Raw genomic sequence first — 109,462 nt, forward strand, 5'->3', positions numbered from 1 at the left:
CGAGCTGCTGGCCGCCGGGATCAAGCCGGCCGTCACCCTCTACCACTGGGACCTGCCGCAGGAGCTGGAGGACGCGGGCGGCTGGCCGGCGCGGGACACGGCGTACCGGTTCGCCGAGTACGCCCAGATCGTCGGCGAGGCGCTCGGCGACCGCGTGGAGCAGTGGATCACGCTCAACGAGCCGTGGTGCGCGGCCTTCCTGGGGTACGCCTCCGGGGTGCACGCGCCCGGCCGTACCGAGCCGGCGGCCGCACTGCGCGCCGCGCACCATCTGAACCTGGCGCACGGCCTGGGCACGGTGGCCCTGCGTTCGGTGATGCCGGCCGGCAACTCGGTGGCGATCAGTCTCAACACCTCGGTCGTCCGGCCGCTGTCGCAGCGGCCGGCGGACCTGGCGGCGGCGCGCAGGATCGACGACCTGTCCGGCGGGATCTTCCACGGCCCGGTCCTGCACGGCGCCTACCCGGAGACCCTGCTCGAGGCGACGGCACCGGTCACCGACTGGTCGCACGTCCAGGACGGCGACCTGGGCCTGATCCGCCAGCCGCTGGACGCGATCTGCCTCAACTACTACACGCCGACCGTGGTGTCGGCGGCCGACGCGGACTCGCGCGTCCCGCGCGCCGACGGGCACGGCACGAGCGACCACTCGCCCTGGCCGGCCGCGGACGACGTGGCGTTCCACCAGCCGCCGGGCGAGCGCACGGCGATGGGCTGGACCGTCGACCCGACCGGCCTGCACGAGCTGATCATGCGCTACCACCGGGAGGCGCCCGGCCTGCCGCTGTACATCAGCGAGAACGGTGCCGCCTACGACGACAAGCCCGCCGCGGACGGCACGGTCCACGACCCCGAGCGGGTCGCCTACCTGGACGGCCACCTCAAGGCGGTCCGCCGGGCCATCGACGACGGCGCGGACGTGCGCGGCTACTACCTGTGGTCCCTGATGGACAACTTCGAGTGGGCCTACGGCTACGAGAAGCGGTTCGGCGCGGTCTACGTCGACTACGCCTCCCAGGAGCGCATCCCCAAGGCGAGCGCCCTGTGGTACGCGCGGGCGGCCCGCACGGGGACGCTCCCGCCGCTGAACCCGGCCGAGTAGAACTGCCCGACGGGGCGAGCGAGCGGGCACGGGGCGCGGCGTCCGACGGGGGGTGCCGCGCCCCGTGCCGCCGGGTGCGGCGCGGGGCCGGTGGTGTGTGCCGGGGTCAGTTGTAGGCGGCGAAGGCCTTCGAGAAGGCCGACTTCTCCTGGACGACGGAGCTGCACGTGGCGTCGGCCTGGGGCTTGGCGCCGTCCGCGCACTGCTTGTCGCGGGTGGCGGACCACATCGACAGCCAGGCCAGGTCCTTGGACTCGGCGAACTTCACCAGCTGGGCGGCGTCGTCGACCGTGAAGACCTCGGTGACGACGTCGTTGACGCCGATCATCGGTGTGACGGCGACCGTCTGCCAGGCCGCGCTGTCGGAGAGGCCGAGGACGCTCTTGATCTGGGCCTGGGTGGCGGTGGCGGCCTGTTCGGCGTAGGTGCCCATGTCGCCGCTGTACGCCGGGCCGTAGTCCATCGCCATGATGTTGACGGCGTTGATCTTGACGCCCTTCTGCCGGGCGTCGGCGAGCAGACCGACGCCGGCCTGGGTGAGGCCCTCGGGCATGACCGGCAGGGTGAAGGAGACGTCGAGGCCCGGGTGCCGCTTCTGCAGGGCGGCGACGGCCTGGGCGCGGCGGGTGTTGGCGGCCGTGTCGGGCAGGGCGCCGCCCTCGACGTCGAAGTCGACCTTGGTGAGCCCGTAGGTGTCCACGACCTTGCCGTAGGCCGCCGCCAGGGCGTCGGCCGAGGTGCACGTCGTCGCCAGCTCGGAGCCGGCCGCGCCGCCGAAGGAGACGCGGACGTCGCCTCCCTGGGCGCGCAGGGCGCCTATCTGCTTCGCCACGGCGTCGCTCGCGAGGTCGGTGACGCCGCCCCACTTGGGGGTGCAGCCGCCGCCGTCGGTGACGAAGGCCAGGTGGTAGTTCTTCACGCCGGTCGCCTGGGCGTTCGCGACCAGGTCGAAGGCCGGGTAGAGGGAGGTGTCGACGTAGGGCGCGAAGCCGGCGCCGGCCTCGGTGCCGTTGCCGGGGGTCTCGGAGGGGACGGGGGTGGTGGCCGTGGCGGTCGGCGTCGGCGCGGTGGTGGCGGAGGCGGAGGCCGTGGGGGTGGGTGCCGGGGTCGAGGGCTGGGTCGGGCGGCCGCTGGGCTCGGGGGTGGCGCCGTCGTCCGCCGAGCACTGCGCGCCGTCGACGCGGCAACCGGTCGGGTCCTGGGTGCCGTTGACGACGAAGCCGACGGTGACGGACTCGCCGGGCTTCAGGCCGTCCATGTCCCACTTCGGCCCGGTCACGGTGACGTGCCGGCCGCTGACGCTCGGCTCCGCGTTCCACAGCGAGCCGAGCCCGGCGCCCGCGGGCAGGTCGAACTCCAGCGTCCAGTCCTTCTTGGCCTCCTGGCTGTTGTTGGTGACGACGTACTGCGCGGTGTACCCCGTCGACCACTCGCTCGTCCTCGTGTAGGCGGCGCCGACTCCGGCGGCCTGGGCGGTGCTGGTGAACAGCAGCGCGCCGCCACCGGCCACGGCGGTGGCGACGAGCGCGCCGATCGCCTTGTTCCTGCCACTGACCCTGCGCCGGTGCGTGCTGCTCATCTGGTGCCTGCCTTCGCTGTTCAGGGGGCCCTGCGGGAGAGGTGCGCGGGGCGGGGTGCGGCAGCACGCTAGCGATGCGAAACCGGGCAAAGTGCCTGTTCCGGACGGTGGTTGGCGATCTTAGGGTGCGCTTAAGGGAGGGATCGGGACCGGTTAAAGGGCGAGCCCCGGCGGGGCTGCCGGCGGCGCCGCACCGTGCCCCGGTGGCCGCGCCGCACCGGTGCCGTGCGCCCGTCCAGCTGGATCCAGATCCGCACCTCGGTCCCGCCGAGCACGGACGAGCCGATGCGCACGTCCCCGCCCGTCGACTCGGCGAGCCGGCGCACGATGTCCAGGCCGAGCCCGGTCGACCCGTCGGTGCCCGAGCCCCGGCCGCGGGCCATCGCCGCCTCGGGGTCGGCTATGCCGGGGCCCGCGTCCGAGACGAGCACGATCACCGCGTCCTCGCCGTTGTGCAGGTCGACCGCGAAGGCGGTGCCCTCGGCGGTGTGCCGGAAGACGTTGCCGAGCAGGGCGTCGAGGGAGGCGGCCAGGTCGGCGCGGGCCACGGGTATGCGCACCGGCCGGTCGGCGCCGGCCACCCGCCACTTGCGTCCCTCGTCCTCGGCGAGCGCGGACCAGAAGCCCATCCGCTCGCGGACCACCTCGGCCGCGTCGCACCCGGCGCCGGGACCGGCCGCGGCGGTCTGCGGTTTGGCGTCCCGGGCGGTGCGGATGATGGTGTCGACCTCGCGCTCCAGCTGCTCGACCGCGGCCCGGGTCTGCTCGGCGGCCGGACCGTCGCCGAGGGAGGCCGCGTTGAGCCGCAGCACGGTCAGCGGGGTGCGCAGGCGGTGGGACAGGTCGGCGGCCAGTTCCCGTTCGTTGGCGAGGAGCTGGACGACCTGGTCGGCCATGGAGTTGAACGCGACCGCCGCGAGCCGCAGTTCGGTCGGGCCCTCCTCGGGCACGCGGGCGCCCAGCTTGCCCTCCCCCAGTTCGTGCGCCCCTTCCACCAGCTTCCGCGCCGGCCGCACCATGCGCACCCCCAGCCGGTCGGCGACCGCGACCGAGCCGACGATCAGCGCGGCGCCGACCGCGGCGAGCACCGCCCAGGCCGTGCCGACGCCGTTGGTGACCTCGGACTCGGGGACGTACACCTCGACGACGGCGATCTCGCCGGAGCTGAGGGCGACCGGCTGGAGCAGCGCCGAGCCACCGGGCACTTCCGCGCTGGAGGCGCGCCCCATCTCGCGTACGGCGGCGATGTCCTCGTCGGTGGCGCGCTGCCGGCCGATGTCGGTGCCGCTGCCCCTGCCGGAGTCCTTGCCGCCGGGCGCCGGTATGTGCACGGACATCCCGGCGTCCGAGCCCGCGGAGGCGACGACGCGCTCCAGCTCGTCCCGGTCGGTGGTGATGGACAGCGCGGGGGCGACGGCGGCGGCCTCCCGCTCGGCGTTCGAGAGGGCGCGGTCACGGGCCATCTCCCGGATGACCAGTCCGAGCGGGACGGCGAAGGCGACCACGACCATGGCGGTGACCGCCAGCGACACCTTGACCAGGGCCCACCTCATCGCGGCGGCTCCGCTCCCGGAGGCTCCGCGACCGGCGGCTCCAGCTTCACGCCGACGCCGCGCAGGGTGTGCAGGTAGCGGGGCCGGGCGGCGGTCTCGCCCAGCTTCCGGCGCAGCCAGGACAGATGGACGTCGATGGTCTGGTCGTCGCCGTAGGACTGCTGCCAGACCTCGGCGAGCAGCTCCTTGCGGGGGACGACCACTCCGGGGCGGCCGGCGAGGAAGGCGAGCAGGTCGAACTCACGCCGGGTCAGGTCGAGCCGGGAGCCGTCCAGTTCGGCCTGGCGGCGCAGCGGGTCGACGGTCAGACCGCCGACGCGCAGGACGGTGGACGGCGGTGCCTCTCCGGTGCCGATGCGGGCGCGGCGCAGCACGGCCGCCATGCGGGCCGACAGGTGCTCGACCGAGAAGGGCTTGGTGAGGTAGTCGTCCGCGCCCGCGTTCAGCAGCCGGACGACCTCCGCCTCGTCGTCCCGGGCGGTGGCGACGATGACGGGGACGTCGGTGATGCCGCGCAGCATCTTCAGCGCCTCGGAGCCGTCGAGGTCGGGCAGTCCGAGGTCGAGGATCACCACGTCGAACCGGAAATGGGCGACCTCGCGCAGCGCCTCCAGCGCCGTGCCGACGCTGCGCACGAGGTGCGAGGCGTCGGTCAGATGCCGGATGAGCGCCGAGCGTACGAACTGGTCGTCCTCGACGACGAGCACACTTGCCATGGGCGGCACCGTACGCCATGCGGAGGAGCCCGGTGCGGGCCTGTGGACAACTCCGGCCGGGCTCCGGGGACGGCTGTGGACAACCCCTTCGGGCGACACGCGTGAGACGCGTGAGGCAGTATGGCCGCGATGCGCAGAGGACTCCTACACGTACTTGCCTGGCTGCTCGCCACCGGCGCGGCGGTCACGCTGTCGTGGTGGGGCGTGCACACGGTGATGGCGGGCACGGCCTACGACGCGCCCCGCGCCCTGCCCATCACGGCGGCCGACGCGGCCGCGCGGGACCCCCAGGACTCCGAACCGTCGGCGTCGTCCACCAAGCGTCCTTCGCCGTCGGGCAGTCCGTCGAGCGGGCCGTCGGGCAGCCCGACGGCGACGCCCAGCCGGACGCCCCGCGAGTCGAGTCCGCCGGCGCCCTCGCGCAGCGCGCCGGCCACCGCTCCCGCCGACCCGGGCCCCTCCCCCACCTCCTCCGGCCGGGTCCGGAGTTACGAGACCGACGGGGGGCGTGCGGTGTTCGATCTCGGGACGTCGTCCGCGTCGCTGGTGTCGGCGACCCCGGGTGCGGGCTGGTCGATGCAGGTGTGGAAGACCGGGACGTGGATCCGGGTGGAGTTCACCTCGGGCGCGGACCGGGTGTCGGTGTTCTGCACCTGGCACGACGGCCCGCCGCGGGTGGAGATCGGCAGCTACTGAGCCGGTCGCCCGGTCACTGGAGGCCGCCGGGTCACTGGAAGACCGAGGCCGGTGGCGCCGGTGAGGCCACCGCGGCCGCGTCCGTCACGGGCTGGGCCCCTCCGGCGAAGTCGGTCAGGGCCTTGCCGTGCTCCACGCGCGCGGAGTGCGGGTCGGAGGCGGCACGGCGGGTGAGCTCGGCGATCGGCAGCGGGTGGTCACTGGCGGCGAGGACCGCGTTGCCGAAGCGTTTGCCGCGCAGCACGGCGGGGTCGGCGATCAGGGCGAGTTCGGGGAAGCGGGCGGCGGCCGTGGCGATCTGGCCGCGCAGGTGGGTGAGCGGCGGGCCGTCGGCGAGGTTGGCGGCGTAGACCCCGCCCGGTGCGAGCGCGCGCCGCACCTCGTCGAGGAACTCGGTGGACGTCAGGTGCGCCGGGGTGCGGGCCCCGCTGAACACGTCCGCGATGACCAGGTGCGCCCAGCCGTCGGGCACCTTGGCCAGCCCGGCGCGGGCGTCGGTGGAGCGGACCCGGACGCGGGCGCCGGGGTCCAGGGGCAGTTCGCGCCGGACCAGTTGGACCAGGGCGGCGTCCCGCTCGACGACCTGCTGGGTGGAGCGGGGGCGGGTGGCGGCGACGTAGCGGGCGAGGGTCAGGGCGCCACCGCCGAGGTGCACGGCGTGGACGGGCTTCCCGGGCGGGGCGGCCAGGTCGATGACGTGCCCGAGGCGGCGCTGGTACTCGAAGGACAGGTACGCCGGGTCGTCCAGGTCGACGTGCGACTGCGGGGCGCCGTCGATCAGCAGCGTCCAGGCCCGCGCGCGCTCCCGGTCGGGTACCAGCTCGGCGAGCCCGCCGTCGACGTCCTCGACGACGGTTTCCACGGTTGCGCGCCCGCGGCGGGCGTTCCTGGACTTTCCCATCGGACCATTATCGAACGCCCCCGCCGGCCACGCGCCCGGCGGTGCGGACCGCGCACGTGCGCGACGTGCTCAGCGGCAGCTGTCCGCGGCCTCGATCAGCCGGGCCGCCTCCCCCAGCGCGGCCCGCAGGACGGCGGGGTCGGTCGCGAGGTCCTCGTCGCCGGGCGGCAGCAGCCAGTCCGAGCCCTCCACCGGGGGCTCGGGCACCAGGTCGAGCTTCATCCCCCGGCCGTCGGTCTCCGTGCAGGTGCTGCCCGGCACGTCCCAGGCGGCGGCCGTGCCCGGGGGCACCAGGAAGCCGAGGGTGTCGCAGCCGAGGTCGTGGAGCACGCGGCCGACCGCCTCACCGGCTCCCCGTCTGAGAATGTCGACGGCCTCCAGACCCTGCCGCGTCGGCACGGTGACGACATCACAGCCACCGTCGTCACCCACGTCACAGGCGCCTGCGCAGTCGCTGCTGGTCTCCATTCCGGCCTCCACCACGGAACTCCTCCTTGGACGAGCGGGTCGGGAGTCGGGGGCCTCCCGGTCCACAGGGTCCAACGCCGCGGAACGTCAACAGCTACGGCACAAGTCCGCCGCAAAGGATGGCACTTCATGGCAGATCCCGGACGACTTATCCGGTTTGTTGCGAAACACCGCGTGGCGGTTCCGTCACAGCCGGTACGTTCTTGCTCGCCGGAAACGGGGTGGCAAACGGGAAAAACCCCGCAACTCACACCTTTTCCGGCGTGGTTCGACGGTTCGCACGAGAGGACCCGGCCATGGCGTCGTCAACGGTGACCTCCGCCCAGCCCGACCGGCCATCGCGGCCGAACCTCGTCTTCCGGCGCCTGCGCGGACAGCGCTCGCCGGCCGAGTTCGCGGCGGCGGTGCGCCGTGCCGCGCGCGAGATCGGCGAGCGGGTCAGCTGTGACGCGCGCTACATCGGCCGCGTGGAGGCGGGCGAGATCCGCTGCCCCAACTACGCGTACGAGCGGGTGTTCCTGCACATGTTCCCCGGTCGCACGCTCACCGATCTGGGGTTCGCTCCCCGCTCGTCCGTACGCGGGCGCCGGGCGCGCACGGAGGAGGACGCGCCGCCGGCGCACCTCGACCGGCCGCCGTGTGCCAGGAGTGAGACAGGTGGCGCGGGTGAGCCGTATGACACGCACAACCCGTACGACACGCACGACGACGACAACGAGGAGAGCGACGTGCTGCGTCGCGCATTCATGACGAGCGGCACCACCGTGGCCGCCGTCTCGCTGGGCCCCCTGGGGTTCGTCACCGATGCCCTGGCGGCGCCGCGCGGTGTGCGCCGGGCCGGGAGGAGTGACGCGGGTGCCCTGGAAGAGGCCGTCCGCCGGATCCGGCTGCTCGACGACCGGCACGGCGCCGACGGCCTCTACCGGCGCGCGGCGGCCCCACTGCGCGCCGCGTACGCGCTGCTGGACGCCGGTGCGACCCGGCAGGCGACGGCGGACCGGCTCTGTTCGGGCGCCGGGGAACTGGCCATCTCGGTGGGCTGGCTGGCGCACGACTCGGGGCGCTTCGACGACGCGCGCTCCCACTACGCCGAGGCCCTCGCCACCGCCCGGATGACCGGCGACGAGGGTCTGGAGGCGCACGCCTTCTGCAACACGGCGTTCCTGGCCCGGGACACCGGCCGGCCGCGCGAGGCGGTACGTGCGGCGCAGGCCGCGCAGCGTGCCGCCCGTCCGCTGGGGTCGCCGCGGCTGATGTCCCTGCTGGCGCTGCGCGAGGCGGGCGGCTGGGCGGGGCTGGCGGACCGCGTCGGCTGCGAGCAGGCGCTGACCCGTGCGCAGGCCCTCTTCCAGCGGGGCCCCTCGGAGGCCGACCCCGAGTGGATGAGCTTCTACGGAGAGGCCGAGCTGGAGGGGCTGGAGGCGCAGTGCTGGTCCACGCTCGGCGACTGGCCCCGGGCGGCCGGCCACGCGCGCCGGGCGGCGGAACTGCAGGACCCGCACTTCACGCGGAACCTCGCGCTGTACTCGGCGGAACTGGCCGACGACCTGGCACGCGGCGGACGGCCCGACGAGGCGGCCGGGGCGGGGATGCGGGTGCTGGACCTGCTGGGCGAGGTCCAGTCGTCGCGGATCCGGACGATGCTGGCGGGGACGGCGCGGGTGCTGCTGCCGCATCGGCGGGCGTCGGGGGTGTCGGCGTTCCTGGACCGGCATGCGTCGTTGCCACGGACGGCCTGACCGGCCGGGGGGGCGTGGGTGCGCTGCTCGGCGGCCCGGTGTTGTGGGGTGCCCCGGCGCTGGGGCCGGCCGGGTGACCGGCACTGGCCACCGGCACTGGCCGGGTGCCTCCCCCACTCTCGGCTTCTCCTCCACGCTCGGCTGCGCTCGCGCGGTGGGGGACCCCATGAGCGGGGGACCCCCACCGCCCACCCGTGCCGCCCCTGGGGGTACCTCCCAGGCCGTTCAGGCACTGGGGGCCGGCGAAGCCCGCAGCTGGCGCGGCGAGGCCCGTAGCTGGGGCGGCGAGGCCGCGGCTGTGCGCGGTGAGGGTCGGAGCTGTGCCGCGGGTGCACGCGGGGGTTACGACTGGTCGGTCAGGTGGCCGAGGTCGTTCCAGGATTCGATGGCCGGGTCGCCGTAGGCCCAGCCCAGGATCGACAGTGAGGTCGGGTTCAGGCGGATGCGGGACGCGAAGTCCAGGGGCAGGCCCAGCCAGCGGGCGCCTATCGACCGCAGGATGTGTCCGTGGGCGAAGACCAGGACGTCGCGGTCGGCCTCCCGCGCCCACGCGACCACCTCGTCCGCGCGCGCGGTGACGTCGGCCAGGCTCTCGCCCTCCGGGACCCCGTCCCGCCAGATCAGCCAGCCGGGCCGGACCGCCTGGATCTCGTCCGGCGTCATGCCCTCGTACGCCCCGTAGTCCCACTCCATGAGCGTGTCCCAGGTGCGGGCGCGCTCGCCGAAGCCGGCGATCTCGCAGGTCTCGTGGGCCCGGGACAGGGGGCTGGTGCGCACCTCGACGCCGGGCAGGCCGTCCAGGGGCGCCCGGTGCAGCCGCTCGCCGAGCAGCTTGGCGCCGCGCCGGCCCTCCTCCAGGAGCGGCACATCGGTCCTGCCGGTGTGCTTGCCGGACAGCGACCACTCGGTCTGTCCGTGCCGGGCCAGCAGGATGCGCGGTGCCATGGAGGGGCCTTTCCGGGACGAATGTCGGAGGGGACCCCTCCATCATCGCGCACCCCGCACCCGGGCAACCCGGGGGGACATCCCGGCGTCTATCAGGGCCGGGGGCGCTCCACGGGGAGGGCCCACGGACGCCGTAGAGTGGCACGCCCGGCGCCGTCGGGCACGCGCGAGAAGAAGGGGGAGGGCGATCGGATTGCCGCACACCGAGACACCGGGCACCGAGGCGGCCCCGCAGACTCGGCTTCGCTGGTGGACCGAGCTCCCGCTGATCGTCCTCGTGTACGCCTGCTACTCCGCGGGCCGCCTCCTGGTGCGCGGTGACGTCTCGGACGCCGTGGACCACGGGCTGGCACTCCTGCACGTCGAGAAGGTGCTCTTCCTCAACGCCGAGCACCCGCTGAACCGTCTCTTCACCCGCGAACCGTGGCTCGGCGTCCCGGCCGACTTCTGGTACGCGTCGCTGCACTACGTCGTCACCCCGGCGATCCTGGTCTGGCTGTTCCGCTCCCGCGCCGTGCGTTACCGGGCCGCCCGCACCTGGCTGATGACGTCCACGTTCATCGGACTGATCGGCTTCACGCTGCTGCCGACCTGCCCGCCCCGGCTGCTGGACGCGAGCCACGGGTTCGTCGACACGATGGCCCAGTACAGCTCGTACGGCTGGTGGGGCGGCGAGGCGAGCGCGCCGCGCGGTCTGGGCGGGATGACCAACCAGTACGCGGCCATGCCCAGCCTGCACGTGGGCTGGGCGCTGTGGTGCGGCGTGATCCTGTGGCGCCACGGCGGCACGCGCACGGCGAAGGTGGCCGGTGTCGTCTACCCGCTGGTGACGACGATCGTGGTGATGGGCACCGCGAACCACTACTTCCTCGACGCGGTGGCGGGCGCCGCCGTGATGGGCGCGGGATTCCTGCTGGCGCCGTTCGTGATGCGGGTCGCGGACCGGACGCGGACCCGGATCACCGACCGGTTCACTTCCGCCCCGCAGGGCTCCGGCGTCGCAGATTCCCCCATTGTCAGTGGCGGATGCCAGACTTCCGCGGGTGAGCGATTTCCACGGCAGCGCGAGCAGCGGCTCGCAGCGGGAGCCGAGCCGGACGCCTCCTCCACGGACGCGGGGGACGAGACTCCGGCACCGGCTCGCTGAGCTGCGCGGTCCCGACGTACCGGCGAAGGCGCTGGACGCCCGGGCCCTGGCCGCCCTCGCGGCCAACCCGGGGTGCAGGCGGCGCGCGATCCTCGACGGCGCCGGGGTCGACAAGGGCTCGCTGGCGAGCGCGCTCGGTTCGCCGTCGGTCTTCGGACAGTCGCAGTTCGCGTTCACCCGGGGCAACGCCTTCGAGGCGCGGGTCAAGGCGGACGGCGGGGCCGAGCTGCTGCGGCTCGTGCACGAGAAGCTGGACCGGGGCGCCGAGCCGCCCGCCGGGGCGCAGACGCCCGACCTGTCGGCGACCGGCCCCGAGGGCCGCGCCGCGCGCACCTCGCTGGCGCTGCGGGAGGCGACCCGGGCGTCCGGCACCTGGACGCTCCTGGACCACCCGATGCTGGCCCTGGACGTCGCCGGCTCCCCCGCCTTCCTGGAGCCGGACGCGGTGGTGGTCCACCCGGACGGCACCTGGACGGTCGTCGAGATCAAGTCCTTCCCGATGCTGGACGGCTCCGCGGACCCGGCGAAGGTGGGCGCCGCCGCCCGGCAGGCCGCGGTGTACGTGCTGGCGCTGGAGGAGGCCGCCGCCCGCCTGGACCCCGCACCGCGCGTGCGGCACCGGATCCTCCTGGTCTGCCCCAAGGACTTCTCCAACCTGCCCACCGCGTCCGCCGTCGACGTGCGCAAGCAGCGCGCGGTGACCGGCCGCCAGCTGGCCCGCCTCACCCGTATCGAGGAGATCGCCGACACGCTCCCCGAGGGCGTCTGCTTCTCCCCCGGGCTGCCCGCCGACGAGCTGACGGCCGCGGTCGAGGCGGTCCCGGCGACGTACGCGCCCGAGTGCCTGTCCGCGTGCGAGCTGGCTTTCCACTGCCGTGCCCGGTCCCGTGAGGCCGGCGCGGTGACCTCGCTGGGCCGCCCGGTGCGGGCCGAGCTCGGCGGGCTGTCGACGGTGGACGACGTGCTGGCGGCGGCGCGCGGGGAGGCCGGCGACCCGGCCGACCCGGCGGTGGCCGCGCTGCGCCGGGCGGCCCGCTTGCGGGCCGAGGCGCTGGCGTCGGTGGGCGGCGGGGCGGGCGAGGTGGCCGCGTGTCGCTGATCACCACGCTCGCCCGGCTCGAGGCGGTGCGCAGCGGCCGTGCGCAGCCCGCCGCCACCGTCCGGCACCGCCACCTGTCCGACCGCCCCCTCGTCTTCGTGCCGCTGATCACCGCGGGTGAGGCGGGCGCCCCGCTGGGAGCGCTGGTCGGCACCGAACGGGAGGCGCCGCACCTGCTGGTCGTTCCGCAGCCCCGCGACCGCGACCTGCGCTTCGCGTTCCTGGCCGAGCTGGCCGGCATCGTGCTGCCGCACGTCGAGGCGTACGCCGACGGCGTCGAGGCCGCCGAGCGCACCGAGACCGACCCGGAGACCGGCAAGCGGGTCAAGGTCGAGGTCGACCTGTGCGCGGACGCGGCGCAGCTGATCGTTCCCAGCCGCGCCGGCATCGACTTCGTACGGCTGCTCGGCCGGTCCATGCGCTTTCGGCGTACGGCGGAGCAGGACCCGGAGACGCCGCATCCGGCGCCGCCGAGGGTGCCGCTGCTCGGCAGGTGGCTGACCCACTACGGCGAGCGGGCGCGGGTGCCCGGCTCCTCCCTCCTCCTCGCCATGACCGACCTGCTGGGACGGCACTGGGCGACGGGGCAGTCGAGCCTGGAGGACCAGCACCTGGGGGCGCTGCTGGCGTGGATCGCCCCGCCCGACGAGTGGCCGACCGGCGCCGAGGCCGCGCGCCACGCGGAACTCGCCCGCGACGCCGACGGCCAGCTGCGGTGCCCGCCCGCGGGCCCGGCGACCGACCCGGCCTTCGACAACAAGCTGCTCGCGCCCGCCATCGAGCGCTACGACCGCGCCCGTACCGCGCTCGCCGCCGCCGAGGACGGGCTGGAGGCCGACGACCGGCTGGGCGCGCTGACCGCCGCCGAGCGGGAGATCCGCGATCTGGTGGAGAGCCGTACGCGGCCCACCTGGGACGCGGTGTGGCGGGGCCTGGACCTGCTGCGGGAGCTGCCCGCCGGGGCGCACGTCGAGGACCGGTGGACGCGGGACCGCTGGTCGTTCACCTCGCACCGCGACCGCGTCCTCGCCGGCGAGCCCCCGCAGCCGCGCCGGGACGACGCGGTGACGGCGGCGAACAAGCTCGCCACGCGCGAGCGCGAGCAGGCCCGGCTGGAGGCGCAGGAGGCGCTGGACGATCCACTGGTGATGGCGGGGCGGCGGCTGGCCGGGGAGGCGTTCGCGGGCGAGGTCGTGGACGTGGTCATGGCGTACAGCGAGAGCAAGCGGCCCAGTCCGCGCCCGCTGGTCACGGTCCGCACGGACGACCGGCCGCACCTGGGCGAGCGGGTGAAGGTGTACCGGTCGCTGGGCGGCAAGCCGCAGGCGGCGGAGTACGTCGGGCCGGCCGGGCAGGACGAGGAGGGCGTGCTGGTGCTGCGCATCGTCGACAAGATGGGCCGCGGCAAGGAGCCCGAGGCCGGGTCGGTACCGGAGAAGGGCGACCTGGTCTGCTTCACCCTCTTCGAGCACGAGCAGCGGGGCGGGGCGAAGCTGCCCGACCCGGAGCAGACCCCGTGGACGCACGGCGGGCCGCCCGGTGAGTCGGCCGCCGTACCCGAGCCCGCCGACGCCCAGACCGCGGAGGACGTCCTGTGACCGCCGAGGCCACCACCGCCCCCGTCGGGGCCGCCTTCGACCCGGGCGCCGAGGCCGCCCGCGCCACCGCGGCGATCCTTGACGACACCCTGCACGGCACGGAGCGCGGTGTCGTCGTGGACTCCCCGCCCGGCGCCGGCAAGTCGACGCTCGTGGTGCGGGCGGCGCTGGAGCTGGCGAAGGCCGGACGTCCGCTGATGGTGGTCGCGCAGACCAACGCCCAGGTGGACGACCTGGTGCTGCGGCTCGCCGAGAAGAACCCGGACCTTCCGGTGGGACGCCTGCACAGCAGCGACGCCGATCCGTACGACAAGGCGCTCGACGACCTGGCGAACGTCCGCAAGTCGGCGAAGGCCGCGGATCTCGCCGGGCAGGCGGTGGTCCTGTCCACCGCCGCGAAGTGGGCGCACGTGACGGTGGACGAGCCGTGGCGGCACGCGATCGTCGACGAGGCGTACCAGATGCGTTCCGACTCGCTGCTGGCCGTGGCCGGGCTGTTCGAGCGGGCGCTGTTCGTGGGCGACCCGGGTCAGCTCGACCCGTTCGCGACGGTGGGCAGCGAGCAGTGGGCGGGGCTGTCGTACGACCCGTCGGCCTCCGCGGTGACGACACTGCTCGCCCACAACCCGGGCCTGCCGCAGCACCGGCTGCCGGTGTCGTGGCGGCTCCCGGCGTCGGCGGCGCCGCTGGTGTCGGCGGCGTTCTACCCGTACACGCCGTTCCGCAGCGGCACGGGCCACGGTGACCGGCGGCTGGCCTTCGCGGTGCCGTCGGACGGCTCGGGGCCCGACCGGGTCATCGACGAGGCCGCCGCCTCGGGCTGGGGCCTGCTGGAGCTGCCGGCCCGGCACACGCCGCGCACGGACCCGGAGGCGGTGCGTGCGGTGGCGGCGGTGGTGAGCCGGCTGCTCGACCGCGGGGGCGCGGCGGTCTCCGAGCGCTCGCCGGACCCCGCCCCGCTGACCGCCGGCCGCATCGCCGTGGGCACCGCGCACCGGGACCAGGCGGCGGCGGTCCGGGCGGCACTGGCCGAACTCGGGGTGCGGGACGTGACGGTGGACACGGCGAACCGGCTCCAGGGCCGGGAGTACGACGTGACGGTCGTCCTGCACCCACTCTCCGGCCGCCCCGACGCGACCGCCTTCCACCTGGAGACGGGCCGCCTGTGCGTCCTGGCCTCCCGGCACCGGCACGCGTGCATCGTGGTGTGCCGCGCGGGGGTGGACGCCCTGCTGGACGACTACCCGTCGACGGAGCCGGTCCAGCTGGGAACGCTGGTGAAGTTCCCGGACGGCTGGGAGGCGAACCACGCCGTCCTCGCCCACCTCGCGGAACACCGCGTCCCCTGGCAACCCTGACCCGCCGGGCGCTCAGCCCGACCCGCCGGACGGAGTCCGGCACGCCGCCGGAGGCGGCCGACGGATACAGCCCGGACGGCTGGGAGGCGAACCACGCGGTCCTCGCCCACCTCGCGGAACACCGCGTCCCCTGGCAACCCTGACCCGCCGGGCCGGCGGCCAGCGCGACGCCCACGCCGGAGGGAGTGCCGGCCGCACAGGTGTCCCGCGAGCGTCTGCGTCCTTCGCGGGGTCGAGGCCCACTTGCATGGGCGCGGGACAATGGACGGTGGCCCACTCCAACGAGGGTGCCCCCGCTCTCGGGGGAGGGTCGTTCGTGACGTACGAGAAGGAGAAGACATGGCGGAGCCCACGCCGGGTCGGAACCAACCGCGGCTGCGCCCCGCGCCCCTGCTCTTCGAGCCCGCGGAGGCGGCCGCCGATCCCGAGCACTTCTTCGACCTCGAGTCGATCGACGACCCCCGGGCGCTGCTGGACCGCGCGACGGAGCTGACGCAGGCGTTCCGGGCCGCGGCGGACCGGGCGGTGGAGTTCCAGGCGATGGCGGCGGCGCAGTTGGCGGACCCGCGGAAGTTCGACCGGCTGACGGCCGCGGACATCGCCGACCGGGCCGAGTGGACCGAGGACTACGCCCACAAGATGGTGGAGTTCGGGCGGGATCTGCTGCGCGGCGTCGAGGGCCGCGGCCCGGGGCACGTCGACCCGGTGTGACCGCGGCGCCGGAACCCGCGCGTCCGTTCGACCAGCCCGGACGCATATGCCAGGCGGGCAAGATACCGGCTCCCCCTCCCCGGCGTCCCGGTTTCCCGCAACTGAGCGGAGTGGCTCCCTCACACCCGGTAGACGTAAGGAGCATGAGCAGCACACCGAATGTCTCGGACGTCACCTCGGACGGCGCCGCCTGGCTGGCCTCGGCGGGTGCCTACCCGCGCAGCACCCTCGCCCTGTGGGGGGAGCGGCCGGACGCCCCGGTCGTCCTGCCCTGCGGCTCGGCCTTCGACGTGGTGAGCGTCCCCACGGTCTTCGGGCGCCGGATGCTGGACCGGATGTGGGACGAGGGCCCGGGGTCGGGGCCCGTGGCCGAGTTCCGGGGCCGGATGCTGCTGTTCGCCGCGCCGGGCACCGCCCAGCGGCTGCCCTCGCTGCTGGAGTGGGAGGAGTGGAGCGCGCGGGGCCGGCAGGGCGGCCGTACCGTCGCCGTGCCGCCGCTGCTGTGCCACGGCGCCGGGGACGCGGTGACCGTCCCGGCCCTCACCGGCGCGTCCCCGCGTTCCGGTTCCCGCTGGCTGGTGGCCCCCGACACCCGTCTGCCGTGGCTGCCGGGCCCGGAGATCCTGCTCTGGGCGGCCGTCCGGGCGGCCCGGACCGCGGTACGGATTTCGATTTTTCCCTCCGCCGACCAGGATGCTAAGGTCTACGACGTCAGCAGGCGCCGCTAGCTCAGTTGGTTAGAGCAGCTGACTCTTAATCAGCGGGTCCGGGGTTCGAGTCCCTGGCGGCGCACCGACACCGGAAGGCCCCTCGTGAGAGCGAGGGGCCTTCCGCGTATCCGTCTCCACCCACCGTCGGCCCTACCCGGGCGTGATCTTCACCGTCCACGCCCCCGACGCGGTCCGCCCCTCCACCTCGATCCGTACGCCGTCCCCCGGCACCGTGAAGCTCTCGCCGAGGCCCACCGGGGCGTCCGCGAGCGGTGGGTAGACCGAGTTCTCCCAGCAGGCCTCCGTGTGCGGGTGGGCGTCGATCACCTCGACCGGCCCGCCCCCGGACGCCGCCCCGCCGCGCACCCGGTACACCAGCACCCCCGCGCGGCAGGCGGCGGCGTCGTTGCCCACCGGCCCCCGCGCCTCGAAGGCGAGCGCGCTGTCGGCACCGGTACGGACCACGGCCAGCTTGGTGCCCCGCCCGAGGCCGAAGGCCGGCGCTCCGGCGGCCCCCGTCACCACCACGCCCGGTCCCGCGCCGAGCGGCTCCAGGGTCAGCCGGGTCGGTCCGCTGCCGCGGACGCACGCCACCTGCCGGGGCCGCAGCCAGCCCAGCTTCCACCTGTGCCAGCCGAACAGGTCGGGGGCCAGCCCGAACTGACTGCCCATCAGGTCCCAGTCGCCGACGTACGTGTCCCAGTCGCCCTTGCCGTCGGCGGGCCGGTGGTACAGGTCGGGCAGGTCGAAGACGTGCCCGGTCTCGTGGGCCAGCACCAGCCGGTCCGGCGGATGGTTCTCGAACACCGTGACGACCCGCCGGACGTCGGTGCCGTCGGCCCGCATCGGGGAGTCCAGGTTGACGACCTTCGTGGCGTCGGAGTCGACGCCGGGGGCGTCCGGGTCGGCGACGAAGTAGACGATGTCGTAGCGGGAGAAGTCCACGTGCGGATCGGCGGCGGCGAGCGCGTCGCGCAGGTAGGCCGCCCGGCGCCCGGGACTCCAGTCGCGCCGTATGTGGTACGCCGTCGACGGTTTCGGCATGGGGATCCAGTCCCGCAGGGGGTGCGGGCGCAGCGTGAACGCGCCGTAGGAGGCGCGCCGGAAGAAGCGGGACGTGGCCGGGAAGTGGTCGGCGGCCAGTTCGGCCGGTGCGGTCAGCGGCCGGGAGTCCGGGAAGGACAGGAACACCATCACGGCGTCCAGCGTGCGGGCCGGGCGCGGATAGGCGGCATTCCAGGTGTCCAGGCCCTCCGAGTGGTGGGCCACGGTGCGCCGGAGCGCGCAGGGCTCCGGGGAGAAGGGCTCGGCGGCCGAGGGGGCGGTGATCAGGGAGGTCGCGGCGAGCGCCGACATCGTGGTGCACACCGCGGCCGTGCTGCGCAGCCTGGGCCGGGCCGTCTCCACCACCCGGCGACCCGCGCCGAGGCCCTTGAGGGCCTCGCGGGGAAGTCGCCACAGGGGGCGCTGGCGCGGCACATCGACCTCCGGATGCGGTTCGCGGGACACCGCACCCAGCTTGTGCATATTTGTCGTACTGCGCCCTGTTCGTCTGCACCGGATGGGTGAGCCGTTCGAGATCGCGCCGGAGTGCGCCGGAGCCGACACCCCGGACCATGCACGGAACGTCACGACTGGTCGGAGGCTTGACGAAGCCGTCCAGACGTGAGCAGAAACGATCACCCGGGGGGCTCACTCGGTCCCGAAAGCGGATCGACGGCTGGAAGGGCCCGGGGCCAGCCTCTATGATCGGCACACTTTCCTGCACGGACACAGACGGACCGAGATCGAGGCACTGCGGGAGCAAGCGGTGAACGGAACCTCCGAAGGGCCGGCGCCCGCGGCAGACCTCGACCGGTCGGCCGTCACGGACAGTGACATCGACCTGGCTGCACGTACGGGGCCCCCGACCTATCGCGAGGTGTTCACGGCCGCCCCGCTCGCGATGGCCGTCGTGGACCCCGAGGGCCTGGTCGTCAGCGCCAACGACACGCTGGGCACACTGCTCGGCACCGACCCCGACGCCCTGGCCGGCTGCGCGGCGGCCGACCTGGTCGACCTCGCGTCCGACGCGGGCACCTGGCACGCGTACCGCGAGGTGCTGGGCGGCCGGCAGCCCCGGCTGCGCTGCACCCGGCGCCTGAAGCGGGCCGACGGCCACTCCCTGTGGGTCCAGGTCACCGTGGCACCGCTGGCCGGGGACACGCCCGGTCTGCTGCTCTCGGTCTCCGACATCAGCGCCCGGCGCGAACTCCAGGCCCGGCTGCGCCACCTCCAGATGCACGACCCGGTGACCCGGCTGCCCAACCGCGCCCTGTTCTTCGAGCGGCTGACGGCCGCGCTGGAGGCGGAGTCGTACGAGCCGGGCGGCACCGGCCGGGTCGGCCTGTGCTACCTGGACCTGGACGGTTTCAAGGCCGTCAACGACACCCTCGGACACCGCGTCGGCGACCGGCTGCTGGCCGCCGTCGCCGAGCGGCTCACGCGCTGCGCCGAGGAGGCCGCCGGCACGCGGGCCGGCGTGCCGCTGGTGGCCCGCCTGGGCGGCGACGAGTTCGCCCTGCTGGTGGAGGACTCCACGGGCACCGACCAGCTCGCCGACCTCGCCGAGTCCTTGCTGGCCGCCCTCCAGGAGCCGTTCGAGCTCTCCGGCCGCCGTCTGTCGGTCACCGCGTCGGTCGGTGTGGTCGAGCGGCACACCGCCGGGACGACGCCCACCGCCCTGATGCAGGCGGCCGACACGACCCTGTACTGGGCCAAGGCCGACGGCCGGGCCCGCTGGACACTGTTCGACCCCGAGCGCAACGCCAGCCGCATGACCCGCCAGGCCCTCGCCGCCACGCTCCGCCCGGCCATCGACCGCGGCGAGTTCGCCCTCGAGTACCAGCCGCTGGTGGGCATGGACGACGGCCGGGTGCGGGGCGTCGAGGCGCTCATCCGCTGGAATCATCCTCAGTTCGGCGTACTTGCGCCGAATCGGTTCATCGCACTGGCGGAGGAGGACGGCTCGATCGTCCCGCTGGGCCGCTGGATCCTGCGCACCGCCTGCCGGCAGGCCCGTCGCTGGCAGCTCGACCACCCCGACGAGCCGCCCATCTTCGTCAGCGTCAACGTGGCGGTCCGCCAGGTCTGGGACTCCGACCTGGTGGCGGACGTGGCGGCGGCGCTGGAGGAGACGGGCCTCGCCCCGCACCTGCTCCAGCTGGAGCTGACGGAGTCCGCGGTGATGGGCTCGGCGGGCCGGCCGCTCCAGGTGCTGAAGGCGCTGAGCGACATGGGCGTCCACATCGCCATCGACGACTTCGGCACCGGCTACTCGAACCTGGCCTACCTCAGCCGGCTGCCGGTGTCGGTGCTGAAACTGGACGGCGCCTTCGTCCGGGGCTTCCAGTACGCCGGGGTCACCGACACCGGCGACGCGTCCGACGCCGCCACGGCGAACCCGGCCGACGAGGTCATCGTCGAGGCGATGGTCCAGCTCGCCCACCGGCTCGGCCTGACCGTCACCGCCGAGTGCGTGGAGACCTCGGACCAGGCGAGCCGGCTGCGGCGCATCGGCTGCGACACCGGCCAGGGCTGGCTGTACTCCCGGCCGGTGGCGCCGGACCGCATCTCCGCGCTGCTGGGCTCCTCGGGGACGCCCGGGGTTCAGGCAGGCGCCGGCAGGCCGTAGGCGTCGGCGATCAGTTCGTAGGAGCGCAGGCGTACGTCGCCGCCGTGGGCGTTGGCGGTGAGCATCAGCTCGTCGGCGCCGGTGCGCTTCTGGAGGTCGTCCAGGCCGGAGCGGACCTCGTCGGCGGTGCCGTGGATGACGTTGGCGTTCCAGGACGCCACGAACTCCCGCTCCATCGGGCTGAAGTCGTACGCCTCCGCCTCCTCCGGCGTCGGCACCAGCCCGGGGCGCCCGGTGCGCAGCCGGACCATGTTCAGCGCGGCGGCCAGCACCTGCCGGCGGGCCTCCTTCTCGTCGTCGGTGGCGAGCGCGGCGACGCCGATGAGGGCGTACGGCGCGTCCAGCACGGCCGACGGGCGGAAGGACTCGCGGTACAGGTCCAGGGCCGGGACGGTGTTCTGCGCGGAGAAGTGGTGCGCGAAGGCGAAGGGCAGCCCCAGGGTGCCGGCCAGCCGGGCGCTGAAGCCGGAGGAGCCCAGCAGCCACACCGGCGGCCGGTGCGGGGACTGGACGCCACCGGGGGACGTGGCCTGGACGGGACCCGGCACGGCGTGGATCCGGCGGTACGGGTGGCCGTCGGGGAAGTCGTCGTCCAGGAACCGGATCAGCTCGGCGAGCTGCTGCGGGAAGTCGTCGGCGCCTTCGTTCAGCCGGTCGGTGCGGCGCAGTGCGGCGGCCGTCGCCCCGTCGGTGCCGGGCGCCCGGCCGAGGCCGAGGTCGACGCGTCCCGGCGCCATGGCCTCCAGCGTGCCGAACTGCTCCGCGATCACCAGGGGCGCGTGGTTCGGCAGCATGACGCCACCCGAGCCGAGCCGGATCCGGCCGGTGTGTGCGGCGAGGTGCGCGAGGATCACGGCGGGCGAGGAGGAGGCCACGCCCGGCATCGAGTGGTGCTCGGCCACCCAGTACCGGTGGTAGCCGCGGTTCTCCGCGAGGCGGGCGATGTCCACGCTGGTCCGCAGCGCGTCGGTGGCGGTGCGGCCCGCGCCGACGGTCACCAGGTCCAGTACGGAGAGGGGGACGGGTGCGGTGCCGTGGGCGGTGCCCCGGATCTCCTCTGCGGCGTCTGCGGCCATGGTGGGGTGCCTCCTGTTGTCGTGCCGGGTCACTGCGCGGGCTAACAGGAGAGTGCCTCCGGTTATTCCCCGGAAGGGCGCCGGTACTGACCTTCGAAGGCCGATCGGCAGTGCGCGAGCAGCTCGCGCACCGCGGGTCCTGCCGTGCTCGCCCAGATCAGGGCGAGCACCCCCGGCGTCTCCACGTCCTCGATGGTGCGGGCGGTGAGGCGGTCGCGGTGGGCGGCGGCCATCGAGGCGCTGAGGACGGCGACGCCGAGCCCGCGGGCGGCCAGGCCGGCGATGGCGTCCGCGGCGCCGGCCTGCAGCGCGATCGCCGGCTGGAAGCCCTGCCCGGCGCACGCCTGGTCGAACACGGCGCGCAGGCCGGTGCCCGGCGGCATGCAGATGACCGGGTGGTCGGCCAGGTCGCGCAGCACGACCCGCCGCCGCTCCGCCAAGGGGTGCCCGGGCGGGACCGCCACGACGAGTCGTTCACTGATGATCGTCCGCGCTTCCAGGTCCCCGGGAGGGGCCGCCGCCGCTCCGACGAGGGCCAGATCGAGTGCGCCGGTGCGCACCCCGTCCGCGAGCCGGTCGGAACCGTCCTCCAGCAGGGAGAGCTCCACGCCCGGATGCGCCTCGTGGAAGGCCGCGAGGGCGTCGAACAGCGGGTCGAGGGTGCAGCCGACCACCATGCCGACGGCGAGCCGGCCCCGGATCAGGTCGGTCACCTCGCCCACCGCCTGGCCGACCGACCCGGCCGCGGCCAGTGCGGCGCGGGCGTGTTCGAGCGCGGCCTTCCCGGCGACGGTGAGGGTGACGGCGCGGGCCGACCGGTCGAACAGGTCGGCGCCGAGTTCCCGCTCCAGCCGGCGGATCTGGGCGCTGACGCCGGACTGGCTGATGTGCACCCGCTCGGCGGCGCGGGTGAAGTTCCGCTCCTCGGCGACCGCGACGAAGTACTCGAGCTGCCTCAGTTCCATAACCACAGATTCTAGTTTTGAGAAATACCATCTGTTGGACTTCTCGTGGCGGGGCGACGACGCTGGAAGGCACGAGAGACCGACGCAGGAGGAACCGTGCCGGAGTACGAGAAGGCCATGCGGCCCGAGGACATCACCCGTCTGTTCGTCGAGCGGTCCAACGCCGGTGACGCGGCCGGGGTCGCCGCACTGTACGAGGAGGACGCGGTGGTGGCCTACCCGCCCGGCGAGCGGACGGTGGGGCGGGAGGCGATCCGTGCGCTGTGGGAGAAGGTGCTGGCCAACGCTCCCCGCTTCGAGCCGGAACAGCCGCTGCCCACGCTGATCAGCGGCGACCTCGCCCTCACCTCGACCCCGCCGAAGGACGGGTCCGGGGCGCGGGCGCAGGTCGTACGGCGCCAGCCCGACGGAAGCTGGCTGCGCGTGCTCGACCAGCCCGAGTTCACCCCGCCCGCCCGCTGACGCCCGCGGCCTGCGCCGCCGTCACCCGAGGCGCGACCAGGCGAAGACGGCGTAACTCTCGCCCTCCCGGGGCGCCCTGCTCCACGAGCGGGTGGTGAAGCGGTGCAGGGCGCCGCCGGTGAGGGCGAAACGGGGCAGGGACAGGGCGAACTCGCGCTCCAGGGCGGCCAGCAGGCGCCGCTCGCCCGCCTCCCCGGTCACGCCCCCGAACAGCCGGGAGGGATCCAGGGGTTCGGGGATCTCTCCGCCCCGCTCGATCTCCTCGCCCCGCACCGTGAAGGCGAACAGCTCCCGGCCCCGTTCGGCCACCGACAGGTGCACCACCTGCTCCGTGTGCGGCCGGGCGGGCTGCGCCCAGAGCGTCACACAGCGGCCCCGCGCCGAGGCCGCCGCGGCGGGGGAGACGAAGAACCGGTCGGCCGCCACGGCCGCGGGGGCCACCTCGAAGCCGAACGCCCACCCGGACGCCGTCCGCCCCACGGAGAGCCGCGCCGGATCCTTCCAGAGGTCCGTGCTCCCCGGTCCCGGGGAGCGGTGCGCGGTGACGCGCTCCCAGGGCCCGACCGGCTGCGGACTCAGTCCCTCGCCGTCCGGCTCGCCGATCAGGGCGGGCAGGCCGGCCGGTTCGACGCCCTCCACCCACAGGCACCGGTAGCCGGCGCGTACGGGGTCCGGGGCGTCGTCGACCAGCCAGCGCAGTCCCGGCGGGTCCGCGTCGGGCGCGGGCTCCGGCGGCGGGCCGTCGCGGCCCGCGCGGGGCGTGGACAGCAGTTCCCGCCAGCGTTCGGGCGTGACCGCGCGTCCCAGGACGGAGTCGGCCGTCAGGCCCACCGGCGCCACCAGGTCCGGGCCCGGCGGCGACCAGGACGGCACGGCCGCCCGGATCGTCCGCCACGCCCCGTCCACGTCGCCCCAGCGTGCCGCCTCCCGGGCCTCGGCCACCGCCCGGCCGAACGCCCCGCCGGGCTCGTACCGGTAGGCACCCTCCTGGACCCGGGCGACGAGGTCGTCCGCCGCCGCCCGCATCCCGTCGTCGGTCTCGCAGCCGAGGGCGAGGGTCCCCAGGGACGCCCGGTACCGGTTGTCCTCCACGTGCGCCGCCGCCAGGACCGGCAGCAGTTCGCCGGTGTAGCGGGGGTCGGTCACCAGGCCGGCGAAGGCGAAGCGCAGGTTCACCGCCGGGCGGGTCGACAGCTGCCGCAGCAGCGCCGCGGCTCCCGGGCGGCCGAACGACCGTGCCTCGGCGAGCAGTTCACGGGCCGTCTCCCAGTTCCCGCGCAGCGCCTCCTCCCTGGCCCGCTCGACGTTGGCGTCCTGGGCGCGGGTGGTGTCGTTCTCGAACCCGGGCACGGAACCGGCCCGGTCCGCGTGGAACGAGCGGTACCGGGCCTCCATGTAGGCCCGGAAGGACGGGTAGCGGTCCGGGAACTCGCCGCTCCAGCCCTGGTACACGTACAGCGCCCATTCGCCGTCCGGGCCGACGTCCCCGGGGTCGAGCAGGGCGTGCGACATGTCCGACTCCGTCTCCAGCCGCAGCGCCCGCCGCCACATGCCGGCCATCAGCCGCTCCTCGTCGGTCGAGCGCTCGTCCAGGAACTCCTCGTAGGTCTCCGTGAGCCCGTACGGGTCCCCGAACCAGTCGATCTCCCGGGCGCCGCCCAGCCGGTACACCGACGCCGTGGCGTCCACCCACCAGCCGTCGGTGACGGCCAGGAACTCCCGGTACGAGGGCGGCAGTCGGGTGCCGAGCCGCCGCTCGGCCGCCGCGACGGCGTCCTTGGAGGCGGGCGGCTCCCCCAGCCGCTCCCGCTGGGTCCCGTGCTCGTCCGGAACCCATTCCGCCTGCCAACGCCCCAGGAATTCACACCAGTCGAAGCCGCCGTCCGTCGTCATGCCGGGCATCCTGTCACCCGGCACCGACAACGGAGCGTCAGTCCAGCCAGCGGCCGTCCCGCATCAGCTCGCGACCGGTCAGCTCGTTCTCCTGGCGCCAGGCCTGGACACGGCGCGGGACGATCCGGAACCACCGGTACGGCGTGGCCGACGCACGCGGGTCGAAACCGGTGCGCTCGGCGAACAGGCCGGCCCGCCGCGGCGGCGCGTCCAGGACCTCGACCTCGCCGTCGATCATGGTGACGTCCCGGGTGTGCCCCAGGGCCAGCCGGGCGACCCGGCCGGCGGCCAGGTTCCTGCCGGTGGGACTGTCCGCCGGGGTGGCCGCCAGCAGCGCCTCGCCGTCCCAGTCGAAGGACAGCGGTACGAGGTACGGGGCGCCGTCCGCCGACGCGCTGGCCACCCAGACGTCGACGTCGTGGGCGAGCCGGTGCTCGGTGTCCTCGCGGCGCTGGGCGCGGGAGCGGGGTTCGGCGCTCATGGTCACTCCTGTCGGTCGCGGGTCACGACCACCCGGTCCGGGCCGGGCGGGTCGCCGTGACCGGAGCCTCTCCCGGCCGGGGTGCGGGCCGCCTCCGTGCCCGCCACGGAAAGCGCCACGGATAATGGGCCGGTGACCGGTCAAGGGATATCGGCGCGGGAAGCGGAAGTTCTCGCGCTGCTCGGGGAGCACCTGAGCAACGCGGAGATGGCGGCCCGGCTGGTCCTCTCCGTACGCACCGTCGAGTCGCACGTCTCCTCGCTGCTGCGCAAGTTGCACCTGCCGGACCGGCGGGCGCTCGCCCGGCACGCGGCCGAGGCGGCCCGCGCCGAGCGGTCCCGCTCCGCACCGGCCCTGCCGGCGCCGTTGACGGCGTTCATCGGCCGGGTGCGGGAGCGGGGGGAACTCGCCGAGGCGGTGAAGGCGCACCGGCTGGTGACCGTGACCGGTCCGGGCGGGGTGGGCAAGACGCGTCTCGCGCTGGCCGTGGCGGCGGACATGGCCGGTGACTTCGCCGACGGGGTGTGGTTCGTCGACCTCGTTCCGGTCACCGAGCCGGACCGGGTGGGCGCGGCGGTCGCGGCGGCCGTGGGTGTGGGCGAGCAGCCGGGGCGCGGCGTCGACGACGCGGTGCTGGCCGCGCTGGCGGATCACCGGGCGCTGCTGGTGCTGGACAACTGCGAGCAGGTGCGCGACGGGGTGGCGCCGTTCCTGGAGCGGCTGCTCGCGGCCTGCCCGGGGCTGCGGGTGCTGGTGACGAGCCGGGCCCGGCTGATGGTGCCGTTCGAACGGGTCCTCCCGGTCCCGCCGCTGTCGCGGGACGGAGGGGACGCGTCGGAGGCGGTGGCGCTGTTCACGGACCGGGCCGCCGCCGTCGGGCAGCCGCCCGGCCCGGCGGTGAGCGACGGCGTCGTGGCCGTCTGCGAACGGCTCGGAGGCGTGGCGCTGGCGATCGAGCTGGCGGCGGCACGGTGGTCCACGCTGGGCCTGGACGGCCTGACGGCCGGTCTCTCCGACCCGCTGCGGATCCTCACCGGCGGGCCCCGCGCCGACGACCGGCACCGGTCGCTGCGGGCGGTACTGGACTGGAGCCACGACCTGCTGGCCCCGGGGGACCAGGCGCTGCTGCGCCGGGTGTCGGTGTTCGTCACCCCGTTCACCGCGGAGGCGGCCACGGAGGTCGCGGGGTTCACCACCGGTGCGTCCGCAGGAATCCCCGGATTCACCGCCGGAGCGGGCGCCGGGGTGACCGGGTGTATCGCCGACGCCGTCGGGTGCGTCCCGTCGGGCCCCGCCGCGGTCGTCGACGGACTCGGCAGGCTCGCTGAGCAGAGTCTGCTCGCCGTGACGCCCTCGGCGGCCGGTACCCGGTACCAGGCGCTGGAGACCATCCGCCAGTACGGGACCGAGCGGCTCGCCGAGGCCGGTGAGCTGACCGACGTGCGTGCCCGTCACCTGACCTGGTGCCTGGCCGCCGCGGCCGCCCTGGAGGACCCGTCGGGCGCGGACTGGCGGGCCCGTTTCGACGCACTGGCGGACGATCTCCGGGCCGCTCTCGCCTGGGCCTCCGGCCGGCCGGAGCGGCGGGCGGACGCCCACCGTCTCGCCCTGTCGCTGGCCGGGCTGGCCTTCTCCCGCACCCTGCTCGGCGAGGCTCAGCAGCGGTACGAGCAGGCGGCCGCCCTCGCCGGCGACGCCGCGGCTGCCGCGGCACTGCGGCAGGCCGCCGCGGTGGCCGGGTGCCGCAGGCTCGGTGACGACATGTACCGGCTGCACCGTGCCGCGGCTCAGGCCGCGCGCCGGGCCGGGGACCGCGCGGGTGCGTGCCGCGACCTGGCGGCGGCCGCCACCGTCGCCTACCGCTTCTCCACCCTGTTCACGCGGATTCCCCTCGTGGCGGAGGTGACGGCCCTCCTCGCCGAGGCGCGGGAACTGGCCGACGGCACCCCCGCGGCCGAGGCGGCCGTCGCGCTGGCCGAGGCGGCGGTGCTCTGCGACGCGTACGGCGCGCTCCAGGGCGCCGCGGAGAACACCGTGGACGACACCGTCGTACGCGCCGAACAGGCCGTCGCGCTCGCCCGGCGCACGGGTGACCCGGTGGCGGAGTCCGCCGCCCTGGACGCGCTGTCCGGCGCCCGGAGCTGGGCCGGTGACGCCTTCGCCGGCGCGGCGGCCGCCCGGCGCCGGGTCGGCATCCTGGCTTCCCTCGCGCCCGCCCCCGCCCGTACGCACGAGTCGATGGACGCCCTCGCCATGGCCGCCGGCACCGCCCTCGGCGTCGGTGCGCTGCCGGACGCCCGGCGGTGGGGCGGACAGCTCGCCGACCACCCGCTGCTGGCCGAGGCGGGTCACCACGCCACGGCCTGGCTGCTGGCCGCGGACGCGTTCGCGGGGCACGGCGACGAGGTGCTCGGCCGCAGTACGCGGTTCCTCGACGCCTGGGAGCACAGTGGCCGCCGGCCGTCGCTGTCCCTGGGCGCCGCGGCCGCGTCGGTCGCCATGGTGCACGGCCTGCGCGGCGAGCACGACGAACGGGCGTCCTGGCTGACGGTCGTCGACCAGGCGGACACGGCCCCGGAGCAGCACCGTCTCGGCTACGGCGCGGTCCTCGACGGCATGGTCCTGCTCCACCACGGGGACGCCGAGGCGGCCCTGGAGCGGCTCGCCCCGGACCCCGGTGAGGTGTGGAAGTGGGTGTGCTGGATCTGGCTGCACTGGTACGTGGCCCTCAGGGCGGAGGCGGCGGTGCTCGCCGGGCACCCGGAGGCCCGGGCCCGCGTCGAGGCCGCGCGGACGGCGGTCGCCGGGAACCCGGTCGCCACCGCCCAGGTGGACCGCGCCCGGGCGCTGCTCGACGGTGACCTGCCGGGGCAACTCGCCGCCGCGGCGGCCTTCGACGCGGCCGGCTGCCCCTACCAGTCGGCGCGCACCCTGCTGCTCGCCGGGGGTGAGCACGCCGCCGCCGGTGAGGCCGCGCTCGCCGGCCTGGGGCTGGCGGCCCGGCCCCGGCGATGACCGGCCGCGCGCTCCCGGCTCACCGCCCGCTTCCCCCCAGGGGGTGTCGTCGGGATCGGGCCGACTCCAGGCAACGGTGCCTTGCGACCGACCCGAGCCGGACCCCGCGACCCCGGCAAGGTCCACCCGACACCCCCTAGCTCACCGCCTGCTTCACCAGGGCCGCGATCCGCGCCTCCACCTCGGGCGTGACCTCGGTCAGGGCGAAGGCGGTCGGCCACATCGTGCCCTCGTCCAGCTTCGCCGGGTCGTTGAAGCCGAGCGTCGCGTAGCGCGCCGTGAACTTCGCCGCGCTCTGGAAGAAGCAGACGACCTTGCCGTCCAGCGCGTAGGCGGGCATCCCGTACCAGAGCTTCGGCGCGAGGTGCGGGGCGGTGGCCGTGACGACGGCGTGGACGCGCTCGGCCATGATCCGGTCGGAGTCCTGCATCTCGGCGATCTTCGCGAGCAGGTCCCGCTCGGCCTCCGCCGCCTTGTCCGCACGCGAGCCGCGGCGCGCCGCCTTCTTCTGCTCCTGGGCGTGCTCCTTCATCGCGGCCCGCTCGTCGGCCGTGAAACCCTCGTACGTGCTGTCGCCGGTGGCGGTCATGGTCACTCCCGTGGTCGTGGTGCACGATCGGCCGGTGTGCCGTGCCCGGCCCGACCGCTGTGATCACAGCCTCTCGCGGCCGCCCGCGCCCACGCCTCCGTGCTGACCACGGAAAGCGCCACTGAACCCGAACACGGGTCCGGTGGCGCCCCGTCTCACACCTGGATCACCGGCTCCCGCGTGAACAGCGCCCCGAGCTCCGGCGCGTTGACCCTCCGGTCGGCCAGCCGCAGCCCCTCCCAGACGGTGACCTGGTTGGCGGTGAGGACCGGCTTGCCCAGTTCCTTCTCCAGGACCGGGATGTGCGCCGCCGTGTGCAGGGCCGTGTCCGGGAGGAGGACCGCCTCCGCGTCCGGGCGGTCGGCGGAGCGGGCCAGCGCCAGCACCTCGGCCTCGGTCCAGGTGCCGACCTCCGCGGCCGTGATGATGCCGGAGCTGATGACGGCGACGGTCTCCACACCGGCGGTACGCAGGAAGTCCGCGAACAACTGGGCCACGTCTTCCGGGTACGTCGCGCCGATCGCGACCCGGCGCACCCCGAGCTCCTTCGCCGCGTGCACGAAGGCGAAGGAGGTGGAGGAGGCGGGCAGTCCCGCCGTCCGGGCCAGCGAGCGCACCTGCTCCTGGGCGCCGTCCCAGCCGTGCACGAAGCTGCCGCTGGTGCAGGCCCACACGACGGCGTCGGCGCCGGCCAGACGCAGTTCCGCCGTGCCCGCCTCGAGCCGCTGCGGCGAGCCCATCTCGCGCAGGGCGTCGACGCGGTGAGCGTCCTCGCCGATGTCGGTGTGCACCAGGTCCACTCGGATGTCGCTGCCCAGGAGCTGCTCGATGCGTGGGTAGTCGTCCTCGCCGGAGTGGCCCGGGTACAGGAATCCCAGTGCTGTCATGTCCACCCTTCCTGCTGCTGTTCCGTGCCAGGGACGTCCGGCGTCTCTGGCAGTACGGGGCCGGCCGGCCCCGGCACCGCGGGGCCGGTCCGCGCCGCCGGGTCGGTCAGCGTCTGGTACGGCCCCACGGCACGGGTACCCAGTCGGCGCAGCGCCGCCCACATCGTCACTTGGTTGGCCGAGATCACCGGCATCCGCAGCTCGGCCTCCAGCTGCGGGATGACGTCGTAGGTGGGGAGGTTGGTGCAGGAGATGAACAGCGCGTCGGCCGCCCCCGGACGCGGCACGGCCCGGCGTGCCATCTCGGCCACGTCCCGGTACGGGACCTTCCAGATGTGCCGGGTCAGTCCCATGAACGCGCAGCCGGTGACCGTGGCGCCCGCCTCGGCGACGTACGCCTCCAGCACCCGGGTCACCGACACGGTGTACGGCGTCACCAGCGCGACCCGGCGTACGCCCAGCTCGGTCAGCGTGTCCAGCAGCGCACCCGAGGTGGTGACGGACGGGACCGCGCCCGCCCAGGTCATCGCCTCGCACATCGCGCGCTCGCCGGCGATGCCGCCGACGAAGCTGCCGGAGGTGCAGGCGTAGGCGACGACCTCGGGGGCGATGGCGTTGAGGGTGCGCACGGCCTCGCCGAGCGTCTCGTGCTCGCTGACCATCCGGGCGAGGTCCAGGCCGACCTCGACGGGCACGTAGGGGGTCCGCGTCACGTGCAGCGAGACCTCGTCGGGCACCCACCGCCACAGCTCGCGATCGAGCGCGAAGTCGAACGGGGCGACCACGCCGACCCCGCGTTGCGGAGCTGGTCCGCCGAGAAAGGAGATGTCCATGGCACGCACCGGCCTCACGCTGAGGAAGGGGAGGGCAACGCACCGTACGCACGGCCGTGTTGACGAAGGTAGGTTCCGGTGCGAGCGTGGTCAATCCGCCCGCGTCACCAGTAGGTCAACAGCCGGTTAACTCCCCGTCGGCGTCCGGTTCGCCACGCGCCCCTCCGCCGCCGACACCCGACCGCCGTACCGCCCCCGCCTCCCGGAGACACGTCGCCGATGACCATGCCCACCCTCCTCGTCCTGGACGCCGAACCCCCGCCCCGGCTGGGCCGGCTGACCGGCCGGGTCCGGATCGAGCACGCGGACGAGTCGACCCTCGCCGAGCGGCTGCCGCACGCCGACGTGCTGCTCGTGTGGGACTTCCGGTCGCACGCCGTGCGCCGCGCCTGGCCCGGCGGCGGGCCGCGCCCGCGCTGGGTGCACACGGCGAGCGCGGGCGTCGACCACCTGATGTGCCCCGAGCTGGCCGGCTCGGACACGGTGGTGACGAACGCGCGCGGCGTCTTCGACGGGCCGATCGCCGAGTACGTCGCCGCCCTGGTGCTGGCGATGGCCAAGGACCTGCCCCGCACCCTGGAACTCCAGCGGGAGCGGACCTGGCGGCACCGCGAGTCGCTGCGGGTGGCCGGCACCCGTGCCTGCGTGGTCGGCTCCGGGCCGATCGGGCGGGCGATCGCCAGGACGCTGAAGGCCCTCGGGATCACCACCGCGCTGGTCGGCCGGGCCGCGCGGCCCGGGGTGCACGGCCCGGAGGACCTGGACCGGCTGCTGACCCGCGCCGACTGGGTGGTCGCCGCCGCGCCGCTCACCGACGACACCCGCGGCATGTTCGACGCCCGCCGGTTCGGCGTGATGCAGCCCTCCGCCCGCTTCGTCAACGTGGGGCGCGGACAGCTCGTCGTCGAGGGCGACCTCGCGAAGGCGCTGGCCGAGCGGTGGATCGCGGGCGCCGCGCTGGACGTCTTCGAGCACGAACCCCTCGGCCCCGACAGCCCGTTGTGGCAGGCCCCCGGACTGATCGTCTCCCCGCACATGAGCGGCGACACGGTCGGCTGGCGGGACGAACTGGGGGCCCAGTTCGTGGAGCTGTACGAGCTCTGGGCGGCGGGCGAGCCGCTGCCGAACGTGGTCGACAAGAAACGCGGATACGTACCCGGACACTGACGTCCCACCGAGCGTTCCCAGAAAGCGGGAGGGTGCATGACCGACCTCACCGAGCTGACGGCCGTACAGCTCGTCGACGGTTACCGCAAGGGCGAGTTCAGCCCCGTGGAGGTGACGCGGGCGGTCCTGGAACGGGCCGAACGGATCCAGCCGGAGGTGAACGCGTTCGTCCGGCTGACCGGCGAGGAGGCGCTGGACCAGGCGCGGCGGGCCGAGGACCGCTGGCGGCGCGGGGAGCCGGGCGGACGGCTGGACGGGGTGCCGGTCACGGTCAAGGACATCCTGCTGACGCGCGGCCACCCGACCCTGCGCGGCTCCCTGGCCGTCTCCCCGGACGGCCCCTGGGACGAGGACGCGCCGTCCGTCGCCCGGCTGCGCGAGCACGGCGCGGTCCTCGTCGGCAAGACGACGACGCCCGAGTACGGCTGGAAGGGCGTGACCGACTCCCCGCTGAGCGGCATCACCCGCAACCCGCACGACCCGTCCCGTACCGCGGGCGGCTCCAGCGGGGGCGCGGCGGCCGCCGTGGCCCTCGGGGCGGCGCCACTGGCGCTGGGCACGGACGGCGGCGGCAGCGTGCGCATCCCGGCGTCCTTCTGCGGGATCTTCGGCCTGAAACCGACGTACGGCCGGGTCCCGCTGTACCCGGCGAGCGCCTTCGGCACGCTGTCGCACGTCGGCCCGATGACCCGGGACGCGGCGGACGCGGCGCTGATGCTGGACGTGATCGGCACGCCGGACGCCCGCGACTGGTCGGCGCTGGGCCCGGCGCCCGGCTCGTACTCCGAGGCCCTGCCGGGCGGGGTGCGGGGGCTGCGGGTGGCGTACTCGCCCTCGCTCGGCGGGCAGGTGGCGGTGCGCCCGGCGGTGGCGACGGCGGTACGGCGGGCGGTGCAGCGGCTGGCGGAGCTGGGCGCGTACGTCACCGAGGCCGACCCGGACTTCGCGGACCCGGTGGACGCCTTCCACACCCTGTGGTTCAGCGGGGCCGCGCGGGTCGTGCAGGGACTGAGGGCGGCGCAGCGCGAGGTGCTCGACCCGGGGCTGCGGGAGATCGTCGGGGCCGGGGCGCGGTACTCGGCGCTGGACTACCTGGCCGCGGTGGACGTCCGGATGGAACTGGGGCGCCGGATGGGCCGCTTCCACGAGACGTACGACCTGCTGGTCACGCCGACGCTGCCGGTCACCGCGTTCGAGGCGGGCGCCGAGGTGCCGAAGGGGTCCGGGCACCGGCGGTGGACGGGGTGGACGCCGTTCACGTACCCGTTCAACCTGACCCAGCAGCCGGCGGCGACCGTGCCCGTCGGCGCGGACGGGGACGGTCTGCCGGTCGGGATGCAGCTGGTGGCGGCCCGGCACCGGGACGACCTGGTGCTGCGGGCCGCGCACGCGCTGTACGCGGCGGGGGCGGTGCCGACGCGGTTCGGGGCCGGGGTCACGCCCGGCGGAAGCTGAGCGTCTCGCCCGCCGCTCCCGACCGCCACAGGTCGTTGCAGGCCTCGGCCATCGCGTCCAGCCCTTCGACGACCTGGCCCCACACGGTGCCGGGCACCCAGCCGACGTCGCCGTTGAGCAGCAGGTTGTTGCGCTCGTAGAACAGGGCCAGGTCGACGAGGGTGGTGCCGGGGCGGACCTCGCGGTCGTAGCCGTACGCCTTGGTGCCCAACTCGGCGCCCGCGAAGGCGAAATAGCACAGGTCGCCCGGGATGGGCGTGACGGTCGGGTTCTCCAGCGGTGGTTCGTTCGCCGCGAAGGGCGGGAAGAGGGCGTAGATCTCGTTGCGGGCGTATTTGGCGTGATACACGTCGCCGGCCAGGGGGAGCGCGTCCCAGACCGCCGCGCAGGTGATCGGGGCCCGTTCGTCCAGCAGCCGGGCCGTGCACGTGATTCCGCGTGTGACCAGCGAGACTTCGATGTAGCGATCAGCCATGCCCTCCATGGCAGTGGGCCGAGGCTCCGCGGTCAAGGGTGCCGTGCCGTCGTACCGGACCGAAAAAGATCGGCATAACCTCCGGGGCTTCGGGTAGCTGCGCGCCCATGGCTCCACCACACAGAACCCCTCCATGGGGCATATCCGTCCGAAGGCCCGGGAGTTCGGGGCCCACTCGCCGATCGCTGCTCGCGGGGGCCGCGGCGCTCGGCGCGCTGGGGGCCGCCGGCTGCTCACGGGTCGCGACCGCGTCGAACGTGGAGGGCGGCGACCTGCTCGACCGGCTGCGGGCCCAGGGCGTGGCCCGGCTCGGCATCGCGGGCGAGATCCCCTTCGGGTACATCGACAAGAACGGGGAGCTGACCGGCGAGGCGCCGGAGCTGGCGAAGGTCATCTTCAAGCGGCTCGGAGTGGACCGGGTGCAGCCGGTGCCGACGGAGTTCGGCTCCCTCATCCCGGGGCTGGCGTCGCAGCAGTTCGACGTCGTGGCGGCCGGGATGTACATCAACCCGGACCGCTGCGAGCAGGTCATCTTCTCCGACCCCGACTACCAGATGCTCGACTCCTTCATCGTGCGCAAGGGCAACCCCCTGGGCCTGCGCGACTACAAGGACGTCGTGGAGAAGAAGGCCAGGTTCGCGACCGGCACCGGGTACGCCGAGATCCAGTACGCGGTCGAGGCCGGGTACAAGGAGGGCGACATCCTGATCGTCCCCGACCAGGTGGCCGGTCTCAACGCCGTCGAGGCCGGGCGCGTGGACGTCTTCGCGGGCACGGCGCTGACCACCCGTGAGGTGGTGAAGAAGTCGAGCAAGACCGAGGTGACGGAGGCGTTCAAGCCGGTCGTCGGCGGCAAGCCGCACGTCGACGGCGGCGGCTTCGCCTTCCGGCCGACCGAGACCAATCTGCGGGACGCCTTCAACGTCGAGCTGCAGAAGCTCAAGAGGAGCGGTGAACTGCTCCGCATCCTCAAGCCGTTCGGGTTCACCGAGGACGAGATGACCGATCTGACCGCGAAGGAGCTGTGCGGCGGATGACATCCGGACTGTGGGAACTCGTACTCCAGGGCGTCTGGGTCACGGTCCAGCTGCTCTTCTTCAGCGCGCTGCTGGCGACGGCCGTCTCCTTCGTGGCCGGCGTCGCGCGCACCCACCGGCTGTGGATCGTCCGCTTCCTCGCGGGCTTCTACACCGAGGTGTTCCGCGGCACCTCCGCGCTGGTGATGATCTTCTGGGTGTTCTTCGTGCTGCCGCCGGCCTTCGGCTGGCAGCTGGTGCCGATGTGGGCGGGCACGCTGGCGCTGGGCCTGACCTACGGGGCGTACGGCTCCGAGATCGTGCGCGGCGCGCTCGGCGCGGTGGACCCGGCGCAGAAGGAGGGCGGCATCGCCCTCAGCTTCACGCCCTGGCAGCGGATGAAGCTGATCCTGCTGCCGCAGGCGGTGCCGGAGATGATCCCGCCCTTCTCCAACCTGCTGATCGAGCTGCTCAAGGGCACCGCCCTGGTGTCGATCATGGGCATGGGCGATCTGGCGTTCAGCGGCAACCTGGTGCGCCTGGCGCTCCAGGAGAGCGCGGAGATCTACACGTACATCCTGCTGATCTACTTCGTGATCGCGTTCCTGCTCACGCGGGTGATGCGCGGTCTGGAGAAGAAGCTGAAGGCGGGCGTCGGGAAGGCGGTCCCGAAGCGGAAGACCGTCACTCCTGAGCCGGCGGAGATCGGGGGTGTCCGATGAACTGGGACTGGAACGCGGTCTCCGAGTTCATGCCGCACTTCTGGGACGGCCTGCTGGTCACCCTCCAGATCCTGGTGCTCGGCTCGCTGATCTCCTTCGCCCTGGGCCTGGTGTGGGCACTGCTGATGCGGGTGCCGTCCCGCTGGGTGACCTGGCCGGTCGGGGTGATCACGGAGTTCGTGCGCAACACCCCGCTGCTGGTGCAGCTGTTCTTCCTCTTCTACGTGCTGCCCGAGTGGGGCGTGACCGCCTCGGCGCTGACCACCGGCGTGATCGGCATCGGCCTGCACTACTCGACGTACACGATGCAGGTCTACCGGGCCGGCATCGAGGCGGTGCCGGTCGGCCAGTGGGAGGCCGCGACGGCGCTGAACCTGCCGCTGGGCCGGACCTGGACCGCGGTGATCCTGCCGCAGGCCGTCCGCCGGGTGGTACCCGCCCTCGGCAACTACGTGATCTCGATGCTGAAGGACACACCGCTGCTGATGGCGATCACGGTGCTGGAGATGCTCGGTGAGGCGCGGCTGTTCTCCCAGCAGAACTTCCAGTTCACCGAGCCCCTGACGGTGATCGGCGTGGCCTTCATCATCGTCTCCTACCTGGCCTCCCTTGCCCTGCGAGCCCTGGAGCGACGCCTTGCCCACTGACACTCTCCCCAACCCCGAGAAGAGCCCCGAGCGCAGCACCGGCGAGCTGATCCGCCTGGAGCAGGTCACCAAGCGGTTCGGGGACAACACCGTCCTCGACCACCTCGACTTCTCCGTCGACGCCGGCAAGCACGTCACCCTGATCGGCCCGTCCGGGTCGGGCAAGACGACGATCCTGCGGCTGCTGATGACGCTGCTCAAGCCCGACGAGGGCACGATCACCGTGGACGGGCAGAAGCTCTTCCCGGCGACCGAGAAGGAGCGGCGCGAGGTCCGCAAGCAGATCGGGATGGTGTTCCAGCAGTTCAACCTGTTCCCGAACATGAGCGTGCTGCGCAACATCACCGAGGCGCCGGTCACCGTGCTCGGCATGCCCAAGGACGAGGCGGTGGAGCGCGCCAAGGGCCTGCTCGACATGGTGGGCCTGGCCGACAAGTGCGACGCCCGCCCGGCCCAGCTCTCCGGCGGCCAGCAGCAGCGGGTGGCGATCGCCCGGGCGCTGGCGATGCGGCCCAAGGTGCTGCTGCTGGACGAGGTGACGTCCGCGCTGGACCCGGAGCTGGTCGCGGGCGTCCTCGACCTGCTGCGGGACATCGCGCGCAGCACCGACATCACCATGCTCTGCGTGACCCACGAGATGAACTTCGCCCGGGACATCTCGGACCAGGTCCTGATGTTCGACTCGGGGCGGGTCATCGAGGCCGGCGCGCCGGAGAAGATCTTCAGCGAGCCGGAGCACGACCGGACCCGGGAATTTCTCAGCGCGGTGCTGTGAGGGCAGGGCGTGCCCCGACGTCCGAGGTCGGGACGCCGGGGCACGCCACTGGCATGTGCCAGAGTGCCGACGCCCCAGTTGAGGGCGGCGGAATCTGGCCAACACCTCCTCGCATCGGGCCCTTTGACGGCTATCGTGAAGGGGACCCGCTGTCCGGATCAGGGCCTACGAAGCGAGCGCAGGGGGAGACCACCGTGGCGCTGCAGCACAAGCCGACCGCGCCGCACCACTCGGTCCAGGACGCCCTGCGCGCCCTGGAGACGGTGGCGCGGCACAGCACCGGAATCACCGACACCGAACTCGCCCGGCAGACCGGCCTCGGCCGGGAGCGGCTGACCCCGCTCCTGCGCATGCTGCGCCGCGAGGGCTACGTCGAGCAGACCACCGACGGGGCCTACGTCCCGGGCGAGGCCCTGGCCCGCCTGGGCTCGGCGCACGGCCGCGAGGAGGCCGTGCGCGACAAGCTCCAGCACACCCTGGACCGGCTGCGCGACTCGGTGGGCGCCGCCGTCTACATCAGCCGGTACGTCGACGGCGAGGTCAGCGTCACCCAGTACGCCGACAGCCCGGCCGCGCCCCGGGTGAACGAGTGGGTGGACTTCCGCGTCTCGGCGCACGCCACCGCGGTCGGCAAGAGCCTGCTGACCCAGCTGGACCACGCGGGCCGCCGCGACCACCTGGCCCGGCACAAGATGGCCCGGCTGACCTCGCGCACCATCACCAGCCACAAGCTGCTGCTGTCCCGGCTGGAGTCCCAGCCGCCCACGGTGCCCGTCCTCGATCTGCAGGAGTACGCGGTGGGCACGGTCTGCGCGGCCGTCCCGCTGACGGCGGGCTCCGCCGCGGGCTGCCTGGCCCTGTCGCTCCCCGTCGAGCACGCGCACCGGCTGCGGCAGGCCGCGGACGCCCTGAACCGGGGCGCGACGCCGGTCCTGCTGTCACTGGCGATCTAGGGGGTGTCGTTCGGATCAGGTCCCAGGAAATCGGCGGTTCTTCGTCAGCGCCGGTGAGCCAGACCCCGCGTCTGCGGCATGATCCGAACGACACCCCCTAGGGGCCTGCGCCCCGTGCGGGCGGTGGTCGTGAGCACCCCGTCGGACCAGGTAGTATTTTCGTCGTCGCCGACCGCGGAAAGCGGAAGGCGAGAGTCATGCGCCGCTAGCTCAGTTGGTTAGAGCAGCTGACTCTTAATCAGCGGGTCCGGGGTTCGAGTCCCTGGCGGCGCACAGAAGAGGGCCCCTCGCACACGCGAGGGGCCCTCCTTCGTTCAGAAGGTCACGTCCGAGCAGGCGTAGAACGCGTTGCCCGTGTCGGCGATCGTCCACACCGACAGGATCACGTGGTGCCCGCTCAGCCCGGACGGCAGCGTGCCGGTGTGGGAGAGCGTGGCCGGCGGCTGCTGGCCGCCGTAGGGCACCGTGAAGAACGGCGTGAGGTTGAGGTCGGACCGGGACAGGCTGTGGTCCTGGTTCCAGCCCGGCTTGGTGACGTAGTACTTGAAGTCGGTCGTGGCGTGCCGGGCGGTGAACTGCCAGCGGAAGGTGTAGCTCTGCCCGCCGTTCACCTTGGTGGTCGGCCACGCCTGGCCGTTGGGCTGCTTGGGGGCGTCGAGCGAGGCGAACGTGCCGTGCCCCGCGGAGCAGATCTTCCCGTCGGCCGGCCCGGCGGCCGGGAAGCCCTTGGGGCCCTCGACGCTCTGCGGCTCCCACTGGATGGAGCCGCACCCGGTGACGGTGCCGTTCTGGCACACCTTCTGCCGGCTGACGGGGAGGTCGGTGTAGCCGTGGCCGCTGGCGCCGCCGGACGAGAGCACGAGGGCTCCGGTGGTCGCGATGCCCAGCGCCGCGGCGGACAACTTGGTCCTGGTGCGCATACTGCTTCTCCTGTGACGTGGGGGAAGTGCAGCGAGCTTTTCTGGTCTAGACCAAGTCACAGGTTATTGCCGTCAGTTGAACATGTCCATACCAATCGAAGAACCCGGGCCGGGATCCGCCCCGGCCCCCGCTCACGGCCCCGGCTCGCCCCGCCCCGCGCAGAACGCCACCGTCAGGTCCTTCACCAGCACCTTGCGCTCGTAGTCGTCGAGTTCCACCAGCCCGCGCATCGTCAGCCGGGTCACCGTGTCCTCCACCGAGTCCACGACCGAGGTGAGCACGCTCGCCCGCTGCGCCGCGTCCAGTGCGGCGATCCGGCGCCGGTGCATCGCGGCGGCAACCTCCGGGGCGTACTCCACCCGCACCGGCCGCACCGAGAACACCTCCAGGCCGACCGGCGCCGCGTCCGCCGCCACCAGCCGGGTCAGCGTCTCGGCCGCCACGTCCGCCGCGCCACGGACCGTGCCCGCCGGCTCCACCGGGACCCGGGACAGCGCCGCCTCGACGCACTCGCGCAGATACGCCTCGTGGTCCTCGACGCCCAGCGTGACCCGCACGGTGTCCCGCACCCGCCACACCACCAGCGTCACCGTCCTGAGCGCGACCCCGTTCGAGTCGGCGGCGGGCATCGGCTCGCTGCGCCAGTGCCGCAGCCGCACATCGACCGGGCGGCGCAGGAACAGCGGGTTCACCCACATCAGGCCCGTGCGCCGGACGGTCCCCCGGTACCGGCCGAACAGACCGAGCACCCAGGCCTGCCCGGTCCGGCCCCGGGCCAGCCCGCCGAAGCCGAACAGTCCCAGCGCCCCGGCGGCCAGGTACGCCGCCCACTGCGCGGGCCCGAGCCCGGCGCCCGCCTGCGCCGGCAGCCCCAGCGCCTCGACGGCGAGCGGCGGCACGATCCCGGCCCACCAGGAGGTGACCGCACAGCCCGCCACCCCGCAGGCCCCCGCCGCCACGCCCGCCACTCCGGGCAGCACCCGGGCCGGACGCTCGGTCAGCTCCGGGTCGACCGAGGCCACCGGCCGGGGCCGCGCCGCGGTGGGGCGCCGCATCCGCGGCTGCTCCCCCGTGCCGTGCCGGCGCTCGACGACCGCGGGCCGCAGCGGCACCGGCGCCGAGGCGGGGTCGTCGCGGAACAGCAGGTGGACGGGGATCTCGGTGGTCGCCTCGTTGTGGATGAGCCGCGCGGGCCGGACCGCGCCCGCCACGCCCTCCCCGGCCCCGTCGAACCCGGGGCCCGGAGCCGGGGCCGCAGCCGAGGGCGACGGCGACGGCGACGGCGGAATCGACGCCGGAACCGATGCGGGGACCGGCTCCGGGGTCGTCGAGGGTGTCGTCGAAGAGGTCGTACTCATGCGTCCTCCAGCCTCCGCGCCAGACGCGTCATGAACGGGTGATCACGAACGGTGCCCCCCGAGGGAGCGGTCACGAGAAGAGCCGCCGCCAGGTCTCCGGGCCCGGGTAGCCGTCCACAGCGCCGCCGCGCCAGCCCTGCGCGCGCTGGAAGGCCTCGACGTTCCGCCGGTCCGCCTCGCCCCAGCGCGGCCCGGGCGCGCTCGTGTAGTGCTTGCCGAACCCCTTCTTCACGAGTTGCCCGCCGAGCTGGGTGACGTACGGGTTGTCCGCGCCCGGCCGGAACATCGCCCGGCCCGGGTAGCCGGGCACCCCGTGCGAGGCGGGCGCGGCGGCGCCCGCCGCCGGCGTCGTATCGCTGGTCACCCCCTTGTAGCGGTAGGGGAGGTACTTGGCGGAGTTGCTCCAGTAGGCGTAGGGCGTGGCCATCTTGCGGGTGTGCGGCGGGGTCTGCTCGTAGGCCGTGTAGGAGGTCTGCTTGTCGTCCGTCCAGCCGCCGAAGATCACCACGTGGGAGCCCGTCTGCGGGTCGGACGTGTTGTGGAACAGCAGGATGTCGCCGGGCTGGAGTTCTTCCTTGGTGATCCGGTCCGCGAAGGCGCCGAGACTCCCGGTCCATTCGTTCGTGGGCAGATTCCAGGCCATCGACACGTAACCCGAGCAGTCCTGCCGGTAACCGTCGGACCAGTAGGCGGTCATGCTGTAGGGCACCTTCGCGGTGACCCAGGTCTTGGCCCGCTCGATGATGTCGGTACGGGTGATCGCGGGCAGCAGCGTACCGGCCGGGGGACCCGCCGGGCGGCCCGTCGGACCGTGCAGCGGCGCCCTGGGACCCTGCGGGGTGTCAGGCTCCTCACCTGCCGGATCACCGGGACGGTGGAGTACGTCGGCGGCGGCCGGGGCCGCTGCCGCCTGGCCGGCGCCGAGGGCGGCGGCCGCGGTGGCGGCGGCCACCACGAGGACGCGGTGGGCGGCCGGACGGGTGGAGGCCCGGCCGTCCGGGGAATGCGGCAGGACACTGCGCCAGTGCCGGCAACCGGGGCAGTCACAGTCGCTCACGGGATCGATTTCCTCGAATACCGGAGTCTCCATGCGATTCCCCTCACACTGCAGTGGCAAAGTCCGCGACGGTGTGCGCACCGGCGCACAGTGATCAGTTTCCCAACTGTCCCGTTTATGCGCATGTTGACGGTCCGAATGATGTACCCGGGTGGCGCGCGCGGGGGACGCCCGCCCCGGACGTGGTCCGGAGCACCCGGCGGCGTCGGGTAGAGTTCTCCAGGTCAGCAGGCGCCGCTAGCTCAGTTGGTTAGAGCAGCTGACTCTTAATCAGCGGGTCCGGGGTTCGAGTCCCTGGCGGCGCACAGACGGTCGAAGGCCCTCCGTAGCACACGGGGGGCCTTCGGCGTACCCGGAACCTCGGGCTCTTGCGATCATGACGAACGCCGTAGAACCCTGGTCCGGTTGGGGGGCCGGATGCCGAGGGGGGCATCATGCAACCGGGGGTCGCTGTTCCATGTCTATATAAGGTGTGGATGCCGTGGTGACAGCAACCCACCACTGTGACGTCCGTGACGGCCGAGGGGGACCCGGCGGACGAAGGAAGCGACGAAACACGCGCTGACCCGCGTGTGGGGGGATGACTCATGACGTCGACGCCGACGGGCGCCGGGCAGGACCACGACCCGTCTCAGACCACCCAGCTCAGGGTGCCTGCGCATCGGACCTGGAACACCGGCTCGTTCCGCCGGATAAAGAAGGCGCTGCCCAGATACGACTACGAGCACTACAGCCGGCTCGCGGGCCCCCTCACCCAGCCCGACCCGCACAAGCCGTACCAGGTGCAGTACCGCTCGCTCCTCTCGCAGGAGCCGCACCGCATCCGGGTCGCCCTGATGCTGGCCGCGGCCCCGCTGCTGTCGGTGGTGCTGCTGGTCTGGCTGCTCCAGCCCGAGCACTGGACGGAGCGCGACTACCCGGCCTTCGACTGGCTGCCCGCCCTCGACATCGTCATGCTCGTCTCGATCGGCCTGATCGAGCTCTTCCGCTGCCTGAACGTGCTGTCGAACGCGCACGCCACGCTGGTCGCCCGCGACCCGATCCCGGTGGTGCCCGAGACCGGCACCCGGGTCGCCTTCCTCACCTCCTTCGTGCCCGGCAAGGAGCCGCTGGAGATGGTGACGAAGACCCTGGAGGCGGCCGTCAAGATCCGCCACCGCGGTCTGATGCACGTCTGGCTCCTCGACGAGGGCGACGACCCCGAGGTGAAGGCGGTCTGCGAGCGCCTCGGCGTGCACCACTTCTCCCGCAAGGGCGTCGCGAAGTGGAACATGCCCAAGGGCCCGCACCGCGCCAAGACCAAGCACGGCAACTACAACGCCTGGCTCGAGGCGCACGGCGACGACTACGACTTCTTCGCCTCCGTCGACACCGACCACGTGCCGCTGCCGAACTACCTGGAGCGGATGCTCGGTTTCTTCCGCGACCCGGACGTCGGCTTCGTCATCGGGCCGCAGGTCTACGGCAACTACGACAACCCGATCACCAAGGCCGCCGAGTCCCAGCAGTTCCTCTTCCACGCGCTGATCCAGCGCGCGGGCAACCGCTACGGCGCGCCGATGTTCGTGGGCACCTCCAACGCGGTGCGCATCAGGGCACTGAAGCAGATCGGCGGTCTGTACGACTCGATCACCGAGGACATGGCGACCGGCTTCGAGATCCACCGCCACAAGAACCCGGCCACGGGCCGCAAGTGGCGCTCGGTCTACACCCCGGACGTGCTGGCCGTCGGCGAGGGCCCGAACGCCTGGACGGACTTCTTCACCCAGCAGATGCGCTGGTCGCGAGGGACGTACGAGACGATCCTCAAGCAGTACTGGAAGGGCTGGTACTCGCTGCCGCCGAGCAAGCTCTTCAACTACACAATGATGATCATCTTCTACCCCATGTCGGCCATGAACTGGATCCTGGCGGCGCTGAGCTGCGCGCTGTTCCTGGGCATGGGCGCCTCGGGTGTGAACATCGACCCCGCGGTCTGGCTGATGCTCTACGGCAACGCCTCCGCGCTCCAGATCGGCCTGTACGTCTGGAACCGCCGGCACAACGTCTCGCCGCACGAGCCGGAGGGCTCCGGCGGTGTGGCCGGCATGGTGATGTCCGCGCTGTCGGCGCCGCTGTACGCGAAGGCGCTCATCGACTCCGTGCTGCGGCGCAAGAGCAAGTTCGTGGTCACGCCCAAGGGCGACTCGGCGAGCCCGGACACCCTGTTCGGGACCTTCCGGTACCACTGGTACTTCATCGTCATCTTCGGCGGCTCGATCACCGCCGGCCTCGTCCTCGGCCACTCCCACCCCGCCATGATCATCTGGGCGACCTTCGCGCTGCTGATCACCGCCTCGCCGATCTTCGCGTGGCGGCACTCCCTGCGGCAGGCGAGGAAAAAGCCCGCCGCGGCGGCTCCCGCGGAGCCGCCCACCCAGCCCGAGGACGCGGCGCCCGCGGGGCCGTACCAGCCGCAGCCGGCGCAGGTCGCGCCCTACGGAGCGCACGGCGCGCACGGCGCGCACGGAGCGCACGGAGCGCACACGCCACAGCAGAAGCCCAGCTGGGCCGCCTCCCCCGACGGGGGCAGCGACCAGACCATGCAGATCGCCCTTGGTGGACTTGGGGGACGTAAGGAATGAAGGACCGTGCCGGCCGCCGCCGCGCCCGTCGCTTCGCGATAGGCACGGCGGTGGTAGTAGCGCTGGCCGGGATGAACGGGCCGTGGCTCTACCGCTTCGGAACCGAGAAATACCACCAGTACAAGATCAACAAGCCGGAGTACAAAGCCGCCAACGGCAAGTGGGAGATCATCGAGTTTCCCGAGAAGTACCGGCAGAACACCATCCACGCGGCGCTGCTGCGCACCGGCAAGGTGCTGCTCGTCGCGGGGTCGGGCAACAACCAGGACAACTTCGACGACAAGAAGTTCGACACCCGGATCTGGGACCCCGTCAAGGGGACCATCAAGAAGGTGCCGACGCCCGCCGACCTGTTCTGCACCGGCCACACCCAGCTCGCCAACGGCAATCTGCTGATCGCGGGCGGTACCAAGCGGTACGAGAAGCTCAAGGGTGACGTCACCAAGGCCGGCGGCCTGATGATCGTTCACAACGAGAACCCGGACAAGCCGATCACGCTGCCCGCGGGCACCAGGTTCACCGGCAAGGAGAACGGCAGGACGTTCGTCTCCAAGGACCCGGTGCTGGTGCCGCGCGCGAAGAAGGTCTTCGACCCGGCGACCGGCGCGTTCGTCCGCAACGACCCGGGCCTCGGCCGGATCTACGTCGAGGCGCAGCAGAGCGGCGCCGAGTACGAGACGGGCACCGAGGACAACTACCGCATCCAGGGCCTGTCGGGTGCCGACGCGCGCAACACCTACGGCATCGCGCAGAAGCTCGCCCTCGACAAGAAGGACTTCCAGGGCATCCGGGACGCCTTCGAGTTCGACCCGGTCGCCGAGAAGTACATCAAGGTCGACCCGATGCACGAGGCCCGCTGGTACCCGACGCTCACCACGCTGAGCGACGGCAAGATCCTCAGCGTCTCCGGCCTGGACGACATCGGCCAGCTGGTCCCGGGCAAGAACGAGGTCTACGACCCGGAGACCAAGAAGTGGACCTACCTCGACAAGGTCCGCCAGTTCCCGACGTACCCGGCGCTGTTCCTGATGCAGAACGGCAAGGTCTTCTACTCGGGGTCGAACGCCGGGTACGGCCCCGACGACGTCGGGCGCGACCCGGGCATCTGGGACGTGGAGACCAACAAGTTCACCAAGATCCCCGGCCTGAGCGACCCGAACATGCTGGAGACCTCGGGCACCGTGCTGCTGCCGCCGGCGCAGGACGAGAAGTACATGGTGATCGGCGGGGGCGGGGTCGGCGAGTCCAAGCTGGCCAGCGAGAAGACGCGGATCGTCGATCTGAAGGCCGACGACCCGAAGTTCGTGGACGGGCCGTCGCTGGAGAAGGGCACGCGCTACCCGCAGGCCTCGATCCTGCCCGACGACACCGTGCTGGTCTCCGGCGGCTCGGGGGACTACCGGGGCCGCGGCGACTCCAACATCCACCAGGCGCGGCTCTACCACCCGGACACCAACACGTTCGAGAAGGTGGCCGACCCGCTGGTGGGCCGGAACTACCACTCCGGTTCGATCCTGCTGCCCGACGGGCGCCTGATGTTCTTCGGCTCCGACTCGCTGTACGCCGACAAGGCCAACACCAAGCCGGGCAAGTTCGAGCAGCGCGTCGAGATCTACACGCCGCCGTATCTGTACCGGGACTCGCGGCCCGACCTGTCGGGCGGCCCGGGGACCATCGCGCGCGGTGAGTCGGGGACGTTCACCTCGCGGGCGGCCTCCACGGTCAAGAAGGTGCGGCTGATCCGGCCGAGCGCCTCGACGCATGTCACCGACGTGGATCAGCGGTCCATCGCGCTGGACTTCAAGGCGGACGGGGACAAGCTGACGGTGACGGTGCCGGAGGGGAAGAACCTGGTGCAGTCGGGGTGGTACATGCTCTTCGTCACCGACGGTCAGGGGACGCCCTCCAAGGCGCAGTGGGTTCGCGTGCCGTAGCGCTCCCGCAGGTGGTGCCTTCGGGTGCGGGAGCGCTGTGGCTTGTCGCGCAGTTCCCCGCGCCCCTAGGCCCCTGATCCCTGCGCCAGTTTCAAGGCGTAGTCGGGCCACCATTCGCCCGCCTTCGGGCCGCCCTTGCATTCGCCGTCCGATTCGCCGGGGCGCTTGACCCACAGGTAGGCGTCGACCAAGGGGTCGGCCGTCTTCGTCGTCGGGGTTTCGCCGAGGGCGCGGCCCGGAGGGTTGCACCAGCGCTCGTCCGGGCTGCCCTCGGTGTAGGGGCCGTTGCCGTTGCGGCTGGTGTCGATGACGAAGTGCTTGCCGCCCACCTTGGCGGAGAGCTGCTTGCCGTAGGCGATGGAGTCCTGGGTGGAGTAGAAGTTGGAGACGTTGACGGCGAAGCCGTCGGCCTGGTCGATGCCGGCCCACTTGAGCGGCTCGAAGATCTGGTCGGGGTGGCCCCAGCCGGCGTTGCCCGCGTCCAGGTAGACCTTGGTGTTCTTCAGCGCCGTGAGCTTGGCGATGGCCCCCTTGAGGAGGTCGTAGCGCTCCTCGTGGAACTCGTCCGGGGTGCAGCCGTCGACCAGGTGGAGCACGGCGTCCGGCTCCAGGACGACGGTGGCGGCACGGTCGCCGATGCCCTTGGCCACGCCGTCGATGAACGAGCGGTAGGTGTCGCCGTCGGCGGCGCCTCCCTGCGAGTACTGGCCGCAGTCGCGGTGCGGGATGTTGTAGAGGACGAGCAGCGCGGTGCGCCCGGCCTTGTCGGCGGCCTCGGTGAAGCCGCGGGCCTGGTCCTCCGGGTTCTCCGGGCTGATCCACTCGCCGGTGGGCTGCTGGGCGATCTTGCGGATCCGGTCGGCCTGGTCCTTCTTCCCCGCCTTCTCCAGGGACGCGACCTGCTGGGCCGCGTTGCCGTCCGGATTGACCCAGAACGGATCGGTCTCCTTGGGCTGCTGGGTGATCCCGGCCCCCGCGTCCTTGTTCTTGTCCTCGTCGTCGCCGGACGAGGAACAACCCGCGATCAGCAGCGCCGCCCCCAGCACCGCCGCGGACGCCCGCCGCGCGGACATCGTTCCGGCCCCCCTGCTGCCGTACATCCAACCCCCCTGGGTGCACCGTTCGGAGGCTCAATCCTGACATACGCGGGTCATGAGCCGGTGCCCGTGAGGTACGCCGAGACGACGACGTTGGCCGTGTAGCCGCCGGTGGCGCGGTCGAAGGTGCCGCCGCAGGTGATCAGCCGCAGTTCGGCCCGTCCCGCGTCGTGCGGCCCGTAGGCCTGCCGGGCGTCGAAGCCGTCGCGGTCGAGGACCTGGATGTCGTCGACGGTGAACTCGGCGACCTCGGCGTCGTCGCGGACCACTCGGATCGTCTCGCCGGGTTCGAGGGTGCTGATCTTGTAGAAGACGGCGGGGCGGGTCTCGGTGTCGACGTGCCCGACCATCAGGGCGGTCCCGGCCGCCCCGGGGGTCACGCCGGCCGCGTACCAGCCGACGGCGTCGGCCTGGTCGAAGGACGGCGGGTCGATCGCGCCCTTGCCGTCGAGGCCGCGGGCCACCACCGGGGCGCTGATGCCGAGCTCTGGGACGTCCAGCCGTTCGGGCAGGGCGTCGCCGAGGGGCGTGCGGGCGGGCGGCAGCGGTATGTCGGGGGGCCGTCCGGCCGCCGCCATGTCGCCGGTGGCCGGACGGGACATGCCCTCGCGTACGTCGGTGGCCTCGCGGCCCCACAGCCACAGCCCGAGGAGCAGCACCACCCAGGCGATGCCGCTCACCAGGCGGCCGGGGCCGACGGGGCGTATCTGGTCGTGTTCGCGGCGTTGATCGTGGTCGGACATGGTCAGTCCGTCCTGCGGCTCCGGCTGCGGACCCCCCGCAGCCCCACGGCGACGGCGGCGATCCCGGCGAGCACCAGGCCGGTCACGGTGTGCGCGGTGCCGGGGGGATCGACGCGCGCCCCGTCCCCGGTGTCCGACGCGGCCAGCTCCGCGGTGCCGCCGCCGCCCGCGTCGACGGGGGCGACGGGTGAGGCGGGCGCGGTCGGGCGGTTCCGCCGCTCCACGGTGATGGTGCCCTTGCGGGCGTCCTCGCCGCAGGTGACCTGCACGGCGTAGGCACCGGCCGCCACCGTGGAGCGGACCGTGCTGGAACCGACGAGGACACCGTCCTCGGCGGCCACGGAGAGCCGGACGTCCGACTCGAACGCCGCCGACACGGCGACGGCCGTCCGCTCGGTGCAGTCGGGTACGCGCAGCGTGACGTCGGTTCCGGGCGCCGGGGAGGACGGCGTCACCGAGACCCCGCCCCCGTCCGCCGCGTACGCCGTCGGTGCGACCGGCGCGCACACCGCGGCCAGCGCGGCTCCGGCGCAGAGAGTTACCTTCAGTGAGCCCATCGTGTACCTCCAGTCACCTGGAGGCTGCCCCGCGGGGACCGCCCCCGCATCCGGTGCGGGGCCGGCACTGCTCCGAACGGGCGACGAGGGCGAGGCGCGGGTTTCAGACCCGTTCGACGAGGTCCGCGATGGAGTCGACGACCTTGGACGGCCGGTACGGGAAGTTCTCGACCTGCTCCGGCCGGGTCAGACCGGTGAGCACCAGGTACGTCTGCATCCCGGCCTCGATGCCGGCCAGCACGTCGGTGTCCATGCGGTCGCCGATCATCGCGCTGGTCTCGGAGTGGGCGCCGATCGCGTTGAGCCCGGTGCGCATCATCAGCGGGTTGGGCTTGCCCGCGAAGTAGGGCTGCTTGCCGGTCGCCTTGGTGATCAGCGCGGCCACCGCGCCGGTCGCCGGGAGCGGGCCCTCGGTGGAGGGGCCGGTCTCGTCGGGGTTGGTGCAGATGAACCGGGCGCCGGCGTTGATCAGCCGTACCGCCTTCGTCATCGCCTCGAAGGAGTAGGTGCGGGTCTCGCCGAGGACCACGTAGTCGGGCTCGTGGTCGGTGAGGATGTAGCCGATGTCGTGCAGGGCGGTGGTCAGGCCGGCCTCGCCGATGACGTACGCCGAGCCGCCGGGCCGCTGGTCGTCCAGGAACTTGGCGGTCGCCAGCGCCGAGGTCCAGATCGCCTCGATCGGGACCTCCAGGCCCATGCGGCGCAGCCGGGCGTGCAGGTCCCGCGGGGTGTAGATCGAGTTGTTGGTCAGGACGAGGAAGGGCTTGCCGGACTCGCGCAGCTTCTTGATGAAGGCGTCGGCGCCGGGGATCGGGACGCCCTCGTGGATGAGCACCCCGTCCATGTCGGTGAGCCATGACTCGATGGGCTTGCGGTCTGCCATGTGCGGGATCTCCTGCCGTACGCGGTCCAGCGTGCGCCCCAGCCTAAACAGAGCAGGATCTTGGGGGAACGGCCGTCTCAGCTTCCGGTGGCCGCCTTCCAGGCGTCGACGTACGCGGTGAGGTTCTCCTCGATGTCGTTCCAGTCGGGCTCGAAGACCTCGACGCCGTCCATGATCTTCGTCAGGGCGACGGCGTCGGCGTCGGTGGCCTTGACGTCCTGGCGGGCCGCGAAGCCGCCTCCGATCTCGCTGACCTGCGCCTGCGCCTTCTGGCTCAGCAGGTAGTCGAGGAGCTTCCTGCCGTTCTCGGTGTGCGGGGCCCCGGTGACCAGGCCCGCCGTGTACGGCAGCGCGAAGGTGGTGGGCCTGCCGCCCTCGGGCGCCGGGAACCAGATGCCGAGGTTCGGCATGGACTTCGACTGGGCGTGGTTCATCTGCACATCACCGTTGGCGACGAGCAGTTCCCCCTTGTCGACCTTGGGGGCGAGCTTGCCGGTCGAGGCGGACGGGCCGACGTTGTTGGCCTGGAGCTTCTTCAGGTACTCCATGGCCGGCTTCTCACCGCCGAAGTCGTGCATGGCCTTGATGAGGACGGCCGTGCCGTCGCCGGCGACCCCCGGGGTGGAGTACTGGAGCTTGTTCCTGTACTTCCCGTCGAGCAAGTCCTCCCAGGTGGCGGGGGCCTGCTTCAGCTCCTTCGTGTTGTGGACGAAGCCGAAGTAGTTGTTGACGACGGCCGTCCAGGTGCCGTTCTCGGCCTTGTCGGCGCCGCTGACCCGGTCGGCACCCTTAGGGGCGTACTTCTGCAGCAGGCCCTTGGTGTCGGCCTGCTGGATGAAGGGCGGGAGGGTGACGAGGACGTCGGCCTGCGGGTTGCGCTTCTCGCGGGCGGCGCGCTGCACCATCTCGCCGGAGCCGCCCTCGACGTACTCGACCTCGATGCCGGTCTCCTTCTCGAAGTCCTTGAACACCTGGTCGTACCAGCCGTCGCCGTTCTCGCCCTTGAGGCCGTCGGCGCTGTAGACGGTGACGACGTTCTCGTCGGAGGCTGCGGAGGTGCCGCCGCAGGCGGTGAGCGGGAGGGCGAGCAGGCACAGGGCGGTGACCGGGAGGAGGGGCTTTCTGGGCATGGCGAGATGAACTCCTTGCGCGAGGGGAGGCGGGACGGGTTACCGGTACGAGGCTCTGGTGCGGATCCTGGAGACGGCGAACAGCACTAGCAGGGTGGCCGCCATCAGGACCACGGCGATCGCGGAGCCGGTGAACAGGGCGCCGCGGTCCGTGGAGGCGTAGATCAGGACGGGCAGCGGGGTCCAGTCGGGCGGGTAGAGCATCATCGTGGCGCTCAGCTCGCCCATGGAGAGGGCGAAGCACAGCCCGGCGGCGGCGGTCAGGGACGGCAGCAGCAGGGGGAGCCGCACCCGCCACAGGACGTACGCCGGGCTCGCGCCGAGGGAGGCGGCGGCCTGCTCGTACGCCGGGTCGAGGCGGGTGATCGCGGCGGAGACGGACTGGTGGGCGAAGGCGGTCACCAGGACCGTGTGGGCGATGATCACGATCCAGCGGGTGCCGTTGAGGAGGAACGGCGGCTGTGAGTACGCGACCAGGACGGCGAGGCCGACCACCACCGAGGGCACCGCGACGGGCAGGACGAACAGGGCGTCCATGACCTTGCGGTGCCGCTTTTTCAGCGCGGCGGCGGCGAGCGCGGCCCAGGTGCCGGCGGTCAGCGCGAGCAGGCTCGCGATGAGGGCCGTGACCAGGCTGGTGGTGAGGGCCTGGAGGGCCTCGCCGCGGGTGGCGGCCCGGTAGTTGGCGGTGGTGAAGCCGGAGGGCAGGACGCTCGACCAGTGGGTGGCGAAGGAGGCGCCGAGGACGACGAGGAGGGGCAGGGCGAACAGGGGGAGGAAGAGGACGAGGAAGGCGGCCCACAGGGTCCACCTCGCCCCCCGGCTATGCACCAGCACGGCGGCTCACCACCCGGTACAGGCCGTACAGGCCCACGGAGATCAGGACGTTGACGACGGCGACCACGCAGGCGCCCGGGTAGTCGGACTCCAGGATCGCCTTGCCGTAGACGAGCATCGGCAGGGTCGTGACGCCCTTGGCGCCGGTGAACAGGACGATGCCGAACTCGTTGAGGCAGAGCACGAGGACGAGGCTGCCGCCGGCCGCGAGGGCGGGCAGCGCCTCCGGCAGGATGATCCGCCGCACGATCCGCGGGGCGCGGGCGCCCAGCGAACCTGCCGCCTCGATGTGCGCGGTGTCGATCCCCGAGAACGCGGCGAGCAGCGGGCGCATCACGAACGGCGTGAAGTACGTGATCTCCGCGAGCAGCACGCCCCAGGGCGTGGTGAGGAACTGGAAGGGCCCGTCGGCGGCGCCCGTCACGTCCGTCCACAGTCCGTTGGCCATGCCGACCGTGCCGTAGACGAACAGCAGGGCGAGCGTGATCAGGAAGGACGGGAAGGAGAGGAAGACGTCGATGAACCGGGAGACCGCGCGGGCGCCGGGGAACGGCACGAAGGCGATGACCAGGGCGAGGAGGAAACCGAGGACCAGGCAGCCGGCGGTCGAGGCCAGCGCCAGCCAGACGGTCGTCCACAGCGCCTCACGGAACGCCTCGGAGGCGAAGACGTCGGCGTACGGCTTCAGCGAGGTGCCGCCGGTGTCCGGCTGGACGGACTGCCGGACGACGAGGGCGAGGGGGTAGAGGAAGACGAGGGCGAGCAGAGCCAGGGGAGGAAGCGCCCACAGAAGCGCCCCGTAGGGGCGCGTGGCTGTGTCTGATGTGCGGCTACCGCCGCTTGGGCGCGGCCGGCCACGACCCACCCGCACGTCCCGCGCGATCTCAGCCATGGTTCACCCCTGCGGGCAGCAACACCGCGTCGTCGGACGCGAAGTGCACGCTCACCGTCTCCCCCACCACCGGCGGATTCCGCAGTTCACGCAGGTCGGCCATGACCCGGTGGCCGGCCACGTCGACGAGGAGCCGGTGTGTGGCACCCCGCCACTGGATCTCCCCCACCGTGCCGGTGAGCCGGTTGGGCCCGTCACCGAGCCCGACCAGATGCGGATGTACGCACAGGGTGGCCGAGGCACCCGGCGCCGCGCCCGCCGTGTCGACCTTGATCTCGGCGCCGCCGAAGGCGACTCCCCCGTCCCCCACGGTCACCGGCAGCAGGTTCGCGCCGCCCACGAAGGACGCGGTGAACTCGTCGGCCGGCGCCCGGTACAGCTCCCTCGGCGTCCCGCACGCGCGCAGCTTCGCCTTGTCCATCACGGCGATCCGGTCGGCGAGGGTCAGCGCCTCCACCTGGTCATGGGTGACGTACAGGATCGACACGTCGGGGAGTTCCCGGTGGAGGCGCGCCAGTTCGGCGAGCATCCCGGACCGCAGCTGGGCGTCGAGGGCGGAGAGTGGCTCGTCGAGGAGGAGGACGTCCGGCCGGACGGCCAACGCACGGGCGATGGCGACGCGCTGCTGCTGGCCGCCCGACAGCTCGCGCGGGTGGCGGCGGGCGTAGGCGGCCATGCCCGTCATCTCCAGGGCCTCGCCGACCCGTTCGCGGATCTCGGCCTTGGGCGCCTTGCGGGCCTTGAGGCCGAAGGCGACGTTCTCCTCGACCCGCATGTGCGGGAAGAGGGCGTAGCTCTGGACGACCATGCCGATGCCCCGCCGGTGCGGGGGCAGGTCGGTGACGTCCCGCTCGCCGAGGAAGACCCGCCCGGAGGCGGGCCGTACGAACCCGGCGACCGCCCGCAGCGCGGTGGTCTTGCCGGATCCGGACGGCCCGAGCAGCGCCATGACCTCGCCCGGTCCGACGGTGAGGTCGAGGGCGTCCAGGACGACGTTGCCGTCGTAGGCGACGGTGACCGAGTCGAAGCGGATGCCGCTGCTTGCGGTGCTCATCAGCCGGCTGCTCCCCGCAGGAGGGCGGGCAGACCGGCGACGGAGTCCAGCACGTGGGTCGCGCCCGCCTCGCGGAAGGCGTCGTCCCCGTGGGCCCCGGTGCGCACCCCGGCGACCAGTCCGGCGCCGGCGCGGACGCCGCTGAGCACGTCGTACGAGGTGTCGCCGACGACGGCGGCCTGGCGGACGTCCTCGGCGGCCTTGGTGCGCAGGAACGCCTCCAGCAGCATGTCGGGGTACGGCCGTCCGCGTCCGCCCGCGTCGGCGGGGCACAGGGTGAGCGGCACCAGGTCGCGCCAGCCGAGCGCGTCGAGGACGGCGTCCTGGGTGACGCGGGCGAAGCCGGTGGTCAGGACGACGGTGCGCCCGTCGGCGGTGAGTTCCTCGACGGCCTCGCGGGCGCCGGGGACGGGGGCGATCAGGCCGTCGTCGACGAGTTCGCCGTACGCCTTCTCGAAGGCGGTGTTGGCGCGGCGGGCGCGGTCCTCGTCGCCGAAGAGGTGCCGGAAGACGGAGATCTTGGACTCGCCCATGGTGGCGCGGACGTAGTCGAGCTTCTCGGCGTGGTCGGCGGTGCCGGGCTCGACGCCCAGTTCGCGGGCGGCGGTGTCGAAGGCGCGCTCGACGAGGCCGCCGTCGGCGACGGTGGTGCCGGCCATGTCGAGGACGACGAGCCGGATGTCTGTCGTGGTCATGGGTGCTCTCACCAGCCCAGTTCGTTCGCGGTGGTCTCGGCTATCGCGGGTGAGCAGGTCATGCCGCGCCCGCCGGGCCCGGTGACCAGCCAGACCCCTTCGCGCACCTGCTGCCGGTGCACGACACGGCCGGTGTCCGTGCACTGCGCGTACACCCCGGCCCAGCGGCGGCGGATCCGCGGCAGCGGGCGTCCGAGGAGGGACTCGACGACGCCGGCGAGGTGCTCGTAGGGGTCCTCGACGGTGTCGAAGGCGAAGGGGTGCTCGTACTCGTGGGTGTCGCCGATGGTCAGGCCGCCGTCGGCGCGCTGGACCATCAGCAGCTGCATCCTGTGGTCCGCGGCCGTGGCCGGCTGCGGTTGCCGTGCGTTCAGCTCGTCCAGGGCGGGCGAGCCGTACGCGGGGTAGTAACGGAAGCTGTCGGCGTCGGCGACCGAGGTGGTCAGCGGTTCGCCCAGCGGGTCGGTCTGCATCATCTGGAGGCGGACCCGGCGCACGGGCAGGTCGGGCCCGGCCAGCTCGCGCACGAGGCCGCCGAGCCAGGCGCCGGTGCACAGGACGACGGCGTCGCCGGTGTGCACGTCGCCGTGGTCGTCGCGGACGGCGTTCTCGCCGATGACGTCGCGGACCTCTCGGCCGGGCAGGAACGTGTAGTGCGGCGACTCGAGCAGCTCGGCGCGCAGGGCGAGCTGGGCGGTGCGCGGTTCGACGGCCGCGTCGCGCTCGCAGTACAGGGCGGCGTCGAACTCGCCGCGCAGGGCGGGGTTGAGGGCGCGGGCCTCGGCCGGGGTGAGGAGCTTGTGGCCGCGGGCGGCGGCGTCCGGGCGGGCGACGGCCGCCTCGGCGACGGCGCGTTCGAGGTCGCCGCGCAGCGGGGTCAGGGAACCGTTCGGGCGGAAGCCGAGCGCCGGGATCCGGCCACCGATCTCCTCCCACAGCTCCCGGGCCCTGAGCGCGGTCTCCAGCTCCTCGCCGCCCGCGCGGCCGCTCACCCAGATCTGGCCGAAGTTGCGCAGCGAGGCGCCGCGCGCCTCGGTCTCGCGCTCGATCTGTACGACCTCGTGGCCGCGTTCCACTGCGTGCCAGGCGTGCATGGTGCCCACCACGCCGGCTCCGACGACTATCACTCTCACGACCGCAACGCTCCTTGGCATCGGGGAACCGGAGGAATCCGGCTGACAACGAGAGCGTGAACTGGTCATCACGTTTGGGCTAGACCCGTTATCATTTCGTTACTTCTCCGGATGGTCGGCGAGGGTGTTCTGTCAGCCGCTCAGGTGGGTGGTGAACGAGAAGCGGTCGCCGCGGTAGAGCGTGCGCACCCGCTCCAGCGGGCGGCCCTCGGTGTCGCGGGAGACGCGGTGGATGAGCAGCATCGGGAGGGCCGGCGGGGTGCCGATGAGCAGGGCCTCGCGCGGGGTGGCCAGCACGGTCTCGATCCGTTCGTCGGCGTCCCCGAAGGCGATGCCCTGCGCGGCGAGGTGGGCGTAGAAGGACGAGTCCGGGTCGAAGGCGGTGTCCAGGTCGGGGATGCGGGCCACGGCGACGTAGGTGCTCTCCAGGCCGACCCGCTCGTCGTCCGCGAGCAGCACGCGCTCCAGGTGCCAGACGGGCTCGCCGCGCGTGAGGCCGGTCTCGGCGGCGAGCGGGTCGGGGCAGGGGAAGCGGTCGAGGGTGACGAGCGCGCGGCCGGGGGTACGCCCCTGGCGCCGGACGCCCTCGGTGTAGCTGGCCAGGGACAGCGGCTGGGCCAGCTTGGGGCCGGCGACCACCGTGCCGCGCCCCTGCCGGCGCAGCTTGCCCTCGAGGACGAGCTCACGCAGGGCCTGCCGGACCGTCTCGCGGGCGACCTCGTACCGCTCGGAGAGGTCCCGCTCGGTGGGGATGGCGCTGCCCTCCCCCAGCTCGCCGACGAGACGGTCGATCCGCGCCTTGACGGCGTAGTACTTCGGCACGCGGCCGTGCTCCGGGATCCCGGAGCGGACGGGGGCGCCGGGGGCCTGGTCGTTCGGGTAGTCCACGCAGGGATCGTCGCAGACGCGGACGCGGGGGCCGACGGGACCTCGGGGCGGGCGGCGGCGAGGGCGGCGTCGCCGCTCGGCGCGTCCACGGGTCCGGTACCCCGGGAAGCCCCGCCCGCCGGACCGACGCCCGGGGTGTCAGGGGCGGCCACCAGTACGGCGCCCCGGTGTCAGCGGCGTCTGTGGGTCAGCAGTACGGCCACCGCGCCGGTGGCGAGGAGCAGGGCGGCGGTCGCGAGGGGCGCACCCAGGCGGCCCGTTCCCGTGCCGGCGAGTTCGTCGGCGAACGGGAACCCGGTGCCCCGGCTGTCGGGGGTGGAGGCGACGGAGGGTGCGACGGGCTCCGCGTTCCCGGCGGCCGACTCGTCGGACGGGCCGCCGGTCCGGACGCGGAAGCGGTAGTCGTTCGACTGGCCGATCCAGTCGCCGTCGTCGCCCCGGCGCTGGACGACGGCCGCGTTGGCGGTGACCTCGCCGGGCGCCGCGTCCGAGGTGAGCGCGAGCCGCACCTTCACGGTGAGGGTCCTGCCGGGGCCGACGGTGAAGCCGGGGAAGGCGGCGTCGCCCTCGCCGAAGGCGCCGATCAGCTCGTCGTGGCCGGTCGCCTCGAAGGTGACGGGGCGGGGGTGGTCGCCGTCGTAGAACTCCAGGCGGGCCTGCGCCGGCTCCAGGGCCCGCCGCTCGTCGACGAGGACGACGACCGGGTGGACGGCCTCGCAGGTGCGGGACGTGGTGTTGGTGAGGTCCAGGTACCAGGTGCCGTAGCCGCCGGACTCGTAGGCGCTCGGACCGCCGTGGATGCGGGTGGTGAGCGGGAAGGTGTGGTCGTCGGGAGCCGTGCAGGCGGGCAGCGGGGCGCTGGGGCCGACGGGGGCCGCGAGTGCGGCGGCGGCCGGGCAGGCTGCGGCCAGGAGGGCGGCTGCCGCCGCCAGGCAGGGGAACGCGGGCGTGAACAGTCGCATGAACACATGAGCGTGTCGGACGGTCGCGGTCACCGGGACCGCCGTTCGGGGTGTGCCCCTCGAACGGCGGCAATGGAGCCCTCGTTCGGCGTACGGGGCCCCGCGTCAGGGCCCGTCGCCCCGCCCGAACAGCGGCGCCAGCAGCAGCTGGGCCGCGCCCTGGGCGACCCCGCGCGTCCCGCCGGGCGCTATCCGCACCGGTACGGCGCCCTCACGCCCGCCCTCGCGCCGGGCCCGGGCGTCGAGGACGGCGCCGACCCCGGAGGCGAACACCTCGGGCGCGCCGGCGACGGTACGGCCGCCGAGCAGGACCAGGTCGATGTCCAGCAGCCCGGCGAGGTTCGCGGCGCCCGCGCCCAGTACCCGTGCCGCCTCCGCGAGGTCGTCGCGGGCGACGGCGCCCAGGCAGAGGGCCTCGACGCACCCGCGCCCGCCGCAGGTGCAGGGCGGCCCGTCCAGCTGGAGGACCTGGTGCCCGAACTCCCCGGCACCGGTCCGGGCGCCCCGGTGCACGCCGCCGCCGAAGACGAGCCCGGCGCCGAGTCCCGTACCGAGGTGCAGATAGGCGAAGGAGCCCCTCTCGCCCCCGACCGCCAGCCCCAGCGCTGCCGCGTTGGTGTCCTTGTCGACGACGACCGGCACGCCCAGGCGCCGGGTCAGCGCGTCCCGCAGCGGGAAGCCGTCCCACTCCGGGAAGCCGGTGACCCGGTGCAGTACGCCCCGGACGTGGTCGAGAGGCCCCGGGAGGGCGACACCGAGCCCGAGGAGCGTGGGTGCGTCGGCGAGACGTCCGCCCGGCACGCCCAGCACGTCGGCGACCAGCCCCCCGGCCGCCCGCGCCACCCCCTCCAGCACGGCCGGCGCTCCCGCGCCCAGGTCCAGGGGGGACCGCCGCTCCCCCACCACCGTCCCCGTGAGGTCGACCAGCACGGCCCGCAGCTCGTCCCGGTCCAGGTGCACGCCCACCGCGTGTCCCGCCTCCGGCACCAGCCGCAGTACCGTCCGCGGCTTGCCGCCCGTGGACGCGCGGCGCCCGGCCTCGGCGGCGAGGCCCTCCGCCCGCAGCCGGGCGGTGATCTTGCTGACCGCCTGCGGGGTGAGCCCGGTGCGCTCGGCGAGTTCGAGCCGGCTGATGCCCTGCGAACCGGCGGTGCGCAGCAGGTCGAGGACGAGGGCGGTGTTGTGGCTGCGCAGGGCGAGCAGGTTCGCCCCGCCCGCCGCGGCACGCACGCCTCCACGCACGCCACCGCGCCCGGCACCCCGCACGCCGCCGCCCTCCGCGACACTGCGCGTACCGTCGCCCGTTCCCCCGCCGTCAGCCCTGTTCACGCCTCCCATTGTCCCCGCAGCTTGCACTTTGGCAACAGCGTTGCCAAAGTGGACGTATGACTGGTACTCCCCCCGGCACCCCTCTGCGCGTCGGCCTCGTCGGCTACGGCCTCGCGGGCTCCGTCTTCCACGCCCCGCTGATCGCCGCCACCGAGGGCCTGGCCCTGGACACGGTGGTCACCTCGAACCCGGACCGGCAGCGGCAGGCCCGCGACGCGTTCCCGGACGTGCGGACCGTCGCCACGCCGGACGAGCTGTTCGACCGGGCCGCCGAGCTGGACCTGATCGTCATCGCGTCCCCGAACAAGACCCACGTGCCGCTCGCCCGGCGCGCCCTGGAGGCCGGCCTGCCGGTCGTCGTGGACAAGCCGGTCGCGGGCACGGCCGCCGAGGCGCGCGAGCTGGCGGCGCTGGCCGAGGAGCGCGGGCTGCTGCTCTCCGTCTTCCAGAACCGCCGCTGGGACAACGACTTCCTCACCCTGCGCAAGCTGCTGGACGAGGGCGCGCTCGGCGACGTGTGGCGCTTCGAGTCGCGCTTCGAGCGGTGGCGGCCCGAGCCCAAGGGCGGCTGGCGCGAGTCGGGCGACCCGGCAGAGATCGGAGGTCTCCTCTACGACCTCGGCAGCCACGTCGTCGACCAGGCGCTCGTCCTGTTCGGCCCGGCCACACAGGTGTACGCCGAGTCGGTCGTGCGCCGCGCCGGCGCCGAGGCGGACGACGACACGTTCATCGCGATCACGCACGCGAACGGCGTCCGCTCGCACCTCTACGTCTCCTCCACCGCCGCCCTGCTCGGCCCCCGTTTCCGGGTGCTGGGCTCGCGGGCGGGCTACGTCAAGCACGGCCTGGACCCGCAGGAGGCCGCGCTGCGCGAGGGCAAGCGGCCGGGCCCCGGCTGGGGCGAGGAGGACGAGTCGCTGTGGGGCCGCGTGGGCGCCGGGGAGTCCCCGAGGACCGGCGGCGGGCGCGTGGAGGCGACCGTCCCGGGCGACTACCCCGCCTACTACGCGGCCGTCGCCGCGGCGCTGCGGGAGCAGGGCCCCAATCCGGTCGGCGTCCGGGAGGCGGCTGCCGCCCTGGACGTCCTGGAGGCGGCCCGCCGGTCCGCCCGCGACGGAGTGGTGGTGGCCCTGTGACGCGCGAACAGTCCCCCGCCCCGACCGTGGAGGAGCTGGAGGAGCAGGAACGCCGCCTGGTCTTCCGCCGGTTCACCCACGACGACGCGTGGGCGCTGGGCTCGCTCCTGGTGGAGCTGGCCCGGGAGCGCCGGGCACCCGTGGCCATCGACATCCACCGGGCCGGCCAGCAGCTCTTCCACGCGGCCCTGCCCGGCTCGACGCCCGACAACGACGCCTGGATCGCCCGCAAGCGCCGGGTGGTGGAGCGGTACGGCTCGGCGTCGTACCTGGTGGGCGCCCGTTTCCGGGCCAAGGGCACGACGTTCGAGGACTCCTCGCGGCTCGACCCGGACACGTACGCGGCGCACGGCGGTTCCTTCCCGGTCGCCGTGGAGGGCGTGGGCGTGATCGGCGCGGTGACGGTGTCGGGGCTGCCGCAGGTGGAGGACCACCGGCTGGTGGTGGAGGCGCTGGAGCGGTTCCTGGGCGAGTAGCCCGGACGGGCGCACCGGACGGCCTGACGGCCGTACCCGGGAATCATCGCCGGATCCCTCTGGTTGGCACGCGACGTACGACAGACGATCACGTGCCCACCGGAGGGATCGGAACCGATGAACGACGCGACGGCCGCACTGAAGGAATCCGTCGGACGCTACGGCATCTGGAGCCCGCACCTGCGCGCCGAGGACCCGGAGGGCCGGGGCGAGCGCGCCGAGGCGGCCGCCGAGCTGGAGCGGCTCGGGTTCGGCGCCCTGTGGCTGGGCGGCAACAGCTCCGCCCGGCACGCCGCCCCGCTGATCGAGGCGACCTCGCGGATCGTCGTCGGCACCAGCATCCAGAGCATCTGGGAGCACGAGGCCTCCGCCGCCGCGGCGGGCTTCGCCGAGCTGGAGGTGTCCCACCCCGGCCGCTTCGTGCTCGGCCTGGGCGTCAGCCACGGCCCGCGCGTCGAGGGGTACAGCCGCCCGTACTCGAAGATGGTCGGCTACCTCGACGAGCTGGACAAGGCCGGGATGCGGCCCGGTCACCGGGTGCTGGCCGCGCTCGGCCCGAAGATGCTGGAGCTGTCCCGGGACCGGGCGGCGGGCGCGATCCCGTACCTGGTCACCCCCGAGCACACCGCGCAGGCCCGCGAGAGGCTCGGCGAGGGCCCGCTGCTGGCCCCGGAGTTCAAGGTCGTCCTCGACTCCGACCCGGCCCGCGCCCGCGCGACGGCCCGCGCCTACCTCGCCATGTACCTGCAGTTCCCGAACTACACCCAGAACTTCCTGCGCCTCGGCTTCACGGACGCCGACGTCGCGGACGGCGGCAGCGACCGCCTGATCGACGCCCTGTTCGCCTGGGGCGACGACGACACGATCCGCACCCGCATCACCGCCTTCCACGACGCGGGCGCCGACCACGTGGCCCTCCAGGTGGTGGAACCCGACACGGCCCCCACCCCGAGGGAAGGCTGGCGCAAGCTCGCCGCACTGCTGGCCTGAGCGAGAACGCGCCCGCGAAGGGGCGCGGGGAACTGCGCGACCAGCCGCGACCGGCCCGCAGCCGACAACGCACCGCAGTTCCCCGCCACCCGGCGGAGCGCTTACGCGTCCTTGAGTTCCTGCCGCTGACGCCCGAGCCCCTCGATCTCCAGCTCGACCACATCGCCGGCCCGCAGATACGCCTTCGGCTCCGGCTGCCCCATCGCCACCCCCGCCGGCGTCCCGGTGTTGATCACGTCACCGGGACGCAGCACCATGAACTGACTCACGTAGCGCACGACCTCCCCCACCGGGAAGATCTGCTCCGCGGTCGTCCCGTCCTGCTTCAGCTCCCCGTTGACCCACAGCCGCAGCGACAGCCGCTGCGGGTCGGGCACCTCGTCGGTGGTCACCAGCCACGGACCGAGCGGGTTGAACGTCTCGCAGTTCTTGCCCTTGTCCCAGGTCCCGCCCCGCTCGATCTGGAACTCCCGCTCGGACACGTCGTGCGCGACCGCGTACCCCGCGACGCACGCGAGCCCCTCCTCGGCCGAGTCCAGGTAGCGGGCCGTACGCCCGATCACGACCGCCAGCTCCACCTCCCAGTCGGTCTTGACGGACCCGCGCGGCACGAGCACGGTGTCGTCCGGCCCGACGACCGTGTCCGGCGCCTTGAGGAAGACGACCGGCTCGGCGGGCGGCTCGGCCCCGGTCTCGCGGGCGTGGTCGTGGTAGTTGAGCCCGATGCACACGACCTTGCCGATGCGCCCCACGGGTGGTCCGACGCGCAGCCCCGTGGCGTCCAGGACGGGCAGCTCGCCGGCGTCGGCGGCGGCCCGTACCCGGTCGAGCGCCGCGTCGTCCGCGAGCAGCTCGCCGTCGATGTCCGTCACCACGCCCGACAGGTCACGCAGGGTCCCGTCGGCGTCGAGCAGCGCGGGCCGCTCCGACCCCGCCGTACCGACTCGCAGCAACTTCATGATCCCCAACTCCCTCATTCGCGGGCGCCCGCCCGATGAGGTGCGACCTGGTTGCGGCAGTGCGCAGCCATCGGAGGACTTGTTCGATCGTCCAAGGTCGGCTTCCACTCCGCAATACCCCGTTCACGTACTGGACCGTAGCCACGGCCCGGCCGTCCGCCTCACCGGTACAGGGCGGCCCGTTCGACGGCGCTCCACGTCGTGCTGGTGACGATGTACAGGGCGGCGGCCAGCGGCACGACGGCCACCGTGACGAGCGTGAAGAAGGACATGAACGGCATGACCTTGGTGACCGTCCCCAGCCCGGGCACCTGCTGCTCCCCGGTCCCTGCGGCGGGCAGGACCGGCTGGTCGGCCATCCGCTGCCGGGTGAGGCGGTAGCTGAAGGCGGCGACACAGGCCACCAGCGCGAACAGCCCCACGTACACGAGCCCGGCGCCGCCGAGCATCCCGCCGTCCCCGAGCGCGTCGGCCCACCGGCCGCCGAGCGGCGCGGCGAGCAGCTGGTGGGACAGCAGGCCGTTGGCCTCGCCGCCGATCGAGCCGTTGGAGAAGAGGTGGTAGAGCAGGAAGAACGCGGGCAGCTGGCACAGGCTGGGCAGGCAGCCCGACAGCGGCGACACCTTCTCCTCGGCGTGCAGCTCCAGGACGGCCTTCTGCAGCTTCTCCGGGTTCTTCGCGTGCTTGCGGCGCAGCTCGGCGATCCTCGGCTGGAGCTGGGTGCGCGCCTTCTGCCCGCGCGCGGCGGCCCGCGACAGGGGGTGGACGAGGAGTCGCACGAGGGCGGTGAACAGGACGATGGCGGCGGCCGCGGCGGAGGCGCCGAACAGCGGCTGGAGCAGGTCGGCGAGGTGCTCGACCAGGCTGGCGAAAACGGACATGGGTGAGGAGCCCTCCGGGGGTCTCGTCGTGCCGGTGCGATCGGTGATCGGGGTGTGCGGCATGACGACCCGCGCGGGTGCACGGTCCTTGCGCTGTGAAGGGATGCCCTACGCGGTGGTCGCCGGGAGGGCGTGTCCGGGTGCCCGTGGCCGGCGGCGTCCGGGGGCGTCGGGATCGCGTTGGGGCAGGAAGGCCGTACGGCGGTCCCGGTCCCTGATGGCCGTACGCACCCGGGTGGGCGGCACGGCGGGCACGCAGCGCGCGGTGATCAGGGCGCAGACGGCGAGCGCGGAGCCGGCCGCGGCGGTCGCGGCGAGCGCGACGGTGGCGGAGAGGCTGCCGACGTCGACGAGGGCGACGGGCAGGAGCACGAGCAGCAGGACGAGGAGGGGACGCGGGACGGCCCGGTCTCGGGTCATGAGCGGCTCCTCCCCTCGTACGCGTGTTTGCCCAGTTATACAGGACCCCGTACGCCGCCCGACAGCGTGCGGGCGCCGGGCCGCCGCCTAGGCGGGATCCGGCGGCGACGGCCGGTCGCTGTCGCTCCGCGGGTCGGTGTCGATCGGCTGAAGGAGCCGCCGCGGCTTGAGCAGGGCCTTGCTGACCGGGTCCGCCGGGTCCGGGTCGAGTCCGGGACCCGGCACCATTTCGACGTCCCGGACGGCCACGACGGTTCCGCAGGCGGGGCATTCGCCGTAGGGGCCGAGCTGCGTACCGCAGTCGGCGTGCCAGAAGGAGCGCAACGGCTGCCCGCCGAGGTGCTCACGGCCCCACAGGCCGAGCGCGCGCAGGGTCGGCCACAGGGCGATGCCCCGGTCGGTGACGACGTACTCGTCCCGGGGCGGCGACTCCTGGTACCGGCGCTTTTCGAGGATGCCTTCGGCGGTGAGCGTCTGGAGGCGGTTGGCCAGGACGGCGCGCGGGATGCCGAGGTGGACGAGGAAGTCGTTGTAGCGCCGGACGCCGTAGAGCGCGTCGCGGATCACCAGCAGCGTCCACCGCTCGCCGACGACCTCCAGCGCGCGGGCGATCGCGCATTCCTGCGTCGCGTAGTCCTTGCCCAGTGCCATGGGCTCCACTGTAGCCACTTTCCGACGAGTGGGTTCATTCACCGAACCAATAGTGCTAGGTTGGCAGGCCCGAGGGTTGGTTCATTCATCGAACCGACTGAAGAGCCCGGACCTCCGTGGCCCCGGACCCGGCGAGCGGACCCACGGGAGCCATGGACCGAGAAGAGCGGACAGACATGACCGACATCGGCACGGACTCCACCGCGACCGCCCCTCACGGCAGCCCAGGCGCCGGCACCGGCACCGGCGCCGGCGCCGTACGCCACAAGGGCCGCCCCGACCGGCACGCGCCACCGCGCCCCGGCCTCACCCTCGGCCTCACCAGCGCCGCGACCGCCGTGGCCCTGATGACGTACACCGCGCCGATGGTCACGCTCCCCGATACGGCCGCCGACCTGCACACCCCGCTGTCCGCCCAGGCCTGGCTGCTGAACGGCACCCCGCTGGGCCTGGCCGCCCTGCTTCTGGTGGCCGGCTCCCTGGCCGACGACTACGGGCGCCGCCGGATCTTCCTCTCCGGCACCCTGGCCCTCGGCATCACCACCGCCCTGGGCGCGTTCGCCACCACGACGTGGCTGTTCACCCTGGCCCGCATCGCGCAGGGCGCGGCGAGCGCGGCACTGCTGGCCAGCAGCCTGGGCCTGCTGGTGCACGCCTTCCCCACCCCGGCCGGACGGCTGCGCGCGACCGGTGTGTGGGGCGCCTTCGTGAGCGGCGGCATCGCGGTGGGTCCCCTGCTGACCGGGGCGATACCGAACTGGCGGCTGTCCTACGGCATCCTCGGCGCCGCCACGCTGATCGTCGCGGGACTGGGGGCGCGGTCCCTGTCGGAGTCACGCTCACCGCGGGGCGGCCGGCCCGACCTCGCCGGGGCGGTGACGTTCGGACTCGCGCTGGTCGCGCTGGTGGCGGCGGTGACGCTGGGCCGGGACGGCTGGCTGCGGGCACCGGTGGGTCTGCTGCTGGCGGCGACCGTGCTGCTGGGCGGCCTGTTCGTCCTGCTGGAGCGCCGCGCGGCCACCCCGATGATCGACCTGTCCCTGCTGCGCCACGCGCCCTTCCTGGCGTCCTCCGCCGGCGGCCTGTTCACGGGCCTGGCGGTGATCGGGCTGTTCAGCTTCCTGCCCGCGCTGCTGCAACAGCGGCTCGGTCTCTCCCCGATGGACACGGCGTGGCTGTTCCTGCTCTGGTCCGGCCTGTCCTTCGCCGTCGCCCTCCAGGCCCGCCGCATCGCCCACCGCGTGCCGCCGCGCCACCAACTGACCGTCGGCTTCGCCCTGCACGCGGTCGGCGCCCTGACGATGCTCGGCGCGATCGGGGCCGGTTCCTGGACCCGCCTGCTGCCCGGCCTGGTCGTGGCCGGAGTGGGCAGCGGCCTGCTGAACGCCGCGCTGCCGCTGCTCGCCGTGGAGTCGGTACCGGCGGCCCGGGCGGCGATGGGGTCGGGAGCGCAGCAGACGTTCCGCTACATCGGCTCGTGCGCCGGCGTCGCCCTGACGATCGCGATCGCCACGTCGGCGGGCGACCTGGGGCGGGGCACGGATGTGGCCCTCTGGGTGTCGGCGGGGCTGGCGGCGGTGGCGGCGGTGCTGGTGGGGGTGGTGCGGGAGCGGGGGTGAGCGGCGGGGGGTGCGCCGGCGCCGGTCGGGGGCCGGTGCCCCTTCTGACCTCCGCCCGCCTCTCCGGCCTCTGACCTGCGGCCCCCTGACCTTCGTCACCTCTCGGCAGTACGGTGTCACCCATGCGCCCCGACACGCCTGCCGAAAACGTCGACCACGCCGCCGAAGCCGCCCGCCTGGAGCGGACCGCCGGCCTGTACCCGGAGGACGCCGAGGCCCTCCTGGTCTGCGCCGCGGCCCACCTGGAGCTGTCCGGCGACCGCCCCTCCGCGACCAAGCTCTACGACCGCCTGCTGTCCTCGCCGGACGGGCTGGAGAACCCCTCCCTGGTCCGCGCCCTGAAGGCGTCGAACCTCTGGGAGTACGGCCACGAGGCGGAGGCCAGGGCGATCATCGAGGGCGTCCGCACGACGGCCCCGCGCGACCCGGCCGCCTGGGTGATCGTGGCCGAGGCCCTGGAGGCCCACGACGAGCTGGAGGCGGCCCAGGAGACGTTCACGGAGGGCGCCCGCCTGCTCCTGACGGACGTGGCCGAGCCGCCGTACGCCACGCACCCGCTGCTGTACGGGCGTCACCGGGTACGGCGCATGCTGGGCGCGCCCCACGACGACTGGGACCGCCTGGCGGACACCCTGCACTCGATGCCGGTGTCCCTGGACGAGCTGCACGACCCGAAGCGGGTCTGGTCCCTCGGCTCGGACGACCCGGCCGACCTGGAGGCGGAGATCTTCCGCCTGCGCGCCGAGCTGGGCGCCTACCGCGAGGCCCTGTCCCGCCCCTTCCCCGTGGCCATGCTCCACTGGCCGGCGGACGAACTGACGGAGCTGCTGGAGGCGTACCCGTCCCTGTCCGCCGAGTACCCCTCCTACGAGGAGCACCTGACGACGATAGAGGCGGCCCTGCGCGAACTCGCCTCGTCGGGCACCCCGAACCTGGGCGTCGTCCGCGGCACCGTCCCGTCGTACGAGGCGTTCGCGGCCTCGGAGGGCGCGTCCCCGTCCGACGCGACGCTGCTGCCGCAGTACGCGACGACCCTGGCGGCCCGGGGCCGCGCGGTGGCGTGGCCGCCGCAGCGGGGCGCGGGATGCTGGTGCGGGTCGGGGCGGGCCTACGGGGAGTGCCACGGAACCGAGGCGTGACGGGGCGGGGCGGGGCGAGCAGCGTTTGGGCGGACCGATGAGGTTCGCCGTCCGCGTCGTCCGCGGACGTCTACAGGTGCGACCACCTCGCGCGAGGGCGCGATGGCCTGAGCGGAGCAGTCGCACCTGATCACTGGGCAGACCACCGCGGCCCACGGCTTCTCCTACGCCCTGCCCCGCGCGCCGGACGCCCCGGTGGCCCGGGGCTGACAGGCCTGGACGTGATGGCTGCGCAGCGCCGCAACCAGGTCGCACTTCATCGGGCGGGCGCCCGCGACCGAGGGGGTTGGGGATCATAGACGTGGTCTGATCGAGCGCCCCATTGACCCGACGGCACCAGGGATCGACAGGGCTTCCACAGGAACTGGTCGCGTCAGTGTCCGAGGCCTGGGCCAAGGCAGCAGAAGAACAGTCGCTCTGGGCATCCGACCGCGCACACAGTGGAACAACGGAGTTGGGTCCGCCCTCAGTGCAGTCTGGTTTCCAGAGGGACGCAGGCGACCATGGCTGAAAGTGCGAGACTCTTGTACCGAGGAACAACCCTTGATCACCGTTCCTCCCTTGATGTTGATCACCACAGGAGGAGCGGCATGCCCCGCAGCGGCCACGAGCGACCGCGGTTCGCCTCGCCATTGACCTCGATCGAGATCTGCGCGGGTGCCGGAGGACAAGCCGTCGGACTGCACAACGCCGGCTTCGATCATCGCGCCCTCGTCGAGTGGGACGCCCACGCCGTGGCCACCCTGCGGGCCAACGTGGGCAGCTGGCCCGGCTGGGATGAGGAGAAGGCTGACGGCATCCGCCCGATGGACGTCAAGGATTTCCTGGATTCCGACGTCAGGAAGAATCTAAACCTCAAGCCAGGAGATCTTGACCTGCTGGCCGGCGGAGTTCCATGCCCGCCTTTCTCCCTCGCCGGGCACAGGCTTGGGCCCGACGACGAACGCGACCTCTTCCCCGCAGCGCTCGATATCATCGACACCCTGAGGCCAAAAGCGGTAATGATCGAGAATGTCCGGGGAATCCTTGAGCCCCCGGAAGTTTTCATCGAATACAGGAAATCGATTCTCGATACCCTGCGAGACCTCGGATACCTAGTTCCCGAGATCAGCAAAGACCTCTCCGCCCGCGCTCAGGACGTGGTGATGCGGAAGGTGTGGCGGCGACTTGATGCACGGCATTTCGGCGTTCCACAGCTCCGCCCCCGCGCCATCCTGGTTGCCATTCATCGGGATGCAGTAGGCCCAGACAACCCGGGGTTCCGTTGGCCCACTGGAATCAAGGGGACCGAGGCCACCGTCTTTGACGAGCTCAGAGACAGCATGCTCGCGCGCTGCAAGGAGTTTTGGGACAAGAACCAGTACGGAGAACCGGCCGGCCCTCATGAGGCAACCGGTGAGCAGGTCTTCGAGAAGTGGGAGAAGAAGATCACCGAGGCCCTGGCAGCGGGCAAGACCGTAGCCCCCACACTCGTGGGCGGATCAAGGAAGCACGGTGGTGCCGACCTGGGCCCGACCAGGGCCAAGCGCGCCTGGGGGGATTTGGGCGTCGACGGTATGGGCATCGCCAACGACCCGGACAAGGTTGATCCAGAACGCGATTTGTTCAGGCCAGCCGGTCCCATGCTCACTGTCGCCCAGGCAGCGGCGATCCAGGGATTCCCAGAAGACTGGCAGTTCCAGGGCCGGAAGACAGCCCGGTACCGCCAGGTCGGAAACGCGTTCCCGCCCCCAGTAGCAGAGGCCGTGGGACGAGCTATTGCCGCAGTCCTGCGCCCAGAGCACCGCGAGGCGCTCACCAAGGACTATGAGATGGAGCCAGCCGGGGCCGTCCCCGTTGACGATATTCCAGAGCAGCTGGAAATCTCAGTCGCCGCGAACCAGACCCACCTCACGCCGAGCCAGGACCGTCACAGCGATTTTGTTGGCACAAGCGTCTGATGGCTCATGCTCCCAGAAACGGAGCACCGTCCAGCCCGCAGCCCTGAGCTTTTCGTCGGTATCACGGTCCCGTGTGACGTTGCGGAGGACCTTCTCCGACCAGTAACCGGAGTTCGTCTTCGGCGGCACGTAATGCTCAGGGCAGCCGTGCCAGTAACAGCCGTCTATGAACACCGCTACCTTCACCGGACGGAAGACCATGTCAGCCGTCCGGCGAAGGTCCGGCAGGGGGCGGGCTGCGACCCGATACCGCAGCCCTGCGGCGTGCACGAGACGGCGGATCAGGATTTCCGGCTTCGTGTCACGGCTGCGGATCGCCTGCATGTTGCGGCGGCGGGCTGCGGACGAAGCCCAGGATCCTTCCGGGGCTTCCCATTCGGCTTCGTGGGACACACCGCAGAGGGTAGTCCCGCGAGGGCCGCAGCACGCAGCTGCTCCTAGCGGCCTCCCATGTGACTCAGCAGTGACTCGATGTCACTCGGCGCGAGGCCTGCGGCGACCGCCGGCTCTTCCTCAAGGTCGGCGAGCTGCTGCACCGTGGGGTCGTCCAGGATGCGCCCCATGAACTCCAGCTTGCGTTCCAGGCTCGCGGCCACGACCTCATCGACGGTGTTCCGCACCGCCAGGACCGTCACCCGGGTCTCCGTGCCGGGGGCGAGCCCGAGACGGTGGATCCGGTCCAGGCTCTGGAGGAACCGTCCCGCCATGAAGTCACGGTCCACGTAGACCGCATCATGGCAAACGTGGTGCAGGCTGATCCCCTCCCCCAGGGTGGCCGGGTTCGAGATGAGCACCATGCACGCCGGATCCTCCCTGAACCGGCGAATCTGCTCCTCACGGTCAGGCGTACCGCCGTAGACGACTGCCGGACTGTACTTCTCCAGCATGCGCTCAAGCGTGGTGAGGCTCCTGACGAACGTCGTCCAGACCAGCGTCTTCCGGCCCTGGGCAGCGTTCTCCGCGATGATCGCCACGGCTTCCTTGTACTTGGGCGAAAGCTCGTAGTCAGGGAGGTTCTGCATGAGCGAGTACAGCGAACTCCCCTGAGGGGGGTCGAACGGCGGAAGCTGATACACGAGCGGCTCGTACCGGCTGGCCCCCTCAAGGAGCAGGGCCGGGCTTGTGGCGGCCATGAGAAGCCGGAGAGCCGTCTTTCCGAGGGAACTCAGATCCTCGCGCGCAGCCCCGCTCTTCTCGCCACCCACGATGGCCGTGTAGATCTCGTCATGCAGCGGCGGCATGTCAACGAAGCGCAGTCCCAGCTGCACAGGAGGCAGGCCCAGCTCGTGCTTCGTGGTGCGGGTGAACAGCGGCCGGAGGACGGAGCTGGCGTGCGCGAGATCCCCGCCAGCAACGGCTTGGACCACCGTGCGCTGGCCGTGTCCCGGCCAGACGAAGCCCAGAAGGTTCTCCAGGTCCCTCGAACCGTTGGGTGCCGGCGTACCAGTAAGGATCAGCCGGCGCGCGGCCAGCGGGCCGAGCGCCATGCATGCCGCCCCGTAGGTACCGCGCGCACCCAGCTTCATCCGGTGAGCCTCATCCAGGATGATCATGGAGGGGCCGGCCTTGAGCCAGCTGGCCAGCATGGACAGCGACCGGTCGAGACGCTCGTAGTTCACCACGAGCACCTCCGCCCACTGATCCAGCGACCCGTCCAGGACGTTGATGCGCAACGGGTGGATAAGGCACTCGGCGGTCTCATAGCGCCATGACTCGTAAGCCGACTTCGGACACACGACCAGCAGCCGCTTTACGCGGCCGGCAGCCTTCTGGGCCGCGTACACAGCCAGCGCGACCCGGGTCTTGCCAGCGCCAGGCACACTGAAGTTGGCACCGTGCTGGAGCGACAGGAGCTTCGCGATGTCCCGGCGCTGGAATTCGCTGAGTTCCCCCTTCCAGGACTCACCCAAGAGAGCGGGCACGTCATCGGGCGAGACCTCGCCGGTCGTCTCCCGGCCCGCGAGCCGCTGCTGCACGGTGTGAGCGTCCTGAACGACACCGGACACCAGCTCCCGCAGGTCATCCGCCCACTCCACACCGGCCGGGTCGGACCATGTGCCGAGGAGGCCGAGGTCCGCAAGCAGCTCGTCCAGAGAGACTGAGGCACTCAGCGGGCCGAGCTGGCCGCCGGTACGAAACCGGGCGGCCAGCTGGACCAGTTCCTCCTGGAACGATTCCGTTGTCCGCAGAACCACGCGGGTACGGGTCTCATCGAACCTGAGGCGGAGCGACTTTTCACTGTCGGTGCTGGTCACCGGGAGCCCTCCGCCGAGACCGCGTCCAGCAGCCAGGACACGCCGTCCCCGGGCTGCGGCAGCCCACGGCCGGCCTGCTGCGCAAGCTTCAGCAGGCTGCCTCGCAGCCTGACCACAGCGTCGTCGAACGCCTCCTCGTCCAGACTGCGGGAAGTCCGCGCCTGCACCAGGTCGTTCACGCACTGGTCGATGCTCGCGCAGGCTTCCGCCAGCCGGGCCGGGGCAAGCTGCTTGCGCTTGCGCAGCCGGGCGCTGCGTCCCGCCGCCTCGATCGCCTCGTCGAACGCCTTCTTCGTACTGTCCCAGGCGTCCTGCGCGGCGGCCTTCCGCTCGTCACCGAGATCCGAGGCTTCGTTCCTCACCACGGCGGCGGTGCGGAGGATCTCGTCGTTCATCGCCCGGGCCTCCGCGACGGCGGACGAGGCGGCGGGCACCTCCAGGCCCAGACCAGGGATGGACACCGACTGCGGCTGCGCGGCTTTCGTACCGCCCATGGGCAACTGCTGCTCAAGCCCCGCCTTCAGGAAGTCCTCATTGATGTGGCGGACGTCCGTCTTGGAGAAGTTGAGCAGAATCGCGGCCAGGCGCAGCTCCTTCAGGACCTCAGCCTGGTCACGGTCCACCGTTTCCAGCTTCACGTACAGCCGGTGAAGCTCCTTGAGCCTCTCCTGCGCGCCCTCCCAGTCCACCAGGCGCAGTCCGTTGCCGCCGCCGGTGCGGCTGCGCTCGTTCAGCTCGCGGATCGTGCTGAGGATCCACCGCTCCTGGTGGTAGGTGCGAACCTGGATCCGGAAGTCCTTAGCGATCTGCTCCGGCGTCCGGCCCAGCGCCGCCTGCTCCTCCATGGCGATGAGGCGGTTGATGTAGGAGTAGTCACGCCGATGGTCCCTGCGGAGCTGCAAGGACAGTTCGACGGCGTTGATGTCAGCCCAGGTGAACGACGCCGGCAGCACGCCGACGCGCATCGACTGCGCACCGAGTTCGCGCAGCGCGGCGGCTCGGGTGTTGCCGTTGACCAGCACCCCGTGCCGGGTCACCAGCCCGGGGTCGTTCTGCCCGAACTGGTTAAGGCTGTCCTTCAGGACATCGAAGTCCTTGTCCCGCACACTCGTGTTCTCAGGGTCCGCCTTGAGCAGGAACCCGAGGTAGTCCTGGCTCTCGGCGCTCCAGGGGTCCTTGTCCAACCCAGCGTCCCGCTCGGCATCGTGGCTGCGCTGAGCCCGGATCCGGTGGGTGCTGGGGTTGTAGAAGAGGCTGCTGAGCGGCAGGTCAATCACTTCCACATGGGCCTGCTGCCCGTTCCAGTCGACGGTCACAGTCTCCCTGGTGCCGCCAGACGACTTGACCTCCTCGACCTTCTTGCTGATCAGCTCGCTGAACTCGGCCGCCCGCGGCGGGGCCGGAAACTCGCGCATCATCGTCATCCCGTCCTGTCTCAGTCGTCCGTACCGTCAAGAGCGTCGGCCACAGCCTTACGGGAGTCCTCCGGCAGGGTCCGGTACAGGCCCCACAGCGCCTCCAGCGAGCTATACGTGCGCTGGTCGTTCTTCACCCAGCCGCTCAGCACGCTCCGCTCAAGAGGAGCCAGCGACTCGATCTGGGAAAGCACCTCCCCCAGGTCCACGGCCCGGTCCACGGTGCCCCGCCCGCACCGCTGGCACTCGGTGACCAGCTGATGGGTAACGCTGCCGTCCGCCAACGTCACCTGCCGTCGGGCGACATTGAGCACCGCCTGCGTGACACCGTCCTCGTACGCCTCGCCGGCCGCGATGCCGCACGTGCGACACAGGTACCCGTCGGCCTGCATCACCTTCGCCCGCTGGGCGTTGGTGATGCTCGCCTTGTGGCTCGGTCCCTTCGCCTGGCCCGGCACCCACACGTCCTTGCCGCGCGTCACGAACCGGCGCTCCTCCGGAAGCAGCTCCGGGTCCTCGCGGGCCGTGGAAATCTCCCAGCCGTAGTCCCGCAGGCCTCGCATGCGCCGGTCGATCTGCGCGACGTCCGGGAAAGCCTCGCGCAGCTTGGCCACCGTGAAGATCTGCCCCTCCCCTACCACCTGGACCAGCCAGAGAGCGGCACGCGCCATGCTCCCCAGCTTGCGGTTTCCCACACTGGTCTCCTGCCAGGACGGCATCGTCATGATGGGTTCCCCTCCCATTGAAAACGCATGTAATACGTGCAATTAGACGGTCTGCCGCATATCACATGAAATGGCAAGACTGCATCATGCGTAGATATGCAACTCGCGCCGCCCCCCGCACCCCTGGCGGCTGACATCTAAAGCGTGGCACATCGAAACCGCGTTGAACCCTCTCGATGCAACTTGCGCACCAACTAGCAAGAGAGGAACCAAAAACGGCCAGGCGGCGGCCCGTTGGCCTCCGGCACAATGTCGAACAACGTCGCCGACCGAGGGCGCGTGTGGCCAGTTCGTCCAGGAATGCGGAGGTTCGCCACCATGGCAGCGCGTAGCAGCAGTCGCCGCCCGTTCGCGTGGACGGAGAAGCACTTCGACGAGAACGTACTGCCAGACAAACAGCGGCTGGCTGCGGCCCTGCAAGGGATCTGCCGTCACCTGACCATCAGGACGCCGGACGGGATGGCGCCCACCCACCCGACGCAGGCCCAGGCCGCCAAGTACCTGAACATCAGCGAGACCGCACTGAGCCGTTACCTCCACGGCCTGCACGTCCCGCCAGACAAGGTGACCACCTTCATCTTCGACACCGCCTGCCGCGATGCCGGAGGGATGCGGAACCTCGGCATTACCAAGGAACACCTGCTGGAGCTGCGCGCGCGAGCCGAGCAGGAACGATGCGGCAACTGCTCACGGCACAGGGAGGCGGTACGTACTGCCGGACAGAAACTCAAGGCCATGCAGGAGAAGCAGGAAAGACTGGAGCGGACAGCAGAGGAGAAGGCCAGAGAGCTGCGGGAAGCACGAGAGCAGGCCTCCGCACTGAAGCGCGAGGCACAGCAAGTGAGAACCGCCCAGTCAGTTACCGAAGCCGGCCCGCATAACGGTCGGCGGGCGGCTCGGGCCGCAACTCTGTTGCCGGTCCGCCGCCGACAAGGGGACCGGCAACAGAGCAAAAACGAAACGGCAGCCGCCCGGAGCATCGCCAGCCGCGCGGATGAACTGCTCGGCGGCGGCCGGCCGGACAGCACGCTCGCCCTTCTGCGGCACACCGCGGAGGCGTACACGCCCGTTGAAATGGCCCTGCTCGTAGCGCTGTTGCGTACCAACGGACACCATGAGCTGGCCGACAACCTGGTGCACATCTACGGGCGTGACCGAAGCGCCAGGGATGTGGTGCGCGGGGCGCTCATGCTGCACGAACACGAAGCCGTCGCGGACGCTGAGGCGCTTCTGCGTACAGCGGCAGCGCATTCTGAGACTGCGCTCTCCCGGGTGGGGCGGTCCGGTCTGTCCAGCTGACGACGGTTGGCGTCCCAGGACTTCAGGCCCAGGAGCAACGCCTGGCGCTGCGCTGTGGCATGGAGTGCTTCGGTACCCTGCCGGCATGATTCGCGCAGTGGTCTTCGACGTAGGTGAATGTCTGGTCGATGAGACCCGTGAGTACGGGACCTGGGCAGACTGGCTCGGCGTGCCCCGTCACACATTCCATGCGATGTTCGGCGCGGTGATCGCCCAGGGCCGCGACTACCGCGAGACCTTCCAGAAGTTCAGGCCTGGCTTCGATCTCTACGAAGAGCGCGAGAAGAGGGCAGCCGCGGGGCAGCCCGAGACGTTCGGCGAGGACGATCTGTACCCAGAGGTCCGCGCCGCTCTCGGACAGCTCCGGTCGGACGGACTGTGGCTCGGCATCGCAGGAAACCAAACGGTCCGTGCGGGGCAGATCCTGCGCGAGTTGTTCTCCGATGACGTCGATCTGATCGGGACCTCCGACGACTGGGGGGCCAGTAAGCCCGATCCGGCGTTCTTCAAGCGCGTCGCCGACGCCGTACCTGTCGAGGTCGGCGAGATCCTCTATGTGGGGGATCGCTGCGACAACGACATCCGGCCGGCCCGCGATGAAGGGATGCTCACCGCCCTTGTACGTCGCGGGCCGTGGGCCACCATTCAGTGGGACAGCCCCGAGGCCAGGGAGTTGCCGACCTTCCGTATCGAGGGTCTCGACGACCTCCCCAGCAGGATCGCTCAGTTCAACGGCGCAGCACGCTGACCGTGGTCGACCAGTCGTAGAGGCGGTCGTCCAGGTCGCGGACGCAACGCTCGTGCTGGTAGGGGGTGAGTGCCCGGCGGACCTCGCGTACGCGGTCCATGCCTGTCGCGTACCAGGTGACGGCCAGGTGATCGAGGGCCTTTCCCGCATACTCGCAGGCCGCCTCAGGGTTTCCGGACTTAGCTTCCACGGCCGCCAGGTCGCCGTAGACGACCGTGCGCTGCTTATCGTCGGCGGGCGTCATGGCTTCCAGTGATTCCAGCAGCGCTTGGCGGGCCTGAGGAAGATGTCCCGCGAGGAGCTGGGTGTTGCCCTTGAAGGCCGCGAGCCGGGCCGGCGAGAACCAGTCCATCCATGAGGGTGACGCGTGCTCGTTACCCTCCCTCAGCACGTCTTCCGCATGGCCGATCAGATGCAGGGCGGTGCGGGTGTCCCCGCACCTGGTCTCGCATTCGGCCTCGACCGCATCCAGCCACGCCAGAAACTCAGCGGACGCAGGAGCGCGGCGGGCGTAGGTCCGCGCCGCGATCATGCGCTCCAGGGCTGACTCGCGGTCACCCGCCCAGCCGGGGATAAAGGCCATGTGGGCGATGATCGCCGAGCCGAGCACCGGATCGTCAGCTTCGCCCGCCGCCTGCAGGGCAAGGAGAAGCGTCTCGTGGGCAGCATCCGGTTCGCGGAGATCGAAGAACTCGATCCTGCCCGCCAGAAGGTACGTCTCGGCCAGCGCGGCCGCGATCACGCGACGTGTGGTGTCCGCCGCCTCCGGGAGCAGCACGCAGCCCAACGTGGCGTGGGCCATGACGGCTGGGTGGAGCTTCGCCGGTGCCACCGACCAGTACAGCCGCCGATGGGACCTGGTGACCGCCTCGAAGTCCGCTCCAGCGGTCGCCGGCTGGGAGGCCGCAGCGGCCCTGCCAGCTGAGACGGCCAATCCCAGGCCCACCGCTCCCCCTGCGATCAGCATGCGGCGCACGGGATCAGGCGTCGGTCCCTCGGAGCCCCACGGCGGCATGAACCCGAGCGCCTCCAGGCTCTGGCCCAGCAGATGTACGAGCACTCTCTGACAGTCCGGCTGCGGCCAGGGCGGGTTCTCCGACTCCCAACGGCGGACCTGCCGTGCACCGATGGACAGGCCACGGATGCCCATGCGCTTCGCATGCTCCGTGAGGGCATCAGCCAGGTCCTGCTGCGAGTTGTACCCGGCGGCCACACGGGCGGCTTTGAGCCGGACGTTGCCTGTCGGCCTGGACACGGGGACCTCCTGGGGACGACTACGCAAAGCTTGCCACAGCAAGGCCGATATCAGGTACCTAGTCACCCATGGGGCGCAATCCAGGCCCTTTGGAAGTCCTTTCAGTGACCTACCAAAGTCCTAGATGCACCGGACGACTTAGTGAACTCTGAACGGCGTATCCAGCCGTGGCGGACAGCAGGAGGAAGCCCGTGTTCACACAGGAAGCTCTGGACCACGCGATCGCCGAGTGGCTCGCTCGTGCCGATCGGGATCCGGAGCGAGTCCGGCGGGAGTGGGCGACGCAGGGCGTTGCGCTGGTGCCGCTCGGCGAACGGTTCGCAGCCGTACGCATGGCGGCGCACGTCGTTCACTCCGCCCTGCGGACCGACGACCGGGACGGGGTGGCCGTGGCACTGGGTGAGTTGCTTGGCGGATCGGTCATCTACGACCGCCGGGTCGCCGACGGGACGTACTACGCGCTGATCCAAGCGCACACTGCTCTGGTCTGGGCGTACGACGACATCGCAAGCTGCCTCGGGCTCGGTACCTACCTTGGGGTTCCCCGTCTCGACCGCCAACAGCCGCCAGGCACCTATTGGGTCGTTCCGCCACGATACGAGGGCGACCTGTGCGCCCCGCGAGCGATCACAGCGCTGGTGAAGGAGGGACGGGAGCGGCTGGCCGAGCAGACGGAAGCGGCCGTGCCAAGGCCCTCCACGAAGGCGGCCGGGCAATCTGCGCCCGGGACAGCACAGGAAGGACCTGACAGGCCATGACTCTCCCCGCAGACGTCGACAACGATGCGACCGTGCTTCGCAGGGCGTTGTCCAATGCCCTGACGGCAACGGGGGCTTCCATTGCCCCGGCCTGGCTGGCCGTCGCGGACAGGGTCCCGCGCCACGCGTTCGTACCCGGCTTCTATCTGCCCGTCGGCAAGCCTGACGCGCAGGCACTGACCGTGTGGGAGCCGGTCACGCCCGAACTGGACTACGGTCGATGGCTGTCGAGTGCGTACTCAGACAGCACACTAATCACCCAGTTCGACGGCGATGAGGCCGACTGGACCAACCCGGCCGTCCGGCATGGAGGTTCTCCCACCTCGTCGTCCACCCTGCCTTCCCTGGTCCTGCGCACGTGGTCGGATGCCGAAGTCGCCGAAGGGCACACTGTGCTGGAGATCGGCACCGGGACCGGATACTCGACGGCACTCGCCTGCGAACGTCTGGGTTCGTCGCACGTCACCAGCGTGGAGATTGATCCCGCCGGACTGGAAAGAGCGGCCAACGCGCTGCACGGCTGTGGATACGCGCCGACGCTGGCCCGGGCGGACGGACTGTACGGGTACTGGCCCGAGGCCTGGTTCGACCGGGTCGTGGCCACATGCTCGTTCCGGGCTGTACCGCCCGTCCTGCTCCGACAGGTACGGCCAGGCGGGAAGGTACTGCTCCCCCTGTCGGGGTGGCTCTACGGCAGCGCCCGTGTCCTGCTCACGGTCAATGCGAACGGCACCGCTGAGGGCCCTCTGCTGCCCGGCACCGTCTCCTTCATGCCGGCTCGCACACACACGGCTCCGGCCTTCGGGAATCCGTCCGACTGGGCCGCGGGCCTGCCTGAGCAGTCCCGACCGGCACGGCACACCCCCGAGCGGCTCACGAACGCGGCCAATGAGGCATTCCTCCTGCGGTACCTCGTGCAAAGTGCCGTACCGGATACCCAGATGATCACCATCGACGGGGTACTGCACCTGATCGACGTAGTGTCCGGCTCCGCCGCCACGCTCGCCTGTGAAGCCGATGCCTGGGTCGTGCGTGAGGGCGGGCCGTTGAAGTTGTGGGAGCGGGTCGAGCAGGTCATCGACGGCTTCACAGCCGCAGGGCAGCCCGGCCCGGAGGCCTTCACACTGCGCGTGGACGAAGACGGGCAGCGGCTGTTGCATCCGCTGATGCCCCCTTTGCGACTCCCCGGAGTCTGAGAGTGGGGAGCGAAGTGTCTGTCCCTTTACACCAGTGCACTTGAAAGCCATCAGCGACGTGAGAGCCGCATTTCGATCCGGGCATGGGTTTCCCGGCGATCGAGAGAATTTCGAGGCCGACCTGCAGCGGGCGCTAGAAACGTCGGCGGAGACGGACTCCAAGGCCGTGGCCGCGGTGATCGCTGACTACCGCGGCAGGATCCGCCTCCACCAGGACCCGGACTTCAATGTCGCCCTACAAGAGGGCATTGCCCTCACAGCGCAACTGAAGCGAGAGGCTGTTCTCAAGTGACCGGCCATCGGATGCACCTGTCACGCCATCACGCCTCTAGGAAGCCGCAACGACCCGGAACCGCAGGCACACCAGCGGCGTGTCCTCGTCCACCGGTGTGCCGATGTGGTCCCAGAAGCGCCTGTGGCCCGCGCGCCACTCGTCCAGGGACCGGTCGCCCTCTCCTTCGGCGGCGTGTTCCCGCGTGACCGCGCCGAAGGGGGCCGGCTCGACGCCGGTGAGAAGGAGGGCAGTGCCCGAACAGGCCCACTCAGGAAGCGGACGGCTCGATCTCCCCGGCGAAGACGATCACCTGGTCGATGAGGCTCCGCCGTAGATGGACGATGTCCGTTCCCGCCAGGCGGGGGCCTCCGTCCGGCGTGGTGAAGGCCCACTGGTACCGGGCCCACTCGTCGGGCATGTCCACCGCCGAGCACCGCACCATCGTGCCGGTCCCCGCCGGGTGGCGCCGGATGTCCAGTACGAACTGCTCGACCGCCGCGATCCCTTCCCTGCGGCCCAACGGCCCCCAGAAGACCACGTCCGAGGTCAGGGCCTGGGAGAGCAGCGCAGTCACATAGCTGTCGTCCGAGGCGTTGAACGCGGAGAGGAACGTGTCGATCGCGGACCGCGCTGTCTCTTCCTGCATGCACCAGTCATACCAGCCGTTTCGCCCAACGCGCTCCAGCGGACGGCGAACCGCACCGGGCAGGGGCGGGCGGGACGCTCAGGCCGACGCCCCCGTGGCGTCGGCTTCGAGCTGGTGGTCCGCCCAGACGTACGTCTCCGGCAGGAGATCGGTGACGGGGACCGTCCGAAGGTCGGCGTCCCTGCCCACGATGACCTTGAGGTCGGGGAAGTAGTCGGCCAGGACCTGCCGGCACCGGCCGCACGGGGCGACCACGCCCCGGTCGCGGTCGCCCACGGCGACCATCGTGTCCAGTTCGTAGGCGCCCTGCGCGGCCGCCGCGCCGACGACGACCAGCTCGGCGCAGGGGCCGCCCGTGAAGTGGTAGGCGTTCATCGCGGTGACGATGCGGCCGTCCCGGGTGCGGGCCGCGGCGGCCATGGTGTGGTTGTCGCCGTGGCTGCGCTTGCGGGCGACGTCGGCCGCGGCCTGGATCAGTTCGTGGTCGACGGGGTGCGTCACGGCGGAGCCTCCTGCGGGGTGGCGTGGGTGGTCAGGGCGTCGGCCGACCAACCTAGTGCCGCCATCGGCCGCGTGGAATCGGATATCGGCCGGTGAGCAGGGGCAGTCGGCGGGGTCCGGCGGCCCCTCCCGTCCGCGACGGTGAGAGAGTCGGCGCCATGACGAGGACCACCCCGCCCCGCCCGGTCGACATCGAGGCGCTCTTCCCCGAGCTCGCCGGCTACCGGGGCACCACCACCCGACTGCACCCACGGGCGGGGAGTCCTCGCGCGGAGGACAGTTCCGTGGGCGGGCCCCTGCTGTGGCCCGTGGACGAGCCCTGGCCCGTCTGCGTCGAGCCGCACGTGCGGGACCGGGGGCGGCGGCTCGCGGACATCCGTCGGGAGCGGGAGCTCTGGGCGGCGGCGCACCCTCGTGGAACAGGGCTCACGGACGCCGAGCGCGAACTCCTGGACGAGCTCAAGCGCACACACCGGATCCCCGGCCTCACCGAGACGACCCCCGTGCCGATGATCGGCCTCGCCCAGCTGTACCGGCGGGACGTTCCCGACCTCCTTCCCGGGCCGGACGGCTGCGACCTGCTCCAGGTGTTCTGGTGTCCCTTCGACGCGCACGGCAGGACGGGGTTCGAGACGTACCTGGAGCTGCGGTGGCGCAGGTCGGCCGAGGTCGGTGAGGTGCTGGCCGCGCCGCCGCTGCCGGAGGTGGTCGGCTACGCCGGGTACGTCCCCGAGCCCTGTGTGCTGCATCCCGAGCAGGTCGTCACGTATCCGTTCGCCGGGCTCCTGCCCCGGGAGCTGTGCGACCGGCTCGACGCCTGGGACGAGGCTCTTGAGGAGGAGGCCGAAGAGGCCGCCGACGGCGACGGCTGCGCGGCGGAGTCGATCGGGTACCAGTACGACCTCTCCATACCGCCCGGATGGCGCGCGGGCGGCTACGCGTCCTGGCACCGGACCGATCCGTGCGCCATGGACTGCCCGGCCTGCGCGGCTCCCATGGAGCTGCTGCTCACCGTCGACACCTCCGAATGGGACGGTGGCAGCGGCAGCTGGAAGCCCGTCGAGGACCGGGACCTGCCCCCGCGTCCCTTCGCCACGCCCACCGGGGTCGTCGTCGGCAACCACGGTGAGCTGAACGTCTTCGCCTGCCCCGCCGACCCCGGGCATCCGCATCGCTGGAGCGTCCAGTGAGCGGGCCCGGGTCGCCTACGACGCCGAGTCCGGCCGCTGGCTAGCAGGACACCCTCTCGGTCACCAACTGCTTTTCGGCCAACGTCAGTTGGCCGTCAACCGCGCATTTTTCGCCTCATACTTCCGGGAACGGCCATTCGTGGTCACTGAGCTGCCACGACGTGTGAGCACAAGCGGTATGGTCCCTGCCGAATGCCCTTGGCGGGCCCGGCAGTTCAGGTGTCTGCAGGAACGAACCTGCGCTGCTGCGAGCCCCGCTCCGCCGTCGTCCCCCACCGCTCGTGCAGGCCCTGCGCTCGTCCCCTGGAGATCCATGTCGTGCACACTCACCGTTGTCGGCATCGCTGAGTCCTCGGCACGTGGAGGCGTGACGGGGGCGCGGTCCCGGGCGGTGCCGCGGGAGAGCGCCGAAGGCCGCCGCGTCCCTTTGCCGCGGATCGAGAGACGCCGGCTACTTCTGGCTTGTTGAGGCCCCTCGCCGCCGCAGGGCGGCTCCGGTACGCCCTCGCTACCGCGACACCGGCCCACCGGTCCGGCGCCCCCGGCCGCCCCGCCCGCTCCCTCCGGACCAGCCTCTCCGACCGCCGGGACCGGCCCACACCCCCACACCGACGGCTTCCCCATCCGTGAGGACCCGATGACTGAACTGCTGTTGACCGGCGCCCTGTTGCTGGCGGTGGCCGGAGCCGGGGCCGCCTGGTACTTCCGGCGCGCACGCGATCAGGCCCAGCGCCAGGCCGAACTGCTGCGCCGGCACGCCGACCGGCTCACCCTGCAACTCCTCGCGGCCGAACAGTGCGTGGGCCACTTCGCGACCACCGTGATCCCCGCGGCGGCCGGCGCCGGGCAGGGCGGTGACGGGGGCAAGGGCGCGGTCGTCGTACCGCCGAACCTCGACGGCACCCCGCTCGCCGAGCGGCTGCTCGCCCTCCCCGGGGCGCTGGCCTCGGCCGTGGGCGAGATACGGGCGCAGGAGCGGGCGGCGGCCGCCCGGACCGCCGATCAGATCCGGCAGGACACGGAACGGCAGATCGCGCAGGTACGGCACGAGTCCCTGGGCGTGGCCCGGGCCGCCGTACGCGGCTTCGCCAACAACGTGGTGGCACGGGCGGCACGGCTCGGCCGGTCCGTCAGCCAGGGTGTGCGGCGGCACATCTCGGACGAGGCGTACGCGACGCTGGTGGAGATCGACCACCTCACGCAGCAGATGCTGCTCACCGCGTCGGGCTACGCCGTGCTCGCCGGGGACAAGCTCTCGCGGCGCTGGCCCGCGACCTCGCTGACCGACATCGTGCGGGCGGCGATGGGCCGGATCGAGGGGTACGAGCGGATCAAGCACCCCGAGATGGGGACCGTCGCGGTCGAGGGACGCGCGGTGGAGGCGGTCGTGCACGCGCTCGCCGTGCTGCTGGACAACGCGCTGCGCTACTCCCCGCCCGCCGCCAGCGTCCACGTGTCGCTGGAGCAGGGCCACCACGCGGTCTTCCTGATCGTGGACGACGCCGGCCTGCGCATGGACGACGAGCGGCTGCTGTGGGCCAGCAACGTGATGTCCGGCGAGCAGCGCGACGACATCACCCGCCTGGGCGCCCACCCCCAGACCGGGCTGCGCGTGGCGTCCCTGCTGGCGGAGAACTACGGCTTCCGGGTCGAGCTGACCGCACCGAACATCTACCAGGGCACCCGGGCCATGATCGTGCTGCCGAAGAACCTGCTCGTCACGCCGGGACCGGCCGGCCCCGCCGTCGCCTCGACGCCGTCGGTCCCCGCGGGGCGGACCGAGCCTGCCGCCGCGCCGCTCGCCGCACCACCGGCCTCCGCGGTCGAGCCGGCACCGCAAGCCGTACCGGTCGCCGCCGCGACCGTACCGGCGGCCCTCGCGGCCGGGCCCGAAGCAGGAGCCGTCCGCGAGGCACAGGCCGCCCCGGAGCCACAGGCCGCCCCGCCCGCCACCACCGCCAGCGGTCTGACCGTCCGCCGGCGCACCAAGGCTCCCGTCGCCGCGCGCCGCACCGCCGACCCCGCCGCCGCCGGGCCCGGCCGTCCCGCCGTCGCCGCCGCCTGGGCGGAGGGCACCCGCCGCGGCCGGCAGGACCAGCCCTCCCCGACCCCCGCCGGAACCGACGCGGCACACCGGACGGCCCCCGGCCCCGGACCCGACGCCGCACACGACGCCGCACCCGAAGAAGGACACTGATCGTGCGAGACACACACACCAACAGCCTGGGCTGGCTGCTCGACCAGGAACTCGGCACCGTCGAGGGCGTCCGCTACGCCGTACTGATGAGCAGCGACGGACTGCTGAAGGCCCGGACCGAGACGATCGGCCAGGACGACGGGGAGAAGTTCGCCGCGCTGACGGCGGCGCTGCGGGCCGCGGGCAAGGCGTGGGACGAGTTCACCGGCGGCCAGGGCATGCGGCAGCTGCTGATCGAGTCGGTCGGCTGCATCGGTCTGACGACCACCGCCGCGAAGAACACCATGCTGTCGGTCTGCACGACCGGTCCGGACGCCGATGTCGGGCTGATCTCCCATCACATGGTGCGGCTCGCCACCCGGCTGGGCCACGAGCTGGGCACCCAGGAGCGCGTGCCGGCCGCGGAAGGCGGCTCGCCGGCATGACGGGGCCGCGGCGTGACCCCGACATGGTCAGGCCCTACGTCCGCACCGGCGGTCAGATCCGTGCCCGTGACGACGTGCGCCTGGAGAGCGTGCTGATCGCCGCCTCCGGGCCCACGGACGCCCTCGGCCCGGACGCCCGCCGGGTGATGCGGCTGTTCGCCGGTGCGGAGGGCGGCCTGGCCGTCGCGGACATCGCCGCCGCGCTGGAGCTGCCGCCGTCCACGGTGCGCATCCTCGTCTCCTCGCTGATGGACTCCGGCCACCTGGCCAGCCCGGTCGCGGCGAGCGACCACCAGCCCGAACCCGACCTGTTGCAGGAGGTACTGCGTGGACTGCGCTCCATGGTCTGACCCGCCCGTCACCTACGTCCCGGCCACGGTGACGCGGTCGGCCAAGATCGTGGTCGCGGGGGGTTTCGGCGTCGGCAAGACGACGCTGATCGGCAGCGTCTCGGAAGTGAAGCCCCTGCGGATGGAGGAACCCATCACGCAGGAGAGCGCGGGCGTGGACGATCTGCGGGGCACCCCGCACAAGACCACGACCACGGTGGCGATGGACTTCGGCCGCATCCACATGGCCGGCGGCCGCATCGCGCTGTATCTGTTCGGGCTGCCGGGGCAGGCCCGTTTCCAGCCGCTGTGGGAGGACCTGGCCGAGGGCGCGCTCGGCTGTCTCGTCCTGGCCGACACCCGCAACCTCGACGCCTCCCACGACGCCCTCGGCCTCCTGGACAACGGCGGCATACCGTACGCCGTCGCCATCAACACCTTCCCCGGCGCCCCGGACTACCCCGAGTCGGAGCTGCGCGAGGCCCTCGCCCTCGACCCCGTCACTCCGCTGACGACCTGCGACGCCCGCGACCGCACGTCCTCCCTGCACGCCCTGATCACCCTCACCGAGTACCTCTCCGAGCACCGCTCGGCCGCCCTCCTGGAGTCCCGCCGATGACGATGCCGTCCGCCGCGTCCGCGCCGACGAGCCCAGGGCGGATCGCCCTGTACACCGCGGAGTTCGCCGCCGACCCGCACGCCGCCTACCGGCGCATGCGCCGCACCCACGGCCCCCTCGTCCCGGTCGACCTGGCGCCCGGTGTCCCGGCGACGCTGGTGATCGGCTACTACCAGGCCCGCCGCATCCTCAACGACCCGCTGCACTTTCCCGCCGACCCCCGTGCCTGGGAGAAGCTGATCCCGGCGTCCTGCCCGGTCAGGCCGATGATGGAGTGGCGCCCCAACGCGCTGCGCTCCGGCGGCGTCGAGCACGCCCGTTACCGCGGCGCGAACACCGCCGCGATCGGCGGGGTCGACCAGCACGGGCTGCGCTCCCTCGTCGAGAAGGTCGCCTCCGGCGCCATCGACGACTTCCGCAAGCAGGGCGAGGCGGACCTGCTCTCCCAGTACGCGTTCCCGATCGCCTTCCGGGTCCTGAGCGCGCTGCTGGGCTGCCCGGACGAGATCGGCGTGCGCATCGCCGACGGCATGGCGAAGATCTTCGACACCACCAACGCCGAGCAGGGCAACCAGATCCTCGCCCAGGCCGTGGCCGACCTGGTGAGCCTGCGCCGGCAGCACCCCGGCGACGACATCACGTCCCGGCTGATCACCCACTCCGCCCGGCTGAGCGACGAGGAGATGGGCCACCAGCTCGTCACGCTCTACGGCGCCGGGATCGAGCCGCTGACCAACCTGATCAGCAACACCGTGCTGAAGATCCTCACCGACGAGGAGTTCTCCGCCGACCTGCACGCCGGGCTGTCCACGGTGCGCGACGCGCTCGACGCCGTCCTCTACACCGACCCGCCCATGGCGAACTACTGCATCTCGTACCCCCCGTACCCGGTCGACGTGGACGGGGTCCTCCTGCCCGCCGACCAGCCGGTCGTGATCTCCATGGCGGCCGCCAACAACGACCCGGCGCTCACCGACGGCGTGCCCGAGGGCCGCCACACGGGCAACCGCGCCCATCTGGCCTGGAGCATCGGCCCGCACACCTGCCCCGCCCGCTCGCACGCCTACCTCATCGCGGAGACCGCGGTCACCCACCTCCTCGACGCGCTGCCGGAGACGGACCTCGCCGTGCCCCTGGCCGAACTCGTCTGGCGCCCCGGCCCGTTCCACCGCGCCCTGGAATCCCTGCCCGTCACCTTCCCCGCCGTCACCTAAGGAGCCCGCCATGCCCGACCAGCAGTCTCCCCTCGTCCTCGACCCCGCCGGCGCCGACCACCACGCCGAGCACCGTGCCCTGCGCGCCCGCGGTCCGGCCACCCGGGTGGACGTGCTCGGCGTGGAAGCCTGGTCGGTCTCCGACCCGGCCCTGCTCAAACAGCTGCTCACCGGGCCCGACGTCTCCAAGGACGCCCGGGCGCACTGGCCCGCCTTCGGGCAGGTGGTCGGCACGTGGCCGCTCGCCCTGTGGGTGGCGGTGGAGAACATGTTCACCGCGTACGGCCCCAACCACCGCAAGCTGCGCCGGCTGGTGGCGCCCGCCTTCAGCGCCCGCCGCATCGCCCACATGCGGCCGGCCGTCGAGGGCATGGTGGACGGGCTCGTCGACCGTCTCGCGGGGCTCCCCGCCGGGGAGCCGGTCGATCTGCGCCAGGAGCTGGCGTACCCGCTGCCCATCGCGGTGATCGGTCACCTCATGGGCGTGCCCGAGAGCCGGCGGGACGGCTTCCGGGCCCTCGTGGACGGTGTCTTCGACACCACGCTGAGCCAGGAGGAGGCACAGGCCAACACCGCCCGGCTGTACGCGACCCTGGACCAGCTCATCGCCGACAAGCGCAGCACCCCGGGCGACGACATGACGTCCCTGCTCATCGCCGCGCGGGACGACGAGAGCGACGGCACGGGCCTGTCGCACGAAGAGCTGCGCGACACCCTGCTGTTGATGATCAGCGCCGGCTACGAGACCACCGTCAACGTCATCGACCAGGCCGTCCACACCCTGCTGACCCGGCCCGACCAACTGGAGCTGGTCCGCGAGGGTGCCGTCACCTGGGACGACGTCGTCGAGGAGACGCTGCGTCACGAGCCGGCGGTCAAGCACCTGCCGCTCCGGTTCGCCGTCACGGACATCCCCCTGCCCGACGGGCAGACCATCGCCCGCGGTGAGGCGATCCTCGCGTCCTACGCCGCCGCCAACCGTCACCCCGCATGGCACGACGACGCCGACACGTTCGACGCGGCCCGCACGGTCAAGGACCACCTGGCGTTCGGGCACGGCGTCCACTTCTGCCTCGGCGCGCCCCTCGCCCGGATGGAGGTCACCCTCGCGCTCCGGAGCCTCTTCGACCGCTTCCCCGACATCCGCCTGGCCGATCCCTCGGCCGAACTCCCGGCCGTGCCCTCCCTGATCAGCAACGGCCACCAACGGCTCCCGGTCCTGCTGCACGCCGCCGGCTGAGCAGCGGACGGCCCGCCCCGGTGTGCCGGGGCGGGCCGTCCGGCGTCGCGCGCGGGCGTCAGCCGAACATGCCCGGCTCGTAGTCGCCCGCCGGCTGCTGGGTGATGACGTTCAGCCGGTTGTACGTATTGATGACGGCGATCAGGCCGACCAGCGCGGCGAGCTGGTCCTCGTCGTAGTGCTTCGCCGCGTCCGCCCAGGCCTCGTCGCTGATGCCACGGCCGTCGGCGATGCGGGTGCCCTGCTCGGTCAGCTCCAGGGCGGCCCGCTCGGCGTCGGTGAAGACCTTGGCCTCCCGCCAGGCGGCGACCAGGTTGAGGCGCAGCGAGGTCTCACCCGCCTTCGCGGCGTCCTTGGTGTGCATGTCGAGGCAGAAGCCGCAGCCGTTGATCTGGCTGGCGCGGATCTTCACCAGCTCCTGGGTGGCGGCCGGCAGCCCCGAGTCGGTCACGACCTTGCCCGCCGAGTTGATGTGCCGCAGGAGCTTGCCGGCGATCGGGTTGCCGAAGAGGTTGAGGCGAGCGTCCATGGTGGGTTCCTCCGTCGTGGGTTCGGCCGTTCGGCCGTTGCCGTATCGCGTTACACAGCTACGACGGAACGCGGAGGTGTGGTGTGACAGGCCGGCCGCCGAAGCCAGTGTGACCTGCGTCACAGTCGACCCGGTGCTGTCCACCGCCCGCCCCGGCGCGGGTGCCGTGCCCGGCGGGGATTAGCCTCGGTCTGAAAAGACGGAGAAAAGCAGGAGAAAAAGCAGGAGGCAGGCATGGCGAAGGTTCCCAGCGCGGTGGTCGCGGCGAGCGGCCTCGTCGGCGGGTACGGCGTGGCCCGCTGGACCAGGAAGCGGCAGCTCGGCGGGGCCGTGCTCGCCGTCGCCGGGGCCGCCGCCGCACAGCAGTGGCGCCGGCAGGCCGGCGGGAAGGCCGCCGGGGCGCTGACGGCCGCTTACGTCGCCGGTTTCGCCGGGTCCCACCCGCTCGCCAAGAAGGTGGGCGCCTGGCCCGCCGTGTTCGGGGTCGCCGGTGCCGTCGCGCTGGCCTCCTGGGCGGTCGCCGACCGGCGGGCCTGACCTCGGCCTAGGAGCGGTGCGTCAGCACGTTCACCACGCGCCCGCTCGGGTCCCGTACGAAGAAGCGCCGTACGCCCCACTCCTCGTCCCGCAGCTCCCGTACGATCTCCGCGCCCGACGCGACGACCCGGGCGTGGACCGCGTCGACGTCCTCGACCTCCACGCTCAGGTCGGGGACCACGGGCCCGGTGCGCTCCTCGGTGAAGAAGCTCACCTGGGCGGTGGGGACGGACGGTGAGGCCATGGTCGACACCCATCCCATGTCCATGACCTCCTCGAAGCCGAGCAGGCCGTAGAAGTCACGGCCGGAGGCCAGTTCCTCCTCGGACCCGGCGTGGATGTTGGGGACGATCCTGCGGACGGTCATCGAAGGCTCCTCGCGGTCGGCCGGGTCGGGAGGCGGTCGGCCCGGACTCTACGCCGTCGCGGTGCCCGTGCCCGGCGCTTCCTTCGCTCCGTCGCCCGCCCGCGCGGTCGACAGCGGCTCCGCGATGTCCTCCAGGGAGCGGCGTTCCGCCTTCACCGCGAGGAACGCGGCCACCAGGCCGGCCGCGCACATCAGCCCGGCGCCGACCTGGAAGGCCAGCACCGTGTCGCCGACCACGCCGGACTCCGTGAGGTCGGCGAAGAGCAGCGGGCCGCTGATACCGCCGGCGGCGGTGCCGAGGGCGTAGAAGAAGGCGATGGCCATCGCCCGGGTCTCCATGGGGAAGATCTCGGAGACGGTCAGATACGCGCTGGAGGCGCCCGCGGAGGCGAAGAACAGCACCACGCACCAGCAGGCCGTCATGGTGTCGGCCGTCAGCGAGCCCCGGTCGAAGAGCCACGCCGTGATGAACAGCAGGACACCCGACAGCAGGTACGTGCCCGAGATCATGATCCGGCGCCCGACCGTGTCGAACAGCTTGCCGAGCAGCAGCGGGCCGAGGAAGTTGCCGGCGGCGATGACCGCGAAGTAGTAGCCGGTGTGGCCGGTCGGCACGTCGAAGAAGGTGATCAGGATGGTGCCGAAGCCGAAGGTGATGGCGTTGTAGAGGAACGCCTGGCCGATGAAGAGGGACAGGCCGAGGACCGCGCGGCGCGGGTACTTGCCGAAGACGGTTTTGGCGATCAGGCCGAAGCCGATGCTCTTGCGCTGGTGGATGGTGATCTCACCGACCGGCCGCGGCAGCCGTTCCCCCTTCTCCTGCTCGATCTCCCGTTCGACCGTGGAGACGAGTTTCTCCGCCTCGTCGCCGTAGCCGTGGATGAACTGCCAGCGTGGGCTCTCCGGGACGTGCCGGCGCACCAGGAGGATGACCAGGCCGAGGACCACACCGAGGGCGAAGCTGAGCCGCCAGCCGAGGTCCTTCGGGAAGATGTCCGTGTCCAGCATGACGATGGACAGCAGGGAACCGCCGATGGCGCCCAGCCAGTAGCTGCCGTTGATGATGAGGTCGACCCGGCCCCGGTACTGGGACGGGATCAGCTCGTCGATCGCCGAGTTGATGGCCGCGTACTCGCCGCCGATGCCGAAACCGGTGAGGAACCGGAACAGGAAGAACCACCAGGACTCGAAGGACACGGCGGTCAGCGCGGTCGCCACCAGATACACGACCAGCGTCACCATGAACAGCTTCTTGCGGCCGTGGCGGTCGGTCAGCCAGCCGAAGAACAGGGCGCCCGAGCAGGCACCGGCGACGTAGAGGGCGGCGGCCAGGCCGGTGATCTGGGCGGAGCTGATGTCCAGGCCGCTGCCGTCCTCGGCGATCCGGCCGGCCACGTTGCCGACGATCGTGACCTCCAGGCCGTCCAGGATCCAGACGGTGCCGAGGCCGATCACGATCATCCAGTGCCACCGGGACCAGGGCAGCCGGTCCAGGCGGGCGGGGACCGCCGTGGTGACGGTTCCCGTGGACGCGGGCACGGAGTTGGGCGACGACGATTCCGCTGGCATGACTCCCTCTCCGTCGAGGACCGTGGGACGACGCCGCCCGGTCCCGCGGTGCCGTGCGGCGCCGTCGGACCGAGCGATCGGAACCCGTGTGCCCCCGACCGGGGCGGACAAGCCCGGCCGATCGAGGAGCTACGCCCCCAGCATGCGGGAGACCGTGTAGATCAGCAGCCCGGCCAGCGAGCCGACCACCGTGCCGTTGATCCGGATGAACTGCAGGTCCCGGCCGATGTTCGCCTCGATCTTCTTCGTGGTGTGCTCGGCGTCCCAGCCCGCCACCGTGTCGGTGATCAGGGACGTGATCTCCCGCCGGTAGGTGGTGACGACGTACACCGCGGCGCCCTCCACCCACGAGTCGACCTTGCCCTGCACCTTCGGATCGGACGCCATCCGCGCACCCAGCGACAGCAGCGACGCCCGCACCCGCAGCCGCAGCTCGCTGCGCTCGTCCTCCGCCGCCGAGACGATCATGGAGCGTACGGCGGTCCAGGCGGACGCGATCAGGTCCTGGACCTCGCCACGGCCCAGCACCTCCGTCTTCAGCCGCTCCACACGCGCCCGGGTCTCGGTGTCGGACTGCAGGTCGGAGGCGAAGTCGGCGAGGAAGCGGTCGAGGGCGCCGCGCGCGGGGTGGGCGGGCATGTCGCGCATCTCGGTGACGAAGCGCAGCAGCTCCTTGTAGACGCGCTCGCCGACCTTCTTGTCCACGAACCGGGGCGTCCATCCGGGTGCCCCGCCCTGCACGGCGTCCATCACGGAGTCGCCGTGCAGCACCAGCCAGTCGTGGGCACGGGAGACGATCAGGTCGACGACCCGCCGGTGCCCGCCGTCCGCGACGACCCGGCCCAGCATCTTGCCGATGCCCGGGGCGATCTCCTGCGCGTCGGCCCGCCGGGTGATGGCCTCCCCGACCACCGCCTGCACGTCGGAGTCGCGCAGCACGGTGAGGGCACCGCGCAGGGCGGCGGACAGCTCGGCGGTCACCCGGTCGGCGTGCTCGGGCACCGCCAGCCAGGCACCGAGCCGGTTGCCGATGCCGACGGCGCGCAGCCGCTGCCGTACGACGTCCTCGGAGAGGAAGTTCTCGCCGACGAACTCGCCCAGCGACACGCCCAGCTGGTCCTTCTTCTTGGGGATGATCGCGGTGTGCGGGATGGGCAGCCCGAGGGGATGGCGGAAGAGGGCCGTGACCGCGAACCAGTCGGCGAGCGCGCCGACCATGCCGGCCTCGGCGGCGGCGGAGACGTAGCCCGCCCAGGCGCCCGCGCCGCGGTGGGAGGCCCACTCGGCCAGGACGTAGACCACGGCCACGAACAGCAGCAGGCCGGCGGCGGTGAGCTTCATACGGCGCACGCCGCGCCGCTTCTCCTCGTCGGCCGGGCTGAACGCCGTCATCGCCCGGTTGCGGACGGCGCCGGGCGCGGCGGCGGAGGACGGGCTTTCACCCGCTTCGACGCCCTGCCCGATACCCATGGAACCCTCCGGACGTTCTGCCTTCGTGCGTGCCATCCGCTCCACCGTTCGACGATCCGTCCCGCACCCATTGTCCCTTCCTGACCGACTCCTGGAACGGAACACAAGTTCCCGGCGTCTGACGGGAAGGGGGAAAGCCGGGGGGTCACGCGGCCCCACCCCGGCCCATGACGCATCATGGGCTCATCGGACCGGAGCCTCGGAGCTCCCCTCGCCCGAGGAGAACAACACAGCATGACCGAAGGTCATGACGGAGGCGTGGGGGCGCCTCCCAGCAAACAGCGTGCCCTGCTGGCCGCGATCGTCGCCCTGATAGTGGCGATCTCCGCCGCCATATACGCCACGGTGGCCTCCGACGACGGCACGCGGGACCGCACACCGGTCGCCGGCGGCCGGCTCCCGCACAACGACGCCGCGCCCGCCTCCACCGGCACCTGGGTCGGCGCCTGGTCCACCTCGCCCGTCGGCCCCGAACCGGGCACCGCGGCGCAGGGCATGGCCGGCCGCTCGGTCCGCAACGTCGTGCACGCCGGCGTCGGCGGCAACAGCGCCCGGATCACCCTGTCCAACCTGTACGGCCGGTCACCGCTGACCGTCACCCACGCGTCCATCGCCCTGGCCGCCGACGACGGCACCGCCGCCGCGTCCGCCGGCAGCATGCGCCGGCTCACCTTCGGCGGCAGCCCCCGGGTGGTCGTCCCGGCGGGCGGACAGGTGATGAGCGACGTCGCCCGCATCGCCGTCCCCTACGGCAGCGACGTCCTGATCACCACCTACTCCCCCGTGCCCTCCGGCCCCGTCACCTACCACCCGCACGCACGGCAGACCAGCTACGTCGCCGAGGGCGACCGCGCCGAGGACGTCACCGCCGACGCGTACACGGGCAGGACCTCGTACTGGCGCTACGTGACGGCGCTGGACGTGCTGAGCCACGAGGCCGTGGGCACCGTCGTCGCGCTCGGCGACTCGATCACCGACGGCTACCGCTCCACGATGGACGCCAACCACCGCTGGACCGACGTCCTCACCGAGCGGCTGCGCGCGGCGGCCGGCGCCGGGCGGAACGTGCCCCGCTACAGCGTGGTCAACCAGGGCATCAGCAGCAACCGGCTGCTCACCAGCGGCCCGGGCACGCCTCCCGCCAACCCCAGCACGCTGTCCCGGTTCCCCCGGGACGTGCTGGGCCGCACCAACGCGAAGGTGGTCGTCGTCGCCATCGGCGTCAACGACATCCTGCACAGTCCGGAACTCGCCGACCGGGAGTCGATCCTCGCGGGCCTGCGCACGCTGGTCGACATGGCCCACGCCCACGGGCTCAAGGTCGTCGGCGCGACCGTGATGCCGTTCGGCGGGCACAGCGGCTACACCGACGCGCGCGAGAGCATGCGGCAGGAGATCAACGAGGAGATCCGCGAGGGCCGGGTGTTCGACGCGGTCGCCGACTTCGACGCGGCACTGCGCGACCCCTACGACCCGCGCCGTCTGCGCGCGGACTACGACAACGGCGACCACCTGCACCCCAGCGACAGGGGATACGCGCGCATGGCGGCGGCCCTGGACCTGAACGACCTGAGGACCACGTCACCGGCAACGCTGTGACGGGCCGGGGGGATCCGCCGCAGCAGTCGCCGCCGCTGCGCACAGTCGCCGTAGCTGCGGGCAGTCGTGCCTCCCCCAGAGCCTGAACGGCCTGGGAGGTACCCCCAGGGGCGGCACGGGTGGGCGGTGGGGGTCCCCCCGCGCGAGCGCAGCCGAGCGTGGGGGAGGCACCCCGCAACGCCGGGCCGCGACAACCCCGCCCCGGCAACCGAGGCGCCGCACGACATAACGCCGGCTCAGTGGGCGGGGCCACAGTCAGCCCTCCCCGCGCCTCCGCTCCCGCTCCTCTCGCCGCTCCTCGCGCCGCTCCCGCATCAGCCCCCGATGCCCGTCCAGCATGGTCCGGTGGGCCTCCTCCACGTCGTCCCGGAACGACGCGTGCAGCTCCCGCCGCGCAGCCTTCCGCTCCAGCTTCTCCCGCCGCCGCTCCTCCTTCAGCCGCAGCCGCTCCGCCCGCGTCACCTTGCGCTCCACCCCGACGCCGCCCCAGAAGGCGAAGCCCGTGACGACCACGCGCGGCGCACCCGGCTCGGCGGGGACGCCCTCCTCACGCTGGTCGAACCCACCCATGATCCCGATGCCGCGCACGACCACCTCGACCCCGGGCGGCACGACCACGTTCATGCCCCCCATGATCGCGACGCAGTTGATCACGACCTCACCGTCCGCGAAGTTCGCCTCCCGCAGGTCGAGCTCACCGCCGCCCCAGAACGCGAAGCAGTTGAACCGCTTCGGCACCGTCCAGCGCCCCTTGCGCTCGAACCCGGACATCACGGCGACCGCCCACGTCGACGACCCCTCGCCGCCGGTGATCCGCCCCGCCCAGCCCCCGCTCCCCGCGGGGTCCTTGGTCATCGACACCCGCGGCACCGGCGCCACGACGCCCTCCCCGGCCGGCAGGTCCCGGGTGATCGGCGCCAGGTCCCCGTAGGTCCGCGCACGGTAGGTGGCGTCCAGCCGCTCCTCGAACTCGGCCATGTCCAGGCGCCCTTCGGCAAGGGCGTCCCGCAGGACCTCGGCGACTCGTTCACGGTCGGCGTCGGATGCACGGAGTTCCGGGGCGTCGTCGGTCATGTACAGCAGCCTACGAGCTGACCCCGCCGGGCACTACGCGCTCGCCCGTTCCGCATAGATCTTGGCGATCACCGCTTCGATGTCCGGCTCCCGCACCGAGAGGTCCACCAGCGGATACCGGGCCGCGATGTCCGCCACCAGCCCCGCGGCCGACGCCGACGCGGGGAACGCCAGCCACTGGCGCGGCCCCTCCACCCGCACCACCCGCGCGGGCGCCGGCGCCTCGATCGGCGGCAACTCCCGCTCCAGGTCCACCACCAGGGTCCGCTCGCTCTCCCCCGCCTCGTGCAGCCCGGCCAACGGACCGTCGTACATCAGCCGCCCGTGGTCGATGACCATCACCCGGGAACACAACTGCTCGATGTCCTGCAGATCGTGCGTGGTCAGCAGCACCGTCGTACCGCGCTCCGCGTTCAACTCCCGCAGAAACCCCCGCACCTTGGCCTTCGACACCACGTCCAGGCCGATCGTCGGCTCGTCCAGGTACAGCACGTCCGGGTCGTGCAGCAGCGCCGCCGCGATGTCACCGCGCATCCGCTGCCCCAGCGACAGCTGCCGCACCGGCACGTCCAGCAGGGACTCCAGCTGGAGCAGCTCCACGCAGCGCTCCAGGTTCGCCCGGTACCGCGCGTCCGGGATCCGGTACATCCGGTGCATCAGCCGGTAGGAGTCGATCAGCGGCAGATCCCACCACAGCGTCGTCCGCTGCCCGAACACCACCCCGATGCGGTGCGCCAGCCGCGTCCGCTCCCGTGACGGGTCGATGCCCGCCACCCGCAGCCGCCCGCCGCTCGGCGTCAGGATGCCGGTGAGCATCTTGATCGTCGTCGACTTCCCGGCACCGTTCGGCCCGATGTAGCCGACCATCTCGCCCCGCGCCACGGTGAACGACAGCCCGTCCACCGCCCGCACCTCGCACCGCTCCCGCTTCAGGAACCCGGTCTTCCTGCGCACGTCGAAGACCTTCTCGACACCCTCCAGCTCGATGAAGCCCGCACCGGATCCCCCGGCGCCGCCGCTGATGTCCATCTCCGCTAACTCCCTGTACTCCGGTACGAACGCAGCCCCGCCCGCCACGCCGCCCCCGCGAGCGCACAGCAGGCCACGGCCACCAGCGGCGGCGTGAACGCCACCCACCCGGGCAGGGCCAGCGGATACGGCCGCTCCAGCACATAGCTCGCCGGCAGCCAGTTGACGAACGCCAGCGGCACCACGAACGTCACCCCCCGCACCAGCTCCTGCGCGAACACCGTCGGCGGGTACTGCAGCATCGTCGTACCGCCGTACGTGAAGGCGTTCGACACCTCCGAGGCGTCCTGCGCCACGAACTGGAAGGCCGCCGCCGCCACGAACACCGCGCCGAAGATCCCCGCGCCGCTGAGCAGCATCACCGGCATCAGCAGCAGCTTCGCCGCCGACCAGTCGATGTCCAGCACCACCAGCGCGTAACCCAGCACCAGCGCGCCCTGCGTCACCCGGCCCAGCCGGCGCAGCGCGAACCGGTCCGCGGCCACCTGCGCCAGCACCGGCGCCGGACGCACCAGCAGCGTGTCCAGCGTGCCGTCCCGCACCCGCCGCCCCAGCCGCTCCATCGAACCGACCGCCAGGTCGGCCAGCCCGAAGGCGACCCCGGACAGCCCGTACAGGAACGCCACCTCGGGCAGCGAGTAACCGCCCAGCGCGTCGACCCGGGAGAACATCAGCAGGATCGCCACGAAGTCCAGCGTCGTCACCGCGAAGTTCGCGAACGTCGTCAGCGCGAAAGACGCCCGGTACGCCATCGTCGACCGGATCCACATCCCCGCGATCAGCCCGTACGCACGCAAACCCGCGACGACCCGGCCACCCCGCCCCGCCCCCGCCTCCGCGTCCGCGCGCACGTCCGCGTCCGCCACCGTCTCAGCCACCCTGCACCACCACCCGCCGCGTCGCCGCCGACTGCACCAGCCGCCCCACCGCCAGCAGCGCCACCGCCCACCCGGCCTGGAAGACGAAGGTCCCCAGAGGATCCGCCTCCCCCAGCAGCACATCGGCCGGCGCCTGGAGCAGCGACGACCACGGGAGCACCCGCACGACCTCGCCGAGCGCCCCCGGGAACACGTTCAGCGGCAGCAGCATCCCCGAGCAGAACAGCCCCAGGATCCACGCCATCTGCGCCACCCCCGTGCCGTCCAGCAGCCAGAACGCCGACAACGCCACCAGGTAGCGCAGCGCGAAACCCACCAGCATCGCCAGCCCCACCGCCACCAGGAACGCCAGCCACGCGGACACCTCCCGCGGCAGCGCCACCGGAAAGAACAGCGACCCGAACACGAACGGCACCACCCCGCGCCCCAGCAACTGGAACAGCGCCCGACCCGCGTCCGCCGCCAGCCACCACAGCTGAAGATCGGCCGGCCGGTACAGATCGACGGCGATGTCACCCGAACGGATGCGCTCCATCAACTCGGTCTCGACACCGCCGCCACCGATCGCCAACGCCGCCAGCAGGGCCTGCCCCAGCCACACGAACGTGACCGCCTGCGCCTGGTCATAGCCCCCGAGCTGCGGTTTCTCGTCCCACAGGGCCAGATAGGTGTACACCAGGACCAGCCCGAAGACCGTGTTCGTGAACACCCCGGCGGCGGTGGCCGCCCGATACGTCGCGTACCGTCTGAATCCCCCCACAGCGACGGCCGCGTACAACCGTCCCGAACCCACGCCCACAGCCCTCACCTCCGCACGGCCGCAAAGCGCAGGAGCCTAGTACGACGGCAACGGGGCACACCACGGAATTACCGGGGCACGGTTCGGAATCCCGGACGACGGCACCCAATTTCACGGGTGTGCCACAGAGCGGGAACGGAACGCCCGGTGCGAGAGTCTTCAACAGAGGGCGCAGAAGCGCACAAGGCCGTACGAGACCAAACCGTACGACGCGAAACAGGAGTCCGTGCACGAGATGAGCGACGAGCCGCAGCAGCCTGACCAGGGCTCGGAACCGGGAACGGCGACGCCGAACAAGCCGAAGAGGCCCAAGCGGACCGGATGGCGCCGGCTGATTCCCACCTGGCGCATGACGCTGGCCGCCTTCGTCGTCGGCGTCCTGCTGGTGATCGGCGGCTTCTTCCTCGGCTACTCGCTGGTCCAGATCCCGTCGTCGGCCAACGCCCTCGCCACCCAGCAGAGCAACGTCTACCTGTACGCCGACGGCAGCGTCCTCGCCCGCGACGGCGAGATCAACCGCGAGAACGTCGGCCTCGCCCGGATCTCCAAGGACGCCCAGCACGCCGTCCTCGCCGCCGAGGACCGCGACTTCTACACCGAGTCCGCCATCGACCCCATGGCGATGATCCGGGCCGGCTGGAACACCGCCACCGGCAAGGGCAAGCAGTCCGGCTCCACGATCACCCAGCAGTACGTCAAGAACTACTACCTGGCACAGGAGCAGACCGTCTCCCGCAAGGTGAAGGAGTTCTTCATCTCGATCAAGCTCGACCGGCAGAAGAGCAAGAGCGAGATCCTCGAGGGCTACCTCAACACCAGCTTCTTCGGCCGCGGCGCCTACGGCATCCAGGCCGCCGCCCAGGCCTACTACGGCATCGACGCCACCGAACTCACCGCCGCCCAGGGCGCCTACCTCGCCTCCCTGCTCAACGCGCCCAGCGAGTACGACGTCGTCGCCCACCCGGAGAACAAGGCCGCCGCCGAGGCCCGCTGGAACTACGTGCTGGACGGCATGGTCAAGATGAAGTGGCTCGACCAGGCCGAACGCGCCGGACTGACGTTCCCGACGCCGAAGCGGACCACCGTCTCCACCGGCATGTCCGGACAGCGCGGCTACGTCGTCCGCATCGTCAAGGACTACCTGATCAAGAACGGCATCGTCGACGAGGAAGACCTCGACCGCGGCGGCTACCGCATCACCACCACCCTCCAGAAGGACAAGCAGGACGCCTTCGTCAAGGCCGTCGACGACAAGCTGATGTCCGAACTGGACAAGGACCGCAAGGTCGACACCTACGTCCGCGCCGGCGGCGCCTCCGTCGACCCGAAGACCGGCAAGGTCGTGGCGATGTACAACGGCATCGACTACGTCAAGCAGTACACGCCCAACGCCACCCGCCGAGACTTCCAGGTCGGCTCCACCTTCAAGCCCTTCGTCTTCACCGCGGCCGTCGAGAACCACTCCGACACCCAGGACGGCCGCATGATCAACCCGAACACGATCTACGAAGGCGACAGCGAACGCCCCGTCGAGGGCTGGAGCGGCACCCACTACGCCCCCGAGAACGAGGACCACCGCGACTACGGCGGCATCACCGTCCGCGAAGCCACCGACAAGTCCGTGAACGCCGTGTACGCGCAGATGGCCGTCGACGTCGGCCCCGGCAAGGTCAAGGAGACCGCGGTCGACCTCGGACTGGCCGCCGACACCCCGGAGATGCCGGAGGGCCCCGCCATCGCCCTCGGCACCGCCACCGCCAGCCCCCTCGACATGGCCCAGGCCTACGCCACCCTCGCCAACCACGGCCGGCACGCCCCGTACACCCTGGTCGAGAAGGTCATGAAGGACGGCAAGCACGAAGTGGAGCTGCCCGAGCGACGCGAGAGCCAGGCCGTCAGCCGCGAGGCCGCCGACACCACCACGTCCGTGCTGCGCAGCGTCGTACAGAACGGCACCGCCACCGCCGCCCAGGGCGCCGGCCGCCCCGCCGCCGGCAAGACCGGCACCGCCGAGGAGGACACGGCCGCCTGGTTCGCCGGCTACACCCCCGACCTCGCCACCGTCGTCGCCGTCATGGGCCAGGACCCGGTCACCGCCGCCCACAAGTCCCTGTACGGCGTCATGGGCCTCGACCGCATCAACGGCGGCGGGGCGCCCGCCGAGATCTGGGCCCAGTACACCCGTAACGCCCTGAAGGGCGAGCCCGTCAGCGCCTTCGACCTCCAGCTCCAGGCGGGCGCCGACGTCACCGCGCCCCCCTCCGCCGACCCCTCCCACGACACCGGCACCGGCGACGAGTCCGACGGCGGCACGGGCGACGAGGACGGCACCGACGGCCCGGAGACCCACACCGCCACCCCGGGCGAGAACGGCGGCGCCAGCACCGACCCGGGCCGCACCGGCGGCGACGGCGCCCCCTCGACCGGCGGCCCCACCGGCGGCGGCGCCAGCACCGAACCCGGCCCCACCGGCGGCGGGGACGGAGACGGGAACAACGGCGCCGGCGGCACCGGCGACGGCGCCACGGGCGGAGCGGGCGGCGGAGAGACGGACACCGGCGGATTCGTCGGCGGCCTCCCCGCCACCCCGCGGGACGAATGACCCCCGCGCCGGGTCAGTGACCCGAGGTCGCCTTCAGCCCCACCACGGCGACCAGCAGCAGACAGATGAAGAAGATCCGGGCGGCGGTCGCCGGCTCACCCAGCACCATCATGCCGAGCACCGCCGCCCCGGCCGCACCGATCCCCACCCACACGCCGTAGGCGGTACCGATGGGCAGCGTCCGGGCGGCGTACGACAGCAGCACCATGCTGGCCACGATCCCGGCGCCGGTGAACAGACTCGGCACGAGCCGGGTGAAACCGTCGGTGTACTTCATCCCGATCGACCAGCCGACCTCGAGCAGACCGGCGACGACAAGCAGAACCCACGCCATGACAGGCACCTCCGTGGAGCGAACTGAACGGGGTGCGTCGTCTTTTCCTTCAACCCGGTACGGCGCGTCTCGTCGGGATGCCTCCAAGGTAGCAAAGACAGCACGAAGGGGCTGGTGACACTGGTCACCAGCCCCTTCGCGACCGCTCTACAGGTACAGCCCGGTCGAGTCCTCCGACCCCTCGAACCGGTCCGCGGCCACGGCGTGCAGGTCACGCTCGCGCATGAGCACGTACGCGGTCCCCCGCACCTCGACCTCCGCACGGTCCTCCGGGTCGTACAGCACCCGGTCGCCGGGCTCCACCGTCCGCACGTTCTGGCCCACCGCGACGACCTCGGCCCAGGCCAGCCGCTTGCCGACCGCCGCCGTGGCGGGGATCAGAATGCCGCCCCCGGAACGCCGCTCGCCCTCGCTGGTGTCCTGCCGCACGAGTACACGGTCGTGCAGCATCCGGATGGGCAGCTTGTCGTCGGGGGAACTGTGCTCGTTTCTCTTGGCGCTCACGCCCTGAAACCTACCTGCCCCGCCTCAGCCCTTGCGCCGCCGGGTACCGAGGGTGAGCAGCCCCACCACTCCGACCACGACGAGCGCCACGGGCACGACGCGCTCCAGACGCGGCGAGCCCTCCTCGTCCACGAACTGCGACTTCACATCGCTGACCACACGATTGACCTGGACGTACGCCCGTCCGAGTGTGTGATCGACGCTGGAAGCGACCTTGGCCTTCGCATCGCCCATGATCGTCTTCGGGTGTACCCGCACCCCGATCTCGTCGAGCGTCTCGGCCAGCACCTCGCGGCGGCGCTTGATGTCCGCCTCGATCTGCGCCGGGGTTCTGATGTCCGACGTGTCCGCCACCGTACGGCCTCCGAAGTCTGCTGACGCTGTTCCGGACAGTCTGTCAGCTACTCACTGCTCTGCACTGTCAGGACCCCCGGTTACGCTGGATCGATGAGCGAGCGACTGCAGCCGGGGGACCCGGCCCCCGCCTTCACCCTCCCGGACGCCGACGGCAACGAGGTGTCCCTGGCCGACCACAAGGGCCGCAAGGTCATCGTCTACTTCTACCCTGCGGCGCTTACCCCCGGGTGCACGAAGCAGGCGTGCGACTTCACGGACAACCTGGAGCTGCTGGCCGCCGCCGGCTACGACGTGCTCGGCATCTCCCCCGACAAGCCGGAGAAGCTCGCCAAGTTCCGCGACACGGAGTCCCTCAAGGTCACGCTCCTCGCCGACCCGGACAAGAAGGTCCTCGACGCGTACGGCGCCTTCGGCGAGAAGAAGAACTACGGCAAGACCTACATGGGCGTCATCCGCTCCACGATCGTCGTGGACGAGGAGGGCAAGGTCGAACGGGCCCTGTACAACGTCCGCGCGACGGGCCACGTGGCCAAGATCATCAAGGACCTGGGCATCTGAGGATTCCCCGCGGGGCCCGTACCGGCGTTACCCGGTACGGGCCCTTCCGCATGCCGCGCGTGACGGTCCGATAAACGGTTCGTTACTCCGTACGAGGCCACGAACGGGTGACCGAGAACGGAGGGGCGGACAGGATGCTGGAGATTCCGGAACCCACGCCATCGGGCGCTTACGACAGGAAACGACTCGCGTGCGCCGTCGCCGAGGCTCGCAATTGGACAGACCTGATGCGACGACTCGGCCTCAAGGTGAGCGGCGGCCAGCGGCGGGTGCTCCAGGAAAAGGTCGCGGGCCACGGGTTGGACACGAGTCACTTCGTCAAGCGCAGCCCGTGGCGCAAGTACCCTGACGCCGCCATTGCCGAGGCCGTCGTCTCGGCGTCTTCGCTACGGGAGGTGGCACTGAAGCTGGGAGCGACCCCGGCGACTGGAACCCTGACCCACATTCGGCACCGCATCAATGCCGCAGGAATTGATATCAGCCACTTTCCCGGCATCGACCGGCCCGAGCCCGAAATGCCCTTCACTTCCGATGAACTCCGTACAGCCGCGGCAGCGGCGACCAGCGTGCGCGGTGTCGCCCGTGCGCTGGGCGTGCCGGACGACAGTCGCTCGCGCGCCGTCCTGCGCCGCATGATGAACGCTCAGGGCATCGACACTAGCCACTTCTCACACCGTCGTCTCCACATCGTCGAGGAGCAGCTTCGCGATCTTGTGCCGCACTGCACGAGCTACGCGGACGTCATGCGCGGGCTCGGCCTGGAGGTCAATGACGTCAACCATCGGCGCGTCCGACGGGCGGCGGCGCGTCTGGGGCTGGCCACTGACCACTTCGAGCGCCGCGCCTGGGGACGAACCGAGCCGCCCGCCCCGGAGCCCACCGCCCACCGCGTGCTCGTCGTCCGCCCGACTCACACAGGGCGCACCAACCGAGCCCAGCTCCATAGGGCTTTGGCCGAGATCGGGGTGCCGTACGCCTGCGAGCAATGCGGCAACACCGGTGAATGGCTCGGCCATCCCATCACTCTGCAGATCGACCACGTCAATGGAAACTGGCGGGACAATCGCCGGGAGAACCTGCGATACCTGTGCCCCAACTGCCACGCCCTCACGGAGACCTGGTGTCGGCAAAAGGGCAAGACACCCCTCGTCCAGTGAGCTGAGGGGGAGGCGCAAGGCGACGCGCTTCTCCCGGTACGATGGCAGGCGCCAGCGGCGGTGGCGCAATGGCGACGCAGCAGACTTAGGATCTGTGGCCCTTGATCGGGCTTGAGGGTTCGAATCCCTTCCGCCGCACACTCACGGCCTGCGAATCGAAGGATGATCCGCAGGCCGTTGTGGTGCGGACCTCAGCCGAGCAGCTCCCGTACCACCGGTACCAGGGCACGGAAGGCCTTGCCGCGGTGGCTGATGGCGTTTTTTTCCGCTGCCGTCAGTTCCGCGCAGGTGCGGGTCTCGCCGTCCGGCTGGAGGATCGGGTCGTAGCCGAAGCCGCCCGTGCCCGCGGGGGTGTGGCGGAGGGTGCCGCGGAGTTGGCCCTCGACCACGCGTTCCCTGCCGTCGGGCAGTGCCAGGGCCGCCGCGCAGGCGAAGTGCGCGCCCCGGTGTTCGTCCGCGATGTCGCCGATCTGGGCGAGGAGGAGGTCCAGGTTGGCCTTGTCGTCGCCGTGGCGGCCGGCCCAGCGGGCGGAGAAGATGCCGGGGGCGCCGTTCAGGACGTCGACGCAGAGGCCGGAGTCGTCGGCGACGGCGGGGAGGCCGGTGGCCTGCGCGAGGGCGTGGGCCTTGAGGAGGGCGTTCTCGGCGAAGGTGACGCCGGTTTCCTTGACGTCGGGGATCTCCGGATAGGCGTCCGCGCCGACGAGCTCGTGGGGCAGGCCCGCGTCGGCGAGGATGGCCCTCAGTTCGGTGATCTTTCCGGCGTTGCGGGTGGCGAGGATCAGGCGGGTCATGGGGCCCAGTATTCCGGACCCCGCCTCCGGTTCGACCGGGCCCTCCCTACGGCGTGCAGACCTTCGTCAGTTCGCCGGCCGCGTCGGTGACGGGGCTGATGTCGGGGGTGTTGTCGCCGTTCCTCACGGAGGTGCGGATGTTGTCCACGGCCTTGCCGAGGTCCTCGACCGCCTTGTTGACGTCGGCGTTGTCGGTGCGGTCGCCGATCTTGTCGAGGTCCTTGTCTATGGAGTCGAGGGATTCCTCGAGTTGCGTCGGGTCGTTGGACGCGTTCTCCACGGCCTGCTGGAGCGCGGTGACGCTGTCGGCTATGGCGTCGGCGGTCTGGACACAGTCGAGTGCCTTGTCGACGGCGTCGCAGCCGGTGGTCAGGCCCACGGTCAGGGCGGCGGTCGCCAGGGCTGCGGCGGCGTATGCGGTGCGGCGACGGCGGCTGCGTCGGGTCGCGGCCATGGGTCTCGGTCCTCCCCTTGGGACAGGGCCGGGCGGCCCGTGTGCGGGTGCTGTGCCGGGCGTACGGCGATGGGGCCGTACGCCCGTACTGCCGAAGACGCCGCGGCGGGCGGTCGAGTTGCGCGGCGGGCGTCGTTTTCTTGGCGTCCTCTTTACCGTTCGAGGACGGTGTCGAGCGCCTTGCGCTGGAGGTCGGCCAGTTCGGTGCAGCCGGCGGCGGCGAGGTCGAGGAGGGCGTTGAGTTCGTCGCGGGCGAAGGGTTCGGCCTCGGCGGTGCCCTGGACCTCGACGAAGCGGCCGTCGCCGGTGCAGACGACGTTCATGTCGGTGTCGGCGCGGACGTCCTCCTCGTAGCGGAGGTCGAGGAGGGGGGTGCCGCCGACGATGCCGACGGAGACGGCGGAGACGGTGCCGATGAGGGGCTTGCGGCCGGCCTTGATCAGCTTCTTGCCCTGGGCCCAGCCGATGGCGTCGGCCAGCGCGACGTAGGCGCCGGTGATGGCCGCGGTGCGGGTGCCGCCGTCGGCCTGGAGGACGTCGCAGTCGAGGACGATGGTGTTCTCGCCGAGCGCCTTGTAGTCGATGACCGCGCGCAGGGAGCGGCCGATGAGGCGGCTGATCTCGTGGGTGCGGCCGCCGATGCGGCCCTTGACCGATTCGCGGTCGCCGCGGGTGTTGGTGGCGCGGGGCAGCATGGCGTACTCGGCGGTGACCCAGCCTTCGCCGCTGCCCTTGCGCCAGCGCGGGACGCCTTCGGTGACGGAGGCGGTGCAGAGGACCTTGGTGTCGCCGAAGGAGACGAGGACGGAGCCTTCGGCGTGCTTGCTCCAGCCGCGTTCGATGGTGACGGGGCGGAGCTGTTGGGGGGTGCGGCCGTCGATTCGTGACATGCGGGTGAGCCTAGCGGCCCATGCGGAAGGGGCCTGTCCCGCAGTGGGAAAGGCCCCTTGCCGGTGAGCGGGTGCTCACATCATGTCTTCGATCTCCGCGGCGATCGGGTCGGCGTCGGTGCCGATGACGACCTGGATGGCGGTGCCCATCTTGACGACGCCGTGGGCGCCGGCGGCCTTCAGGGCGGCCTCGTCGACCTTGGAAGCGTCGTGGACCTCGGTGCGGAGGCGGGTGATGCAGCCTTCGATCTCGTCGATGTTGTCGATGCCGCCGAGGCCGGCGACGATCTTCTCAGCCTTGCTGGCCATGTTCCTTCTCCCTGATCCGAACCGCTTTTGTCGCAGTAACCCACAGTCGGCTCAGCTTCGCGAGCGGTCATGCGGTGGGTACCGAATGATGGCGTCACGACAGCGGAACCGTCCCGCAACTGGTCTACACCAGTGTACCGGCGACCGGATGGAGACCGGATGAGTGCCGACAGTGCGGTCAGTCCTGCGCGTGCCCGCTGGAACAAGACCTTCCAGGGTCTGCAGAAGATGGGTCGCAGTCTTCAGCTGCCCATCGCGGTCCTGCCCGCCGCGGGCATTCTCAACCGGCTGGGGCAGCCGGACGTGTTCGGGGACGACGGCCTGGGCTGGACGAACGTCTCGAAGGTGATGACGGGCGCGGGCGGCGCCCTGCTGGACGGTTCGCTGGGGCTGCCGCTGCTGTTCTGCATCGGCGTGGCCATCGGGATGGCGAAGAAGGCGGACGGTTCGACGGCGCTGGCGGCGGTGGCGGGGTTCCTCGTCTACTTCAACGTGCTGCGGCAGTTCCCGGAGGACTGCCCGGAGGGGTCGAAGGCGGTCCCGCAGGTCGGCTGTCAGGTGACCGACGGGGCGGGCACGGTGACGGCGTTCGTCTTCCAGAATCCGGGGGTGTTCGGCGGCATCGTGATGGGGCTGCTGTCGGCGTACTTCTGGCAGCGGTTCCACCGGACGAAGCTGGTGGACTGGCTGGGGTTCTTCAACGGCCGGCGGCTGGTGCCGATCATCATGGCGTTCGTGGCGATCGTGTTCGCGGCGCTGTGTCTGTGGGTGTGGCCGCCGATCGGCGACGCGCTGGAGAGTTTCAGTGACTGGCTGAACGGGATCGGCTCGTGGGGTGCGGGCGTGTTCGGGCTGGCGAACCGGGCGCTGCTGGTGATCGGGCTGCATCAGTTCCTGAACGTGCCGATGTGGTTCCAGTTCGGCAGTTTCACGAAGCCGGACGGCACGGTGGTGCACGGCGACATCAACATGTTCCTCGCCGGGGACCCGGACGCGGGTCAGTTCACGTCGGGGTTCTTCCCGATCATGATGTTCGCGCTGCCGGCCGCCGCGCTGGCCATCACGCACTGCGCGAAGCCGCACCGCCGCAAGGAGGTCGGCGGTCTGATGCTGTCGGTGGCGCTGACGTCGTTCGTGACGGGCATCACCGAGCCGCTGGAGTACTCGTTCCTGTTCGTCGCGCCGGCGCTGTACGCGGTGCACGCGGTGCTGACGGGTGTGTCCATGGCGGTGACGTGGGCGCTGGGGGTGCACGACGGGTTCAGCTTCTCGGCGGGGCTGATCGACTACGTCATCAACTGGAACCTGGCGACCCGGCCGTGGCTGATCATTCCGATCGGTCTGTGTTTCGCGGTGGTGTACTACGTGGTTTTCCGGTTCGCGATCACGAAGTTCGATCTGACGACTCCGGGCCGGGAGCCGGAGGACGAGGTCGAGGACGTCACCAAGGTATAGACCTCACGTACCCTTAGGGTGTGGTCTCGCGAAGGCCCCCGGGCTTCTGGTCCGGGGGCCTTCGGCGCGCTCCGGTGCGCTCTCCAGGGGGTCTGACCTGGGGTGCTCGATCGGCACTGCGCGTAGTGCCGCGGTAGCGGATTCGCGGGTTCCTTACGCGGCCTTCATCGTGCTACAACAGGTCTACACCACTCAGTGGTGTAGACCATCACCCGATGGAGGACTTATGAGCACCGCCACCGCAACGGCGGCCCCCGCAAAGAAGCGGGGACAGGGCCTTTTCCAGGGCCTGCAGAAGGTCGGCCGCAGCCTGCAGCTCCCGATCGCCGTACTGCCGGCAGCGGGCATCATGGTCCGGCTCGGCCAGGACGACATCTTCGGCAAGGACGGCCTCGGCTGGGACAAGGTCGCCGCCGTCTTCAACAACGCGGGCGGTGCCCTCACCGGCTCGCTGCCGATCCTGTTCTGCATAGGCGTGGCCATCGGCTTCGCCAAGAAGGCGGACGGCTCGACGGCCCTGGCCGCCGTGGTCGGCTTCCTCGTCTACAGCAAGGTCCTGGAGGCCTTCCCGGTCACCGAGGCGGTGGTGCAGAAGGGCGAGGACATCGCCGCGACGTACAACGACCCGGGTGTGCTCGGCGGCATCATCATGGGTCTGCTCTCCGCCGTGCTGTGGCAGCGGTTCCACCGCACCAAGCTGGTGGACTGGCTCGGCTTCTTCAACGGCCGCCGCCTGGTGCCGATCATCATGGCCTTCGTCGGCATCGTCGTCGGCGTCTTCTTCGGTCTGGTCTGGGAGCCCATCGGCACCGGCATCTCGAACTTCGGCGAGTGGATGACCGGCCTCGGCTCCGGCGGCGCCGCCCTGTTCGGCGGTGTGAACCGCGCGCTGATCCCGGTCGGCATGCACCAGTTCGTGAACACCGTGGCCTGGTTCCAGCTCGGCGACTTCACCAACTCCGCCGGTGAGGTCGTGCACGGCGACATCACCCGCTTCCTGGCCGGCGACCCGAACGCCGGACTGTTCCAGGCCGGGTTCTTCCCGATCATGATGTTCGGCCTGCCGGCCGCCGCGATCGCCATCGCCCACTGCGCGCGCCCGGAGCGCCGCAAGGCCGTCCTCGGCATGATGGTCTCGCTCGCCCTGACCTCGTTCGTCACCGGTGTGACCGAGCCGATCGAGTTCTCGTTCATGTTCATCGCGCCGGTCCTGTACGTGCTGCACGCGGTGCTGACGGCCATTTCGATGGCGGTGACCTGGGGCCTCGGGGTGCATGCCGGCTTCAACTTCTCGGCCGGCTTCATCGACTACGCCCTGAACTGGCATCTGGCGACCAAGCCATGGCTGATCATCCCGATCGGTCTGGTGTTCGCGGCGATCTACTACGTGACGTTCCGCTTCGCGATCATCAAGTTCAACCTCAAGACCCCGGGCCGCGAGCCCGAGGAGGAGGTCGAGGACCTCACGAAGGCGTGAGTCCCCGCCGCACAGCATGAGCACGGCATGACCGAGGCCCCCGGAGCCGCAGAGCTCCGGGGGCCTCGTCGCGTCCGCGCGGGCGTTCGCGTCAGATCTCGTACACCGCGCCCGCCGCCGCCACGTCCACCGGGCCGTCGTAGACCTCGCGGGCGTCGGCCAGGTTGATCCCCGGGTCGGTCCACGGCGGGATGTGGGTGAGGACCAGGCGGCGGGCACCCGCCCGGCTCGCGCTCTGACCCGCCTCGCGCCCGTTGAGGTGCAGGTCGGGGATGTTCTCCTTGCCGTGCGTGAAGGCGGCCTCGCACAGGAACAGGTCGGTGTCCCGGGCGAGTTCGTCCAGCACGGGGGTGGTGCCGGTGTCGCCGGAGTACGTCAGCGACCGGCCGCCGTGCTCGACGCGGATGGCGTAGGCCTCCACGGGGTGGGCGACGCGCTCGGTGTGCACGGTGAAGGGGCCGACCTCGAAGGTGGACGGCTTGACCGTGTGGAAGTCGAAGACCTCGCTCATGGAGGAGGCGGAGGGGGTGTCGGCGTAGGCGGTGGTGAGCCGGTGCTCGGTGCCCTCGGGTCCGTAGACGGGGAGGGGGTCGCAGCGGCCGCCGTCGTACCGGTAGTAGCGCGCCACGAAGTACGCGCACATGTCGATGCAGTGGTCGGCGTGCAGGTGGCTGAGGAAGATCGCGTCGAGGTCGTAGAGACCGCAGTGGCGCTGCAGCTCGCCGAGGGCGCCGTTGCCCAGGTCGAGGAGCAGCCGGAAGCCGTCGGCCTCGACGAGGTAGCTCGAGCAGGCCGATTCCGCGGACGGGAACGACCCCGAGCAGCCGACGACGGTGAGCTTCATGAAGCAGAAACCTCCGCTGGCGGATGTGGAGAGACGGGGGTCGTGCGGTCCGTCGAGCGTAAGGCGCAAAACCTCTGGTCGCTCCTCCGCCAGGGGCCGTTGTGGGCGAACTCACCTGTGGTGTCACCGGTTCGGCTGGAAGTGGGGCGCCCGGGGCCACTGAGGGGGCGCGCGGTGTGGGCGCGCGCCGGTAACGTCGTCGGTATGGACACGTCCTGGTGGCTCGCGCTCGCGGCGGTGGTGCTTCTCGCGCTCGTCGCCACGGTCGTCGACGGCTGGGGCGCGGGGCGGCGGCGGCCTGCGGGCAGCCGGCGTCCGCCGGGTCGTCCCCGGGGTCCGCGGGGCCGGGCGGTGCGGCCGCGGCCGGCGGAGATCTGGTGGGCGAACGTGCCCTACGAGGACGCCCGGGGCGGCAAGGACCGCCCGTGCCTGGTGATCGCGGTGCGCGGGCGGCACGTGCTGGTCGCGAAGATCACCAGCAGGTACCGGGAGGGGCGGGCCGGGGTGATCACGCTGCCGCCGGGGGCCGTCGGTGACGGGCGGGGGCGGACGAGCTTCCTGGAGACGGACGAGCTGCGCCGGGTCCCGCTGGGTGACTTCCGGCGCCGGGTGGGCGAGGTGGACCCGACCCTGTGGGACCAGGTGCGGCACCTCGCCCGGTGAGGCGTCAGGCCCAGAGCTGGCCCTGGAGGGTTGCGATGGCCTCTTCGGTGGTGGCGGCGGTGTAGACGCCGGTGGAGAGGTACTTCCAGCCGCCGTCGGCGACGACGAACACGATGTCCGCGCTCTCCCCCGCCTTGACCGCCTTCTTGCCGACGCCGATGGCGGCGTGCAGGGCGGCGCCGGTGGAGACGCCCGCGAAGATGCCCTCCTGCTGGAGGAGTTCACGGGTGCGGGTGACCGCGTCGGCCGAGCCCACCGAGAAGCGGGTGGTGAGCACGGAGGCGTCGTACAGCTCGGGCACGAAGCCCTCGTCGAGGTTGCGCAGGCCGTAGACCAGGTCGTCGTAGCGCGGTTCGGCGGCGACGATCTTCACGTCCGGCTTGTGCTCGCGCAGGTAGCGGCCGACGCCCATGAGGGTGCCGGTGGTGCCGAGGCCGGCCACGAAGTGGGTGACCGAGGGCAGGTCGGCGAGGATCTCCGGGCCGGTGCCGGCGTAGTGGGCGCCGGCGTTGTCCGGGTTGCCGTACTGGTACAGCATCACCCAGTCGGGGTGCTCGGCGGAGAGCTCCTTGGCGACCCGCACGGCGGTGTTGGAGCCGCCCGCGGCCGGGGAGGAGATGATCTCCGCGCCCCACATGGCGAGCAGGTCCCGGCGTTCCTGCGAGGTGTTCTCGGGCATCACGCAGACGATGCGGTAGCCCTTGAGCTTGGCGGCCATGGCCAGCGAAATGCCGGTGTTGCCGGAGGTGGGCTCGAGGATGGTGCAGCCGGGGGTGAGACGGCCGTCCTTCTCCGCCTGCTCGATCATGTGCAGGGCGGGGCGGTCCTTGATCGAGCCGGTCGGGTTGCGGTCCTCCAGCTTGGCCCAGATGCGGACGTCTTCGGACGGCGACAGCCGCGGCAGGCGCACCAGAGGGGTGTTGCCCACCGCGGCCAGCGGGGAGTCGTACCGCATCCCGATCAGGCCATACCGCCGGCGACGGCCGGCAGGATCGTGATGCTGTCGCCGTCGGCGAGCTTGGTGTTGATGCCGTCGAGGAAGCGGACGTCCTCGTCGTTCAGGTAGACGTTGACGAAGCGGCGCAGCTGGTCGCCGTTCGCCTTGTCGATGAGTCGGTCCTGAATGCCCGTGTGCCGGGTCTCGAGGTCGGCGAAGAGCTCGGTGAGGGTGTCCCCGTTGCCCTCCACCGCCTTCTGGCCGTCGGTGTACTGGCGG

The 109,462-nt window shown here is 72.0% G+C and carries 107 protein-coding genes, 4 tRNA genes, 1 pseudogene and 1 riboswitch (2 of these 113 cut by a window edge); of the genes and pseudogenes, 51 read left to right on the top strand and 61 right to left on the bottom strand.

Translation table 11 applies throughout. From position 1 onward, the window contains the following. Positions 1-1,102, top strand: partial view of a GH1 family beta-glucosidase gene (locus ACIRG6_RS04030; RefSeq protein ID WP_364819426.1) — the 3' portion only. Its footprint begins 326 nt before the window's first position; only the last 1,102 of its 1,428 coding nucleotides appear in the window; the start codon falls outside the window, past its left edge; it ends in the stop codon at positions 1,100-1,102. 106 nt (positions 1,103-1,208) lie between these two features. Here the strand turns inward: ACIRG6_RS04030 and ACIRG6_RS04035 are convergent, their stop codons facing one another. From ACIRG6_RS04035 to ACIRG6_RS04045, 3 genes are all read right to left on the bottom strand, one after another. Then, on the bottom strand, positions 1,209-2,681 hold the full coding sequence (locus ACIRG6_RS04035; RefSeq protein WP_403320569.1) for a glycoside hydrolase family 18 protein: 1,473 nt from the start codon (positions 2,679-2,681) through the stop codon (positions 1,209-1,211). A gap of 131 nt (positions 2,682-2,812) precedes the next feature. Continuing rightward, the gene (locus ACIRG6_RS04040; protein ID WP_403320572.1) at positions 2,813-4,234 is read right to left on the bottom strand and encodes a sensor histidine kinase; all 1,422 of its coding nucleotides are present in this window, start codon (positions 4,232-4,234) and stop codon (positions 2,813-2,815) included. Next, entirely contained in the window at positions 4,231-4,950 is a 720-nt protein-coding gene (locus tag ACIRG6_RS04045; protein ID WP_364819431.1) for a response regulator transcription factor, read from the bottom strand. Before ACIRG6_RS04045 ends, ACIRG6_RS04040 begins: the two co-directional genes overlap by 4 nt. A 120-nt stretch (positions 4,951-5,070) precedes the next feature. Between ACIRG6_RS04045 and ACIRG6_RS04050 the strand changes: the two genes are divergently transcribed. After that, positions 5,071-5,646 carry a hypothetical protein gene (locus ACIRG6_RS04050; protein ID WP_364674680.1) on the top strand — a complete coding sequence of 192 codons (576 nt, stop codon included), beginning with the start codon at positions 5,071-5,073 and terminating at the stop codon, positions 5,644-5,646. A gap of 31 nt (positions 5,647-5,677) precedes the next feature. Here the strand turns inward: ACIRG6_RS04050 and ACIRG6_RS04055 are convergent, their stop codons facing one another. Both ACIRG6_RS04055 and ACIRG6_RS04060 read right to left on the bottom strand, forming a co-directional pair. Continuing rightward, entirely contained in the window at positions 5,678-6,547 is an 870-nt protein-coding gene (locus ACIRG6_RS04055; protein ID WP_365024041.1) for a spermidine synthase, read from the bottom strand. A 69-nt stretch (positions 6,548-6,616) separates the two neighbouring features. Next, positions 6,617-7,030: a hypothetical protein gene (locus tag ACIRG6_RS04060; protein WP_381686780.1), complete on the bottom strand. Its 414-nt coding sequence runs from the start codon at positions 7,028-7,030 to the stop codon at positions 6,617-6,619. Between the two features lie 281 nt (positions 7,031-7,311). On the opposite strand from ACIRG6_RS04060, the gene ACIRG6_RS04065 reads away from it, so the two are divergent. Continuing rightward, positions 7,312-8,754, top strand: a complete 1,443-nt coding sequence (locus ACIRG6_RS04065; RefSeq protein ID WP_364674686.1) for a hypothetical protein — start codon at positions 7,312-7,314, stop codon at positions 8,752-8,754. Between the two features lie 342 nt (positions 8,755-9,096). Here the strand turns inward: ACIRG6_RS04065 and ACIRG6_RS04070 are convergent, their stop codons facing one another. Continuing rightward, on the bottom strand, positions 9,097-9,699 hold the full coding sequence (locus ACIRG6_RS04070; protein ID WP_364674688.1) for a histidine phosphatase family protein: 603 nt from the start codon (positions 9,697-9,699) through the stop codon (positions 9,097-9,099). Between the two features lie 193 nt (positions 9,700-9,892). Here ACIRG6_RS04070 and ACIRG6_RS04075 point away from each other — a divergent pair, with 193 nt between their 5' ends. The 7 genes from ACIRG6_RS04075 to ACIRG6_RS04105 all read left to right on the top strand — a co-directional run bounded on the left by ACIRG6_RS04075 (position 9,893) and on the right by ACIRG6_RS04105 (position 16,404). Then, entirely contained in the window at positions 9,893-10,846 is a 954-nt protein-coding gene (locus tag ACIRG6_RS04075; RefSeq protein WP_403320577.1) for a phosphatase PAP2 family protein, read from the top strand. Next, positions 10,743-11,945, top strand: a complete 1,203-nt coding sequence (locus tag ACIRG6_RS04080) for a hypothetical protein (RefSeq protein WP_403320579.1) — start codon at positions 10,743-10,745, stop codon at positions 11,943-11,945. The genes ACIRG6_RS04075 and ACIRG6_RS04080 overlap by 104 nt, the downstream gene beginning before the upstream one ends. Beyond that, positions 11,936-13,543 (top strand): hypothetical protein, encoded by a 1,608-nt coding sequence (locus tag ACIRG6_RS04085; protein WP_364819434.1) that lies wholly within the window; start codon positions 11,936-11,938, stop codon positions 13,541-13,543. Before ACIRG6_RS04080 ends, ACIRG6_RS04085 begins: the two co-directional genes overlap by 10 nt. Further along, complete coding sequence (locus ACIRG6_RS04090; protein WP_403320581.1) at positions 13,540-14,901, top strand: AAA domain-containing protein; 1,362 nt, start codon at positions 13,540-13,542, stop codon at positions 14,899-14,901. Before ACIRG6_RS04085 ends, ACIRG6_RS04090 begins: the two co-directional genes overlap by 4 nt. Before the next feature lie 339 nt (positions 14,902-15,240). Beyond that, on the top strand, positions 15,241-15,612 hold the full coding sequence (locus ACIRG6_RS04095) for a hypothetical protein (RefSeq protein ID WP_350720513.1): 372 nt from the start codon (positions 15,241-15,243) through the stop codon (positions 15,610-15,612). A gap of 143 nt (positions 15,613-15,755) precedes the next feature. After that, positions 15,756-16,340, top strand: coding sequence for a bifunctional DNA primase/polymerase (locus ACIRG6_RS04100; protein ID WP_364674699.1), 585 nt, complete (start codon positions 15,756-15,758; stop codon positions 16,338-16,340). Further along, positions 16,331-16,404: transfer RNA gene (locus ACIRG6_RS04105), tRNA-Lys, on the top strand. The genes ACIRG6_RS04100 and ACIRG6_RS04105 overlap by 10 nt, the downstream gene beginning before the upstream one ends. 68 nt (positions 16,405-16,472) lie before the next feature. Here ACIRG6_RS04105 and ACIRG6_RS04110 read toward each other — a convergent pair. Then, complete coding sequence (locus tag ACIRG6_RS04110; protein ID WP_364819438.1) at positions 16,473-17,831, bottom strand: M6 family metalloprotease domain-containing protein; 1,359 nt, start codon at positions 17,829-17,831, stop codon at positions 16,473-16,475. A gap of 301 nt (positions 17,832-18,132) precedes the next feature. On the opposite strand from ACIRG6_RS04110, the gene ACIRG6_RS04115 reads away from it, so the two are divergent. Further along, a complete protein-coding gene (locus tag ACIRG6_RS04115; RefSeq protein ID WP_364674704.1) occupies positions 18,133-19,995 on the top strand; it encodes a putative bifunctional diguanylate cyclase/phosphodiesterase in 1,863 nt (620 codons plus the stop codon). On the opposite strand, the gene ACIRG6_RS04120 is transcribed toward ACIRG6_RS04115, so the two are convergent. Both ACIRG6_RS04120 and ACIRG6_RS04125 read right to left on the bottom strand, forming a co-directional pair. Then, complete coding sequence (locus tag ACIRG6_RS04120; RefSeq protein WP_239766435.1) at positions 19,971-21,071, bottom strand: LLM class flavin-dependent oxidoreductase; 1,101 nt, start codon at positions 21,069-21,071, stop codon at positions 19,971-19,973. The two genes, ACIRG6_RS04115 and ACIRG6_RS04120, sit on opposite strands and share 25 nt — an antisense overlap. 62 nt (positions 21,072-21,133) lie before the next feature. Continuing rightward, a complete protein-coding gene (locus ACIRG6_RS04125; protein WP_403320585.1) occupies positions 21,134-22,036 on the bottom strand; it encodes a LysR family transcriptional regulator in 903 nt (300 codons plus the stop codon). Positions 22,037-22,132: 96 nt separating this feature from the next. On the opposite strand from ACIRG6_RS04125, the gene ACIRG6_RS04130 reads away from it, so the two are divergent. Continuing rightward, positions 22,133-22,498 (top strand): YybH family protein, encoded by a 366-nt coding sequence (locus tag ACIRG6_RS04130; RefSeq protein WP_364674708.1) that lies wholly within the window; start codon positions 22,133-22,135, stop codon positions 22,496-22,498. Positions 22,499-22,519: 21 nt separating this feature from the next. On the opposite strand, the gene ACIRG6_RS04135 is transcribed toward ACIRG6_RS04130, so the two are convergent. Beyond that, positions 22,520-24,391 (bottom strand): SMI1/KNR4 family protein, encoded by a 1,872-nt coding sequence (locus ACIRG6_RS04135; RefSeq protein ID WP_403320588.1) that lies wholly within the window; start codon positions 24,389-24,391, stop codon positions 22,520-22,522. Between the two features lie 37 nt (positions 24,392-24,428). Then, the gene (locus ACIRG6_RS04140) at positions 24,429-24,872 is read right to left on the bottom strand and encodes a pyridoxamine 5'-phosphate oxidase family protein (RefSeq protein WP_403320590.1); all 444 of its coding nucleotides are present in this window, start codon (positions 24,870-24,872) and stop codon (positions 24,429-24,431) included. A 132-nt stretch (positions 24,873-25,004) separates the two neighbouring features. On the opposite strand from ACIRG6_RS04140, the gene ACIRG6_RS04145 reads away from it, so the two are divergent. Further along, on the top strand, positions 25,005-27,887 hold the full coding sequence (locus ACIRG6_RS04145) for an ATP-binding protein (protein WP_403320593.1): 2,883 nt from the start codon (positions 25,005-25,007) through the stop codon (positions 27,885-27,887). Between the two features lie 136 nt (positions 27,888-28,023). On the opposite strand, the gene ACIRG6_RS04150 is transcribed toward ACIRG6_RS04145, so the two are convergent. From ACIRG6_RS04150 to ACIRG6_RS04160, 3 genes are all read right to left on the bottom strand, one after another. Continuing rightward, positions 28,024-28,476: an iron chaperone gene (locus ACIRG6_RS04150; protein WP_364674717.1), complete on the bottom strand. Its 453-nt coding sequence runs from the start codon at positions 28,474-28,476 to the stop codon at positions 28,024-28,026. A gap of 155 nt (positions 28,477-28,631) precedes the next feature. Continuing rightward, positions 28,632-29,363 (bottom strand): maleate cis-trans isomerase family protein, encoded by a 732-nt coding sequence (locus ACIRG6_RS04155; RefSeq protein WP_364674720.1) that lies wholly within the window; start codon positions 29,361-29,363, stop codon positions 28,632-28,634. Further along, positions 29,360-30,196 (bottom strand): maleate cis-trans isomerase family protein, encoded by an 837-nt coding sequence (locus tag ACIRG6_RS04160; protein ID WP_403320596.1) that lies wholly within the window; start codon positions 30,194-30,196, stop codon positions 29,360-29,362. Before ACIRG6_RS04160 ends, ACIRG6_RS04155 begins: the two co-directional genes overlap by 4 nt. A 219-nt stretch (positions 30,197-30,415) precedes the next feature. Here ACIRG6_RS04160 and ACIRG6_RS04165 point away from each other — a divergent pair, with 219 nt between their 5' ends. Both ACIRG6_RS04165 and ACIRG6_RS04170 read left to right on the top strand, forming a co-directional pair. Then, a complete protein-coding gene (locus tag ACIRG6_RS04165; protein ID WP_403320597.1) occupies positions 30,416-31,363 on the top strand; it encodes a D-2-hydroxyacid dehydrogenase in 948 nt (315 codons plus the stop codon). Positions 31,364-31,399: 36 nt separating this feature from the next. Further along, the gene (locus ACIRG6_RS04170) at positions 31,400-32,818 is read left to right on the top strand and encodes an amidase (RefSeq protein WP_403320600.1); all 1,419 of its coding nucleotides are present in this window, start codon (positions 31,400-31,402) and stop codon (positions 32,816-32,818) included. Here ACIRG6_RS04170 and ACIRG6_RS04175 read toward each other — a convergent pair. Further along, positions 32,799-33,293 (bottom strand): DUF3830 family protein, encoded by a 495-nt coding sequence (locus tag ACIRG6_RS04175; protein ID WP_189230926.1) that lies wholly within the window; start codon positions 33,291-33,293, stop codon positions 32,799-32,801. The two genes, ACIRG6_RS04170 and ACIRG6_RS04175, sit on opposite strands and share 20 nt — an antisense overlap. 107 nt (positions 33,294-33,400) lie before the next feature. On the opposite strand from ACIRG6_RS04175, the gene ehuB reads away from it, so the two are divergent. From ehuB to ACIRG6_RS04205, 6 genes are all read left to right on the top strand, one after another. Continuing rightward, positions 33,401-34,330 carry an ectoine/hydroxyectoine ABC transporter substrate-binding protein EhuB gene (gene ehuB / locus ACIRG6_RS04180; RefSeq protein ID WP_364674731.1) on the top strand — a complete coding sequence of 310 codons (930 nt, stop codon included), beginning with the start codon at positions 33,401-33,403 and terminating at the stop codon, positions 34,328-34,330. Beyond that, positions 34,327-35,031 carry an ectoine/hydroxyectoine ABC transporter permease subunit EhuC gene (gene ehuC, locus ACIRG6_RS04185; protein ID WP_318219508.1) on the top strand — a complete coding sequence of 235 codons (705 nt, stop codon included), beginning with the start codon at positions 34,327-34,329 and terminating at the stop codon, positions 35,029-35,031. The genes ehuB and ehuC overlap by 4 nt, the downstream gene beginning before the upstream one ends. Further along, positions 35,028-35,678, top strand: a complete 651-nt coding sequence (gene ehuD, locus ACIRG6_RS04190; RefSeq protein WP_364674733.1) for an ectoine/hydroxyectoine ABC transporter permease subunit EhuD — start codon at positions 35,028-35,030, stop codon at positions 35,676-35,678. Before ehuC ends, ehuD begins: the two co-directional genes overlap by 4 nt. Then, positions 35,668-36,453, top strand: coding sequence for an ectoine/hydroxyectoine ABC transporter ATP-binding protein EhuA (gene ehuA, locus ACIRG6_RS04195; protein ID WP_364674736.1), 786 nt, complete (start codon positions 35,668-35,670; stop codon positions 36,451-36,453). Before ehuD ends, ehuA begins: the two co-directional genes overlap by 11 nt. 194 nt (positions 36,454-36,647) lie before the next feature. Further along, the gene (locus tag ACIRG6_RS04200) at positions 36,648-37,406 is read left to right on the top strand and encodes an IclR family transcriptional regulator (RefSeq protein WP_364819444.1); all 759 of its coding nucleotides are present in this window, start codon (positions 36,648-36,650) and stop codon (positions 37,404-37,406) included. A 199-nt stretch (positions 37,407-37,605) separates the two neighbouring features. Next, positions 37,606-37,679: transfer RNA gene (locus ACIRG6_RS04205), tRNA-Lys, on the top strand. A gap of 41 nt (positions 37,680-37,720) precedes the next feature. Here ACIRG6_RS04205 and ACIRG6_RS04210 read toward each other — a convergent pair. The 3 genes from ACIRG6_RS04210 to ACIRG6_RS04220 form a co-directional block, all read right to left on the bottom strand. After that, complete coding sequence (locus tag ACIRG6_RS04210; RefSeq protein WP_318219505.1) at positions 37,721-38,326, bottom strand: lytic polysaccharide monooxygenase auxiliary activity family 9 protein; 606 nt, start codon at positions 38,324-38,326, stop codon at positions 37,721-37,723. 132 nt (positions 38,327-38,458) lie between these two features. Continuing rightward, positions 38,459-39,685: an SPFH domain-containing protein gene (locus ACIRG6_RS04215; protein ID WP_403320605.1), complete on the bottom strand. Its 1,227-nt coding sequence runs from the start codon at positions 39,683-39,685 to the stop codon at positions 38,459-38,461. A gap of 70 nt (positions 39,686-39,755) precedes the next feature. Beyond that, a complete protein-coding gene (locus tag ACIRG6_RS04220) occupies positions 39,756-40,775 on the bottom strand; it encodes a peptidoglycan-binding protein (protein WP_403320606.1) in 1,020 nt (339 codons plus the stop codon). 198 nt (positions 40,776-40,973) lie between these two features. Between ACIRG6_RS04220 and ACIRG6_RS04225 the strand changes: the two genes are divergently transcribed. From ACIRG6_RS04225 to ACIRG6_RS04235, 3 genes are all read left to right on the top strand, one after another. After that, a tRNA-Lys gene (locus ACIRG6_RS04225) sits at positions 40,974-41,047 on the top strand. A 282-nt stretch (positions 41,048-41,329) separates the two neighbouring features. Further along, positions 41,330-43,366 (top strand): glycosyltransferase family 2 protein, encoded by a 2,037-nt coding sequence (locus ACIRG6_RS04230; protein ID WP_364819448.1) that lies wholly within the window; start codon positions 41,330-41,332, stop codon positions 43,364-43,366. Then, positions 43,363-45,300, top strand: a complete 1,938-nt coding sequence (locus ACIRG6_RS04235; protein WP_364674750.1) for a radical copper oxidase GlxA — start codon at positions 43,363-43,365, stop codon at positions 45,298-45,300. The genes ACIRG6_RS04230 and ACIRG6_RS04235 overlap by 4 nt, the downstream gene beginning before the upstream one ends. 65 nt (positions 45,301-45,365) lie before the next feature. Here the strand turns inward: ACIRG6_RS04235 and ACIRG6_RS04240 are convergent, their stop codons facing one another. The 13 genes from ACIRG6_RS04240 to ACIRG6_RS04300 all read right to left on the bottom strand — a co-directional run bounded on the left by ACIRG6_RS04240 (position 45,366) and on the right by ACIRG6_RS04300 (position 57,509). Further along, positions 45,366-46,400: a glycoside hydrolase family 6 protein gene (locus tag ACIRG6_RS04240; protein ID WP_364674753.1), complete on the bottom strand. Its 1,035-nt coding sequence runs from the start codon at positions 46,398-46,400 to the stop codon at positions 45,366-45,368. Between the two features lie 50 nt (positions 46,401-46,450). Beyond that, on the bottom strand, positions 46,451-47,140 hold the full coding sequence (locus ACIRG6_RS04245) for a class F sortase (RefSeq protein ID WP_403320607.1): 690 nt from the start codon (positions 47,138-47,140) through the stop codon (positions 46,451-46,453). Between the two features lie 2 nt (positions 47,141-47,142). Next, positions 47,143-47,697, bottom strand: a complete 555-nt coding sequence (locus ACIRG6_RS04250; RefSeq protein ID WP_364674759.1) for a hypothetical protein — start codon at positions 47,695-47,697, stop codon at positions 47,143-47,145. Positions 47,698-47,800: 103 nt separating this feature from the next. Beyond that, a complete protein-coding gene (locus ACIRG6_RS04255; RefSeq protein ID WP_189230940.1) occupies positions 47,801-48,580 on the bottom strand; it encodes an HAD-IIA family hydrolase in 780 nt (259 codons plus the stop codon). Positions 48,581-48,657: 77 nt separating this feature from the next. Then, positions 48,658-49,710, bottom strand: a complete 1,053-nt coding sequence (locus ACIRG6_RS04260) for a 2-aminoethylphosphonate ABC transporter substrate-binding protein (RefSeq protein ID WP_403320610.1) — start codon at positions 49,708-49,710, stop codon at positions 48,658-48,660. Between the two features lie 39 nt (positions 49,711-49,749). Further along, the gene (locus tag ACIRG6_RS04265) at positions 49,750-50,547 is read right to left on the bottom strand and encodes an ABC transporter permease (RefSeq protein WP_365022315.1); all 798 of its coding nucleotides are present in this window, start codon (positions 50,545-50,547) and stop codon (positions 49,750-49,752) included. After that, positions 50,534-51,439: a 2-aminoethylphosphonate ABC transporter permease subunit gene (locus tag ACIRG6_RS04270; protein WP_403320612.1), complete on the bottom strand. Its 906-nt coding sequence runs from the start codon at positions 51,437-51,439 to the stop codon at positions 50,534-50,536. Before ACIRG6_RS04270 ends, ACIRG6_RS04265 begins: the two co-directional genes overlap by 14 nt. Further along, positions 51,432-52,493 carry an ABC transporter ATP-binding protein gene (locus ACIRG6_RS04275; RefSeq protein WP_364674770.1) on the bottom strand — a complete coding sequence of 354 codons (1,062 nt, stop codon included), beginning with the start codon at positions 52,491-52,493 and terminating at the stop codon, positions 51,432-51,434. The genes ACIRG6_RS04270 and ACIRG6_RS04275 overlap by 8 nt, the downstream gene beginning before the upstream one ends. Further along, positions 52,493-53,188: an HAD family hydrolase gene (locus ACIRG6_RS04280; protein ID WP_403320615.1), complete on the bottom strand. Its 696-nt coding sequence runs from the start codon at positions 53,186-53,188 to the stop codon at positions 52,493-52,495. The genes ACIRG6_RS04275 and ACIRG6_RS04280 overlap by 1 nt, the downstream gene beginning before the upstream one ends. 8 nt (positions 53,189-53,196) lie before the next feature. Next, a complete protein-coding gene (locus tag ACIRG6_RS04285; RefSeq protein ID WP_403320617.1) occupies positions 53,197-54,321 on the bottom strand; it encodes a TIGR03364 family FAD-dependent oxidoreductase in 1,125 nt (374 codons plus the stop codon). Between the two features lie 132 nt (positions 54,322-54,453). Beyond that, entirely contained in the window at positions 54,454-55,209 is a 756-nt protein-coding gene (locus tag ACIRG6_RS04290; protein ID WP_239766401.1) for a GntR family transcriptional regulator, read from the bottom strand. Between the two features lie 170 nt (positions 55,210-55,379). Beyond that, the gene (locus tag ACIRG6_RS04295) at positions 55,380-56,171 is read right to left on the bottom strand and encodes a hypothetical protein (RefSeq protein ID WP_403320619.1); all 792 of its coding nucleotides are present in this window, start codon (positions 56,169-56,171) and stop codon (positions 55,380-55,382) included. 105 nt (positions 56,172-56,276) lie between these two features. Then, positions 56,277-57,509: an ROK family transcriptional regulator gene (locus tag ACIRG6_RS04300; RefSeq protein ID WP_403320621.1), complete on the bottom strand. Its 1,233-nt coding sequence runs from the start codon at positions 57,507-57,509 to the stop codon at positions 56,277-56,279. A gap of 47 nt (positions 57,510-57,556) precedes the next feature. On the opposite strand from ACIRG6_RS04300, the gene ACIRG6_RS04305 reads away from it, so the two are divergent. The 3 genes from ACIRG6_RS04305 to ACIRG6_RS04315 all read left to right on the top strand — a co-directional run bounded on the left by ACIRG6_RS04305 (position 57,557) and on the right by ACIRG6_RS04315 (position 60,102). Then, positions 57,557-58,636: a Gfo/Idh/MocA family oxidoreductase gene (locus ACIRG6_RS04305; protein WP_318212981.1), complete on the top strand. Its 1,080-nt coding sequence runs from the start codon at positions 57,557-57,559 to the stop codon at positions 58,634-58,636. After that, positions 58,633-59,112 (top strand): heme-degrading domain-containing protein, encoded by a 480-nt coding sequence (locus ACIRG6_RS04310; RefSeq protein WP_350720583.1) that lies wholly within the window; start codon positions 58,633-58,635, stop codon positions 59,110-59,112. Before ACIRG6_RS04305 ends, ACIRG6_RS04310 begins: the two co-directional genes overlap by 4 nt. 117 nt (positions 59,113-59,229) lie before the next feature. Continuing rightward, the gene (locus tag ACIRG6_RS04315) at positions 59,230-60,102 is read left to right on the top strand and encodes an LLM class F420-dependent oxidoreductase (protein ID WP_350720585.1); all 873 of its coding nucleotides are present in this window, start codon (positions 59,230-59,232) and stop codon (positions 60,100-60,102) included. Positions 60,103-60,203: 101 nt separating this feature from the next. Here the strand turns inward: ACIRG6_RS04315 and ACIRG6_RS04320 are convergent, their stop codons facing one another. From ACIRG6_RS04320 to ACIRG6_RS04335, 4 genes are all read right to left on the bottom strand, one after another. After that, complete coding sequence (locus tag ACIRG6_RS04320) at positions 60,204-61,061, bottom strand: fumarylacetoacetate hydrolase family protein (protein WP_364674788.1); 858 nt, start codon at positions 61,059-61,061, stop codon at positions 60,204-60,206. 161 nt (positions 61,062-61,222) lie between these two features. Then, entirely contained in the window at positions 61,223-61,942 is a 720-nt protein-coding gene (locus tag ACIRG6_RS04325; protein WP_403320626.1) for a YidC/Oxa1 family membrane protein insertase, read from the bottom strand. Positions 61,943-62,050: 108 nt separating this feature from the next. Beyond that, positions 62,051-62,362 (bottom strand): DUF6412 domain-containing protein, encoded by a 312-nt coding sequence (locus ACIRG6_RS04330; protein WP_189230952.1) that lies wholly within the window; start codon positions 62,360-62,362, stop codon positions 62,051-62,053. An 87-nt stretch (positions 62,363-62,449) separates the two neighbouring features. Continuing rightward, the gene (locus ACIRG6_RS04335; protein ID WP_381695157.1) at positions 62,450-63,013 is read right to left on the bottom strand and encodes a winged helix-turn-helix transcriptional regulator; all 564 of its coding nucleotides are present in this window, start codon (positions 63,011-63,013) and stop codon (positions 62,450-62,452) included. A 176-nt stretch (positions 63,014-63,189) separates the two neighbouring features. Here ACIRG6_RS04335 and ACIRG6_RS04340 point away from each other — a divergent pair, with 176 nt between their 5' ends. From ACIRG6_RS04340 to ACIRG6_RS04350, 3 genes are all read left to right on the top strand, one after another. Beyond that, positions 63,190-64,632: an MFS transporter gene (locus ACIRG6_RS04340; protein ID WP_364819466.1), complete on the top strand. Its 1,443-nt coding sequence runs from the start codon at positions 63,190-63,192 to the stop codon at positions 64,630-64,632. Between the two features lie 122 nt (positions 64,633-64,754). After that, on the top strand, positions 64,755-65,771 hold the full coding sequence (locus ACIRG6_RS04345) for an SEC-C metal-binding domain-containing protein (protein WP_403320631.1): 1,017 nt from the start codon (positions 64,755-64,757) through the stop codon (positions 65,769-65,771). A gap of 641 nt (positions 65,772-66,412) precedes the next feature. Next, positions 66,413-67,711, top strand: a complete 1,299-nt coding sequence (locus ACIRG6_RS04350; protein WP_403320760.1) for a DNA cytosine methyltransferase — start codon at positions 66,413-66,415, stop codon at positions 67,709-67,711. On the opposite strand, the gene ACIRG6_RS04355 is transcribed toward ACIRG6_RS04350, so the two are convergent. From ACIRG6_RS04355 to ACIRG6_RS04370, 4 genes are read right to left on the bottom strand one after another with little or no spacing between them, the layout of a single operon-like run. After that, entirely contained in the window at positions 67,637-68,104 is a 468-nt protein-coding gene (locus tag ACIRG6_RS04355) for a very short patch repair endonuclease (RefSeq protein ID WP_364819469.1), read from the bottom strand. The two genes, ACIRG6_RS04350 and ACIRG6_RS04355, sit on opposite strands and share 75 nt — an antisense overlap. Before the next feature lie 44 nt (positions 68,105-68,148). After that, positions 68,149-69,966, bottom strand: coding sequence for a DEAD/DEAH box helicase (locus ACIRG6_RS04360; RefSeq protein WP_364819470.1), 1,818 nt, complete (start codon positions 69,964-69,966; stop codon positions 68,149-68,151). Beyond that, positions 69,963-71,390: a hypothetical protein gene (locus tag ACIRG6_RS04365; RefSeq protein ID WP_403320633.1), complete on the bottom strand. Its 1,428-nt coding sequence runs from the start codon at positions 71,388-71,390 to the stop codon at positions 69,963-69,965. Before ACIRG6_RS04365 ends, ACIRG6_RS04360 begins: the two co-directional genes overlap by 4 nt. Positions 71,391-71,401: 11 nt before the next feature. Continuing rightward, positions 71,402-72,106 carry a hypothetical protein gene (locus ACIRG6_RS04370; RefSeq protein ID WP_364819474.1) on the bottom strand — a complete coding sequence of 235 codons (705 nt, stop codon included), beginning with the start codon at positions 72,104-72,106 and terminating at the stop codon, positions 71,402-71,404. A gap of 318 nt (positions 72,107-72,424) precedes the next feature. On the opposite strand from ACIRG6_RS04370, the gene ACIRG6_RS04375 reads away from it, so the two are divergent. Continuing rightward, positions 72,425-73,405 (top strand): hypothetical protein, encoded by a 981-nt coding sequence (locus ACIRG6_RS04375; RefSeq protein WP_364819476.1) that lies wholly within the window; start codon positions 72,425-72,427, stop codon positions 73,403-73,405. 85 nt (positions 73,406-73,490) lie between these two features. Next, positions 73,491-74,153 carry an HAD family hydrolase gene (locus tag ACIRG6_RS04380; RefSeq protein ID WP_364819478.1) on the top strand — a complete coding sequence of 221 codons (663 nt, stop codon included), beginning with the start codon at positions 73,491-73,493 and terminating at the stop codon, positions 74,151-74,153. Here the strand turns inward: ACIRG6_RS04380 and ACIRG6_RS04385 are convergent. Continuing rightward, a complete protein-coding gene (locus ACIRG6_RS04385; protein WP_364819480.1) occupies positions 74,134-75,408 on the bottom strand; it encodes a transcriptional regulator in 1,275 nt (424 codons plus the stop codon). The genes ACIRG6_RS04380 and ACIRG6_RS04385 overlap by 20 nt on opposite strands. A gap of 191 nt (positions 75,409-75,599) precedes the next feature. Between ACIRG6_RS04385 and ACIRG6_RS04390 the strand changes: the two genes are divergently transcribed. From ACIRG6_RS04390 to ACIRG6_RS04400, 3 genes are read left to right on the top strand one after another with little or no spacing between them, the layout of a single operon-like run. Continuing rightward, positions 75,600-76,166: a hypothetical protein gene (locus ACIRG6_RS04390; RefSeq protein WP_403320636.1), complete on the top strand. Its 567-nt coding sequence runs from the start codon at positions 75,600-75,602 to the stop codon at positions 76,164-76,166. Then, entirely contained in the window at positions 76,163-77,362 is a 1,200-nt protein-coding gene (tgmC, locus tag ACIRG6_RS04395; protein ID WP_403320638.1) for an ATP-grasp peptide maturase system methyltransferase, read from the top strand. Before ACIRG6_RS04390 ends, tgmC begins: the two co-directional genes overlap by 4 nt. A gap of 34 nt (positions 77,363-77,396) precedes the next feature. Beyond that, positions 77,397-77,654: a hypothetical protein gene (locus ACIRG6_RS04400; RefSeq protein ID WP_364819486.1), complete on the top strand. Its 258-nt coding sequence runs from the start codon at positions 77,397-77,399 to the stop codon at positions 77,652-77,654. Between the two features lie 36 nt (positions 77,655-77,690). Here the strand turns inward: ACIRG6_RS04400 and ACIRG6_RS04405 are convergent. The 3 genes and pseudogenes from ACIRG6_RS04405 to ACIRG6_RS04415 all read right to left on the bottom strand — a co-directional run. After that, positions 77,691-77,864: pseudogene (locus ACIRG6_RS04405) on the bottom strand (ASCH domain-containing protein); the annotation flags it as partial. Positions 77,865-77,904: 40 nt separating this feature from the next. After that, positions 77,905-78,282 carry a nuclear transport factor 2 family protein gene (locus tag ACIRG6_RS04410; protein WP_350720638.1) on the bottom strand — a complete coding sequence of 126 codons (378 nt, stop codon included), beginning with the start codon at positions 78,280-78,282 and terminating at the stop codon, positions 77,905-77,907. 78 nt (positions 78,283-78,360) lie between these two features. Continuing rightward, complete coding sequence (locus ACIRG6_RS04415; RefSeq protein WP_403320641.1) at positions 78,361-78,783, bottom strand: cytidine/deoxycytidylate deaminase family protein; 423 nt, start codon at positions 78,781-78,783, stop codon at positions 78,361-78,363. 158 nt (positions 78,784-78,941) lie between these two features. Between ACIRG6_RS04415 and ACIRG6_RS04420 the strand changes: the two genes are divergently transcribed. The 7 genes from ACIRG6_RS04420 (at position 78,942) to ACIRG6_RS04450 (ending at position 85,997) form a co-directional block, all read left to right on the top strand. After that, positions 78,942-79,973, top strand: coding sequence for a hypothetical protein (locus ACIRG6_RS04420; protein ID WP_365022345.1), 1,032 nt, complete (start codon positions 78,942-78,944; stop codon positions 79,971-79,973). Between the two features lie 637 nt (positions 79,974-80,610). Then, on the top strand, positions 80,611-82,170 hold the full coding sequence (locus ACIRG6_RS04425; protein WP_403320643.1) for an ATP-binding protein: 1,560 nt from the start codon (positions 80,611-80,613) through the stop codon (positions 82,168-82,170). Between the two features lie 2 nt (positions 82,171-82,172). Continuing rightward, on the top strand, positions 82,173-82,595 hold the full coding sequence (locus ACIRG6_RS04430) for a roadblock/LC7 domain-containing protein (protein WP_225638534.1): 423 nt from the start codon (positions 82,173-82,175) through the stop codon (positions 82,593-82,595). Next, positions 82,592-82,945, top strand: coding sequence for a DUF742 domain-containing protein (locus ACIRG6_RS04435; RefSeq protein WP_318213014.1), 354 nt, complete (start codon positions 82,592-82,594; stop codon positions 82,943-82,945). Before ACIRG6_RS04430 ends, ACIRG6_RS04435 begins: the two co-directional genes overlap by 4 nt. After that, positions 82,923-83,543, top strand: coding sequence for a GTP-binding protein (locus tag ACIRG6_RS04440; RefSeq protein WP_318213015.1), 621 nt, complete (start codon positions 82,923-82,925; stop codon positions 83,541-83,543). Before ACIRG6_RS04435 ends, ACIRG6_RS04440 begins: the two co-directional genes overlap by 23 nt. Next, a complete protein-coding gene (locus tag ACIRG6_RS04445; RefSeq protein WP_403320645.1) occupies positions 83,540-84,757 on the top strand; it encodes a cytochrome P450 in 1,218 nt (405 codons plus the stop codon). The genes ACIRG6_RS04440 and ACIRG6_RS04445 overlap by 4 nt, the downstream gene beginning before the upstream one ends. 10 nt (positions 84,758-84,767) lie before the next feature. Further along, complete coding sequence (locus tag ACIRG6_RS04450; protein WP_403320647.1) at positions 84,768-85,997, top strand: cytochrome P450 family protein; 1,230 nt, start codon at positions 84,768-84,770, stop codon at positions 85,995-85,997. Positions 85,998-86,055: 58 nt separating this feature from the next. Here the strand turns inward: ACIRG6_RS04450 and ACIRG6_RS04455 are convergent, their stop codons facing one another. Continuing rightward, positions 86,056-86,526 (bottom strand): carboxymuconolactone decarboxylase family protein, encoded by a 471-nt coding sequence (locus tag ACIRG6_RS04455; protein ID WP_239766368.1) that lies wholly within the window; start codon positions 86,524-86,526, stop codon positions 86,056-86,058. 234 nt (positions 86,527-86,760) lie between these two features. Between ACIRG6_RS04455 and ACIRG6_RS04460 the strand changes: the two genes are divergently transcribed. Beyond that, positions 86,761-87,063, top strand: a complete 303-nt coding sequence (locus ACIRG6_RS04460; RefSeq protein ID WP_359396821.1) for a hypothetical protein — start codon at positions 86,761-86,763, stop codon at positions 87,061-87,063. A gap of 7 nt (positions 87,064-87,070) precedes the next feature. Here the strand turns inward: ACIRG6_RS04460 and ACIRG6_RS04465 are convergent, their stop codons facing one another. From ACIRG6_RS04465 to ACIRG6_RS04475, 3 genes are all read right to left on the bottom strand, one after another. Then, positions 87,071-87,430 (bottom strand): VOC family protein, encoded by a 360-nt coding sequence (locus ACIRG6_RS04465; RefSeq protein WP_403320650.1) that lies wholly within the window; start codon positions 87,428-87,430, stop codon positions 87,071-87,073. 48 nt (positions 87,431-87,478) lie between these two features. After that, positions 87,479-88,999, bottom strand: a complete 1,521-nt coding sequence (locus ACIRG6_RS04470; RefSeq protein ID WP_403320653.1) for an MFS transporter — start codon at positions 88,997-88,999, stop codon at positions 87,479-87,481. Between the two features lie 129 nt (positions 89,000-89,128). After that, complete coding sequence (locus ACIRG6_RS04475; protein ID WP_318213021.1) at positions 89,129-90,469, bottom strand: DUF445 domain-containing protein; 1,341 nt, start codon at positions 90,467-90,469, stop codon at positions 89,129-89,131. Between the two features lie 234 nt (positions 90,470-90,703). Here ACIRG6_RS04475 and ACIRG6_RS04480 point away from each other — a divergent pair, with 234 nt between their 5' ends. Next, positions 90,704-92,068: an SGNH/GDSL hydrolase family protein gene (locus ACIRG6_RS04480; protein ID WP_364674858.1), complete on the top strand. Its 1,365-nt coding sequence runs from the start codon at positions 90,704-90,706 to the stop codon at positions 92,066-92,068. 255 nt (positions 92,069-92,323) lie between these two features. Here ACIRG6_RS04480 and ACIRG6_RS04485 read toward each other — a convergent pair whose 3' ends face one another. From ACIRG6_RS04485 to ACIRG6_RS04500, 4 genes are read right to left on the bottom strand one after another with little or no spacing between them, the layout of a single operon-like run. Continuing rightward, a complete protein-coding gene (locus ACIRG6_RS04485; RefSeq protein WP_403320656.1) occupies positions 92,324-93,142 on the bottom strand; it encodes a DUF1707 SHOCT-like domain-containing protein in 819 nt (272 codons plus the stop codon). Positions 93,143-93,175: 33 nt separating this feature from the next. Next, positions 93,176-94,171, bottom strand: coding sequence for an ABC transporter ATP-binding protein (locus tag ACIRG6_RS04490; RefSeq protein WP_364674863.1), 996 nt, complete (start codon positions 94,169-94,171; stop codon positions 93,176-93,178). A gap of 5 nt (positions 94,172-94,176) precedes the next feature. Next, positions 94,177-95,049, bottom strand: coding sequence for an ABC transporter permease (locus ACIRG6_RS04495; protein ID WP_403320658.1), 873 nt, complete (start codon positions 95,047-95,049; stop codon positions 94,177-94,179). Then, positions 95,042-95,848, bottom strand: a complete 807-nt coding sequence (locus ACIRG6_RS04500; protein ID WP_318213025.1) for an ABC transporter permease — start codon at positions 95,846-95,848, stop codon at positions 95,042-95,044. Before ACIRG6_RS04500 ends, ACIRG6_RS04495 begins: the two co-directional genes overlap by 8 nt. A gap of 235 nt (positions 95,849-96,083) precedes the next feature. On the opposite strand from ACIRG6_RS04500, the gene ACIRG6_RS04505 reads away from it, so the two are divergent. Next, a complete protein-coding gene (locus ACIRG6_RS04505; protein WP_403320659.1) occupies positions 96,084-98,450 on the top strand; it encodes a transglycosylase domain-containing protein in 2,367 nt (788 codons plus the stop codon). Between the two features lie 13 nt (positions 98,451-98,463). Here the strand turns inward: ACIRG6_RS04505 and ACIRG6_RS04510 are convergent, their stop codons facing one another. From ACIRG6_RS04510 to ACIRG6_RS04520, 3 genes are all read right to left on the bottom strand, one after another. Continuing rightward, positions 98,464-98,784, bottom strand: coding sequence for a DMT family transporter (locus tag ACIRG6_RS04510; RefSeq protein WP_318213027.1), 321 nt, complete (start codon positions 98,782-98,784; stop codon positions 98,464-98,466). 31 nt (positions 98,785-98,815) lie between these two features. Then, positions 98,816-98,882: riboswitch (guanidine-III (ykkC-III) riboswitch) on the bottom strand. A 49-nt stretch (positions 98,883-98,931) separates the two neighbouring features. Beyond that, a complete protein-coding gene (locus ACIRG6_RS04515; RefSeq protein WP_189230979.1) occupies positions 98,932-99,288 on the bottom strand; it encodes a GroES family chaperonin in 357 nt (118 codons plus the stop codon). A gap of 24 nt (positions 99,289-99,312) precedes the next feature. After that, entirely contained in the window at positions 99,313-99,642 is a 330-nt protein-coding gene (locus tag ACIRG6_RS04520) for a DUF3618 domain-containing protein (protein ID WP_189230980.1), read from the bottom strand. 93 nt (positions 99,643-99,735) lie between these two features. On the opposite strand from ACIRG6_RS04520, the gene bcp reads away from it, so the two are divergent. The 3 genes from bcp to ACIRG6_RS04535 all read left to right on the top strand — a co-directional run bounded on the left by bcp (position 99,736) and on the right by ACIRG6_RS04535 (position 101,498). Next, positions 99,736-100,203: a thioredoxin-dependent thiol peroxidase gene (gene bcp, locus ACIRG6_RS04525; RefSeq protein ID WP_239766352.1), complete on the top strand. Its 468-nt coding sequence runs from the start codon at positions 99,736-99,738 to the stop codon at positions 100,201-100,203. A gap of 134 nt (positions 100,204-100,337) precedes the next feature. Beyond that, positions 100,338-101,360 carry an HNH endonuclease gene (locus ACIRG6_RS04530; protein ID WP_403320662.1) on the top strand — a complete coding sequence of 341 codons (1,023 nt, stop codon included), beginning with the start codon at positions 100,338-100,340 and terminating at the stop codon, positions 101,358-101,360. 54 nt (positions 101,361-101,414) lie between these two features. Beyond that, a tRNA-Leu gene (locus ACIRG6_RS04535) sits at positions 101,415-101,498 on the top strand. A gap of 53 nt (positions 101,499-101,551) precedes the next feature. Here ACIRG6_RS04535 and rdgB read toward each other — a convergent pair. The 4 genes from rdgB to ACIRG6_RS04555 form a co-directional block, all read right to left on the bottom strand. After that, complete coding sequence (rdgB, locus tag ACIRG6_RS04540; RefSeq protein ID WP_403320664.1) at positions 101,552-102,154, bottom strand: RdgB/HAM1 family non-canonical purine NTP pyrophosphatase; 603 nt, start codon at positions 102,152-102,154, stop codon at positions 101,552-101,554. A 46-nt stretch (positions 102,155-102,200) separates the two neighbouring features. Beyond that, positions 102,201-102,608, bottom strand: a complete 408-nt coding sequence (locus ACIRG6_RS04545) for a hypothetical protein (protein ID WP_350720680.1) — start codon at positions 102,606-102,608, stop codon at positions 102,201-102,203. Between the two features lie 152 nt (positions 102,609-102,760). Further along, on the bottom strand, positions 102,761-103,498 hold the full coding sequence (gene rph, locus ACIRG6_RS04550; protein WP_318213032.1) for a ribonuclease PH: 738 nt from the start codon (positions 103,496-103,498) through the stop codon (positions 102,761-102,763). 75 nt (positions 103,499-103,573) lie between these two features. Next, entirely contained in the window at positions 103,574-103,807 is a 234-nt protein-coding gene (locus ACIRG6_RS04555) for a glucose PTS transporter subunit EIIB (protein WP_071383815.1), read from the bottom strand. A gap of 159 nt (positions 103,808-103,966) precedes the next feature. Between ACIRG6_RS04555 and ACIRG6_RS04560 the strand changes: the two genes are divergently transcribed. Together ACIRG6_RS04560 and ACIRG6_RS04565 are read left to right on the top strand one after the other, a co-directional pair. Then, positions 103,967-105,262, top strand: coding sequence for a PTS transporter subunit EIIC (locus ACIRG6_RS04560; protein WP_364674881.1), 1,296 nt, complete (start codon positions 103,967-103,969; stop codon positions 105,260-105,262). Positions 105,263-105,488: 226 nt separating this feature from the next. Further along, a complete protein-coding gene (locus ACIRG6_RS04565) occupies positions 105,489-106,739 on the top strand; it encodes a PTS transporter subunit EIIC (RefSeq protein ID WP_189230988.1) in 1,251 nt (416 codons plus the stop codon). A gap of 91 nt (positions 106,740-106,830) precedes the next feature. Here the strand turns inward: ACIRG6_RS04565 and ACIRG6_RS04570 are convergent, their stop codons facing one another. Further along, a complete protein-coding gene (locus tag ACIRG6_RS04570) occupies positions 106,831-107,583 on the bottom strand; it encodes an MBL fold metallo-hydrolase (protein ID WP_364674884.1) in 753 nt (250 codons plus the stop codon). Between the two features lie 204 nt (positions 107,584-107,787). On the opposite strand from ACIRG6_RS04570, the gene ACIRG6_RS04575 reads away from it, so the two are divergent. Next, complete coding sequence (locus ACIRG6_RS04575) at positions 107,788-108,246, top strand: type II toxin-antitoxin system PemK/MazF family toxin (protein ID WP_403320667.1); 459 nt, start codon at positions 107,788-107,790, stop codon at positions 108,244-108,246. Positions 108,247-108,250: 4 nt separating this feature from the next. Here ACIRG6_RS04575 and ACIRG6_RS04580 read toward each other — a convergent pair whose 3' ends face one another. Both ACIRG6_RS04580 and ACIRG6_RS04585 read right to left on the bottom strand, forming a co-directional pair. Beyond that, positions 108,251-109,201, bottom strand: a complete 951-nt coding sequence (locus ACIRG6_RS04580) for a PLP-dependent cysteine synthase family protein (RefSeq protein ID WP_239766341.1) — start codon at positions 109,199-109,201, stop codon at positions 108,251-108,253. 5 nt (positions 109,202-109,206) lie between these two features. Beyond that, positions 109,207-109,462 carry the 3' portion of a MoaD/ThiS family protein gene (locus tag ACIRG6_RS04585; protein ID WP_239766340.1) on the bottom strand. 32 nt of this gene lie beyond the right edge of the window, so 256 of the gene's 288 nt are visible here — the last part of the coding sequence; the start codon falls outside the window, past its right edge; it ends in the stop codon at positions 109,207-109,209.

The sequence above is a fragment of the Streptomyces flaveolus genome (genome assembly GCF_044765825.1).
In the GTDB taxonomy this organism is placed as follows: domain Bacteria; phylum Actinomycetota; class Actinomycetes; order Streptomycetales; family Streptomycetaceae; genus Streptomyces; species Streptomyces flaveolus.

What these genes read in the sequence shown, in the direction of transcription:
- ACIRG6_RS04035 (WP_403320569.1), bottom strand. Translation starts at nt 2,681, where the DNA reads ATGAGCAGCACGCACCGGCGCAGGGTCAGTGGCAGGAACAAGGCGATC.
- ACIRG6_RS04040 (WP_403320572.1), bottom strand. Translation starts at nt 4,234, where the DNA reads ATGAGGTGGGCCCTGGTCAAGGTGTCGCTGGCGGTCACCGCCATGGTC.
- ACIRG6_RS04045 (WP_364819431.1), bottom strand. Translation starts at nt 4,950, where the DNA reads ATGGCAAGTGTGCTCGTCGTCGAGGACGACCAGTTCGTACGCTCGGCG.
- ACIRG6_RS04050 (WP_364674680.1), top strand. Translation starts at nt 5,071, where the DNA reads ATGGCCGCGATGCGCAGAGGACTCCTACACGTACTTGCCTGGCTGCTC.
- ACIRG6_RS04055 (WP_365024041.1), bottom strand. Translation starts at nt 6,547, where the DNA reads ATGGGAAAGTCCAGGAACGCCCGCCGCGGGCGCGCAACCGTGGAAACC.
- ACIRG6_RS04065 (WP_364674686.1), top strand. Translation starts at nt 7,312, where the DNA reads ATGGCGTCGTCAACGGTGACCTCCGCCCAGCCCGACCGGCCATCGCGG.
- ACIRG6_RS04070 (WP_364674688.1), bottom strand. Translation starts at nt 9,699, where the DNA reads ATGGCACCGCGCATCCTGCTGGCCCGGCACGGACAGACCGAGTGGTCG.
- ACIRG6_RS04095 (WP_350720513.1), top strand. Translation starts at nt 15,241, where the DNA reads ATGGCGGAGCCCACGCCGGGTCGGAACCAACCGCGGCTGCGCCCCGCG.
- ACIRG6_RS04100 (WP_364674699.1), top strand. Translation starts at nt 15,756, where the DNA reads ATGAGCAGCACACCGAATGTCTCGGACGTCACCTCGGACGGCGCCGCC.
- ACIRG6_RS04120 (WP_239766435.1), bottom strand. Translation starts at nt 21,071, where the DNA reads ATGGCCGCAGACGCCGCAGAGGAGATCCGGGGCACCGCCCACGGCACC.
- ACIRG6_RS04125 (WP_403320585.1), bottom strand. Translation starts at nt 22,036, where the DNA reads ATGGAACTGAGGCAGCTCGAGTACTTCGTCGCGGTCGCCGAGGAGCGG.
- ACIRG6_RS04135 (WP_403320588.1), bottom strand. Translation starts at nt 24,391, where the DNA reads ATGACGACGGACGGCGGCTTCGACTGGTGTGAATTCCTGGGGCGTTGG.
- ACIRG6_RS04140 (WP_403320590.1), bottom strand. Translation starts at nt 24,872, where the DNA reads ATGAGCGCCGAACCCCGCTCCCGCGCCCAGCGCCGCGAGGACACCGAG.
- ACIRG6_RS04150 (WP_364674717.1), bottom strand. Translation starts at nt 28,476, where the DNA reads ATGACCGCCACCGGCGACAGCACGTACGAGGGTTTCACGGCCGACGAG.
- ACIRG6_RS04155 (WP_364674720.1), bottom strand. Translation starts at nt 29,363, where the DNA reads ATGACAGCACTGGGATTCCTGTACCCGGGCCACTCCGGCGAGGACGAC.
- ACIRG6_RS04160 (WP_403320596.1), bottom strand. Translation starts at nt 30,196, where the DNA reads ATGGACATCTCCTTTCTCGGCGGACCAGCTCCGCAACGCGGGGTCGGC.
- ACIRG6_RS04165 (WP_403320597.1), top strand. Translation starts at nt 30,416, where the DNA reads ATGACCATGCCCACCCTCCTCGTCCTGGACGCCGAACCCCCGCCCCGG.
- ACIRG6_RS04170 (WP_403320600.1), top strand. Translation starts at nt 31,400, where the DNA reads ATGACCGACCTCACCGAGCTGACGGCCGTACAGCTCGTCGACGGTTAC.
- ACIRG6_RS04175 (WP_189230926.1), bottom strand. Translation starts at nt 33,293, where the DNA reads ATGGCTGATCGCTACATCGAAGTCTCGCTGGTCACACGCGGAATCACG.
- ehuB (WP_364674731.1), top strand. Translation starts at nt 33,401, where the DNA reads ATGGCTCCACCACACAGAACCCCTCCATGGGGCATATCCGTCCGAAGG.
- ehuC (WP_318219508.1), top strand. Translation starts at nt 34,327, where the DNA reads ATGACATCCGGACTGTGGGAACTCGTACTCCAGGGCGTCTGGGTCACG.
- ehuD (WP_364674733.1), top strand. Translation starts at nt 35,028, where the DNA reads ATGAACTGGGACTGGAACGCGGTCTCCGAGTTCATGCCGCACTTCTGG.
- ACIRG6_RS04210 (WP_318219505.1), bottom strand. Translation starts at nt 38,326, where the DNA reads ATGCGCACCAGGACCAAGTTGTCCGCCGCGGCGCTGGGCATCGCGACC.
- ACIRG6_RS04215 (WP_403320605.1), bottom strand. Translation starts at nt 39,685, where the DNA reads ATGAGTACGACCTCTTCGACGACACCCTCGACGACCCCGGAGCCGGTC.
- ACIRG6_RS04220 (WP_403320606.1), bottom strand. Translation starts at nt 40,775, where the DNA reads ATGGAGACTCCGGTATTCGAGGAAATCGATCCCGTGAGCGACTGTGAC.
- ACIRG6_RS04230 (WP_364819448.1), top strand. Translation starts at nt 41,330, where the DNA reads ATGACGTCGACGCCGACGGGCGCCGGGCAGGACCACGACCCGTCTCAG.
- ACIRG6_RS04235 (WP_364674750.1), top strand. Translation starts at nt 43,363, where the DNA reads ATGAAGGACCGTGCCGGCCGCCGCCGCGCCCGTCGCTTCGCGATAGGC.
- ACIRG6_RS04240 (WP_364674753.1), bottom strand. Translation starts at nt 46,400, where the DNA reads ATGTACGGCAGCAGGGGGGCCGGAACGATGTCCGCGCGGCGGGCGTCC.
- ACIRG6_RS04245 (WP_403320607.1), bottom strand. Translation starts at nt 47,140, where the DNA reads ATGTCCGACCACGATCAACGCCGCGAACACGACCAGATACGCCCCGTC.
- ACIRG6_RS04250 (WP_364674759.1), bottom strand. Translation starts at nt 47,697, where the DNA reads ATGGGCTCACTGAAGGTAACTCTCTGCGCCGGAGCCGCGCTGGCCGCG.
- ACIRG6_RS04255 (WP_189230940.1), bottom strand. Translation starts at nt 48,580, where the DNA reads ATGGCAGACCGCAAGCCCATCGAGTCATGGCTCACCGACATGGACGGG.
- ACIRG6_RS04260 (WP_403320610.1), bottom strand. Translation starts at nt 49,710, where the DNA reads ATGCCCAGAAAGCCCCTCCTCCCGGTCACCGCCCTGTGCCTGCTCGCC.
- ACIRG6_RS04270 (WP_403320612.1), bottom strand. Translation starts at nt 51,439, where the DNA reads ATGGCTGAGATCGCGCGGGACGTGCGGGTGGGTCGTGGCCGGCCGCGC.
- ACIRG6_RS04275 (WP_364674770.1), bottom strand. Translation starts at nt 52,493, where the DNA reads ATGAGCACCGCAAGCAGCGGCATCCGCTTCGACTCGGTCACCGTCGCC.
- ACIRG6_RS04280 (WP_403320615.1), bottom strand. Translation starts at nt 53,188, where the DNA reads ATGACCACGACAGACATCCGGCTCGTCGTCCTCGACATGGCCGGCACC.
- ACIRG6_RS04295 (WP_403320619.1), bottom strand. Translation starts at nt 56,171, where the DNA reads ATGCGACTGTTCACGCCCGCGTTCCCCTGCCTGGCGGCGGCAGCCGCC.
- ACIRG6_RS04300 (WP_403320621.1), bottom strand. Translation starts at nt 57,509, where the DNA reads ATGGGAGGCGTGAACAGGGCTGACGGCGGGGGAACGGGCGACGGTACG.
- ACIRG6_RS04305 (WP_318212981.1), top strand. Translation starts at nt 57,557, where the DNA reads ATGACTGGTACTCCCCCCGGCACCCCTCTGCGCGTCGGCCTCGTCGGC.
- ACIRG6_RS04315 (WP_350720585.1), top strand. Translation starts at nt 59,230, where the DNA reads ATGAACGACGCGACGGCCGCACTGAAGGAATCCGTCGGACGCTACGGC.
- ACIRG6_RS04320 (WP_364674788.1), bottom strand. Translation starts at nt 61,061, where the DNA reads ATGAAGTTGCTGCGAGTCGGTACGGCGGGGTCGGAGCGGCCCGCGCTG.
- ACIRG6_RS04325 (WP_403320626.1), bottom strand. Translation starts at nt 61,942, where the DNA reads ATGTCCGTTTTCGCCAGCCTGGTCGAGCACCTCGCCGACCTGCTCCAG.
- ACIRG6_RS04330 (WP_189230952.1), bottom strand. Translation starts at nt 62,362, where the DNA reads ATGACCCGAGACCGGGCCGTCCCGCGTCCCCTCCTCGTCCTGCTGCTC.
- ACIRG6_RS04335 (WP_381695157.1), bottom strand. Translation starts at nt 63,013, where the DNA reads ATGGCACTGGGCAAGGACTACGCGACGCAGGAATGCGCGATCGCCCGC.
- ACIRG6_RS04340 (WP_364819466.1), top strand. Translation starts at nt 63,190, where the DNA reads ATGACCGACATCGGCACGGACTCCACCGCGACCGCCCCTCACGGCAGC.
- ACIRG6_RS04345 (WP_403320631.1), top strand. Translation starts at nt 64,755, where the DNA reads ATGCGCCCCGACACGCCTGCCGAAAACGTCGACCACGCCGCCGAAGCC.
- ACIRG6_RS04365 (WP_403320633.1), bottom strand. Translation starts at nt 71,390, where the DNA reads ATGACGATGATGCGCGAGTTTCCGGCCCCGCCGCGGGCGGCCGAGTTC.
- ACIRG6_RS04370 (WP_364819474.1), bottom strand. Translation starts at nt 72,106, where the DNA reads ATGACGATGCCGTCCTGGCAGGAGACCAGTGTGGGAAACCGCAAGCTG.
- ACIRG6_RS04375 (WP_364819476.1), top strand. Translation starts at nt 72,425, where the DNA reads ATGGCAGCGCGTAGCAGCAGTCGCCGCCCGTTCGCGTGGACGGAGAAG.
- ACIRG6_RS04380 (WP_364819478.1), top strand. Translation starts at nt 73,491, where the DNA reads ATGATTCGCGCAGTGGTCTTCGACGTAGGTGAATGTCTGGTCGATGAG.
- tgmC (WP_403320638.1), top strand. Translation starts at nt 76,163, where the DNA reads ATGACTCTCCCCGCAGACGTCGACAACGATGCGACCGTGCTTCGCAGG.
- ACIRG6_RS04410 (WP_350720638.1), bottom strand. Translation starts at nt 78,282, where the DNA reads ATGCAGGAAGAGACAGCGCGGTCCGCGATCGACACGTTCCTCTCCGCG.
- ACIRG6_RS04420 (WP_365022345.1), top strand. Translation starts at nt 78,942, where the DNA reads ATGACGAGGACCACCCCGCCCCGCCCGGTCGACATCGAGGCGCTCTTC.
- ACIRG6_RS04425 (WP_403320643.1), top strand. Translation starts at nt 80,611, where the DNA reads ATGACTGAACTGCTGTTGACCGGCGCCCTGTTGCTGGCGGTGGCCGGA.
- ACIRG6_RS04435 (WP_318213014.1), top strand. Translation starts at nt 82,592, where the DNA reads ATGACGGGGCCGCGGCGTGACCCCGACATGGTCAGGCCCTACGTCCGC.
- ACIRG6_RS04445 (WP_403320645.1), top strand. Translation starts at nt 83,540, where the DNA reads ATGACGATGCCGTCCGCCGCGTCCGCGCCGACGAGCCCAGGGCGGATC.
- ACIRG6_RS04450 (WP_403320647.1), top strand. Translation starts at nt 84,768, where the DNA reads ATGCCCGACCAGCAGTCTCCCCTCGTCCTCGACCCCGCCGGCGCCGAC.
- ACIRG6_RS04455 (WP_239766368.1), bottom strand. Translation starts at nt 86,526, where the DNA reads ATGGACGCTCGCCTCAACCTCTTCGGCAACCCGATCGCCGGCAAGCTC.
- ACIRG6_RS04460 (WP_359396821.1), top strand. Translation starts at nt 86,761, where the DNA reads ATGGCGAAGGTTCCCAGCGCGGTGGTCGCGGCGAGCGGCCTCGTCGGC.
- ACIRG6_RS04465 (WP_403320650.1), bottom strand. Translation starts at nt 87,430, where the DNA reads ATGACCGTCCGCAGGATCGTCCCCAACATCCACGCCGGGTCCGAGGAG.
- ACIRG6_RS04470 (WP_403320653.1), bottom strand. Translation starts at nt 88,999, where the DNA reads ATGCCAGCGGAATCGTCGTCGCCCAACTCCGTGCCCGCGTCCACGGGA.
- ACIRG6_RS04475 (WP_318213021.1), bottom strand. Translation starts at nt 90,469, where the DNA reads ATGGGTATCGGGCAGGGCGTCGAAGCGGGTGAAAGCCCGTCCTCCGCC.
- ACIRG6_RS04480 (WP_364674858.1), top strand. Translation starts at nt 90,704, where the DNA reads ATGACCGAAGGTCATGACGGAGGCGTGGGGGCGCCTCCCAGCAAACAG.
- ACIRG6_RS04485 (WP_403320656.1), bottom strand. Translation starts at nt 93,142, where the DNA reads ATGACCGACGACGCCCCGGAACTCCGTGCATCCGACGCCGACCGTGAA.
- ACIRG6_RS04490 (WP_364674863.1), bottom strand. Translation starts at nt 94,171, where the DNA reads ATGGACATCAGCGGCGGCGCCGGGGGATCCGGTGCGGGCTTCATCGAG.
- ACIRG6_RS04505 (WP_403320659.1), top strand. Translation starts at nt 96,084, where the DNA reads ATGAGCGACGAGCCGCAGCAGCCTGACCAGGGCTCGGAACCGGGAACG.
- ACIRG6_RS04510 (WP_318213027.1), bottom strand. Translation starts at nt 98,784, where the DNA reads ATGGCGTGGGTTCTGCTTGTCGTCGCCGGTCTGCTCGAGGTCGGCTGG.
- bcp (WP_239766352.1), top strand. Translation starts at nt 99,736, where the DNA reads ATGAGCGAGCGACTGCAGCCGGGGGACCCGGCCCCCGCCTTCACCCTC.
- ACIRG6_RS04530 (WP_403320662.1), top strand. Translation starts at nt 100,338, where the DNA reads ATGCTGGAGATTCCGGAACCCACGCCATCGGGCGCTTACGACAGGAAA.
- rdgB (WP_403320664.1), bottom strand. Translation starts at nt 102,154, where the DNA reads ATGACCCGCCTGATCCTCGCCACCCGCAACGCCGGAAAGATCACCGAA.
- ACIRG6_RS04545 (WP_350720680.1), bottom strand. Translation starts at nt 102,608, where the DNA reads ATGGCCGCGACCCGACGCAGCCGCCGTCGCCGCACCGCATACGCCGCC.
- rph (WP_318213032.1), bottom strand. Translation starts at nt 103,498, where the DNA reads ATGTCACGAATCGACGGCCGCACCCCCCAACAGCTCCGCCCCGTCACC.
- ACIRG6_RS04555 (WP_071383815.1), bottom strand. Translation starts at nt 103,807, where the DNA reads ATGGCCAGCAAGGCTGAGAAGATCGTCGCCGGCCTCGGCGGCATCGAC.
- ACIRG6_RS04560 (WP_364674881.1), top strand. Translation starts at nt 103,967, where the DNA reads ATGAGTGCCGACAGTGCGGTCAGTCCTGCGCGTGCCCGCTGGAACAAG.
- ACIRG6_RS04565 (WP_189230988.1), top strand. Translation starts at nt 105,489, where the DNA reads ATGAGCACCGCCACCGCAACGGCGGCCCCCGCAAAGAAGCGGGGACAG.
- ACIRG6_RS04570 (WP_364674884.1), bottom strand. Translation starts at nt 107,583, where the DNA reads ATGAAGCTCACCGTCGTCGGCTGCTCGGGGTCGTTCCCGTCCGCGGAA.
- ACIRG6_RS04575 (WP_403320667.1), top strand. Translation starts at nt 107,788, where the DNA reads ATGGACACGTCCTGGTGGCTCGCGCTCGCGGCGGTGGTGCTTCTCGCG.
- ACIRG6_RS04580 (WP_239766341.1), bottom strand. Translation starts at nt 109,201, where the DNA reads ATGCGGTACGACTCCCCGCTGGCCGCGGTGGGCAACACCCCTCTGGTG.